The following is a 115,343-nucleotide window of genomic DNA, read 5'->3' on the forward strand; positions in this document are numbered from 1 at the left end:
CACCGCCGCGCGCCGTTCCACGAGCAGGACCCGACAACCACACAGCGTCGACGTCCCCCGGGGCGGCGTGCGCCCGGCGACGGCCGCACCCACCGAGGACCGACACAGGAGGCCAACATGCCCGCGCCCACCAGCGCGCAGCGCATCCGGGAGACCATCGAGCCGGTGGTGACCGCCGCCGGCCTGTGGCTGGAGGACGTCGAGCTCGCGCGCGACGGCAGCAGCCACGTGGTGCGCGTCGTGGTCGACGCCCCGGAGGACGCAGAGGAGTCGGTGGACCTGGACGGCGTCGCCGAGGTGTCCCGGACGGTGTCCGACGCCCTCGACACCCTGGACGGGCTGCCGGACCGCTACACGCTCGAGGTGTCGAGCCGCGGTGCCACCGCGCCGCTGACCGCGCGCCGCCACTACACCCGCGCGCTCGGCCGCCTCGTCACGCTCACGCTGGCCGACGGCGGCACGCTGGCCGGCCGGCTGGTCGACGTGCAGGCCGCCGACGTGCAGGCGGACGCGGCCGGCGGCGACGCCGTGGTGGTCGTGCCGATCACGCCGGGGCTCAAGGGCCGCCCGGCGAAGACCGGCGACCCGGTGCGGGTGCCGCTCGCGCAGGTGCGCGACGGCCGCGTCGAGGTCGAGCTCGTGAAGGACAAGGACGACAAGAAGAAGCCGGGCGACGCCGCCGAGCGCGCCGGTGCCCCGGACGGGCCGCAGGGCCAGGAGGACTGACGTGGACATCGACATGCAGGCGCTGCGGCTCATCGAGCGCGAGCGCGAGATCAGCCTGGACGTGCTCGTCTCGGCCATCGAGCAGGCGCTCCTGTCCGCCTACCACCGGACGCCCGACGCGCACCCGGACGCCCGCGTCGAGCTGGACCGGCGCAGCGGGCACGTGACCGTGTGGGCGCGCGAGCGCACCGTGGTCCCGGCGCCGCCCGCGCCGGAGGGCGAGGACGCCGACGGCGGGACCGTGGCCGTCCCCCCGAGCACCACCACGACGGGCCCCGAGTTCGACCACACGCCCGCGGGCTTCGGCCGGATCGCGACCGCGACCGCGCGCCAGGTGATCGTGCAGCGCCTGCGCGACGCCGAGGACGACCAGGTGCTCGGCCAGTTCCGCGGCAAGGAGGGCGAGGTCCTCGGCGGCGTCATCCAGCAGGGGCGCGACCCGCGGGTCGTCCTGGTGGACGTCGGCGGGACCGAGGCGGTGCTGCCCGCGCACGAGCAGGTCCCGACCGAGAAGTACGTGCACGGCGAGCGCCTGCGCGCGCTGGTGCTGGACGTGTCGCGCGGCGCCAAGGGCCCCCAGATCACGCTGTCCCGCACCCACCCGAACCTCGTGCGCAAGCTGTTCGAGCTCGAGGTCCCCGAGATCGCCGACGGCCACGTGGAGATCACGGCGCTGGCCCGCGAGGCCGGGCACCGCTCCAAGATGGCCGTCCGCTCGCACGTCCAGGGCCTGGGCGCCAAGGGCGCGTGCATCGGCCCGCTCGGCGCCCGCGTGCGGGCCGTGATGGCGGAGCTGCACGGCGAGAAGATCGACATCGTCGACCACTCCGACGACCCGGCCGAGATGGTCGCGCACGCGCTGTCGCCGGCCCGTGTGCTGTCCGTCACGGTGGTCGACGCCGCCGCCCGTGCCGCCCGCGTGGTCGTGCCGGACTACCAGCTGTCGCTCGCGATCGGCAAGGAGGGGCAGAACGCCCGCCTCGCCGCGAAGCTCACCGGGTGGCGGATCGACATCCGCTCCGACGCGCAGGACGCGCCGGAGGACGCCGAGCAGGCCGCTCAGGACGGCGACGAGCGGGGTCCCGGTCGAGACCGGTGACCTCGCGCGCTAGACTGACGGAGGCTGGGCCGGACGCCCGGCTCTCCTCGCCGAGCAGGCGCCACCCCCGGACCCACGCAGCGGACACCGCCGCGGAGGTCGTCGTGGGTCCGGTGCGCACGTGCGTGGGGTGCCGAGCGACCGGTCCGAGGTCGGTCCTGCTGCGTGTGGTGGCGGCGACGACGGACGCGGGAGAACCCGCGGTCGTGGTCGACGTGCGCCGGGCGCTGCCGGGCCGGGGTGCGTGGCTGCACCCTGATCCTCACTGCCTCGAGCTCGCCGAGCGCCGTCGTGCGTTCCCGCGGGCCCTGCGTCTCGCAGGGCCGCTGGACACGTCCGCGGTGCGGGAGCACCTCGGGGCGCAGTGAGGGGAGACCGTCACCCGGCGACAGGGCCGGGTGGCATGTGCACATTCGACGAGGGAGCGGGACGAGAGCCGATGGCTGCCCGATGAGCACGCACCGATGAGTACCCAGCGATGAGTACCCAGCACTAATGACGGTCCGACCCTGTCTGGGCGGACCAAGACAGGGAGAGATGTGGCCAAGGTCCGCGTCTACGAGCTCGCCAAGGAGCTCGGAGTCGACAGCAAGACCCTCATGACCAAGCTGAACGATCTCGGAGAGTTCGTCCGCTCGGCATCCTCGACGATCGAACCGCCGGTGGTCCGCGAGCTGCGGGACACCTACCCGGCGGCCGGCGGGTCCAAGCCCGCCGCACGTCCGGCAGCGCCCAAGCCGGCTGCCGCGGCCCCCGCCGCGCCGGCTGCCCCGGCCCAGGCAGCTCCGGCTGCCCCGGCGCAGGCCGCTCCGGCGCCCGCCGCTCCGGCGGCGACCCCGGCCCCGGCCGCTCCGGCACCCGCCGCGCGTCCGGCCGCCCCGGCACCGGCCGCCCAGGCGACCCCGGCTCCGGCGGCCCCCGCGGCCCGTCCGGCACCGGCCCGCCCGGCCGCTCCGGCGCCGGCCGCGCCCGCCCGTCCCGCCGCCCGCTCGGGCGAGGGTCAGGGCGCGCGTCCCGGTGGCGCACCCCGTCCGGGCGCACCCCGCCCGGGCAACAACCCGTTCGCGCCGTCCCAGGGCATGCCCCGCTCCGGCGGTCCGCGTCCCGGTGGCCCGCGTCCGGGCAACAACCCGTTCGCACCCTCGCAGGGCATGCCCCGCCCGGGTGAGCGCCGGTCCTCCGAGGCGCCCGCCGCCTCGGCCGGCGCCGGTGCCCCGACCGGTGCGGGCGACCGTCCCGGCGGTCCCCGTCCCGCGGCGCCCCGTCCTGGCGGTCCCCGTCCGAACCCCGGCATGATGCCGGGTCGCAGCGCGAGCGGCGTCGGCCGCCCGGGCGAGCGTCCCGCGCGCCCCGGTGGCGGCGGTGGTCGTCCCGGCGGTGGCGGTGGCTACGGCGGCGGTGGCGCCGGTCGTCCCGGTGGTGGCGGCGGGTTCGCCGGTCGCCCCGGTGGCGGCGGTCGTCCCGGTGCCGGTGGTCGTGGCTCGACGCAGGGCGCGTTCGGTCGCGCCGGTGGCCGCCCCGTCCGCGGGCGGAAGTCGAAGCGCGCGAAGCGCCAGGAGTTCGAGCAGATGCAGGCGCCGTCGCTCGGCGGCGTGCAGGTCCCGCGCGGCAACGGCACGACCGTCGTCCGCCTGCGGCACGGCTCGTCCCTGAACGACTTCGCCGACAAGATCGACGCGAACCCCGCCTCGCTCGTCACGGTGCTGTTCCACCTCGGTGAGATGGCGACCGCGACGCAGTCGCTGGACGAGGACACCTTCGGCACCCTGGCCACCGAGCTGGGCTACGTCGTCGAGATGGTCTCGGCCGAGGAGGAGGACCGCGAGCTGCTCGGGGCCTTCGACATCGACCTGGACGCCGAGCTCGAGGCGGAGGGCGACGAGGACCTGTTCCCGCGTCCGCCGGTCGTCACGGTCATGGGTCACGTCGACCACGGAAAGACCAAGCTCCTCGACGCCATCCGGTCCACGGACGTCGTCGCGGGCGAGGCCGGCGGCATCACGCAGCACATCGGCGCCTACCAGGTCCGGACCGAGCACGAGGGCCAGGACCGGGCCATCACGTTCATCGACACCCCGGGTCACGAGGCGTTCACCGCCATGCGTGCCCGTGGTGCGCAGGTGACGGACATCGCGATCCTCGTGGTCGCGGCGGACGACGGCGTGATGCCCCAGACGATCGAGGCGCTCAACCACGCCCAGGCGGCCGGCGTGCCGATCGTGGTCGCGGTCAACAAGGTGGACAAGGAGGGGTCGAACCCCGCCAAGATCCGCCAGCAGCTCACCGAGTACAACCTGGTGGCCGAGGAGTACGGCGGCGACACGATGTTCGTCGACGTCTCCGCCAAGCAGCGGATGGGCATCGACCAGCTGCTCGAGGCCGTCCTGCTGACGGCGGACGCGGCGCTCGACCTGCGGGCGAACCCCGACAAGGACGCGCGCGGCGTGGCCATCGAGGCGAACCTCGACAAGGGCCGCGGCGCCGTCGCGACCGTCCTGGTCCAGTCCGGCACGCTGCGCGTCGGCGACGCGATCGTCGCGGGCACGGCCCACGGCCGCGTCCGGGCGATGTTCGACGAGCACGGCGAGAACGTCACCGAGGCGGGTCCGGCCCGTCCGGTGCTGGTCCTCGGCCTGGCGTCGGTGCCGAGCGCCGGCGACACCTTCCTGGTGGCACCCGACGAGCGCACCGCCCGTCAGATCGCCGAGAAGCGCGAGGCCGCCGAGCGCGCCGCCCTCCTGGCCAAGCGCCGCAAGCGCGTCAGCCTCGAGGACTTCACGCTCGCGCTGCAGCAGGGCAAGGTCGAGACCCTCAACCTGGTCCTCAAGGGCGACGTGTCCGGTGCCGTCGAGGCGCTGGAGGACGCGCTGCTCAAGATCGACGTGGGCGACGAGGTCGAGCTGCGCGTCATCCACCGCGGTGTCGGTGCGATCACGCAGAACGACGTCAACCTCGCCACCGTCGACTCGGCGATCATCATCGGCTTCAACGTCAAGTACGCGGAGCGGGTCGAGGACCTGGCCGAGCGCGAGGGCGTGGACGTCCGGTTCTACTCGGTCATCTACCAGGCGATCGACGACGTCGAGGCGGCCCTCAAGGGCATGCTCAAGCCGGAGTACGAGGAGGTGCAGCTCGGTTCCGCCGAGGTGCGCGAGGTGTTCCGCTCCTCCAAGTTCGGCAACATCGCCGGCTCGATCGTCCGGTCCGGGGAGATCCGCCGCAACACCAAGGCGCGGGTGCTCCGCAAGGGCGTCGTCATCGGCGACAACCTCACCATCGAGTCGCTCAAGCGGTTCAAGGACGACGCCACCGAGGTCCGCGAGGGCTTCGAGTGCGGTATCGGCCTCGGCTCGTACAACGACGTCTCCGAGGGCGACGTCATCGAGACCTGGGAGATGCGCGAGAAGCCTCGCGCCTGATCCCTCGTCCTACCTGCGGGTCTGCCCCCACGCCTCGTGCGTGGGGGCGGGCCCGCGGCCGTCTGCCCGCCACCTGCGCGGGCGCAGGAAGGAGCAGTCATGGTGGACCACCCGAGGGCGCGCAAGCTGGCGGACCGCATCCAGCAGATCGTCGCGCAGATGATCGACACCCGGGTCAAGGACCCCCGTCTGGGCTTCGTCACCGTGACGGAGGTCCGGGTCACCGGCGACCTGCAGCACGCGAGCGTGTTCTACACGGTGCTCGGCGACGAGGAGGCCCGCCAGGGCTCCGCCGCCGCGCTGGAGAGCGCCAAGGGCCTGATCCGGTCCGAGGTCGGCAAGCAGACCGGCGTGCGGCTCACCCCGACGCTGGAGTTCCACCTCGACGCGGTGCCGGAGACGGCGGCGCACCTGGACGCGGCGCTGCTCGAGGCCGCGCGTCGGGACCGCGAGGTCGCCGCACTCGCCGCGGGCGCGCAGCACGCGGGGAGGCGGACCCGTACCGCAAGCCCGCGGAGGACGAGGACGACGAGGCCGAGCAGGCCTGACGCCCCGCGCGACGAGGCCCGGACCCCACGTGGGGGTCCGGGCCTCGTCGCGTCGGCGCCCTGCGGTCAGCGCGGGACGGCGCCGCCCGGCAGGACCTGGCCGGCGCCGCCCGGCAGGACCTGGCCGGCGCTGCCCGGCAGCTCCCGGCCCGTGTCGCGGGGCATCGCGAGCGACGCGACGGCGGCCGCGGCGATGACGGCCGCCCCGACCAGCACGGCGGGCCGCAGGCCCTGGGCGAACGCGTCGGGGGTGATCGCCCCGTCGGCGGCCTGGAACACGGCGGTGAGGACGGCGACGCCGAGCGCGACCCCGACCTCGCGCAGGGTGGAGTTGGTCGACGACGCGGTGCCGTGGTCGTCGGGCGCCATGTCCGCGAGCACGGCCGTCGCCGACGGGGCGAACGTCAGGCCCATCCCGATCCCGGCGAGCAGCAGCCCCGGCACCAGCGGGGCGTAGCCGGCCGTGCCGGTCGCCACCAGCGCGAGCCAGGCGAGTCCCGCGGCCTGGAGCACCAGCCCGGCGGTCAGCAGGGGCCGGACGCCGACCCGCGGGGCGAGCATCCCGGCGAGCGGGGCGAACACCATCGGCGCGGCGGTCCACGGCAGGGTGCGCAGGCCGGCCTGGAACGGCGAGTGGCCCTGCACGACCTGGAGGTACTGCGCCAGCAGGAACACGGCGCCGAACACCCCGAGCGAGAACGCCAGACCGGTGACGTTCGCGACCGCGAAGCTTCCGGGACCGGAACAGCCGCAGCGGCACGAGCGGGTGCGGCGTGCGGGCCTGGTGGCGGACGAAGAGCACCAGCGCGACCAGGCCGACGACGACCGGGCCGAGGACGCCGGTCGAGGTCCAGCCGTCGTCGTTCCCGTGCACGACGCCCCAGACGACGCCGAGCACGCCCGTCGCGGCCAGCAGCAGACCGAGCACGTCGAGCCGCTGGGCGCGGCCGCGCTGCTCGGGCAGGGCGCGGAGCACCAGCGGGACGGCCACGAGTGCCACGGGCACGTTGATCCAGAACATCGCCTGCCAGGAGATGCCCTCGACGACGGCGCCGCCGACCACGGGCCCGAGCGCGACGCCGAGACCGGAGACGCCGCCCCAGACGCCGATGGCCATCGCGCGGCGGGCGGGCGGGACGGCGGCGGCGAGCAGGGTGAGCGACAGCGGCATGATCGCCGCGGCGCCGACGCCCTGGACCGCGCGGGCCAGCACGAGGGCGCCGGGGGAGTCGGCCAGCGCGGCGCCGACCGAGGCGAGGGCGAACACCGCGATGCCGCCGAGGAACGTGCGGCGCCGGCCCCACCGGTCGCCGAGCGTGGCCGCGGCGATCATCAGCGTGGCGAACGCGAGCGTGTAGGCGTTGACGACCCACTGGAGGTCGGTGAGCGAGGCGGCGAGCTCGGACTGCAGCACCGGCAGGGCGCTGGTGACGACCAGGTTGTCGAGCGTCGCCATGAACATCGGCAGCGACGCGGCGACCAGCGCCAGCGCGACGGGGACGGGTCGGCGGAGCGGCGCGGGGCCGGGGGTGCGCCCCGGGGCGGGCAGGACGGTCGGCGCGGACATGGCAGCTCCTGTATGCATCGGATGATTACAAGGAGGACCGTAGGCATCGGCTGATAACCTGTCAACCATGAGCAGCGCCACCACCGCCCGCGCGCCCCGGATGTCCGGGGAGCAGCGCCGCGAGCAGATCCTGGCCGCCGCCCTGGCGGTGTTCGCCGCCGGCGGGTACGACGGGACGACGACCGACCAGGTCGCCCGGGCCGCGGGGGTGTCCCAGCCCTACGTCGTGCGGCTGTTCGGCTCCAAGCAGCAGCTGTTCCTCGAGCTGTACCGCTCCGTGACCGACCGGGTCCTCGAGGCGGTCGCCGCGGTCGAGCCCGGCCCGGACGCCGCCGCGCGCGTCGGGCGGGCCTACATCGAGCTCATGGCCGACCGGGACCTGCTGCGCGTCCTCATGCACGGGTTCATCGCCGGGGACGACGAGATCGGCACCCTGGCGCGCCGCACGCTCGGCGAGGTGTTCCGGATGTTCCGGGTGCAGGTCGCCGACGAGGTCGTGCAGGACCCGGCCGAGGGGGAGGTCGCGCAGGAGGCCGACGAGGCCGCGCGCCGGTTCGTCGCCGACGGCATGCTCATCAACGTCCTGCTCGCCGTCGACGCGTTCGGGCACCAGGGGGACGACCCGGGCCTGGACGCGCTGCTGCTGTGCCTGGGCGAGGAGACCATCGCGGCGGGGGTGTCCCGGTGAGCGCCGCGGAGCGCCCTGCGGCCGCCGACGGTCCTGCCCGCGGCGACCGCCCTGCCCGCGGCGACCGCCCCGCCCGCCCGCGCCGCCCGACCGCGCCCGACGGCCTGCTGGTCGTCGACAAGCCGCAGGGCTGGACCAGCCACGACGTGGTCGCCAAGGCGCGCGGCCTCGCCGGCACCCGCAAGGTCGGGCACGCCGGCACCCTCGACCCGATGGCCACCGGCGTGCTCGTGCTCGGCGTCGGCCGCGCGACCCGGCTGCTGACCTACGTGGTCGGCGCGGACAAGGAGTACACCGCGACCATCCGGCTCGGTGTCGCGACGACCACGGACGACGCCGAGGGCGAGGAGACCACCCGCGCCGACGCGTCGGGCGTCACCGCGGCGGCCCTCGCGACGGGCGTGGCCGCGCTCACCGGGCCGATCAGCCAGGTCCCGAGCGCCGTCAGCGCGATCAAGGTCGACGGGCAGCGCGCGTACGCCCGGGTCCGGGCGGGGGAGGACGTCGAGCTCGCGGCGCGGCCGGTCACGATCGGCCGGTTCGAGGTGCACGAGGTCCGACCGGGCACGCTCGAGGACGGCACGGTGGTCCAGGACGTCGACGTGACGGTGGTCTGCTCGTCCGGCACCTACATCCGGGCGCTGGCCCGGGACCTCGGCCGCGACCTCGGTGTCGGCGGGCACCTGACCGCGCTGCGGCGCACCCGGGTCGGCGGGTACGGGATCGACGGGGCGCGGGACCTCGACGCGCTGGACGCGTGGCCGGCGGACGTGCCGCTGGACACGCTGCCGCTCGCCGACGCCGCGCGCGCGACGTTCCCGGTGCGCGAGCTGCACCGCGGACGAGGCGCGCGCCCTGTCGTTCGGGCAGCGGATCCCCGCGGGCGGCACCGGGCCCGTCGTCGTGGCGGCGCTGTCGCCCGCCGGCGAGCTGGTGGCCCTGCTCGAGGACCGCGGGCCGCACGCCCGGCCGGTGCTGGTGTTCGCCGCGGCCTGAGCGCCCGCCCGCCCCGGCCGGCGTGGCAGCGACCACCCCCGCAGGCGTGGGAGGCTGGTCCCCGCGCCGGACCGCCCGGCGTGCAGGGCGCCGCGACGGCGCCGGGCGACGGGAGTGCGTGTGCATCGCTGGACGGACCTGGCGCAGGTCCCCGCGGACTTCGGGCCGTCGGTGGTGACGGTCGGCAACTTCGACGGGGTGCACCGCGGGCACGTGGGCGTGCTCACCCGCATGGTCGCCGACGCGCGCGCGGCGGGTGCCCGGTCGGTCGCGGTGACGTTCACCCCGCACCCGCAGCAGGTGCACCGGCCCGACGAGGCCCCGCCGCTGCTCACCGGCGACACCGACCGCCTCGAGCTGCTCGAGGGCACCGGCCTCGACGCCGTGCTGCTGCTCACCTACACGCTGGAGTTCGCGCAGCAGACCCCCGAGGAGTTCGTCCGCCGGTACCTGGTCGACGGGCTGCGCGCCCGCACCGTGGTCGTCGGCCGTGACGTGCGGTTCGGCCGGGGCAACGCGGGCGACCTGTCGACGATGGTCGCGCTGGGCGAGCGGTTCGGGTTCGCGGTCGAGGTGATCGAGGACGTCGCGCCCGACGGGGACGAGGACGTCGCCGGGCTGGACGACCCGCTGCGCCGCCGCTGGTCCTCCACGTGGGTGCGCGAGCTGCTGGCGGCCGGTGACGTGCGGCAGGCCGCGCGCGTGCTCGGTCGCCCGCACCGGGTGCGCGGGACGGTCGTGCACGGCGACGCGCGCGGGCGCGAGCTCGGGTACCCGACGGCGAACCTCGGGCCGGACGCGACCGGCATGGTCCCCGCGGACGGCGTGTACGCGGGGTGGCTGCGCCGGCCGTCGCTGCCGGCGGGCGACCCGGACGCCGTGCTGCCCGCTGCGGTGTCGATCGGCACCAACCCGACCTTCGACGGGCTGCAGCGCCGGGTCGAGGCGTACGTGCTCGACCGGACCGACCTGCACCTGTACGGCGAGGAGGTCGTGCTGGACCTGGTCGAGCGCCTGCGGCCGACGCTGCGGTTCGACTCGGTGGACGCGCTCGTCGAGCGGATGCACGAGGACGTCGAGGCCGTCCGGCAGGTGCTGCGGCCCGTCGCCGGCTGAGACCCCGTGGTCGGCTGATACGATCGGACAGCCGTCAGAACGGCCGCGGACCGAGAGCGCCCGGGTGGACCTGCCCCGGAGCACCGCGCAACAAGACACATCAGGAGAGTCGTGCCCCTCGACAGCGCCACCAAGAAGTCCATCATGGCCGAGTACGCCACCCACGAGGGTGACACCGGCTCGCCGGAGGTCCAGATCGCGATGCTGACGCAGCGAATCAACGACCTGAACGAGCACCTCAAGACGCACAAGCACGACCACCACAGCCGCCGTGGCCTGCTGCTGCTGGTCGGCCAGCGTCGTCGCCTGCAGGGCTACCTGCAGAAGGTCGACATCGAGCGCTACCGCAGCCTGATCCAGCGGCTCGGCCTGCGTCGTTGACCGCCTGACCGGCCCGGACCCCGCACGGGGTCCGGGCTGGTCCTGCGTCGGGCCCCCGGGCCGCGACGCGCGCACCACCTGAGCAGCACCCGCACCACCCGCAGCACCAGCACCACCTCAGTCCGCGCCGGTCGACGCGCTCGGTCCTCGGTAGTGGCACCCGGAGCCTGATCGCTCCGGGTACCTCGATCGAAGACCGCCGTGACCGGTCCGGCGCCTTCGACACAAAGGAGGGCACCCGTGGAGGGTCCCGAGATCCAGTTCGCCGAGGCCGTGATCGACAACGGTCGCTTCGGCACCCGCACCGTCCGCTTCGAGACCGGCCGCCTCGCCAAGCAGGCCGCCGGCTCCGCGATGGCCTACCTCGACGGCGAGACGGCCCTGCTGTCCGCCACGACGGCCGGCAAGCACCCCAAGGACCAGTTCGACTTCTTCCCGCTCACGGTGGACGTCGAGGAGCGGCAGTACGCCGCCGGCAAGATCCCCGGCTCGTTCTTCCGTCGCGAGGGTCGCCCCTCGACGGACGCGATCCTGGCCTGCCGCCTGATCGACCGCCCGCTGCGCCCCCTGTTCGTCAAGGGCCTGCGCAACGAGGTCCAGGTCGTCATCACCGTCCTGGCGATCCACCCGGACGACGCCTACGACGTGCTCGCGATCAACGCCGCGTCCATCAGCACCCAGATCTCCGGCCTGCCGTTCTCCGGCCCGGTCGGTGCCGTGCGCATCGCGCTGATCGACGGCCAGTGGGTCGCGTTCCCGCGCTACACCGAGCGCGAGCGCGCCACGTTCGAGATCGTCGTCGCCGGTCGCGTCGTCGGTGACGACGTCGCCATCGCGATGATCGAGGCCGAGGCGCCCGAGAAGTCCTGGAACCTCATCAAGGACGAGGGCGGCGTCGCCCCCACCGAGGCCGTCGTGGCCGAGGGCCTCGAGGCCTCCAAGCCGTTCATCAAGGCCCTGGTCGAGGCGCAGCAGCAAGCTCGCCGCGCAGGCCGCCAAGGAGACCCGCGACTTCCCGACGTTCCCGGACTACCAGCCGGACGCGTACGAGGCCGTCGAGGGTGCCGCGCAGGCCAAGATCAACGAGGCCATGCAGATCGCGGACAAGCAGACCCGCGAGGGCCGCCTGGACGAGGTCAAGGTCGAGGTGCTCGCCGAGCTCGGCGCGTCGTTCGAGGGCCGCGAGAAGGAGCTTCTCCGCCGCGGTGCGCGCCGTGACCAAGAAGGTCATCCGCCAGCGCATCCTCACGGACGGCTTCCGCATCGACGGCCGCGGGCTGCGGGACATCCGCACCCTGTCCGCCGAGGTCGAGGTCCTGCCCCGCGTGCACGGCTCGGCGCTGTTCGAGCGCGGCGAGACCCAGATCATGGGTGTCACCACGCTGAACATGCTCCGCATGGAGCAGCAGATCGACTCGCTCTCCCCGGAGACGCGCAAGCGCTACATGCACAACTACAACTTCCCGCCCTACTCGACCGGTGAGACCGGCCGCGTGGGCTCGCCGAAGCGGCGCGAGATCGGGCACGGCGCGCTCGCCGAGCGCGCGATCATGCCGGTGCTGCCGAGCCGCGAGGAGTTCCCCTACGCGATCCGGCAGGTCTCCGAGGCCCTGGGCTCCAACGGCTCGACCTCGATGGGCTCCGTCTGCGCCGCGACGCTGTCGCTGCTGAACGCCGGTGTGCCGCTGCGCGCCCCGGTCGCCGGCATCGCGATGGGCCTCGTGTCCGACACGGTCGACGGTGAGACCCGCTACGCGGCGCTGACCGACATCCTCGGCGCCGAGGACGCGTTCGGCGACATGGACTTCAAGGTCGCCGGCACCCGCGAGTTCGTCACGGCCATCCAGCTCGACACCAAGCTCGACGGCATCCCCGCCTCCGTGCTGGCCGACGCGCTGACCCAGGCCAAGGAGGCGCGCCTCGCGATCCTCGACGTGCTGAACGAGGCCATCGACGTCCCCGACGAGATGTCCCCGAACGCCCCGCGCGTCATCACGGTGAAGGTCCCCGTCGACAAGATCGGCGAGGTCATCGGCCCGAAGGGCAAGATGATCAACCAGATCCAGGAGGAGACCGGCGCCGACATCTCCATCGAGGACGACGGCACGGTCTACATCGGCGCGACCGACGGTCCGTCGGCCGAGGCCGCGCGGGCCGCGATCAACGCGATCGCGAACCCGCACATGCCGGAGATCGGCGAGCGCTTCGTCGGCACGGTCGTCAAGACGACCACCTTCGGCGCCTTCGTCTCGCTCTCCCCGGGCAAGGACGGCCTGCTGCACATCTCGCAGATCCGTCGCCTGGTCGGTGGCAAGCGCGTCGACAAGGTCGAGGACGTCCTCGGCGTGGGCCAGAAGGTCCAGGTCGAGATCGGCGAGATCGACCCGCGCGGCAAGCTCTCGCTGCACGCCGTCGTCGAGGACGCGGCGGGCGAGGAGTCCGCGGACGCCTCCACCGAGCCGACCGACGCCTGACGTGCCGCTGGACCTCCCCCTCGTCGCGCCCGGCTCGCCGGGTGCCGACGTGACCGCCGGGCAGGCGGGTGACGGATCCGTCCGTCGCTCCGTCCTGCCCGGCGGGGTCCGCCTGCTCACCGAGCACGTCCCCGGCGTGCGCTCCGCGACCGTCGGGGCGTGGGTCGGGGTCGGGTCCCGGGACGAGAGCGACGGCCACCACGGCTCGACGCACTTCCTCGAGCACCTGCTGTTCAAGGGGACCACGCGGCGCACGGCGATGGACATCGCCGAGGCGTTCGACGAGGTCGGCGGCGAGGCGAACGCGGCCACGGGCAAGGAGCACACCTGCTACTACGCCCGGGTGCTCGACGAGGACCTGCCGATGGCGGTCGACGTCATCACCGACATGGTCACCTCGGCGCGGCTGGACACCGACGAGCTCGAGACCGAGCGCGGGGTCATCCTCGAAGAGCTCGCGATGAACGACGACGACCCGAGCGACGTCGTGCACGAGCGGTTCGCCACGGTCGTGCTGGGCGAGCACCCGCTCGGCCGGCCGATCGGCGGCACCCCGGACACGATCCGCGCCGTCCCGCGCGACGCCGTCTGGGAGCACTACCGCCAGCACTACCGGCCCGCGACGCTCGTCGTCACGGCCGCCGGGAACGTCGACCACGACGTGCTGGCCGACCAGGTCGTGCGCGCGCTCGGCGACGGCGGCTGGTCCCTGACCGACGGCGGCGCCCCCGCGGCCCGCCGCGGCCCCGGCGACGTCGTCGCGGTCACCGAGACCGCCGCCGAGCTGTCGGTCCGGCGGCCCACGGAGCAGGCCAACGTCATCGTCGGCGGCACCGGGCTCACCGCGACCGACCCGCGGCGGTTCACGCTGTCCGTGCTGAACGCGGTGCTGGGCGGCGGCATGTCGTCGCGGCTGTTCCAGGAGATCCGCGAGAAGCGGGGCCTGGCCTACTCGACGTACTCGTTCTCGTCCGGCCACGCCGACACGGGGGTGTTCGGCCTGTACGCGGGCTGCGCGCCGGCCAAGGTCGACGAGGTCACCGCGTTGATGGTCGTCGAGCTCGAGCGGCTCGCCGAGGGCGGCATCACGGAGGCCGAGCTGCGCCGGTCGATCGGGCAGCTGTCCGGCGGGCTGGTGCTCGGCCTCGAGGACTCGGGCTCCCGGATGAGCCGGCTCGGCAAGTCCGAGCTGGTGCACGGCGAGCTCGCTGTCCACCCAGGAGTCGCTGGACCGCGTCCGCGCGGTCACCGCGCGCGAGGTGGCGGAGCTCGCGGCCGAGCTCGCCGGTCGACCGCGGTCGGTCGTCCGCGTCGGCCCGTTCGGCGACTGAGCGGCACGCACCAGCAGCCGCACCTCCCAGGAGCCGGGTCCCGTACGGGACCCGGCTCCTCGGCTTCCCGGCGTCGCGCTCTTTGGCTACCAGTGGTAAGTTACCAACGGTAAGCAGGAGTCGACCGAGGAGCCCCTGATGGACGACGCACCCGCCGGCCCGCGCCGGCGCCTGACGAAGCCGGAGCGCCATGCGCAGCTCGTGGCCGTCGCGCGGGACCTGATCCGCGACGTCGGGACCGACGAGCTCACGCTCGGCCGGCTCGCCGAGCGCGCGGGCGTCACCAAGCCGCTGGTCTACGACCACTTCGGCGACCGCTCCGGTCTCCTCGCCGAGCTCTACCGGGAGTTCGAGGAGCGGCAGCGGGCGACGCTCGCGGTCGCGCTCGACGGCGCGGAGCCCCGGCTGACGACGGTCGCGGAGCTCGTCGCGGGCGCATACGTCGACTGCTGCCTCGCCGAGGGCCGGGAGCTCGCCGACGTCGTGGCCGCCCTCGCGGGATCGCCGACGCTCACCGCGCTGCGGCACGAGGCCGAGGACGCGTACCTGGTGATGTGCCGGGACGCGCTCGAGCCGCTGGCCGGCCCGGTCGACGCCGCCGGCCTGCACGCGCTCACCGGTGCGGGGGACGCGCTCGCCCGCGCGGCGCTCGCCGGCCGGATCACGCCCGGGCGGGCGCGCGCGGCGCTCGCGCGGGTCGTCGTCGCCGTCGCGACCGAGGAGCCCGCGCCGACCGACCCCACCGACCCGACGGAGGCCACCGCATGACGATCGCGCACCCCACCCGCCCCGGCAGCGCCCTGTGGGTCTCGGCCCACGCGCGCCGCGGCTCGTTCAACGAGCGGCTGTTCCAGGAGGGCGTCGACGCGCTCTCGTCCCGCTACGACGTGGCGACGACCGACCTGTACGCGCAGGGCTTCGACCCGGTGCTGGACGACCGCGACCTCGGCGACCTCGCGGCCCGGCCGGGCAACATCGCCCAGCTGGCGGGCGAGTCCTACGCGGCGGGTCAGCTGCCCGCGGACGTGCGCGCGGAGCAGGCCAAGCTCGCGGCGGCGGAGCTGCTCGTGCTGCAGTTCCCGCTGTGGTGGTACGGGCCGCCCGCGATCCTCAAGGGCTGGTTCGACCGCGTGCTCACCGCGGGGTTCGCGTACGGCGACCAGGACCCCGACCTCGGGGTGCCCCGGCGCTACGGCGACGGCGGCCTGCTCGGGCGGCGCGCGCTCGTCGTGGTGACCGCCGGGGAGGACGCCGCCTCGATCGGCCCGCGCGGCATCAGCGGCGACCTCGAGTCGCTGCTGTTCCCCGTCACGCACGGCGTGCTCTGGTACGTGGGGATCGACGTGCTCGACCTGCACGTCGTGCACGACGCCGACGCGCTCGGGGCCGACGGGGTGCAGCGCGAGGTCGCGCGCCTGCGGGAACGGCTGCGCACGCTGGACGCCGAGCCGGTCCGGCGGTTCCGCCGGCTGCGGGACGGCGACTACCGGGGGACCCGGGCCCTGCGCGCGGACCTCCTGCCGGGGCGCACCGACCTCGGCATCCACGAGGTCGACGAGCGCCCGGGCGCCTGACGGGCCGGTCACGGGGCCCAGGTCCGTGCCCCGGGCCCCGGGCCTCAGGTCCCGTTCCACCGGGGCGGTGCCGGGGCGATCATGGGGCATGGCCGCCGTCGAGCTCGTCCGCACCGCCGTCCCCGTCGCCCCGACGCGTGCCGGGCACGACCTCGCCCCGACGCGTGCAGGGCACGACCTCGTCGAGGCGCTCTGGGTCGCCCGGGCGCCGCACGGCGCGCCCCCGCGCGTCGCCCTGCCCGACGGGCGACCTGCCGCGGTGGTCCGGCTCGGCGGCGCGGTCCGGTGGGTCGACCCGTTCAGCGGCGAGCACGAGGTCGTCACCAGCGTGCTGCGCGGACCGCGGTCGGCGCCGCAGCTGCTGCTGGCCCACGACGCCGACGCCCCGGCGTGGGAGGTGGGCGCGCGGCTCGCGCCCTGGGCGCTGTCCGCGCTGCACCCGGACGGGTTCCTGGTGGACGACCACCGTCCGCTCGGGGCGGCGCTCGGGCTCGGCGAGGGCGTGCTCGAGGCCCGCCTGCGCGCGTGCTGGGCGCCGGCCGACGGGGGCGACGAGCCGGACGCCGCCGGTCGCGCCGCCGGTCGGGCGGGTGCCGAGCGGGCCGCTGCCGTCGCTGCGGCGCGGGTGCTCGAGGACGCTCTGCACGCCGCCGTGCGCCGACCGGTGCCGCCGGCGCACCACGCCGACCTCGCCCGGGTCGTGCGGGTCGCGGACGCCGAGCGCGGGCTCCTGCGGCAGATCGACCTCGCCCGGTCGGTCGAGCGGTCGCTCGCGTCGCTGCACGCCCTGTTCGCGGCGTACGTCGGCGTGACGCCGAGCGCGTACCTGTCGGCGGTGCGGATGTCCTGCGCGGTGCGCGAGCTCGGGGTCGACGACCGCGGCGACGCCGCCCGGGTGGTCGCGGTGCTGCGGTCCTACGTGGACGCGGGGTACGCGCCCCGGGAGGTCGAGCGGTTCACGGGGCTGAGCGCGCTGGACCTGCGCCGGTCCGTGCGCGGCATGGAGGTGCTGCTCGCGACCGTCTAGGGTCGCACCCGTGAGCGATGTGACACCGGTGGCCGTGCTGGGCGCGGCAGGACGGATGGGACGGGCCGTCGTCGAGGCCGTCGAGGCGGCGCCCGACCTGGAGCTGGTCGCCGCGCTGGAGCGCGGGGACGACGTCGCGGCGGTCGCCGCGACCGGGGCCCGGGTCGCCGTGGACTTCACCGTCCCGGACGTCACCGAGGCGAACGTGCGGTCGCTGGTCGCGCAGGGCGTGCACGTGGTGGTCGGCACCACCGGCTGGACGCCCGAGCGGCTCGGCCGGGTCGAGGCCGAGCTCGCCGCGCACCCGGGCGTCGGCGTGCTGGTCGCCCCGAACTTCGCGCTGGGCGCGGTGCTGGCGATGGCGTTCGCGGCCCGCGCGGCCCGGTGGTTCGAGTCGGTCGAGGTCGTCGAGCTGCACCACCCGGACAAGGTCGACGCGCCGTCGGGCACGGCCCGGCACACCGCGCAGGCGGTCGCCCGGGCCCGCCGCGAGGCCGGTCTCGGCCCGGTGCCGGACGCCACGACCAGCGCGCTCGACGGGGCCCGCGGCGCGGACGTCGACGGCGTCCGGGTGCACGCGGTCCGCCTGCGGGGGCTCGTCGCGCACGAGGAGATCCTGCTCGGCAACGCCGGTGAGCAGCTGACCATCCGGCACGACTCGTTCGACCGGGTCTCGTTCATGCCGGGCGTCCTGCACGCGGTCCGCCAGGTCGGCGACCGGCCCGGCCTGACCGTCGGGCTCGAGCACTACCTGGACCTGGGGTGACCGGGGTGACCGGCACCCCGAGCGCCTCCCGCCGCAACCGCACCGCGCTGGTCGCGGCCCTGGCGCTGACCGCGCTGCTCGGGCTGTACCTCTGGCTGGTCGTGACGCGCGCGGTCGCGCTGATCGGCACCGGCGAGCCCGTCGCGATCGGCCTGGGCGTGGCGTTCGCGGTGCTGCCGCTGCTGGTGCTCGGGCTGATCGCGCGCGAGTGGCTGCTGGCGGTCGACGTGCAGCGGATGGCCGACACCCTCGCCGCACGGGGCGAGCTGCCCGTCGACGACCTGCCGCGCAGCCCCGGCGGCCGGATCGACCGGGCGGCCGCGACCGTCGCGTTCGACGCCGCGCGCGCGGAGGCCGAGGCGGCGGGGCCCGGCGACTGGGGCGCGTGGTACCGGCTCGCGTTCGCGTACGACGCCGCGGGCGACCGGCGGCGGGCGCGGGAGGCGCTGCGGCGCGCGTCGCGGGTGCACCGCGGGCGGCCCGCGGACTGACCCGACGTGACGTGACGTGACCGGTCGGGGCGGGGTCCCCGGCCGGTGCGGGTCTCAGGCCGGTGCGGCGAGGTACGCGGTCAGCGCGGCGTCCGACATCGGACGCGCGACACCGAAGCCCTGCACCAGCGGGATCCCGGCGGCCCGAAGCGCCGCGAGCTGCTCCGGCGTCTCGACGCCCTCGGCGACCACGGCCATGCCGTGCTCCGCCGCCATCCGCTGCACCACCTCGACCAGCAGCGCGTCGAACGGGTCGTCCAGCATCCCCGCGACCACCGAGCGGTCGATCTTCACCACGTCCACCGGCAGCCTCCCGATCTGGCGCAGCCCGGACATCGCACCGCCGAGGTCGTCGAGCGCGATCGGCACCCCCGCGTCGCGCAACGTGCGCAGCGCCGCGTCGGCCCCGGCGATCTGGGCGTCGCTCGCGGCCTCGGACAGCTCCAGGCGGACCGCGGCGTGCGGGGTGCCGGTGCCGTCGAGGACCGCCAGGACGCGCTCGGCGAGCAGCACCTCCTCCAGCGCGGCGGGGGACAGGTTGACGTTCACCACGCCCGGGGCCCGGGCACCGAGCGTCGCCGGCCAACCCGCACGGTCCCGGCACGCGCGCTCCAGGACCCACAGGTCCAGCTCCAGCGACCGGCCGGACCGGGCGGCGCGGTCCAGGGGGGTGGCGGGTCCGCCGAGCCGGCCGTCGGGGTCCCGGGTGCGCAGCAGCGCCTCGACCTCGTGCACGCTCCCGTCGGCGGTCGCGGCGATCGGCTGGTAGTGCACCTCCAGGCCCGGCCACGCACGGGCGGGGTCGTCGGCGGCGGGGCCCGCGTCGGCCCCCGCGAGCCGGACCCGGTCCCCGCCGGCCTTCTTCGCGCCGTACATCGCCACGTCCGCCTCGCGCAGCAGCTGGTCGCTGTCGACCAGGGGCCCCGCGCCGACCGCCAGCCCGACGCTCGCCCGGGAGTGCGCGGCGTCGGGGAGCAGCGGGTCGGGGGCGGCGACGGCGACGCGCAGCACCTCGCCGAGCTCGAGGGCGCGGGCGCGCCAGGTGTCGTCCGGGGACTGCGGGGCGAGCAGGCGGGCGACGGCGAACTCGTCGCCGCCGAGCCGGCCCACGACATCGCCGTGCCGGGCGACCGCGGCGAGCCGGGTCGCCACCGAGTGCAGCAGCGCGTCCCCGGCCGAGTGGCCCAGGCCGTCGTTGACCGCCTTGAGCCGGTCGAGGTCGAGGAACGCCAGCACCACCGCGCCGCCGCCGTCCCGGGCGTCCGCGCACAGCTCCCGCAGACCGTCGACGAACCGCGCGCGCGACGTCACACCGGTCAGGTGGTCGTGCGAGGCCTCGTGGGCGAAGCTCGGCGGCCAGCGCTTCCATCAGCGTCGTCGGGTCGAGGATCCCCACGGGCGTGCCCGCGTCGTCGGTGACGACCATGTCCGAGTACCCGTCGCCCAGCGCCAGCCGCTCGGCGGCCACCGTGAGCGACGCCGTGACCGCGACCGACGGCACGTCCCAGCGCGCGATCTCCGCGACGGGCCGCCGGTTCCACAGCGACCGGCCGAACCCGTACCGTCCCGTCATCGTCGTGAGGAAGTCCTTGCGGGCGACCATGCCGTACGGGCCGCCGGCCTCCCGGGGCGCGACGAGCACCGACGACCCCGTCCACCGCGTGCGGAACCCGACGTCCACTGACTCGCAGGAGTCGCCCGGCGCGACGACCACGGGGTCGGACACGAGGTCGGCGAGGGACCGGCCGCGGTCGGCGCGGCGCCAGGGCGCTCGGGAGGGCGCGCGGGACGGCGCGCGGGAGGGGGCGGACGCGAGGGTCTGCGGGGGCACGCCCGTCACGATCGCCCGGCGGCGCGCTGACCTGAGGGTTCGCCGCGCGCCGCCGTCCGGAGTTCGCCACGCGTTCACCCCGGGTCACCCGCCCGGGTGGCCTCGTCACCCGGCCGGGTGGCCCCGTCGCCCGTCCGGCCGACCTCGGGTGGATCCACCCCGCGGTGCCCCGGGGTCGTGTGGATCCACTCCGCAGTCCCACCCGGGTCGGGTGGATCCACCCTGTGCGGGTGTGGAAGGTCCACGTCGACACGCGCGGGCGTGTCTCGCCGGATGGATCCACACCGGGCTGGGGAGTGGTGCGGGGCCGGGGGCGGGGTGCGGGGGGTCAGAGGGTGGCGGCCCAGAGGTGCTCGGTGATCTGGCGGGGGTCGTCCTGCTCGCCCAGGACGCGGCGGGCGCCGACGTCGCCGAGGCCGGCGGAGCCGAGGAACTGCTCGCGGGCCGTGTCCCCGTCGATCACCCAGGTCTGGACGCTGGTGGCGCCGTCCTCGTCCCGCAGCAGGTCGACCACCGCGGCCAGCAGCCGGGAGCCGTGCCCGACGCGCCGGGCGCCGGGGTCGACCTCGAGGGCCAGCACCTCCCCGCCGGGGGTGTCGTCCCCGGACCCCGCGGGCGCCACGACCGGGACGACCGAGGCGAACCCCACGAGCCGGGGGCCGTGCAGCGCGACCAGGACCCGGTAGCCGCGGCCCGGGGGAGCGGTGATCGCCGCGGCCCACTGGTCCCGCAGCCGCGCGGGGTCGACGCCGTCCAGGACCGCGTCGCCGAGGACCTCGGCGTGCGTGCTGCGCCACGCGGCGAGCTGGACGTCGGCGATGGCGCGCTCGTCGCCGGGCACCGCGGGGCGCACGGACAGGTCGGAGGTCGCGGGGAGGACGGACATGCCGGTCACAATGCCACGTAGACCGGCTCCAGGTACTCCTCGATGCCGGCCTCGCCGCCCTCCCGCCCGAGGCCCGAGGACTTCACGCCGCCGAACGGCGCGGACGCGTCGGACACCACGCCGCGGTTGATCCCGAGCATCCCCGCCTCGACCTCCTCGGTCAGCCGCATCACCCGGCCGACGTCCCGGGTGTACGCGTACGCGACCAGGCCGAACTCGGTGCCGTTGGCGAGCCGGAGCCCGTCCTCCTCGGTCCCGAACGTCACGACGGGAGCGACCGGGCCGAAGGTCTCCTCGCGCACGACCCGGGCGTCCTCGGGCACCCGGTCCATGACGGTCGGGGCGTAGAAGTGCCCCCGCCCGGGCGGCCGCTCGCCGCCGGTCCGGACCCGGGCGCCCGCGTCGGCGGCCTCGGCGACGACCTCCTCGACGCGTTCGACGGCGGACGGTTCGATCAGCGGCCCGACGGTGACGCCGGGGTCGGTGCCCCGGCCGACGACCAGCTCGTCGAACGCGGCGGTCAGCCGGTCGGTGAACTCCGCGGCGACGCCCTCCTGCACCAGGAACCGGTTCGCGGCGACGCAGGTCTGCCCGGCGTTGCGCATCTTCGCGGCGACGGCGCCCTCGACGGCGGCGTCCAGGTCGGCGTCGTCGAACACCAGGAACGGGGCGTTGCCGCCGAGCTCCATCGACGTGCGCAGCACCCCGTCGGCCGCCTGCTTCAGCAGCGTGCGCCCGACCTCGGTGGACCCGGTGAACGACAGCTTGCGCAGCCGCGGGTCGGCCAGGACCGGCCCGACGAGCGCGCCCGAGGACGACGTCGGCACGACGTTGACCACGCCGGCGGGCAGGTCGCGGGCGTCCAGCTCCTCGCGCAGCAGCTCCGCGACGTACGCCGTGGTCAGCGGGGTGAGCTGCGCGGGCTTGATCACGACCGGGCAGCCGGCGGCCAGCGCCGGCGCGACCTTGCGGGTGATCATCGCGATCGGGAAGTTCCACGGCGTGATGAGCAGCGCGGGGCCGACGGGCCGCCGGAGCACCAGCTGGTGGTGGGTGCCCGCGGGCGCGCGCCGGGTCAGCCCGTCGAGGCGCACGGCCTGCTCGGCGTACCAGCGCACGTACTCGGCGGCGTACTGCACCTCGGCGCGCGCCTCGGCCAGCGGCTTGCCGCCCTCGGCGGTCACCAGCGCCGCCAGGTCCTCGCCGCGCGCGACCATCGCGTCGTAGAGCGCGCGCAGCAGGTCCGACCGGACGCGTGGTGCGGCGGCACGCCAGGCGGGTGCCGCCCGGTGGGCCGCGTCGAGCGCGGCGAGGCCGTCCTCGGGTGTGGCGTCCGCCACCTCGAACAGCACCTCGGTCGTGGCGGGGTCGGACACGGGGAACGTGCGCCGGCCCGCGGCGGCGCGCCACGTGCCGTCGACCAGCAGGCCGGTCGGGGTGTGCGCGGCGACGTACGGCGGCAGCGACGAGGTCATGGCGCCCAGTGTCGACCCGGGGCTCGCGCGGGGCACGTCGGCCACGGGGTCGCACCGCCTGCCTACGATGGGGCCCATGACGACCCCGGCCGTGCCCGCGACCCCGTACGAGGACCTGCTCCGGCTGGTGCTCGACACCGGCACCCCGAAGGGCGACCGCACCGGCACCGGGACGCGCAGCGTGTTCGGCCACCAGATGCGGTTCGACCTCGCCCAGGGCTTCCCGCTGGTCACCACCAAGCGCGTGCACCTGCGGTCGGTGGTCGGCGAGCTGCTGTGGTTCCTGCGCGGCGACTCGAACGTGCGCTGGCTCCAGGAGCATGGCGTGAAGATCTGGGACGAGTGGGCGGACGCGGACGGCGAGCTCGGCCCGGTGTACGGCGTGCAGTGGCGGTCCTGGCCGACGCCCGACGGCGGCACGGTCGACCAGCTCGCCCAGGTCCTCGAGGCGCTGCGGACCGACCCGGACTCGCGCCGGCACGTCGTCTCGGCGTGGAACGTCGCGGACATCCCGTCGATGGCGCTGGCCCCGTGCCACGCGTTCTTCCAGTTCCACGTGGCCGACGGGAAGCTGTCCTGCCAGCTCTACCAGCGGTCGGCCGACCTGTTCCTGGGCGTGCCGTTCAACATCGCCTCGTACGCGCTGCTCACGCACATGGTGGCGCAGCAGGTGGGCCTCGAGGTCGGCGACTTCGTCTGGACCGGCGGCGACTGCCACATCTACGACAACCACGTGGAGCAGGTCACCGAGCAGCTGACCCGCGAGCCCTACCCGCTGCCGACGCTGCGCCTGCGCCAGGCCGACTCGCTGTTCGACTACACCTTCGAGGACGTCGAGGTGCTGGACTACCAGCACCACCCGGCGATCAAGGCGCCCGTCGCGGTCTGACGCGCGCCGGGAGCCAGGGGCGTCAGGGCATCCCGAGCAGGCGCAGCAGCGCGGCCGTCGCCGCGGCCAGCAGCACCACCAGCACGAACGGCGCCCGCAGCAGCAGCGCCACCCCGGCGACGACCAGCGCCACCACCCGGGCGTCCAGCACCAGCGAGCCGCCGGTCGTCCCGACCTGCACCGCCACGAGCGCGGCGAGCAGCGCGGCCGTGACCAGGGCGGCGGTCCGGGTGACCCGCGGCCGGTCGAGCACGCGCTGCGGCACGACGTGCCCGGCGACCTTGGTCGCCAGCACCACGACGGACGCGGCCAGCACCGCGGCCCACACGCCGAGGCGGCTCACGGGGTCACCGCCGGGGGAGCGGCGAGCGGCGCGCCGTCGTCGCCGGGGCGCTCCAGCGCCCCGACCACCACGGCCAGCGCCGCCGCCGCGAGGACCGGCACCCCGGCTGGCACCAGCGGCGTGAGCGCGAGCGCGACGCCCGCCGCCGCGACGGCCACCACCCGCGTCGTGCGGATCTCCCGCAGCCGCGCGGCCGTCCGCGGCCCGCCGCCGGTGCCGAGCCGCGGCCACAGCAGCGCGAGGAACGCCGCCCCCGCCGCCGCGTCCAGCCCGTACCGCCGCGGGTCGCCGAGCGCGTCCCCGAGCAGCGCACCCAGCAGTGTGCAGGCGTTCCAGCACACGAACACCCCGGCACCCGTCCACCAGAACCCCGCCCGCGACGCGGCCCGCGAGGGCTGCGCGGTGCCGACGGCGGTGGACTCGTCGATCGTCAGGTGCGCGGCCAGCAGCCGCCGCCAGCCGTGCGCCCCGAGCAGCGGCGCCATCTGCACGCCGTACAGCCCGTTGCGGGCGCCGAGCAGACCGGCGGTGGCGACGACCGCGCCGAGGCCGCCCCCGGCGCCCAGCACGCCGACGGCGGCGAACTGCGAGCCGCCGCTGAACATCAGCAGGCTCAGGGCCATCGTCTGCGGCAGGTCGAGGCCCGCGACCGACAGGGCCCCGAACGAGACGCCGTACAGCCCGGTCGCGAGCGACACGGACACGGCCGTCCGGACGGCCGCGCGGACGGCCGGGTCGGGGGTGGGGGAGCGCACGCGACGAGGGTACGGGGGCGCTGCCCGGCCGCGCGGCCTCGACCAGCACCCGACCTGACGTCGACCTCCCGTCGACCTGCGGGTGGACGGCGCCAACCCCGGGTGAACGGTCCGGGAAGGCCCGCGGAACATCGTCGCGAACGGCTCGATCCGGGTCGCGGGGCCACGCAGAGTGGTCAGGGCCGCGACGAAGCGGGCCGTGCACCTGCCCCCTCCACCGAAGCGGATCCCTCCCCGTGACCACTGCCGACGTCCTCGCCCCGCCTCCGGCGGCCGCGCCCCCGCGCGCGACCGTCCGGCGACGGAGCCCCCTGGAGCAGCGCCGCCGCCGGTCGGCCCTGCTGTGGTTCCTCCTGCTCGCCGGGCCGAACGTGGCCCTGCTGCTGGTGTTCGTCTACCGGCCGCTGCTCGAGTCGTTCTACCTGTCCACCCTCCAGTGGAACCTCGGCTCGCCCGTCGCCCGGCAGATCGGGCTGGGCAACTACATCGAGCTGTTCACCGCGCCGAGCACCGGGCGGATCGTGACGACGACGGTCGTGTTCACGGTCGCCACGGTCGGCGGGGCGATGGTGCTGGGCCTCGGCCTGGCGGTGCTGCTCAACCAGAAGCTGCGCGGCCGCGGGTTCGCGCGGACCGTCGCGTTCGCGCCCTACGTGCTGTCCGGGTTCGCGGTCGGCATCCTCTGGCTGTTCATCTTCGACCCGCGCTACGGCCTGATGCGCGAGGTGCTGAGCTGGGTCGGGGCGTCGTCGCCCCAGTGGTACACCCAGCGCCCCTGGCCGCTGGTCATGGTGATCGTGGTCTACCTGTGGAAGAACCTCGGCTACGTCGCCCTGATCTACCTGGCCGGTCTGCAGTCCGTCCCGCAGGACCTCAAGGACGCCGCCGCCCTCGACGGGGCCTCCGGCTACCGGACCCTGCGGTCGATCACGCTGCCGCTGCTCACGCCGACGTCGTTCTTCCTGCTCATCACGATGATGCTCGCGTCGCTGCAGTCCTTCGACATCATCAAGGCGATGACCCAGGGCGGGCCGCTCGGGTCCACCACGACGCTCATGTACTCCGTCTACCAGGAGAAGCTTCGTCAACGGCCGCGCGGGCTACGCCTCCGCCGTCGCCACGGTCCTGTTCCTCGTGCTGCTGGCCGTCACCGCGGTGCAGATGCGGTTCGTCCAGCGGAAGGTGCACTACGCATGAGCGTCCTGACCCCCAAGCGCCCGCGCACCGCGGAGCAGGCCCCGCCCGCGGCGCCGCCCGCCGCGCAGGTGCGGCCGACGAGCGCCTCCTCCCGACCGGGTCGCACGCAGCGCCCGCACGTCGTCAGCTACCTGACGATGATCCTGGCGACCGTCGTGCTCGGTGCCCCGCTGGTCTGGATGCTGCTCGCCAGCCTCAAGACGCCGGCCGAGCTTGCCAGCTCCCGCTCCAGTGGCTGCCCGGCGCCCCGAGCCTGGACAACTACGCCCAGGCGGCCGACACCGTGCCGCTGGGCCGGCTACTCGCGAACAGCGTCGGCCTGACGGTCGTCGGCGCGGGCCTGAAGGTCGCGCTCGGCCTCACCTGCGCCTACGCGCTGGTGTTCCTGGAGATCCCGTTCAAGAAGGTCGTGTTCGGGCTGGTCATCGCGACGCTGATGATCCCGCCGCAGGTCACGATCATCCCGAACTACACCCTGGTGGCCGACCTCGGCTGGCTGAACACCTACCAGGGCATCCTCGTGCCGGGCCTGGCCAGCGCGTTCGGCACGTTCCTGTTCCGGCAGCACTTCCTGACGCTGCCGACGTCGATCCTCGAGGCGGCGGAGCTGGACGGTGCCGGGCACTGGCGCCGGCTGTGGCGGTTCGTCGTGCCGATGAGCGCGCCCACCATCGCGGCGGTCACCCTCGTGTCCGTCGTCACCGAGTGGAACGACTACCTCTGGCCGTTCCTCGTCATCGACCGCCCCGACAAGATGACGCTGCCCATCGGGCTGACCCTGCTGCAGAACATCGACGGCCTGACCAACTGGGGCGTGCTGCTCGCCGCCACGGTCGTCGTGACCCTGCCGATCCTCGTGGTCTTCCTGGTCCTGCAGCGCCGGCTCGTCGCCGGCCTCACCGCGGGCGCCGTCACCGGCTGACCCGCGCCCGCACCACCCCCCGAAGACGTGGCCGGTCCGCCGGCCGCCCCGGCGGTCGTGCCCCCGCACGCCCGTCACCGCGCACCCACCCGGGTGCCCACCCCCGAAGGAGCACCACCGTGTCCCACTCCCAGAGGCGTCGCCGCGGTACCACCGCCCTCGCCGCTGCCGTCGCCGGCGCCACCCTCGCCCTCACCGCCTGCGGCGGCCCGAGCGTCGGCGCCGAGACCTCGGAGACCGAGCAGGCCGAGGCGACCGACTGGTCGCAGGTCGAGCCCGCCTCGGAGATCACCTGGTGGAGCAACCACCCCGGCCAGTCCCAGGCCGTGGAGGAGCAGCTCATCGCCGCGTTCGAGGCCGAGAACCCCGACATCAAGGTCAACCTCGTGACCGCGGGCGCCAACTACGACGAGGTCGCCCAGCGGTTCCAGGCGTCCTCGCAGACCGACGAGAAGCCCGACCTGGTCATCGCGTCGGACGTGTGGTGGTTCCGCTACCACCTGAACGACCAGATCATGCCCCTGGACGACGTCTTCGAGTACCTGGACGCCGACGCCGAGGACCTCCAGCCCGGCCTGTACGGCGACTACGAGTACGACGGCCGGCACTGGGCGGCGCCGTACGCGCGCTCGACGCCGCTGTTCTACTACAACAAGACGATGTGGCAGGCCGCCGGGCTGCCCGACCAGGGCCCCGAGACCTGGGAGCAGCTCCAGGAGTGGAGCACCGCCCTCGAGGCGCAGGTCCCCGCCGAGGGCTCGCCGTTCGGCCTCAGCCTGGGCACCTCCTGGTCCGCCTGGTGGTTCGAGAACATGATCTGGGGCGCCGGCGGCCAGTACTCCGACGAGTTCGACGTCACGCTCGACTCCGACGAGGCGCTCGCGGGCGGCGAGTTCCTGCGCGGCCTGTTCCACGGGGACGACGCCATCGCCACGGTCTCGGCCGACGACTCGATGGCCGACTTCTCGGCGGGCCTGATCGCCTCGACCATCGGCTCCACCGGCTCGCTCAAGGGCGCGCTCGACGCGGCGCAGTTCGAGGTCGGCACCGCGTTCCTGCCCGACGGCCCCGCGGGCGGCGGCACGCCGACCGGCGGCACCGGCCTGGCGATCTCCTCGTCCAGCACCCCGGAGGAGCAGCTCGCGTCCGCGATGTTCCTGGAGTTCCTCACGAACACCGAGAACACCGCGACCTTCTCGCAGGCGACCGGCTACATGCCCGTGCGCACCTCGGCCGTCGAGTCCGACACCATGAAGTCCGTGTACGAGACCTACCCCCAGTTCCGCACGGCCGTGGACCAGCTCGCCGAGAAGGCCCGCCCCCAGGACTACATCCGCGTGTTCGTCCCGGGCGCCGACGCGCTGCTGACCGACGCGATCGAGCAGATCGTCCTCGAGGGCACCGACCCGGCCGAGGCGTTCGGCGGCATCACGCCGCAGATCGAGACGGCCTACCGCGAGAACGTCGAGCCCTACCTGTGACCGTCCCCGTCGTCGTCGCTCACCGCGGCAGCTCCGCGGTGGCACCGCAGAACACGCTCGCCGCGTTCGAGGCCGCCTGGCGGTCCGGCGCGGGCAGCATCGAGATCGACATCCAGCCCACGGCCGACGGCCACGTGGTGGTGATCCACGACGACACCGTCGAGGCCACCACCGACGGGCAGGGCGTCGTCACCGAGATGACGCTCGAGGCGCTGCGGGCGCTCGACGCCGGCTCCTGGTTCGCCCCGGCGTACGCCGGGCAGCGGGTGCCGACGTTCGGCGAGGTCCTGGACCTCATGGTCCGGCGCCCGGGGATCGACCTGCTGCTGGAGCTCAAGGGCGCCTGGACCACCGAGCAGGTCCGGCCCGTCACCGCCGCGATCCGCGCGGCGGGCCTGGCGGACCGGGTGATCGGGCAGAGCTTCTGGCCGCAGAGCGTCACCGCACTGGCCGAGGCCGACCCCGACCTGCGCCGCGGGCTGCTGGTCTTCGAGGTGCCGGACGGCCTCGACGCCCTCGTCGCGACCTGCGCGGAGCTCGGCGTCATGACCTGCAACCCCTACGGGCCCCTGCTGGTCACGCACCCCGACCTGGTCGACCGGCTGCACGCCGCCGGGCTCCAGGTCCAGGTGTGGACGCTCAACGAGCCCGAGCAGTGGGCGGCGGCCGTGGAGCTCGGCGTCGACGCGGTCATCACCGACCGCCCCGACCGCCTGGCCGGCTGGCTCGCCGCCCGCGCGGCCTGACCCACCCGCTCCACCCGCTCCACCCGCTCCACCCGCTCCACCCGCTCCACCCGCGCCGAGACAGGACTCCGGCGCCGAGACAGGTCGCCCTGGCGTCCTGTCTCGGCCCGCAGGCCCTGTCTCGGCGTGGTGCGTGGCGCGTGCGCGTCGGGCGGGGTGCGTGGCGCGTCGCGGGCGTGGACCGGGTGCGCCGTCGACGCAGCCGGGGCGGTACCGTGGCCCCATGCTCCCCGCCACCTCGTCGCGCCCGTTCGGCGCGGTGCTCACCGCGATGGTCACGCCGATGGGCGAGGACGGCGCGGTCGACCTCGACGCCGCGGTGGCGCTGGCGACGCACCTGGTGGACCACGGGCACGACGGTCTCGTGCTGAACGGCACCACCGGCGAGTCGCCCACGACGCACGCCCCCGAGAAGGCCGAGCTGATCCGCGCGGTGGTCGCGGCGGTGGGGGACCGGGCGGCGGTCGTCGCCGGCGCCGGCTCCAACGACACCCTGCACGCCGTCCGGATGGCCGAGCAGGCCGCCGAGGCCGGCGCCGACGGGCTGCTCGTCGTGAGCCCCTACTACTCCCGGCCCTCGCAGGAGGGCGTCGTGCGGCACGTGACGGCCGTCGCCGACTCCACGCCGCTGCCGGTGATGCTCTACGACGTGCCCGGTCGCACCGGCGTCCGGTTCGCGCCCGCGACGCTCGACGCGCTCGCCGCCCACGACCGCGTCGTCGCGATGAAGGACGCCACCGGCGACCTGTACGCCGCCGCGCAGGCCGCGGCCCGCACCGGGCTCGCCTGGTACAGCGGCGACGACTCGCTCTACCTGCCGTTCCTCGCCCACGGCGCGGCCGGCATCGTCAGCGTCGTCGGCCACGTGGCCGGCCCGCAGCTCGCCGCGATCACCGCGGCCCACGACGCGGGGGACCACGCCCGCGCGCTCCAGATCTTCTTGTCGATCGCACCGGCGATCGACGCGTTGAACGGCCAGGGGTTCCAGGCGGTGGCCGCGAAGGCCGCGGTCTGGTCCCTCGGCCTCATCCCGTCCCGCCACCTGCGGCTGCCGAACGTGGCCGCACCGGACGAGGACGTCGAGGCCGTGCGCGCAGGACTGCGCGCCGCGGGCCTCGACGGCGTCCTCGCCGCCTAGTACAGGAGAAGCATGTCCCACCCGCACCCCGACCTCGCCCTGCCGCCCGCCCTGCCGGACGGCGCCCTGCGCATCGTGGCCCTCGGCGGCCTCGGCGAGGTCGGTCGCAACATGGCCGTCCTCGAGTACGACGGCCGCCTGCTCATCATCGACTGCGGCGTCCTGTTCCCCGAGGACCACCAGCCCGGCGTCGACCTGATCCTGCCGGACTTCGACTACATCGCCGACCGGCTCGACGACATCGACGCGGTCGTCCTCACCCACGGGCACGAGGACCACATCGGCGCGGTGCCGTACCTCCTGCGGCTGCGCAAGGACATCCCGCTGATCGGCTCGCAGCTCACGCTCGCGTTCGTCGAGGCGAAGCTCAAGGAGCACCGGATCACCCCGCTGACCCACGCGGTCAAGGAGGGGGAGACCGAGAAGGTCGGCCCGTTCTCGCTCGAGTTCGTCGCGGTGAACCACTCCATCCCGGACGCGCTGGCCGTCGCGGTCACCACGCCCGCGGGCACCGTGCTGCACACCGGCGACTTCAAGATGGACCAGCTGCCGCTCGACGGCCGGATCACCGACCTGCGCGCGTTCGCCCGCCTGGGCGAGCAGGGCGTCGACCTGTTCATGGTCGACTCCACCAACGCCGAGGTCCCCGGCTTCGTCACCCCCGAGCGCGAGATCGGGCCGGTGCTGGACGGCGTGTTCGCCACGTCCGCCCGCAAGATCGTCGTCGCCTCGTTCTCCTCGCACGTGCACCGCGTGCAGCAGGTCCTCGACGCCGCCGCCGCGCACGAGCGCAAGGTCGCGCTGGTCGGCCGCTCGATGATCCGCAACATGACCATCGCGGCCGAGCTCGGCTACCTCAAGGTGCCCGAGGGCGTCCTGGTCGACGCGAAGCGCCTCGGCGACATCCGCGACGACGAGCTGGTGCTCATGTGCACCGGCTCCCAGGGCGAGCCGATGGCGGCGCTGTCCCGGATCGCCAACAACGACCACAAGATCTCGGTCGGCATCGGCGACACGGTCATCCTCGCGTCGTCGCTGATCCCGGGGAACGAGAACGCCGTCTACCGGGTCATCAACGGCCTGACCCGGCTCGGCGCGCGCGTCGTGCACGGCGGCAACGCCAAGGTGCACGTCTCCGGCCACGCCAGCGCCGGCGAGCTCCTGTACTGCTACAACATCCTCAAGCCGCGCAACGTCATGCCGGTGCACGGCGAGGTCCGGCACCTGGTCGCCAACGGGGCGCTCGCGGTGAAGTCGGGCGTCCCGGCCGACCGCGTGGTGCTCGCCGAGGACGGCGTGGTCGTCGACCTGGTCGACGGTCGGGCGAGCGTCGTCGGCGCCGTGCCCTGCGGGTACGTGTTCGTCGACGGCTCCAGCGTCGGCGAGATCACCGAGGCCGACCTCAAGGACCGCCGCATCCTCGGCGACGAGGGCTTCATCTCGATCTTCGCCGTGGTCAGCTCGACGGACGGCAAGGTCCTCACCCAGCCGCAGATCCACGCGCGCGGGTTCGCCGAGGACGACGCGGTGTTCCAGGGCATCCTCCCCGACGTGGTCGCCGCGCTCGAGGACGCCACCCGCACCGGGGCCGTCGACACGCACCAGCTGCAGCAGGTCGTGCGCCGCGTCGTGGGGCGCTGGGTGTCCAACCGCCTGCGCCGCCGGCCGATGATCATCCCGGTCGTCGTCGCGGCCTGACGCCGGTCGCGCCCCGGCGGGGCGCCCCCGGAGCCGCACGTCCCGCCCCGCGAGGGCGGGACGTGTGGCCCCGGTCACCGACACGCCTCGACGGGGCCCGGGTCCGCGGGTCGACGGGCCCCGGCGGCTACCGTGAGGACCATGGCCGCACGTCCGTCCTCCACCGCCACCCGCGGGTCTGCGGCTACCGGGTCGCGCGCCCGCAGCGGCGCGCAGGCCGGCCGCGCGTCCGGTTCCGGCTCCCGCGCCTCCGGTGCGAAGGCCGCGCCGCCGCCCCCGTCGCGTCCGGCCCTGCCGATCCGCATGGTCCGCGGCATCTGGATGGGTGCCGCCCACGTCGTCGGCGGCGCCGCCCGCCGGGTCGGCCGCGGCGCCCGCGACCTCGACCCCGGCCTGCGCCGGGACGGGGCCGCCTTCTTCCTGCTCGCCCTGGCCATCGTGGTCGCCGTGCGCGAGTGGTGGGGCCTGGACGGCATGGCCGCCGACGCGGTGCACGTGGTCGTCGCCGGCACGTTCGGCCGGGTCGCCGTGGCGGTGCCCCTCGCGCTGGTGCTCGTCGCCGTCCGGCTGATGCGGCACCCCGAGCAGGAGCAGGCCAACTCCCGCATCGGTATCGGCGTCACCGCCATCACCCTCGCCGCCTGCGGCCTGGTGCACGTCCAGCAGGGCCTGCCGGCGCCGTCCGGCGGGTTCGAGCCCGTGCGCGACGCGGGCGGCATCATCGGGTACCTCGTCGGCACGCCCCTGGTCAGCCTCGTCACCGCGTGGGCGACGGTCCCGCTGCTCGTGCTGCTCGCGTTCTTCGGCGTGCTGGTGGTCACCGCGACCCCCGTCAACCAGATCGGCCCGCGCCTGCGCGGCGTCTACGACCGGCTCACCGGCAACCACCGCGACGAGGACGTCGTCGAGGACGAGGACGCGCCGCTGGTCATCAACGCCGGTCACACGGCGGTCGAGGAGCCCCCGGCCAAGCCCGCGCGCACGGGGCTGCTCGGCCGACGCAAGCGCGAGCGCGAGGCCGCTCAGGCCGCGGAGGCCGCGCTGCTCGAGGGCTACGCGGGCGACGAGGCCTTCGAGCGCGCCGCCATCGTGGACCGGCGCCGCCGCGACGAGGAGGACGCCACCGCGGTCCTGGACCCGGACGACCTCGCCGACGACGTCGACGTCCCCCGCGCCCCGACCGCCCCGACCCAGGCGGTCACCGCCGTCGGCGCGACCACGCCGGCCGAGCGCCCCGAGCCCGTCGCGCCGCCCACCACGGGCGTGCCCCGCGGCGAGCAGCCGATGCTCGAGGGCGACGTGCTCTACACGCTGCCGTCCGAGGACGTGCTCGCCAAGGGGGCGCCGCACAAGGTCCGGTCCGCGGCGAACGACCGGGTCGTCGAGGCCCTGACCAGCGTGCTCGAGAACTTCGAGATCGACGCCCAGGTCACCGGGTTCACCCGCGGCCCGACCGTCACCCGGTACGAGGTCGAGCTCGGCAAGGGCGTCAAGGTCGAGCGCGTCACCGCCCTGAGCAAGAACATCGCGTACGCGGTCGCCAGCGCCGACGTGCGCATCCTGTCGCCGATCCCCGGCAAGTCCGCCATCGGCATCGAGATCCCGAACACCGACCGCGAGACCGTGTCGCTCGGCGACGTGCTCCGGTCCAGCGCGTCCCGGCGCACCGAGCACCCGATGGTGATCGGCGTCGGCAAGGACGTCGAGGGCGGCTACGTCGTCGCGAACCTCGCCAAGATGCCGCACATGCTCGTCGCCGGTGCGACCGGAGCCGGCAAGTCGTCGTTCGTGAACTCGATGATCGTGTCGATCCTCATGCGGTCGACCCCCGACCAGGTCCGCATGGTGCTGGTCGACCCGAAGCGCGTCGAGCTCACCGTCTACGAGGGCATCCCGCACCTCATCACCCCGATCATCACCAACCCGAAGAAGGCCGCCGAGGCCCTCGAGTGGGTGGTCCGGGAGATGGAGGCGCGCTACGACGACCTCGCGATGTTCGGGTTCAAGCACATCGACGACTTCAACGCCGCGGTCAAGGCCGGCAAGGTCAAGCCGCTGCCCGGCTCCGAGCGGAAGATCGCCGCCTACCCGTACCTGCTCGTGATCGTCGACGAGCTCGCCGACCTCATGATGGTCGCGCCGCGCGACGTCGAGGCCTCGATCCAGCGGATCACCCAGCTCGCGCGCGCCGCCGGCATCCACCTGGTGCTCGCCACCCAGCGGCCGTCGGTCGACGTCGTCACCGGCCTCATCAAGGCCAACGTGCCGTCCCGCCTCGCGTTCGCCACCTCGTCGCTCACCGACTCCCGCGTCGTGCTCGACCAGCCCGGCGCCGAGAAGCTGATCGGCCAGGGCGACGCGCTGTTCCTGCCGATGGGCGCCGCGAAGCCGATGCGCACGCAGGGGGCCTGGGTCTCCGAGAGCGAGATCCACGCGGTCGTCCAGCACGTGAAGACCCAGCTCAAGCCCGTCTACCGCGAGGACGTCGCCGTCGCCGCGGTGAAGAAGCAGGTCGACGAGGACATCGGCGACGACCTGGACCTGCTGCTGCAGGCCGCCGAGCTCGTCGTCACGACGCAGTTCGGCTCCACGTCGATGCTCCAGCGCAAGCTTCCGGGTCGGGTTCGCGAAGGCCGGTCGGCTGATGGACCTGCTCGAGTCCCGCGAGATCGTCGGTCCCTCCGAGGGGTCGAAGGCCCGCGAGGTGATGGTGCAGCCCGACGACCTGCCGGGGACGCTCGCGATGCTCCGCGGCGAGCCCGAGCCCGGCGCCGCGGCTGCCCCGTCCGGCGGCGACGACCGGTACGCCGCGCCCGAGGGCCGGATGCCGGGAGAGCCGCCCGAGGCGGTCGACTACCACGACGACGCGGACGACCTGCGCTGAGCATGCGTCCCGGGGCGGGCGCCCGCGATTCCGACGTGAGGCGCCCCGCCCCGTAGGCTGTGGCGGGTGAGCCGCCCTTCGCCGTGGAACGTCGCCAACCTCGTCACGGTGCTGCGCATCGTCGTGGTGCCGTTCTTCGCGTGGACCCTGCTGGTCGACGGCGGGCAGGACGTGACCTGGCGGCTCGTCGCGACCGGGCTGTTCGTGCTCGCGGCCGCGACCGACCGGGTCGACGGGTACCTCGCGCGGCGGATGGGCCTGGTCACCGACCTCGGCAAGATGCTCGACCCGATCGCCGACAAGGCGCTGATCGGGTCCGCGCTGGTCGCGCTGTCCTGGCTCGGGGACCTCAGCTGGTGGGTGACCGCCGCGATCCTCGTGCGCGAGCTCGGCATCACCGTGATGCGGTTCTTCCTGCTCCGGTACGTCGTACTACCCGCCTCGCGCGGCGGCAAGATCAAGACCGTCATGCAGTCCGTGGCGGTCGGCGCGTTCCTGCTGCCGCTCGACCACCTGCCGACGTTCGCCCTCGTGATCGCGAGCGTCCTGATGGGCGTGGCCGTGGTCGTCACCCTGGTCACCGGCGCCGACTACGTGCGCACCGCGGTCCGCGTGCGGCGCGAGGCCGCCGCGGGCGGGCACGACGTCGCGCGGCGCGCCGCCGAGACCGGGACGACCGCGCCCGCCGGAGACGTCCCCGACGACGCCGCGGCCCCGGGGCACCGGCCCGGAGGACCCGGGAGCGGGCCCGACGCGGTGACGCCACGCCGGTGACCGGCCCGGAGGCGACCGGCCCGGCGACCCCGTCGGCGCACCCGGACGCGCCCGAGGCCGCGCAGGCGCTGCTGGCCGCGCTGCGGGAGCGGTCCTGGTCCGTCGCGACCGCCGAGTCCCTGACCGGGGGCCAGGTCGTCGCCGCACTCGTGGACGTCCCGGGCGCGTCGCGGTCGGTCCGCGGCGGGGTCGTGGCCTACGCCACCGACGCGAAGGCCTCGGTGCTCGGCGTCGACGCCGACCTGCTCGCGGCGCACGGCGCGGTGCACCCCGACGTCGCCCGACAGATGGCCGAGCGCGTGCGCGGCGTGCTCGGCGCCGACGTGGGGCTCAGCACCACCGGCGTCGCCGGCCCGGACCCGCAGGACGGGTTTTCACCCGGCACGGTGCACATCGCGGTCGCGACCCCGGCGGGCACCGTGGTCCGGACGCTGGCCCTGGTCGGGGACCGTGCCGGGATCCGCGCCGCGACCTGCGCCGCCGTGCTGCGCGAGGCGGTCGACGCGGTCCGGTCGGCGGACGCCCCGGGCGGCCCGGGAACACCGGAGGGTCCCTCCGCGTTGGGCATCACGTGAGGAACACCAGACCGACCACCCGCCCCGGCACTGCCCGTGTCGGCGGCGACCTGTACGGTGGGACCCTCCCTGAGCGGAGCCACAAGAGTGCCGCGCTCGTCAGGAAGGCGCCCCTGGGCGCTCCGGCGGGACGGCAGGAGCAGGAACGGGACACGAAGGGGGGACGCCAGATGGTCGTGTTGCGCCGTGAGATCGGTGACGTGCTGCGGAACGCCCGGCAGCGGCAGGGCCGGACGCTGCGCGAGGTGTCCTCCGCGGCCCGCGTGTCGCTGGGGTACCTCAGCGAGGTCGAGCGCGGGCAGAAGGAGGCGTCGTCGGAGCTGCTGGCCAGCATCTGCGACGCGCTCGACACCCCGCTGTCGATCGTGCTGCGCGAGGTGAGCGACCGCATCGCGGTGGCCGAGGGTCTGCTGATCCCCGACACCGTCCCCGCGGACCTCGCGTCGGCACTCGCCCGGCAGGACCGGGCCTGGGCCCGTCAGCGGGCGGGCTCGCGCCGATCGGCTGAGCCCACCCCGGACGTCCGACGCCCGGTCGCACCCGCCCCACCGGCGGCGCGCGACCGGGCGTCGTCGCGTCCGGGGCCTACTCCCGCGGCACGAGTGGATCCATCCCGTCCGACGCGCCGGTGTGTCGGCCAGGATGGATCCACTCGCGCGGGTGGGCCGTCAGGTGGGGGGTCGTTGGCAGACGCCGCAGAAGTACGCGGGGCGCTCCGTCGGGGGGTGGCCGGCGAGGCCGCGGCGGACGGGGGCGCCGCAGCGGCGGCACGGCTCGCGGAGCCGTCCGTGCACCCACGTGGTCCGGCCGCGGTACACCTCGCCGGTCGTGGACGGGGTGGACGTCCCCACCGAGCGCTGCATGATCGCGCGCGCCACCCGGAGCAGCCGGCCGGGGTCGGGGACCTCGTCGGCGGGGGTCCACGGCCAGATCTTCTCCAGGAACAGGGAGTCGGCCATGTAGATCGTGCCGATGCCGGCGACGACGGTCTGGTCGAGCAGCACCTCGCACACCGGGGTCGCGCCGCGGGCCGCCCACCGGCGCAGCGCCTCCGCGAGGCCGTCGGGCTCGAAGTCGTCCGCGAGCAGGTCGGGGCCGAGGTGCCCGATCAGGGTGTGCTCGTCGCGGGTCGCCACCACGTCGAGCATCCCGATCAGCTCGCCGACGGCCGTCCAGGTGGCGTTCGCCAGCACCGCCCGGACGGCGGGGCTCGCCGCGCGGGCGCCCGGTGAGCCCGTGCGGGCCACCCGCCAGGACCCGTCCATCCGCAGGTGGGTGTGCAGGGTGCGGCCGTCGTCGAACCTCGTGAGCAGGTGCTTGCCGTAGGACGCGGTGCCGAGGACGGTCCGGCCGACGAGGTCGACGGTCGCGGCCGTCGGCCAGCGCAGGTCGGACCGGACGAGCTCGCGACCGGCGAGGGCCTGGTCCAGGCGGGTCGCCGTGCGCCGGAGGATGTCGCCCTCAGGCACCGCGCGCCACCAGGGGTCCGCGCCTCGTCGGCCGTCCGCGCGTCACCGCGCGCCCCGCAGCCGCATGCCTCGCGGCGTCGGCGCGAAGCCGGCGAGGGTGAGCGCCCGGCCGAGGGCCGTGGACTCGACGCCGCCGCTGAGCAGCTCCTCGCCGTCGCCCCGGACCAGGGTCACGCGCCCGAGGTGCCCGTCGCGCACGGCGTCGGCGAGCCGGGCGGTGGCGAGCCGCAGGGCGGTCTCGTCGTCGGTGAAGGTCAGGACGGTCCGACCGCCGCGTTCGAGGTAGAGCACGAGCGCCCCGTCGACGAGCACGATCACCGACCCCGCCTTGCGGCCCGGGCGGTGCCCGGTGGGGGCGTCGGCCCGGACGGGCCAGCCGAGCGCCGCGCCGTACGGGTTCGCGGGGTCGGTCGCGGCCAGCAGCACGACGGCGCGGTCGGCGTCGGCGGGGACGGACTGCTCGGCGATCCGCTCGAGCTGGCGCGCGTCGCCGCGCAGCTGGTCGACCGCCCCCGGCAGCGCGAACTGCGAGCCGCCGAGGTGCTCGACGAAGTAGCCGCGCCGCACCTGTCCGGCCTGCTCGAGGGCGGCGAGCACGCGGTAGACCGGCGCGAACTGCCCGGCGATGCCCTCCGCGGGGGCGACCGCGCGGGTGAGGACACCGTGCCGGTCGAGCAGCTGCGCCGCGAGGGCGTGCGCGCGCCGGGTCGGGTCGGGCTCGCGCTCGGGCAGCATCGACCAGCGGCCGCCCGCCTCGCCGCCGGCACCGGGCCCGCGGCCCCCGACCCCGGACGACGTGGCGCCCGACCCCGGCCCGCGCAGCCCGAGGCCCGAGCCCCGGCCGTAGCGACCCATGGTCAGCGCCCGGGCCCGCGGGGGCGTCGCCGACGCCGTGCGGTGCGCGGTCCTCCCGCCGGCGAGCCGGGCGCGCAGGGGAGCGAGGCCGTCGTTCGTCACCAGGCCCGCCCACACCAGGTCCCAGAGCGCGTCGACCAGGGTGGCCTGGAGGGTGGTCTGCGACGTGGCGTCGTCCGGGCCGAGGACGTCCGCGACCCGCGTGGCCAGGGCGCCGACGAAGTACGCGCCGCCACCGCGCAGCGCCTCGACGAGCGCCCGGTGCACCGGCGTGTCGAGCAGCCCGGCGGACTCCTGGTCGGGCGGCGTGATCATCGGGAGCGTGAGGTCGGCGGTCGCGGCGAGGTGCAGGCTGACCAGCCCGTCCTTGCCGGGCAGCGTGGCGTGCCCCGCCCAGAGGACCTCGCCCGCGGCGGTCAGCTCGTCGAGCAGCGCCGGGGAGTAGTCGGTCACGCGCGCGGGCAGCACCAGCGTCTCCAGCGCGGAGGCGGGCACGGCGGCGCCGGCCAGCTGCTCGACGGCGCGCGCCAGCCCGTCGACGCCACGCAGCGCGCCGGGTCCTGGGCGGCCGGTGGCGTGCTGCCAGGCCGGCAGGAACCGCCCGAGCGCGACCTGCGGGACGGGCTCGACCTCGGAGCGCAGCGCCGCGAGCGACCGGCGCCGCAGGGTGCGCAGCACGTCGGCGTCGCAGTACTCGTCCCCGGTGCCGCCCAGCGCGTCCGGCCGCAGCCGGCCCTGCACGACGACGCCCGCGCGCTCCAGCGGCCGCAGGGCGGACTGGGCGACGGCGGTGCCGAGCCCGAACCGGGCGGCCGCCTGCGCGGCGGTGAACGGGCCGTGGGTGCGCGCGTGCCGGCGCAGCAGGTCGCCGAGCGGGTCCGGCAGCACCTCGGTGAACACCTCGGGCACCCCCACGGGCAGCGCCACCCCGAGCGCGTCCCGCAGCCGCCCGGCGTCCTCGACGGCCGCCCACTGGTCGCCGTCCCCGACGGGCACGCCGGAGATCCGCACCCGGATCAGCCGCCGCGCCTGCTCGAGGTCGGCGAGCCAGCCCGCGACCTCCGTGCGGACGTCCTCGCGGGTGCGGGCCTCGACGCCCGCGAGGGGGAGCGGTCCGTGCCGCCGGACGACGTCGGCCACCTGCTCGACGGTCCGGGCCTGCCGCTCCGGGTCCGTGCCGGAGACCTCGGCCTCCGTGCGCAGCACCGCGTCGGGGTCGAGCAGGTCCGCGATCTGGGAGCCGCCCCCGCTGCCGAGCAGCTCGTCCAGCAGCGTCGGGTCGAGGGTCAGGGCGGCGGCCCGGCGCTCGGCCAGCGGGGCGTCGCCGTCGTAGAGGAACTGCGCGGTGTAGCCGAACAGCAGCGACTGGGCGAACGGCGACGGCCGGGTGGTGGTCACCTCGACGACCCGGACCCGGCCGGCGGAGACGTCGCGCATGAGCTCGACCAGCGCGTCGATGTCGAAGTCGTCCTGCAGGCACTCGCGCACGGCCTCCAGCAGGATCGGGAAGTCCGGGTACCGGGACGCGACGCTCAGCAGCTGGGCGGAGCGCTGCCGCTGCTGCCACAGGGGCTGGCGGCGGTCGGGCCGGCGGCGGGGGAGCAGCAGCGCGCGCGCCGCGGCCTCGCGGAACCGCGCGCCGAACATCGCGGAGCCGCCTCGCTCGGCCCGGACGGCGTCGGGGACCTCGTCGGGCTCGATCAGCAGGTCGGCGGCGTCGACGGGCGCGGCGTCGTCGAGCCCGCCCGGCGACGCGTCGGGGGCGGACCAGCCCAGCAGGTCGCCGACCGGGTCGGCCGCCGCCGCGAGCATGTCCGGCAGACGCAGCACGATGCCGTCGTCCGCGTGCATCGCGGCGGCGTCGATCCCGAACCGCTCGCGCAGCCGGGCGCCGAGCACCAGCGCCCACGGCGCGTGCACCCGCGCGCCGAACGGCGAGTGCACGACGACGCGCCAGTCCCCGAGCTCGTCCCGGAACCGCTCGACCACGACGGTGACGTCGCTCGGCAGGACGCCCGTGGCCTCCCGCTGCTCGCGCAGGTAGCCCAGGAGGTTGTCCGCGGCCCACGCGTCGAGCCCCGCCTCCTGCACGCGGGTGCGGGCGGCCTCGTCGGGCAGCTCGGCGACCTCGCGGGACCACGCGCCCATCGCGCGGCCGAGCGACGCCGGCCGGCCCTGGGAGTCGCCCTTCCAGAACGGCAGCCGCCCGGGCACGCCGGGGGCGGGGGTCACGAGCACGCGGTCGGGGGTGATGTCCTCGATCCGCCAGGTGCTCGACCCGAGCGTGAAGGTGTCCCCGACCCGGGACTCGTAGACCATCTCCTCGTCGAGCTCGCCGACCCGCTTGCCCCCGCGGGTGCGGCCGCCGGCGCGCTCGGGGTCGGACGGCACGTCGGCCGTCTCCGAGCCCGAGGCCAGGAACACGCCGTACAGGCCGCGGTCGGGGATGGTGCCGCCGCTGGTCACCGCGAGCCTCAGGGCGCCGGGCCGCGCGCTGATCACGTCGGTCGCGCGGTCCCAGACGATGCGGGGGCGCAGCTCCGCGAACTCCTCGCTCGGGTACCGGCCGGCGAGCATGTCCAGCACGGCCCGCAGCGTCGCGTCGCCGAGCGTGGCGAACGGCGCGGACCGGCGGACCACGGCGGCGAGCTCCGGGACGGTCCAGTCCTCCGTCGCCACCATCGCGACGACCTGCTGCGCGAGCACGTCGAGCGGGTTGGTCAGCACGTGCAGGGGCTCGATCTGCCCCGCGCGCATCCGCAGCGCCGTGACCGCGGCGGGCACCAGGTCGCCGCGGAAGGTCGGGAACACCACGCCGTGCGAGACCGCACCGACCTGGTGGCCCGCGCGCCCGATGCGCTGCAGGCCGCTGGCCGCCGACGGCGGGGCGCCGACCTGGACCACCAGGTCGACCGCACCCATGTCGATGCCGAGCTCGAGCGAGCTGGTCGCGACCACCGCGGGCAGCAGCCCGGCCTTGAGCTCGGACTCCGTGCGGGTGCGCTCCGCGCGGCTCATCGACCCGTGGTGGGCGCGCGCGATGATCGTGCCCGCGTCGCGGGTGTCGACGCCGACGGCCGTGCCCGACTGGCCCGTGGCCTGCGCCGCCCAGAGCCCGCCGGGGTCGGGCACGTCCTCGCCCTGCCGCTCGGCCCAGACCTCGTTCATCCGGGCGGTCAGCCGCTCCGCGCCGCGCCGGGAGTTGGTGAACACGAGCGTCGAGCGGTGGTCGGCGACGAGGTCGACGACGCGCTCCTCCACGTGCGGCCAGATGGACGGGCGGGTGCCGCCGGCGCTCGCGGCCTGACCGGTGAGGTCGGCCTCGCCGGGGGCGAGCGGGGCGACGTCGTCCGGGCTCGGGGTGCGAGGGGCGCGCGGCGGGCGCGACGGGTCCTCGGGCAACGGCGCGCCGAGGTCGGTCAGGTCGGGGACGGGCACGACCACGTCGACCCGGATCTCCTTGGTCGACGGCGGCTGCACCACGACCACCTCGCGCCCGTGGTCGGCGGGCGCGCGGCCGCCGGCGAGGAACGCCGCCACACGGTCCACGGGGGTCACGGTCGCGGACAGCCCGACGCGCTGCGCGGGGCCGGGGCCGCCGGGGCGGTCGAGCAGCGCGTCCAGGCGCTCCAGCGACACGGCGAGGTGCGCGCCGCGCTTGGTGCCGGCGACCGCGTGGATCTCGTCGAGGATCACCGTCTGGACGCCCGACAGGCCCGCCCGCGCCTGGGAGGTCAGGACGAGGAACAGCGACTCGGGCGTCGTGATGAGGATGTCCGGCGGCTTGGTCGCGAACGCGCGCCGCTCGTTCGGCGGGGTGTCTCCGGTGCGGACGCCGACCTGCACGTCGGGCAGCGTCAGCCCGCGCCGGGTCGCCGCCTGCCGCACGCCCACCAGCGGCGAGCGGAGGTTCCGCTCGACGTCGGTCGCCAGCGCCTTCAGCGGCGACACGTACAGCACCCGGCACCGGGTCAGGGGGTCGGCGTCGGCGTCCGGCGGGGTCGAGGTGATCCGGTCCAGCGCCCACAGGAACGCCGCGAGCGTCTTGCCCGACCCGGTCGGCGCGACGACCAGCGCGTGCCGCCCGGTGGACACCGCGTCCCACGCACCGGCCTGCGCGGCGGTGGGCTCCGCGAACGCGCCGCGGAACCAGTCCTGGGTCGGCTCCGAGAACCGGGAGAGGACGTCCTCGCCGGTGGTGGCGGTCGGCGGGGCTGGGGTCACCGCGCCATTGTGTCCCGGGGCACCGACACGCGCGCGGGTGCCGGGCCGCGCGTACGCTCGCCCGGCGGTCTCGTGACCGCGCGGCCCGTCGGACGAGGAGGAGGCACGGTGCGGCATCGGGAGTTCTGGCTGCTGGTCGACGAGGTGCTCGGCAGCGCGCACGGGCGCGCCCTGGTGCGCGAGCTCGTGCTGCCCCGGCTCGGCGACCGCACGCCCGAGCAGGCGCTCGACGCCGGCGTCGAGCCGCGGGACGTCTGGCACGCGCTCTGCGACGAGCTCGACATCCCCGACCCGCAGCGCTGGGGCGACGACCGGCACCGGCAGGCCCCGCCCCCGCGGCGCTGATCCGCCCCGGCGCCGATCCGCCCGGCGTCCATCCCGCCCCTGCCCACGAGCGGCGCGTGGCACGCTGGCCCCGTGCCCTCCGTGGTCCCGCACCGGTCCCGGTGGTCGGTCACGCTCAGCGACGTCGGCGACGCCCTGCTGGGCCTGGTCGCCACCGCCGTCGGGCTGGGCGCGGCGCTCGCGGTGGTCGACGGCGTCTCGGCCGACAACCCCGGCGCGGTGCTGCTCGCCGCGCTGGTCGTGGCGGTCGGGGACCTGGTGCTGCGGCCGTCGCTGCGCGTGCTCGCGCGGGTCGGCGGGGCGATGGGGGCGCTGGTCGCCGGGCTCGGCGCGCAGGTGCTCGTGGCCTGGCTCGCGCTACGGGTCGTGCCGGGGCTGCACGTGGCGAACGGCTGGGCGGTGCTGCCGGTGCTGGTCATCACCGGCTGCGTCATGGCCGTGGGCCGCTGGGTCTGGGGCGCCGCGGACTCCGACTACGTCGTCGGCGACGTGCTGCGCCGGGCCCGGTCCCGCGCGCGCCGCGCCGGTGAGGGGGCCGGCCACGGCGACGACCGCCCGCCGGGCCTGCTGGTCGTCCAGCTGGACGGCGTCGCCGCGCCCGTGCTCGCCCAGGCCGTCGACGCCGGTCTGGTCCCGACGATGGCGCGCTGGGTCGCCGACGGCTCCCACCACCTGCACGGCTGGTGGGCGCAGGCCCCGTGCACCACCCCGGCGAGCCAGGCGGGGCTGCTGCACGGGGCAGCCGACGCGGTGCCGTCGTTCCGCTGGTGGGACCGCGACGTCGGCCGGCTGGTCGTGACCAACCACCCCGACGACGCGGCCCTGGTCGAGCGGCGGCTGTCGGACGGGCGCGGGCTGCTCGCGGACGGGGGAGCGGCGGTCTCCACCATGTTCTCCGGCGACGCGGAGCGCCAGCTGCTCGTGATGAGCCAGGCCCGGCGCGGCATCGGGCCCGGCACGTCGTACCTGCGGTTCTTCGCCAGCCCGTTCGTGCTGACCCGCGCGGTCACGCTCACGCTCGGGGAGATGGTCGAGGAGCTGTACCAGGGGCGTCGCCAGCGGCTGCGCGACGTGCGCCCGCGGGTCCCGCGCCGCGGCTGGTACGTGGTGCTGCGCGGGGTGACGAACGTGCTGCTCCGGGACCTCGCCACGTCGCTGGTCGCCGAGCAGCTGGTGCGCGGGGCGCCCGTCGTGTTCGTCGACCTGGTCGACTACGACGAGATCGCGCACCACGCCGGACCCACCCGGCCCGAGGCGCTGCGGGCTCTCGAGGGCCTGGACGGCGTCCTCGACACGCTGTCCCGGGTCGTCGAGGCGGCCCCGCGGGACTACCGGGTCGTCGTGCTCTCGGACCACGGGCAGACCCTGGGGGCGACGTTCGAGCAGGCCGGAGGGCGCACGCTGGTCGAGGTCGTGCGGGGCCTGATGGCCGACCCCGGCCTCGACGCCGTGCAGGCGGCCGCGGACGAGGAGTGGGGGCCGCTGAACGCGTTCCTCAGCTCCTCGGGCGTCCGCCCGGGGACGGACCGCTCGGTGGTGCTCGGACCGCCCGGCCGGGACCGGCGCGCCGACGCCCCCGCCGAGGGCGCCCCGGCCAGCCCCGACGTCGCGGTCGCCGGGTCGGGCAACCTCGGCATGGTGTGGTTCCCCCGGCTCGACCGCCGTCCCGTGCTCGAGGAGGTCGAGCAGCGGTGGCCCGGCCTGGTCCGCGGGCTGGCCGCCACCCCGAGGATCGGCCTGGTCGTCGTGGACACGGCGGCCCGCGGGCTGATGGCCGTCGGGCCGGGCGGCATCCGCTGGCTGGAGGCCGAGGGCGGCGCGGTCGTCGAGGGCGTCGACCCCGTCGCGCGCTACGGCGGGCAGGCCGCGGCGGACCTGCGCCGGCTCGGGCGGCTGCCGCACGTCGGGGACCTCGTGGTGCTGTCCGACGTGACGCCCGCCGGGCACGTGCACGCGTTCGAGGGCCAGGTCGGCTCGCACGGCGGGCTCGGCGGGGCGCAGAACCTCGCGCTGCTGCTGCACCCCGTCGGGCTGCCGCTCCACGACGACCTGCTGTCCGACGTCGACGGGACGCCGGTGCCCGTCGGCGCGGACCGCGTGCACGAGCAGCTGCTGCGGTGGGCCCGGTCGCTGGGGCTGCGACCCGGGGACGAGGCCGCGGCGGCGGACGCGGCGGCTACGGGGGACGGGGCGGGCACCCGGGACGGACCGGGGACCGGGGACGGGGTGGCACGGTGACCGCCGACGAGCCCGCCGCGGTGACCGTCCGGTGGCTGGGGCACGCGAGCCTCGTGCTCGACCTCGGCGGCGCGCGCGTGCTCACCGACCCGCTGCTGCGCCCGCACGCCGGGCTGCTGCGCCGACGCCCGGGACCGCCGCGCCGCGAGCACTGGGCGGGTGCCTCCGCGGTCCTGGTCTCCCACCTGCACCACGACCACGCGGAGCTCGGCTCGCTGCGGCTCCTGGACGGCGTGCCGGTGCTCACGGCGCCGGCCGCCGCGCACTGGCTCGGGCGGCACGGGATCGGCGGGGCGACGGGGCTGGCCGACGACGAGTGGTGGCCGGTGCCCGGCACCGACGTCCGGGTGCGCCAGGTCCCCGCGGTGCACGGCGACCGGCCGATGCCGCACCGGCCGAACAGCGCGCACGGGTTCCTCGTCGTCGCCCCGGGCGTCCGGGTGTGGTTCGCCGGTGACACCGCGCCGTACCCCGCGATGCGCCGGCTGCCGGAGCTGGCGGGCGGGCCGATCGACCTCGCGCTGGTGCCGGTGGGGGGCTGGGGCCCCCGGCTGTCGGGCGGCCACATGGACCCGGTGCAGGCGGCGGCGGTGTGCGAGTCCCTGGGTGCGCGGCGGGCCGTGCCGGTGCACTGGGGCACGCTGCACCCGCCGGTGTCGCGGCGGCTGCCGCCCGGGTGGATGGACCGCGCCGGGCCGGCCTTCGTGCACGCGCTGGCGCGTCGCGGTCTGGTCGAGCCGGTGCTGCTCGAACCGGGCGGTGCGGCGCACCTGGGGGAGCGGGTCGAGCTGCTGGGAGCGGGCGCCGGGACCGCCTGAGGGTGGTGTCGTGCCGCCGCGACGCGCCGGTGGACGGCGGTGCGCCGATCGAACAGGTGTTCGGCTAGTGTGGTCCCCGGTGACGCGCCGCGAGGTCCGACGCGGCCCGCGAGCCCTCCACAACGGGGAGGGGAGCGCGGGTTGTGGACGGCCGCGGGGTGCATGTCGGTGGTCGGGCATAGCGTCACCGCACGACACGGAGACCAGCCCTTGCAGGCGCAGCGCGACGCTGCACGACAGACGAACAGGTGGACACCATGCCCGCTCCCCAGGACCGCGAGAAGGCCCTCGAGGCCGCCCTCAGCCAGATCGACCGCCAGTTCGGCAAGGGCTCGATCATGCGCCTCGGCGACGACGGCCGCGCCCCCGTCGAGGTCATCCCCACCGGCTCCATCGCGCTGGACGTCGCGCTCGGCATCGGCGGGCTGCCCAAGGGCCGTGTCGTCGAGATCTACGGCCCGGAGTCCTCCGGCAAGACGACCGTCGCGCTGCACGCCGTCGCCAACGCGCAGAAGGCCGGCGGCATCGCGGCGTTCATCGACGCCGAGCACGCGCTCGACCCCGACTACGCCAAGAAGCTCGGTGTCGACACCGACGCGCTCCTCGTGTCGCAGCCGGACACCGGCGAGCAGGCGCTCGAGATTATGGACATGCTGATCCGCTCCGGCGCGATCGACGTCATCGTCATCGACTCCGTCGCCGCCCTGGTGCCGAAGGCGGAGATCGAGGGCGAGATGGGCGACAGCCACGTCGGTCTCCAGGCCCGCCTCATGTCCCAGGCGCTGCGCAAGATCACCGGTGCGCTCAACGCCTCCGGCACCACCGCGATCTTCATCAACCAGCTGCGCGAGAAGATCGGCGTGTTCTTCGGCTCGCCCGAGACCACCACCGGTGGCAAGGCGCTGAAGTTCTACGCGTCCGTCCGGATGGACATCCGCCGCATCGAGACCCTCAAGGAGGGCACCGACGCGGTCGGCAACCGGACCCGTATCAAGATTGTCAAGAACAAGATGGCCCCGCCGTTCAAGCAGGCCGAGTTCGACATCCTCTACGGCGTCGGCATCTCCCGTGAGGGCGGGCTGATCGACATGGGCGTCGAGCACGGGTTCGTCCGCAAGTCCGGCTCCTGGTTCACCTACGACGGCGACCAGCTCGGCCAGGGCAAGGAGAACGCGCGCGGGTTCCTGCGCGACAACCCCGAGCTCGCGAACGAGCTCGAGCGCAAGATCAAGGAGAAGCTCGGGATCGGTGTGAAGGTCGAGGCGCCCGCGGGTGCGGAGGTCAAGGTCGACTTCTGATGCCGACCGCGCACGACCCGTCCGACGACGGCCTGGGACCCGCGGGGGCGACGAACCCCGCGGGTCCCGCGCGTCGCGGGACGGACGACGGGGGGAGCCCGGTGGCCGGGACCGGCGACGCGACCGGCGGCACCGAGGCCGACGGCACCTCGGCCGCCGACGGCACGGCGTGGGCGCAGCCCGACGCGGCCGACGACGCCTGGGCGCCCGCCGAGGACGGCGGCTCAGCCTGGTCGGTCGACACGCCCGAGCCCTCGGCGTGGACGGACGACCCGGGACGGTCGGCCGGCGCGGTACCCGGGAGCGGCTCGTCGGTCTGGGACGACGACGCGCCCGCACCGGCGAGCGCGTGGGCCGGCACGACGGTGCCCGCCGCGGGACGGGGCGGCTCGAGGCCCATCGGCACGAGCAGAGGGCCCGGTCGTGACGTCCGGGCGGCCGCACGTCCAGCGGGTCGCGCCGGGGCGCGCGCCGGCGCCGACTCCGGTGCGCGCTCCGAGGACCGCTCCGACCCCCGCCCCGGTGCGTTTCCCGACGCCCGAACCGGCGGATCGCGCGCGGACGTCGGGCTCGACGCGAGCCCGCTCGGCGCCACCGACGACCCCGGGGTGCCGAGGCTCGACCGTGACGAGCGCCGTCGGGTCGCGGAGGAGCTGCGCCGCAGACTCAGCGGCGCGTCCGATCTCGCCCCCACGCCCGACCTCGCCCCCACGCCCGACCTCGCCCCCACGCCCGACCTCGCCGCCGACCCCTCCGTCGCGGTCGAGCTCGACACCGCCGCCGACCCCGCCGGCGCCGACGCGGACCGCGCACCCGGCCGCGAGCGGGCCCGCGGTCGAGGTCGCCCGGGTGGCGGCTGGGGTCGCTCGGGCGGCGGCGGGCGCGGCCGTGCTCCCGCGTCCGAGCCGCCGTCGTCGGGCGCCGCGGGGGTCGACGCCGAGCCCGACCCGGAGCAGGTGGCGCGCTCGGTCGCGCTGCGGCTGCTCACCGGCGCACCGCGCAGCCGCGCGCAGCTCGCCGAGGCGATGGCGAAGCGCGACGTCCCGGAGGAGGTCGCCGACCGGGTGCTGGACCGGTTCACCGAGGTCGGGCTGGTGGACGACGCCGCCTACGCCGAGATCCTGGTCCGCAGCCGGCACGCCGAGCGCGGGCTGTCCCGGCGCGCGCTGTCCCTCGAGCTGCGACGGCGCGGCGTCGACGACGAGACGGCGCGCGAGGCGCTCGCCCAGGTCGACGACGACGACGAGGAGCAGGCCGCGCGGGCACTCGCCCGCAAGAAGCTCGCGTCCACCCGCGGACTGGACCGGGAGGTCCGGCTCCGCCGGGCGTACGGCGCGCTCGGGCGCAAGGGGTACGGCGGGTCGCTGGTGTCGCGGGTCGTCCGCGAGGAGCTCGCCGCCGAGGGGCAGGACGCCGACCCGGACGACGCGTGGCCCGGCGGTCCCGACCACGGCTGACCCGGTCGGGAGGCCAGACCCTGGTGGTGTCGTGGCCCGCCGGGCGGGCCGGGTGGTGAACAATGGGATCTCCGCGACGTGGTTCACCCGCGCCGGCCTCCTGGGCCGGTGCGCACCGGCGTCGCGCCGACGACGAGGAGAGTGACCACCCATGCAGGACGCCGCGATCGTGGTGGGACTGCTGGCCGCGTGCCTCGTCGCGCTCGTCCTGGTGCTGCTGGCCCGGCGCGAGGCCGCGGCCGTGCGCCGGCAGGCCACCGAGGACGTGCAGAGCATCAGGGACGAGGCGCGGACCGCGCTGGCGGACGCCCAGCGCCGGGAGGCCCGCGCGGTGGAGCGCGAGGAGAGCGCCGCCGCCGCCGAGCGGTCCGCGACCGAGCACGAGCGGGCCGCCCGCGCCGCGCAGGACGCCGCCACCGAGCTCCGCCGGGACGCCGCCGCGCAGGCCGGCTCCGCGACCGCGGCCGCCGCGGAGGTGCGCGCGGCCGCCGAGCGCGCCGCCGCCGACCGCCTCGCCGCCGCCGACCGCGAGGCCGTCGAGCGCCTCGAGGCGACCTCGGGCCTCACCGCCGCGGAGGCCCGCACCGAGCTGCTGCGGCAGCTCACCGCCGAGGCCGCGACGGCCGCCAGCGCGTCGATCCGCCGCATCGAGGCCCAAGCGCGCCGCACCGCCGAGTCGCGGGCCCGCCGGGTGCTGGCGACCGCCGTGCACCGCACCGCCGTCGCGACCAGCAGCCAGAGCACCGTCACCCTCGTGGCGCTGCCCTCGGAGGAGATGAAGGGCCGCATCATCGGCAAGGAGGGCCGGAACATCCGGCTGTTCGAGGCGCTCACCGGCGTCAACGTGCTGATCGACGAGTCGCCCGACGCGGTCGTGCTGTCGTGCTTCGACGCGGACCGGCGCGAGGTCGCGACGGTGGCACTCGAGGCGCTGATGGCCGACGGGCGGATCAACCCGCAGCGCATCGAGGCGGCGTACGCGGAGGCCGTGGCAGGGGCCGACGAGCGCGCCCTCGAAGCCGGTCACGCCGCCGCCGAGCGCGCCGGGGTGCGGGGTCTCGACGAGCAGCTGGTGCGCGTGCTCGGCCGGCTGCGGCTGCGGACCTCGTTCGGGCAGAACGTGCTGGACCACCTGGTGGAGTCGGCGCTGCTGGCCGCGCAGGTCGCCGTCGAGATCGGCGCGGATGTCGACGTCGCCCGGCGCGGCGCCCTGCTGCACGACATCGGCAAGGCGCTGACGGGCGAGGTCCCCGGGCCGCACGCGCAGGTCGGCGCGGCGCTGGCCGCCCGGCACGGGGAGTCCGACGTGGTGGTGAACGCGATCGCCGCGCACCACGACGAGGTGCCCGCCGAGACGGTCGAGGCCGTCCTGGTGCAGGTCGCCGACGCGATGTCCGCGGCACGGCCCGGCGCCCGGCGCGAGGACGTCGACCAGCACGTCGAGCGGCTGGAGCAGCTCGAGGAGCTGGTCGCGGGCCACGCCGGGGTCCGCCGCGCGCTGGCGATGGCGGCCGGACGCGAGATGCGCGTGGTCGTCGAGCCCAGCCAGGTGCCCGACGCCGACCTGGGGAAGCTGGCGGTCGAGATCGCCCGGCACATCGAGCACGACCTGTCCTACCCGGGCGAGATCAAGGTGACCGTCGTCCGCGAGGTCCGCGCCAGCGCGACCGCGGGCTGACCCCAGGCCCTCCGGCCGCCGGTGCGCCGAGACAGGACGTTCCCGCCGAGTCAGGTCCGCCCAGCGCCCTGACTCGGCGCGGTGGTCCTATCTCGGCGGACGCACGCCGCCGCCCGCGCCGCCCGCAGCGCCCGCGGTCGGGTTCAGCGTCGGGTCGGCGGTGATCGTCGCGGACGTGCGGGTGCTGCGGCCCTGGAGCCAGATCGCCAGGCGGGTCAGCGACAGGTTCACCACGAGGTAGATGCCGGCGCCCGCGACGAACAGCGCGACGTAGTACTTGTTGCCGAAGTACTGGGCGTTGTTCTGCATGGCCTTGAGCAGCTCGGGGTAGCCGACGACGAACCCCAGCGACGAGTCCTTCAGCAGCACCACCAGCTGGGCGATCAGGCTCGGCAGCATGGTGCGCACGGCCTGGGGAGCTGCACGAGCAGCAGCGTCTGCGCGCGGGACAGGCCGATGGCGTAGGCGGCCTCGGTCTGGCCCTTCGGCAGCGACGCGAGCCCGGCGCGCAGGATCTCCGCGATGATCGCCATGTTGTAGACCGTGAGGCCGAACACGACGGACGCGAACGCGTCCCAGCCGAAGCCGAGCAGCGCGAACAGCATCATCAGCAGCACCGGCAGGCCGCGGAACAGCTCGATCACGGCGGTCGCGGGCAGCCGCAGCCAGGCGATCCGGGTCGTCCGCCACATCGCCAGCAGCAGCCCGAGGACGAGCGCGAGGGGCGCGGCGACCACGGCGGCCCGCAGCGTCGCACCGAGGCCGCGCACGACCATCGACCGCCACACGTCCTCGGCGGACTGGTTCTTGGGCGGGTCGTACAGCACGTCCCAGCGGTCGGCGCCGAACAGCCCGCGGCCGTCGGCGTACCGGAACGCGAGGGCGAGCAGCGCGATGATGAGGACCGCGCCGACCACCGACCCGATCCGCTCGCGGCGGCGGGCGACGGGACCGGGCTCGTCGTACAGGACGGAGCTCATCGGGCGAACGCCACCTTCCGCTCGAGGACGCCGGCGAGCAGGCCGGCGGGGATGGTGATGACCAGGTAGAACACCGCGACCCCCGCGAGGGCGAGCATGCTCTCGCTGGGGTTGGCCAGCGCGATCCGCCGGCCGGAGGCCAGCAGCTCGACCACCGCGAACCCGGCGGCCACCGAGGTGTTCTTCGCCAGGGCGATGAGGACGTTGATCAGCGGCGGGACGACCGACCGCACGGCCTGCGGGAGCACGACCAGGCCGAGGGTCTGCCCGAACGTGAGCCCGATCGCGCGCGCCGCCTCGGCCTGGCCGATCGGCACGGCGTTGATCCCGGACCGCACGGCCTCGCTGACGAACGCCGAGGTGTAGGCGGACAGCGCGATGACGGCGGTCCAGAACCCGAGCGGGGGCAGCACGCCGAACTGCGGCGCCACGAACAGCAGGAAGAAGAACACGAGCGTCAGCGGCGTGTTGCGCAGGACCTCGACGTAGGTCACGGCGAGGGCGCGCAGCGGGGCCACGGGGGAGACGCGCATGGCGGCGAGCACCGTGCCCAGGGCCAGCGCGATCGCACCGGAGTAGGCGGTCAGCCGCAGGGTCGAGAGGAACCCGCTCAGGTAGGCCGGCAGGTTGTCGGCGATCAGGTCCACGCAGGGCCCTTCACTCGGGGAGGACGGGAGCGGTGCCCGGCCCGCACGGCGGCGGGCCGGGCACCGGGGGTGTCAGTACCGGTCGACGGCCGGGGGCTCCGGGGTCGGCAGGACCGTGCCGGCGGTGGCCTCCCACGCCTCGGTCCAGGTGCCGTCCTCGAACGCCGCCTCCAGGGTGTCGTTGATCCACATCCGGAAGTCGGTGTCGTCGAGCGCCAGGCCGATGCCGTAGGGCTCGGCGGTGAACGGCTCGCCGCGGACCTCGAACGTCGGGTCGTCGGCCGCGAAGCCGGCGAGGATCACGTTGTCCGTGCTGATCGCGTCGACCTGGCCGCCGCGCAGGGGCTCCAGGCAGTCGGAGTAGGCGCCGAACGGCACGACCTCGGTGTCGGGGAAGTTCTCCAGCAGGTTCGCCTCGGGGGTGGACCCGGAGACGGTGCAGACCTTCTTGCCCGCGAGGTCGTCGGGGCCCTGGATGTCCTCGTTGTCGGCGAGCGTGAGGATCGACTGGCCGGCCTCGTAGTACGGCCCGGCGAACGAGACGACCTTCTTGCGCTCGTCGTTGATCGTGTAGGTCGCGATGACGACGTCGACCTGGTCGGACTCGATGAACGACTCGCGGTTGGACGAGATCGTCTCGGTCCACTCGATGCCGTCCTCGGGGATGCCGAGGGCGCCGGCGATGATCTTGCCGATCTCGACGTCGAAGCCCTCGGGCGTGCCGTCGGGGCCGACCAGGCCGAACAGCGGCTGGTCGAACTTCGTGCCGATCCGGATCTTCCCGGCGTCGGCGAGCTCGGCCATCGTCGAGCCCTCGGGGAAGTCGGCGGCCTCGACGTCCGAGACCTCCGGGGCGGACGCGGCGTCGTCGTCGGACCCGCCGCACGCGGCGAGCGTGAGCGCGGCGACGGCGGTGAGGGCGATCGTTCCTGCGGTGCGGGTTCTCATCGGGCTCTCCTCGGGTGGTGGCGAGTCGGTGGTGAGTCTGCGGTGCGGTCGTCGGGCGTCAGTGGGTCAGGATCTTGGACAGGAAGTCGCGGGCGCGGTCGCTGCGGGGGGCCGTGAAGAACGTCTCCGGCTCGGCCTCCTCGACGATCGCGCCGCCGTCCATGAAGACGACGCGGTGGGCGGCCCGGCGGGCGAAGCCCATCTCGTGCGTGACGACGACCATCGTCATGCCCTCGGCGGCGAGCGACGTCATCACGTCGAGGACCTCGTTGATCATCTCGGGGTCGAGCGCCGAGGTCGGCTCGTCGAACAGCATGACCTTGGGCTCCATCGCCAGCGCGCGGGCGATCGCCACACGCTGCTGCTGGCCGCCGGAGAAGCTGGGCGGGCAGCTTGTCGGCCTGGCTGGCGACGCCCACGCGCTCCAGCAGGGCCATCGCGCGCTCCTTCGCCTGGGCGGCGGGCATCCGCCGCACCTTGCGCATCCCGAGCGTCACGTTCTGGAGCACCGTGCGGTGCGCGAACAGGTTGAACGACTGGAACACCATGCCGACGTCGGCGCGCAGCCGGGCGAGGGCGCGGCCCTCGGCGGGCAACGGGGTGCCGTCGACGGTGATGGTGCCGGACTCGACGGTCTCGAGCCGGTTGATGGTCCGGCAGAGCGTGGACTTGCCGCTGCCGGACGGACCGATCACGACGACGACCTCGCCGCGGTGCACGGTGAGGTTGACGTCCTTGAGGACGTGCAGAGCGCCGAAGTGCTTGTCGACGTGGTCGAGGACGACGAGGGGTTCGCCGAGGTGCGGGGTCGCAGCGCCGGGCTCGCGGGCCGGGGCCGGGTCGGGCTGTGCCATCCCTGGAACCTATGGGGCGTTTGTTACCTGCGCCACCGTTCCAGGTCACAGATAGGAAACGCTGCGGTCATACGGACGCCGGGCGGGTGGCGCCCGCCGGCCCCGCGCGCCCGCGGACGTACCCTGGTCGGCGATGAGCACGACGACCACGCCCCCCGCCCCGGCCGCCGCCGACGCCCCCACGTCGAGCGCCGCCGCCCCCGCGCGCACCTACCTGGTGAAGACGCTCGGCTGCCAGATGAACGTGCACGACTCGGAGCACATGGCCGGGATGCTCGAGCAGGCCGGCTACGTCGCCGCGACGCCCGAGGCCGTGGCCGCGGAGGACGCCGACGTCATCGTCATCAACACGTGCGCGGTCCGGGAGAACGCGGCGGACAAGCTCTACGGCAACCTGGGCCGCCTCGCCGGGACCAAGCGCGCCCGCCCCGGCATGCAGATCGCCGTCGGGGGCTGCCTCGCCCAGAAGGACCGCTCGGGCATCGTCGAGCGCGCGCCCTGGGTGGACGTCGTGTTCGGCACGCACAACCTCGACGTGCTGCCGGTGCTGCTGGAGCGCGCCCGGCACAACGAGGCCGCCGAGGTCGAGATCGAGGAGTCGCTCAAGGTCTTCCCGTCGACCCTGCCGACGCGCCGCGAGTCCGTCTACGCGGGCTGGGTGTCCATCAGCGTCGGCTGCAACAACACCTGCACGTTCTGCATCGTGCCCCACCTGCGCGGCAAGGAGCGCGACCGTCGGCCGGGCGACGTCCTCGCGGAGGTCGCCGCGCTGGTCGACCAGGGTGCGATCGAGGTGACGCTGCTCGGGCAGAACGTGAACTCCTACGGGGTCGAGTTCGGCGACCGCGGGGCGTTCGCGAAGCTGCTGCGCGCCGCGGGGGCCGTCCCGGGGCTGGAGCGGCTGCGGTTCACGTCGCCGCACCCCGCGTCGTTCACCGACGACGTCATCGCCGCGATGGCCGAGACGCCGACCGTGATGCCGAGCCTGCACATGCCGCTGCAGTCCGGCTCCGACCGGGTGCTGCGCGCGATGCGCCGGTCCTACCGGTCCGAGAAGTTCCTCGGGATCCTCGACCGCGTGCGCACCGCCATGCCGGACGCGGCGATCACGACCGACATCATCGTGGGCTTCCCCGGCGAGACCGAGGAGGACTTCGCCGAGACGCTGCGCGTGGTCGAGGCGTCGCGGTTCTCCTCGGCGTTCACGTTCCAGTACTCGCCGCGCCCCGGCACGCCCGCCGCGGACCTGCCCGACCAGCTGCCCAAGGCGGTCGTGCAGGAGCGGTACGAGCGCCTGACCGCGCTGCAGGACCGGATCGGGCTGGCCGAGGCGCAGCGCCAGGTCGGCCGGACCGTCGAGGTGCTGCTGGCCGAGGGGGAGGGGCGCAAGGACGGCGCCACCCGCCGGCTGTCCGGCCGCGCCGCCGACAACCGGCTGGTGCACCTCGCGCTGCCCGACGGGCTCCCCGAGGACGCCGCCCCGCGGCCCGGCGACCTGGTGGCCGCCGAGATCACGCACGCGGCGCCGCACCACCTCGTCGCCGACTCCGGGGCCCGGGGCGGGACGTTCGCGGTCCGCCGCACCCGCGCCGGCGACGCCTGGGAGCGGCGGCAGTCCGGCGAGGACGACCACGCGCACGGCGGGGCGGGCGACGCCTGCGGGACCGGAGGGGCCGCGACGGGACCGGCCGCGCCGGTGCTGCTGGGGCTGCCGACGATCGGCCGCGGGCCGCGCTGAGGCGCCTGCGGGGGCTCAGACCTGCGTGCTCAGACCTGCGGCGGCAGCAGCGACTCGAACGACGCGAAGCTCTGCACGCCCGTGCCGAGCCCGCACGACACCAGCTGGTCGAGCTGCTCGTCGGTGACCCCGTGCTCGAGGTCGGTCGAGACCTCGCTGTAGACCGCCAGCTGGCCCTCCTCCTCGCGGAGGTAGAGCTTCGGCCAGATGCGCTCGCGGTTCCAGTCGTTGAGCGCCAGGGCGACGGACCGGCGGCTCGCCACCGGCAGCTGCCGGTGCCACCGGCCGCGGACCTGCAGGATCTCGTGCTGCTCGCCGAGCAGGAGGAACCAGAACCGGGAGTCGTTCCAGACGCCGGTCAGGTCGCCGTCCTCGTCGACCCGGTAGTGGTAGCCGCGGCTCTGCAGCGTGGCGGCGACGCGGTCCCGGGTCAGGGGAGTCGGTCGGGCCTGCGGCGTGACGCTGCGCTCGGTGGTCGCCGGCGCGGTGCGCTCGCCGAGGACCCGGGACAGCCAGCCGGGCGTGCGCGGCGCGGTCACGGTGCCACCGTCGCGGGGTCGGGGTAGAGCTCGTCGATGGCGTCGAAGAACGTGCTCGACGAGCTCAGGCCGCAGAACAGGATCTGGCTGAGCTGGTCGTCGGTCGCGCCGTGCTCGAGGTCGGTCGACACCTCCGCGACGACGTGCACCATGCCGTTGTCGCGGACGCGGACGTACGCCTTGGGCCAGATCCGCTCCGCGTTCCACTCGGTGCAGGCGTCCAGCACCTCCTCGAGGCGCTCGATGGTGATCTCCCGGTGCCACTGCCCGCGGACCTGGAGGATCTCCTGCCGGTCGCCGAACAGGAAGAAGTAGAACAGCCGGCCCCGCCACAGGCCGCCGAGGTCGCCGTCGTTGTCGACGAAGTAGTGGAAGTCGTTGCGCTCGAACCACTGCACGACGCGCTCGGACGACAGGGGCGTGGGGCGGCCGTCGTCGACCCGCACCCCGCTGCCGGTCAGGCCCGCGCGCAGGTCGCCGCGGCCGGGGTTGGCGGGGACGGGACCGGTCTCGCGCGCGGACGCGGCGCGGTCCGGCCGGTCGGGTCCGCGGCGCGGGCCACGGTTGCGGAACAGACCCATGTCCACACCATACGCGCGGGCCCCGCGGGCGCCAGCGCGTCGAGGGGAAGTTCACGCCATCGGGCAAATCGGACGGTGGCCGTGTCGCACCACCGGGTTAGGCTCGGACGGTGGTGCCCTCCCGGGGCCGCCACCTGCATCGACGCCACGACGGCGGTCGCCCCGCGGCCGCACGGAAGGACTGAGGACGGACATGGGCTTCTTCACCAAGCCGGACGCGGCGGGCTCGGCCGGCGCCGCGCAGGCGCTCTCGCACGAGCGGATCATCTCCGTGCTCGACTCGCGCGAGATGCGCTACGGCGTCGACGACGACGGCGACATCGGCGGCTACTGGGACGGCCACCTGTTCTACTTCTTCCGGATGGGCGGCTCGCAGGAGTACCTGCAGACCCGCGGCCGCTGGAACCGCAAGGTCGGCGTCGACCAGTTCGAGCGCGTGGTCGACCTGGTCAACGCCTGGAACTCCGAGAAGCTGTGGCCCAAGGGCTACGTGCGCCGCGAGGACGAGGTCGTCGGCGTGTACGCCGAGCACACGGTCGACTACGAGCACGGCGTCACCGACGAGCAGATCGACCTGCACCTCGCGTGCGGCATCACCACCGCGCTGAGCCTGTTCGAGCACCTGGACGAGCACTTCCCGGACGAGGCGGCCGTCGCCAAGGCCGAGTACGAGAGCGAGTGACGCGGCGCGCATGACCGACCCCGTCGCCCAGGCGTTCCAGGTCGACCTGCACGGCGTGGTCGACCTGCTCGCCCGGCACCTGTACTCGGGCCCCCGGGTCTACGTCCGCGAGCTGCTGCAGAACGGCGTCGACGCGATCACCGCGCGGCGTGCTCTCGACCCAGGGTGCCCGGCGACGGTGCGCCTGCGGCCGCTCGCGGACGGCTCCCTGGCCGTCGTCGACTCCGGCGTCGGCCTGACCCGCGCGGAGGCCCAGGAGCTGCTCGCCACCGTCGGGCGGTCGTCCAAGCGGGACCTCGACCTCGGCCTCGGCCGCGAGGAGTTCCTCGGGCAGTTCGGCATCGGCCTGCTGTCGGCGTTCATGGTCGCCGACGAGATCGAGCTGGTGTCCCGCTCGGCGCGCGAGCCCGACGCCCCGGCGGTCCGCTGGCGCGGGCACGCGGACGGGTCCTACGACCTGACCGAGCTGCCCGGCACCGACCTGCCGGTCGGCAGCACCGTGCGGATCCGCCCGCGCCGGGACATGGAGCACTGGCTCGCGGGGGAGACGGTCGCCGCGCTCGCCGCGGAGTTCGGCTCGCTGCTGCCCGTGGACGTCGCCGTCGAGGTGCCGCTGGGGACCGCGGCCGCGGCGGACGACGTCCCGCTGCCCGCGGACGGCTCGCCGCGCCCCGGGCACGTGTGGCGTCGGGTCTCGGCGTCCGAGCTGCCGTGGACGCGGACCTACCCCGACGCGGTGTCCCGCTCCCAGGCGCTCGCGCGGTACTGCGAGCAGACCTTCGGGTTCACGCCGCTCGCGCACGTCGACCTCGAGGTGCCCCTCGCGGGCGTCTCCGGCGTCGCGTTCGTGCTGCCCGCGGCCGTGCCGCCCGGCGGTGGCGGGTCGCACCGCGTCTACCTCAAGCGGATGCTGCTCGGCGCGCGCGTCGAGGGGCTGCTGCCGGAGTGGGCGTTCTTCGTCCGCGGCGTCGTCGACGCCTCGGGGCTGCGGCCGACCGCCTCGCGCGAGCAGCTCTACACCGACGAGGTGCTGCTGGCCACGCAGGAGGCGCTCGCCGGTGCGGTGCGCGCGTGGACGCTGCGGACCCTGGAGTCCGGCACCGCGCTCGCGGAGCAGTTCGTGAGGACCCACCACCTCGCGGTGCGGTCCCTGGCGCTGACCGACGACACGATGCTCGACCTCGCGTCGCGGATCCTGCCCTACGAGACGACCGACGGGATGCTCACGCTCGCGGACGTCGCCCGGGAGCACGGCCGCGTCGTGTACGCCCCGACGCTGGAGGAGTACAAGCGGATCGCGCCGGTGGCGCGCGCGCAGGGCATCGCGGTCGTCAACGCCGGCTACGTCTACGACGCCGACCTGCTCGCCCGGTTCGCGCAGCGGACGCCCGTCGAGGTCCGGCCGCTCGGCGCCGGGGACATCGCGCAGGTGCTCACCCCGCTGACCCCGGAGCGCGAGCTCGCGACGCTCGACGCCGTGCGCGCCGGCGGCGACGTGCTGCGCCCCCTGGACACCGACCTCGTCGTGCGGACCTTCGAGCCCGCCGGGCTGCCCGCGGTGCTCCTGCACGACCGCGACGGCGACCACCAGCGGGACCTGCAGGCCGCGATGGCCGAGGCCGACGACGTGTGGGGCGACGTGCTCGCCGGGTTCGCCGCCCCCGCGGCCGCCCGGCAGCTGGTGCTGAACGACGCCAGCCCGCTGGTCCGCGACCTGCTCGCGGCCCCCCCGGGCGAGGTGTTCACCGCGGGCCTGCGCTCGCTGTACGTCTCGGCCCTGCTGCTGGCGGGCGAGCCGTTGCGCGCGCGGGAGTCCGAGCTGATGACCGGGTCGATGACCGTCCTGCTCCGCGCAGGGCTGGACCGTGACACGTCCGCCGGGGGACCGGCAGAGGAGGAGCAGGCGTGAGCCGCACGCTGGACGAGGCCAACCGCGAGATCAGCCGGGTCCGGGAGATGCCCTACGGGCTCGCCCGCACCCAGGCGGCCGAGCGGCTGGTCCGGCTCGTCGACGCCGAGGGCCCCGACGAGGCCCGCGCGTACGCGCTGTCGACGCTGGTCGAGGCCTACCAGTGGGGCGGCGAGGTCGACCGGTCCTTCGTCGCGTTCGCGCGGCTGCTGCGCTGGTGGGACGAGCACCCCGAGCACTTCGACGCGCACGACCAGCACGGGCTGTTCTGGTCGTTCAAGTGGATGATCTCGGGCCTGGCCGACTTCCCGACCGTGCCCGCCGAGCAGATCGACCGCACGCTGGCGGACATGGAGCGCCGCTACGCGCTCGCCGGCAACGGCATGGACGCGGTCGCGTACGAGCGGTTCGCCTGGGCCCGCCAGCGCGGCGCCGCCGACGTCGAGGCCGCCTACCAGGCGTGGGTCGCCACGCCCCGCGACGACTTCTCCCAGTGCGAGGCGTGCGACCCCGGTGACCGGGCGTCGTGGCTGATCGCCACCGGGCGGGCCGAGGAGGGCGTCCGGCTCATCGAGCAGACCCTCACCGAGAACCCGTCCTGCGCCTCCGAGCCCGCCGACATGCTGTCCTACCTGGCCGAGGCGCACCTCGACGCCGGCCGCCCCCGCGAGGCCGCCCGCGCGCACCGCCGCGCCGTCGCCGCGCTCGCGCACGCCGAGTCCGACATGGTCGGCGCCCGGGGCCGCCGGATCCGGCTGCTGGCCCGCGGCGGGCAGGCCGAGCGGGCCGTCCGCGCCATCGAGGCCGACCAGCAGTACCTGACCGGCGGCGACACCCCGTACTCCCGGCTCGCGTTCGCCACCCTCGTGGGCGCCGCGACGCACGTGCTCCGGGAGACCGGCCACGGCGACCGACCCGTGCGGCTCGCCACCGTCCCGGCCGGCACCGTGGCCGAGCTCGACGACTGGCTGCGTGCCCGGGCCGACGAGCTCGCCGCGCAGTTCGACGCCCGCAACGGCACCGCCTCGGAGTCCGAGGCCGTGGCCCGGGCCTGGCGGTCGACCCCCGCCGCGGACACCCTCGACCTGGACGTGCTGCCGCGCGGGCTGGGCGCGACCGGCGGCGCCGCGGCGCCGTCGACGGGGTCCACCGGCGGTGCCGGCACGAACGGGGCTGCGGTCACCGAGGGCGCCGCGGCCGGCGCGGAGACCGGCGACGCCGCCCGGCGCGCGGCACCGGCGGACCCCGCCGAGCTCGCGTCCGCCGCCGAGCGCCTCGCCGCGAGCGGGGACGTCGAGGCCGCCGCGGGCGCCTACCTCGACGCCGCGGTCGCCGCGGAGGCCGCGGGCCTCCTGGTCGACGCCGGGTTCGCCTACGCCGAGGCCGCGCACTGCGCCCAGACCCTCGGCGACGACGACGGGGCCGCCGCCGGGTACGCCGCCGCGGTCGCCCGGCTGCGTGCCGGGGACCTCCCGCCGGTCTCGCTCGCGCAGGTCGTCGTGGCCTGGGCCCGCGCCGCCGCCGTGACCGGGGACGCCGAGGCCGTGCTCGCGGAGGCCGAGCGGCTGTCCCGCGACCTGGCCGCCGACCCCGCGCCCGACGCGATCGAGCGGGCGCCCGAGCTCGAGGCGCGCGAGCAGGCCGCCGGTCGCCGCGCTGCCGCCGACCTGGACGACGCCGCCGCCCGGCTGCTCGCCACGCTCGGCGGGGACCACCGGGCACCCGGCGCCGCCGTGGCGCAGCGTGCCGCCGAGGCGTACGCCGGGCTCGGCGCCGTCGCGGACGCCGCGCACGCGTTCTGGCTCGCCGGGCGCCTGCACGACGACCTCGGGAACGTCGAGGAGGCGGTCTGGCACCTCGAGTCCGCGATGGAGGGCTTCGCCGCCGCCCGGCAGCGCGCCCCGCGCGGCGAGGTCGCGAACGCGCTCGTCGACGTCCTGCGCCGCTCCGGCCAGGAGTCCCGCGCCGAGGACCTCGCCCGCACCCTCACCGCCTGACCCCTTCCAGCACCCCGCACCCGCACCCCCGTCGGCCGCACGAGAGGTCACGACACGCTGGTCGCGGCGCCTGCGCGCCCGCGAGTCGTGACCTCTCGTGCGGCGGCGCCGGGCACGCGGGGGTGCCTGCGGCAGGGGGCGGGTACCGTTCGGGGGTGTTCTCGGCCGTGGTGCTCCTGCCCGACACCGTGCTGGTCGTGCCCGGTGCCGCCGGGCGGGCCGACCCCGCGTCGGGGCTGCGGGCGGCCGCAGTCGAGGCGCTGCGGGCCGCCGACCCCGGGCCCGACGGGCGGGTGCTCGTCCTGGCGCCCGCGACCCGGGACCGCGCGCTGACGCACCCGGTCGGTCTCGGGCTCGGCGCGGCCGGGCTGCCGGAGCCCGCGGGCCGGGCCGACGCGGTCGCGCCGCGGTCGCGGGCCGACGTCCCGGCGTCGACGGCGCTGGTGCTGCTCGACCTCGCCGGGTGCCGCGCGCCCGTCGACGTCCGCGAGCTCGCCCGGGGTGGCGGGTCGACGGCCCCCGAGGACGCCGGCACGGCCACCGCCCTCCTCGTCGTCGTCGGCTCGCCGAGCGCCCGGGACGGCGCCGACGCCCCGCTCGCCGAGGACCCCCGCGCAGCCGAGGTCGACGCGAGGCTGCTCGCCGCGCTCGCCGACGGCCCCGCGGCGCTGGACACCGCGCTCGACGCGCTCGGCCCCGACACGGCCCGCGAGCTCGCGGTCAGCGGATGGGCGCCGTGGCGGGCCGCGCTCGCGTTGCTCCCCGTCGACGGGCCGCCCGTCCGTGCCGCCACCTGCACGACCGCCGTCGTCGCCGGCGCGCAGCACGCCGTCGCCCGCTGGGGCACCGGCCCCGCACCCGTCCCGCACCACTCCGAGGAGCCCCGTTGACCGTCGTCGTCGCCGTGGTCGGTCCCACCGCGACCGGCAAGTCCGACCTGGGCCTCGCCCTCGCGGAGCGCCTGGGAGGCGAGGTGGTCAACGCCGACGCCCTGCAGCTCTACCGCGGCCTGGACATCGGGACCGCGAAGCTCGCCGTCGCGGAGCGCCGGGGGGTGCCGCACCACCTGCTCGACGTGCTCGACCCGGACGAGGACGCGACCGTCGCGGCGTACCAGGAGGCCGCCCGCGCCGCGCTGGCGGACATCGAGTCCCGGGGCGCACGGGCGGTCGCGGTCGGCGGCTCGGGGCTCTACGTGCGCGCGCTGCTCGACCACATGGAGTTCCCCGGCACCGACCCGCAGGTGCGGGCCGAGCTGGAGGCACGCGTCGAGGCGGAGGGCTCGCGCGCGCTGCACGCGGAGCTCGCGCGGCTGGACCCGGTGGCCGCGGACGGCATCGGGCCCCGCAACGCCCGGCGGGTGGTGCGGGCGCTCGAGGTGATCGCCCTGACCGGCCGGCCGTACTCCGCGAACCTGCCGAGCCACGAGTACGAGGTCCCCGCGGTGCAGATCGGCCTGGACTGCGACCGCGCGGTCCTCGACGCGCGCGTGCAGGCCCGGGTGGACCGGATGTGGGCGGCCGGGCTGGTCGACGAGGTCCGCGGTCTGCTGGCCCGCCCCGGCGGCATCGGGCGCACCGCGTCCCGGGCGGTCGGGTACGCGGAGGTGCTGGCGGCGCTGCGCGGGGAGATCACGCTGGACGAGGCGCGCGCCCAGGTGGTCGCGGGCACCCGGCGGCTCGCGCGCAAGCAGATGGGCTGGTTCGGGCGCGACCCACGGGTGCACTGGCTCGACGCGCGCGACCCCGACCTGGTCGACCGGGCGCTGGACCTGGTGGCGGAGGCCGACGCGGGGCGGCTCGGCCGGGCCACCGACGACCCGGCGCCGCGCCGTAGTCTGGGTTCATGACCGCGACCGCCGGCAGCACCGGCACGCCCGGCCCCGGCTCCAGCAGCACCGTCTCGAGCCGCACCGCCTCCGGCAGCCCCGTTCCCAGCGGCCCCGCGACGGCGACCGCCCCGCGCGTGCTGCGGGTGACGAAGGGCCACGGGACGCAGAACGACTTCGTCCTGCTCGACGGCCGCACCGGCGTCGCGCTGGACGACGCGCTGGTCCGGGCGCTCGCGGACCGGCGCGCGGGGATCGGCGGCGACGGGGTGATCCGGCTGGTCGCCAGCGCGGACCTGCCCGAGGGCGCCGCGGTGCTCGCCGAGGACCCGGCGGCGACCTGGTTCATGGACTACCGCAACGGGGACGGCTCGATCGCGGAGATGTGCGGCAACGGGGTCCGGGTCGTCGCGGAGTACGCGCGCGCGCTCGGCGTCTGGGACCCGGGCGCGGGCGAGCTCGTGCTCGGCACCCGCGCGGGGGTCCGCCGGGTCCGTGAGGTCGCCGGACCCGCGGGCGAGGCCTGGTACGCCGTCGACATGGGTGTCTGGCACCTGCCCGGCGGGCCCGAGGCGGTCACGTCGGGCGGCGACGCGGAGGTCACGGTCGCCGGGCTGCCGGTGCCGCGACCGGCGCTCAGCGTCGACGTCGGCAACCCGCACACGGTGCTGGCGCTCGCGGGCGAGGCCGAGCTCGACGCCGCGGACCTGACGCGCGCGCCGGGCGTCGACCCGGTGCCGCCGCACGGCACGAACGTGGAGCTCGTCGTCCCGCTCGGCGAGGAGCGGACGTCGGACGGCACGGTCGTCGGCCGGGTCCGGATGCGCGTGCACGAGCGCGGCGTCGGCGAGACCCGGTCCTGCGGCACCGGTGCGTGCGCCGCGGCGCTCGCGGTGCGGGCGTGGGCCGGCCCGCAGGCGCCCGACGTCTGGCTGGTGGACGTGCCCGGCGGGACGGTGCGGGTCGCCGCGCTGCCGGACGGCCACGTCGAGCTCGCCGGGCCGGCGGTGCTGCTCGCGGACGTCGACGTCGACCTGGACGCGCTCGGCCGCTGACCGCGCCCGACGCGGGAACACCCGCGCCCGTGCCCGACGCGGGAACACCTGCGCCCGCGCCCGGCGTTGCACCCCACGTGCCCCCGACCGACCAGCCCGCGCCGACCGCGCTCACGGCCGACGACCTGCGCCGACCGCTGGGACGTGAGGTGACGTTCCTGCAGTTCTCGTCGGGCTTCTGCGCGCCGTGCCGGGCGACCCGCCGGGTGCTGGAGCGCGTCGTGGCGACCGCGGACGGCGTCGCCCACGTCGAGGTCGACGTCGCGGACCGTGCGGACCTCGCGACCCGGTTCGCGGTGGAGCAGACCCCGACGGTGGTGCTCCTCGACAGCTCTGGCGAGCCCGTCGCCCGCGTCACCGGCGTCCCCACGCTGGCGGGCGCCCGCGCCGCCGCCGACGCGGTCCGCCCCGCACCCGCCCGCGTCCACGTGCCGAGGTAGGTCCGCCCGCGCGAGACAGGGCCTCCGGAGGTCCTGACTCGGCGCGGAGGTCCTGTCTCGGCGGCGCGTGGGCGGCGGGTCGGCGGCGCGTGGGCGGGGCGTCGGGTCAGCGAGCGGTGACGCGCAGGACGCGGAAGCCGCGGTCCGTCGCCACCCGGTCGACGTCAGCCGCGTCGCCGAGCTCGGTCGCCAGCCAGCGCAGCAGCGAGTCCGACCCGAGGTTCTTCGCCACCACCAGGTACGCCGCACCGCCGGGCACGAGCCGCCGGAGCCACTGCCGCAGCATCGCGTGCAGCGCCTCCTTGCCGACCCGGATCGGCGGGTTGGACCAGATCGCCGCGAACCGCACGTCCTCGGGCACGTCCTCGGGGCGCCCGGACCGGACCCCGGTCAGCCCGAGCGCGTCGGCGTTCCGGCGCGTGAGGTCGAGGGCCCGCTCGTTCACGTCGACCGCCCACACCCGGGCCGCCGGGGCGTGCAGGGCGAGGCTGAGCGCCACGGGCCCCCAGCCGCAGCCGAGGTCCAGCAGGTCGCCGTCCTGCGGCGGGTCGGGCACGTGCCGCAGCAGCACCTCGGTACCGCCGTCGAGGTGGTCGGGGGAGAACACGCCGCCGGCGGTCTCCACGTCGACGTCGCGGCCGGCCAGGTGGACGGTCCGGGTGCGCCGCTCGTCGGGGGAGGCGGGCTCCGCGGTGAAGTAGTGGTCGGTGCCGGTCACGCCCGCGACCCTATCCGGCGTCCGCCTGCGGCGAATCACCTCGCTTCCCGCCGGGCAGCGTGCCACGCTGGGAGCCGGCGCACCCCGGTGCGCCGGCCATGCTCCCGGACCCCGAAGGAACCGCGTGAACGACGCCCAGGACCCCACGACGCGCGAGCAGGACGCCCCGGAGGCCGAGGTGGACGCGCAGCAGGCCGCGCGCGACGCCCAGCGGGTCGCCGACGACGTCGTGGCCCGGGTGCTCGCACGGGCGGGCACCGCGGTCCACGACGGCGGCACGGTGCACACCACCCACGACGGCGAGCAGCTCGACCTGGAGGAGCGCACGTCGCTGCGCCGGGTCGCGGGCCTGTCGACGGAGCTTCCAGGACGTCACCGAGGTCGAGTACCGGCAGCTGCGCCTCGAGCGGGTCGTGCTGGTCGGGCTGTGGGGTCCGCTCGGCACCACGCAGCTGTCGGCGGAGATCTCGCTGCGGGAAGCTCGCCGCGCTGGCGGAGACCGCCGGCTCGGAGGTCCTCGACGGCTTGCTGCAGCGCCGCCAGAACCCCGACCCGGGCACCTACCTGGGCTCCGGCAAGGCGGCGGAGCTCGCGGGCCTGGTGGCGGCGGTCGGCGCGGACACGGTGGTCGTCGACGGCGAGCTCGCCCCGTCCCAGCGCCGCGCGCTGGAGGACGTGGTGCGGGTCAAGGTCGTGGACCGGACGGCGCTGATCCTCGACATCTTCGCCCAGCACGCCAAGTCCCGGGAGGGCAAGGCCCAGGTCGAGCTGGCGCAGCTGGAGTACCTGCTGCCGCGCCTGCGCGGCTGGGGCGACTCGATGTCCCGGCAGGCCGGTGGCCAGGTCGGCGGCGCCGGCGCGGGCATGGGCTCGCGCGGTCCGGGTGAGACGAAGATCGAGCTGGACCGGCGGCGCATCCGCGACCGGATGGCGAAGCTGCGCCGGGAGATCGCCGCGATGGAGCCGGCGCGCGCGACCAAGCGGGCGTCCCGGAAGAAGAACGCGATCCCGTCGGTGGCGATCGCGGGCTACACGAACGCCGGCAAGTCCTCGCTGCTGAACCGGCTGACCGACGCGGGCGTGCTGGTCGAGAACGCGCTGTTCGCGACCCTGGACCCGACGGTCCGGCGCGCGGAGGCGGCGGACGGCCGGGTGTACACGCTGGCGGACACGGTCGGGTTCGTGCGGAACCTGCCGCACCAGCTGGTCGAGGCGTTCCGGTCGACGCTCGAGGAGGTCGCGGACGCGGACCTCGTGCTGCACGTCGTCGACGCGTCGCACCCGGACCCGGAGGGGCAGATCGCCGCGGTCCGGCACGTGTTCGCGGACATCCCGGGTGCGATGGACGTGCCCGAGATCATCGTGCTGAACAAGGTCGACCTCGCCGAGCCGGAGACGGTCGCGCGGCTGCGGTCGCGGGAGCACGGCGCGGTGGTCGTCTCGGCGCACACCGGCGAGGGCATCGCGGAGCTCCAGGCGGTCATCGCCGACCAGCTGCCGCGCCCGGGCGTGACCGTCGACGTGGTGATCCCGTACGACCGGGGCGACCTGGTGCACCGGGTGCACGAGTCGGGGGAGATCGACCTCGAGGAGCACACCCCGCAGGGCACCGCGCTGCGCGGCCGGGTGGACGAGGGTCTCGCGACGGAGCTGCACGGCGGCGGCGGTCGTCGTCCGGTAGGGGGCCCGCGCCCGACTAGGGTGTTCCGGTGCCCGATCCCAGCCCCGACGTCGACCACCTGCTCGACGTGGCGGTCGCCGCGCTCGGTGGGTCGCCGCGCGAGGGGCAGCGGCGGATGGCCCGCGAGGTCGCGGACGCGTTCGCCACGAAGGAGCACCTCATGGTGCAGGCGGGCACCGGCACGGGGAAGTCGCTCGGGTACCTGGTGCCCTCGGTCCGGCACGCCGTGCTCGAGGACCAGAAGGTCGTCGTCTCGACCGCGACCCTGGCGCTGCAGCGGCAGGTGATGACGCGCGACCTGCCGCTGGTCGCCGAGGCGCTCGCCCCGGAGCTGCCGCGCCCGCCGAAGGTGGCGCTGCTCAAGGGCTGGCACAACTACGTCTGCGTGCACAAGACCGAGGGCGGCTACCCCCCGGACGACCAGGGGATGCTGTTCGACCTGGGGGACAAGGGCGCGGCGGACCACCCGACGCCGACGCAGGACGCCGACGGCGAGCCGGCCGAGAAGGAGTCGCTCGGCGCCCAGGTCGTCCGCCTGCGCGAGTGGGCGGGCGCGACCGACTCGGGCGACCGCGACGACCTGGTGCCGGGCGTCAGCGACCGCGCGTGGCGGCAGGTGTCGGTGACCTCGCTGGAGTGCCTGGGCCAGAAGTGCCCGATGCTCGACGAGTGCTTCCCGGAGCGTGCCCGGGCCGCCGCGCGGGCCGCCGACGTGGTCGTGACGAACCACGCGATGCTCGGCATCGCCGCGTCGGGCTCCCCGCACGTGCTGCCGGAGCACCAGGTGCTGGTGGTCGACGAGGCGCACGAGCTCGCGGACCGGGTCACGGCGCAGTCGACCGCCGAGCTGTCGGTGGGCAGCGTCGAGCACGCGGGCCGGATGGCGCGCCGGCACGGCGGGATCGCGACGACGGACCTCGACGGCGCCGCGGCCGCGCTGGGTGCCGCGCTGATCCACCTGCCGGAGGGCCGGTTCACCGGCGGACTGCCCGACGGCACCCGCCAGGCGGTCGCGATGGTGCGGGACGCCGCGCGCGGGCTGCTGTCGGCGTTGCGGCCCGAGAAGCCCGCGGCGGGCGAGGCGCCCCCGGCGGACTCGGGGCTGAAGATCGCCACCTCCGCGGTGCTGGCCCTGTTCGAGGTGGCGGAGCGGATGGCCGCGGACCCCGACGACCAGCGCTACACCGTGCTGTGGTGCTCGCGCGGCGAGCGGGACGGCGCGACCCGGCTCTACGCGGCGCCGCTCGCGGTGAACGGCCTGATCCGCACGCACCTGCTGGCCGAGCGGGCGTCGGTCCTGACGTCGGCGACCCTCAGCCTCGGCGGGGAGTTCCGGTCGATGGCGCGCAGCATCGGCCTGGAGGGCGCGGGGGAGGCGGCCGCGGCGACGGCCTCGGCGTCCGCGGCCACGGTCGCGGTCGCCCCGCCGGGCGGCAGCGAGGGGACCACCCCCGAGGACGCCCCGGACCGGCTCGACGTGCCGGTGAGCGCCGCCCGCAGCGCGGGTTCCACGACGCTCGCCTGGCGGGGCATCGACGTGGGCAGCCCGTTCGACTACCCGCGCCAGGGCATCCTCTACATCGCGCGCCGGCTGCCGCCCCCGGGCCGGGAGCCCGCGACGGACGCGCAGCTCGACGAGATCGAGGCGCTGGTCACCGCGGCCGGGGGTCGCACGCTCGGGCTGTTCTCGTCCCGGCGCGCGGCGGTGGCGGTCGCGGAGGCGATGCGCGAGCGGCTGGACGTCCCCGTGCTGGTGCAGGGCGAGGACCAGCTCCCGACCCTGGTGCGGCAGTTCGCGCAGGACGAGGCGACCTGCCTGTTCGGCACGCTGTCGCTCTGGCAGGGCGTCGACGTGCCGGGCCGGGCCAACCAGCTGGTCATCATCGACCGGATCCCGTTCCCGCGACCCGACGACCCGGTGAAGTCCGCGCGGTCCGAGGCGGTCGCGGCGTCCGGTGGCAACGGCTTCATGTCGGTGGCGGCCACGCACGCGGCGCTGCTGCTCGCCCAGGGCGCGGGACGGCTGATCCGGTCCGTGGACGACCGCGGCGTGGTCGCGGTGCTGGACCCGCGGCTGTCGACCGCCCGGTACGGGGAGTTCCTGGCCCGGTCGCTGCCCGACTTCTGGCGCACGACGGACCGCGAGGTCGCCCTCGGTGCCCTGCGCCGTCTCGCTGCTCCGCCGTCCGGACCGCTAGCCTCGTGACCAGGGCGCCGACCGGCGCGCGGGGACGAGGAGGACCGCTGTGAGCGAGCAGACGAACGACGTCGAGGGCGACGACCTCGGACTGGCCGGGAGCGCCGTGTCCCCCCGTCGGACGACCAAGCTGGCGGTCGTCGGCGCGGGCGCGGTGGGGTCGACGATGGCGTACGCGGCGCTCATGCGCGGGGCCGCCCGCAGCGTGGTGCTGTACGACATCAACAAGGCGAAGGTCGAGGCCGAGGCGCTGGACCTCAGCCACGGCATCCAGTTCATGCCGATGGCCGAGGTGATCGGCTCGGACGACATCGCGGCGTGCGCCGACGCGGACGTGGTCATGGTCACCGCGGGCGCGAAGCAGAAGCCCGGGCAGACCCGGATCGACCTGGCCGAGGCGACCATCTCGCTGGTGAAGAAGGTGCTGCCGCCGCTCGTGGAGGTCGCCCCGAACGCGGTGTACGTGATGGTGACCAACCCGGTCGACATCGTCACCTACGCGGCCCTCAAGGTCTCGGGCCTGCCGCCGACGCAGATGTTCGGCTCCGGGACGGTGCTGGACTCCTCCCGGCTGCGGTACCTGATCGCCCAGTACACGGGCGTGGCGGTGCAGAACGTGCACGCGTACATCGCCGGCGAGCACGGGGACACCGAGCTGCCGCTGTGGTCCTCGGCGACGATCGGCGGCGTGCCGCTGCTCGACTGGAACGCGATGGAGGGTCACGTCCCGCTGACCCACGAGGTCCGCGAGTCGATCGCCCGCGAGGTCGTGGAGTCCGCCTACCGGATCATCGCCGGCAAGGGTGCGACCAACTACGCGGTGGCGCTCGCGGGATCGCGGATCATCGAGGCGATCATCAAGGACGAGCGCCGGGTGCTGCCGGTGTCGTCGCTGCTGGACGGGTACCACGGGATCAGCGACGTGTGCCTCTCGGTGCCGTCGGTGGTCGGGCGCGCGGGCGTGGGCGAGCGGCTGCAGGTGCCGATGTCCACCGACGAGCTCGCGGGGCTGCGGCGGTCGGCGGAGTCGCTGCGCGCGGTGGCGCGCCGGTTCGGCATCTGAGGCGGGCTCAGCCGCGGGCCGCGGGTGCCGCGTGCACGGGTGCCGCGTGCACGGGTGCCACGTGCACCCGCGGTGCCCGCAGCCGCTCGGCCGCGGCGCGCAGCGCGTCGAGCGCCGCTGCGACGGCCGGTACCCGCGCGGTGCCCGGGTCGGTGACCGCCTCGACCAGACGGGTCGCCGGCGGGAGCGTCGGGTGCACGGTGACGCCGTGGTGCGGCAGGGCGGCCAGCGCGAGCCCGGGGAGCGTCGCGACGCCCAGCCCGGCGCGGACCAGACCGAGCACCGCCAGGTAGTCGTCGGTCGCGAAGTCGACGCGCGGCGCGAACCCGGCGCGGGCGCAGGTGCCGACCAGCTGGGCCCGGCACTGCGGGCAGCCGGCGATCCACGGCCGGTCGGCGAGCGCGGCCAGGTCGACGGGGGAGCCCGGCGCGCGGCCGTCCGACTCCGGGAGCACCACGACGACCTCGTCGCGCAGCAGCGGGTCGCGCCGCCGGCGCGCGACCCCCGGGGGAGCGGCTGCCCCGTCCGGGTCCGCGTCCCGGAACACCACCGCGACGTCCACCCGGCCCGCGTCGAGCTCGGCCAGCGCCTCGGGCGGCTCGGCCTCCGCGAACGTGGGCACGAGCCCGGGGTGCCGCACGCGCAGGGCGGCCAGCGCCCCGGGCAGCAGCGTCGCCGCCGCCGACGGGAACGCGGCCACTCGGACCCGGCCCGCGCGCAGGCTGGCCACCGCGGCGACCTCCTCGAGCGTCGCGTCGAGCGCGGACTGCACGGCGACCGCGTTGCGCGCCAGGACGAGCCCGGCCTCGGTGAGCCGCACCCCGCGGCCGGCGCGGACGACGACCGGGGTGCCGACGGTGCGCTCGACGGCCCGGAGCTGCTGGCTGGCGGCGGGCTGGGTGAGGCCCAGCGCGCGGGCGGCGGCGGTGACGCTGCCGGTCTCGTGCACGGTGCGGACGAGGCGGAGCGCGGCGGCGTCGAGCGGTCGGGCGGTCATGACCCGAACGATAAGCCGTGTGCATGAGTGCGTCGACAACAGGCCGTTGCACGCATGGAACGGGGGCGGAAGGCTTGGAGCATGCGCTCCACCGCCGTCCTGGCCGACCTCCGCCGCGAGTTCGCGCCCGCCCCCGGCCACCTCGACGCCGCGACCGCCGGGGTCGCGCCCGCGCGCATGCTGCGGGCGCTGCGGGAGGACCTGGACCGGTGGGGCGCGGGCCGGATGGACGTCGGACGCTACGAGGACGCGGTGGTCCGGGCCCGGGGCGCGTTCGCGTCGCTGGTCGGGGTCGCCGCGGACCGGGTCGCGATCGGCTCCCAGGTGTCCGTCATGGCCGCCGTGGTCGCCGCGTCGCTGCCGGACGGCGCCGAGGTGCTGTGCGTGACCGGCGACTTCTCCTCCACCGTGTACCCGTTCCTCGCCCAGGGCGACCGGCTGCGCGTGCGGCACGTCGCCGCCGACCGCCTCGCCGCGGCGATCACGCCGGGCACCGCGCTCGTGTCGTACTCGCTGGTGCAGTCCGCGACGGGTGCGGTGCTGGACGACGACGCCGTGGTCGCCGCCGCCCGGGCCGCCGGAGCGCGCACCCTGTGCGACCTCACCCAGGCCGCGGGGTGGCTGCGGGTCGACGCCGACCGGTACGACGTCAGCGTCACCGCCGCGTACAAGTGGCTGTGCGCGCCGCGCGGCACCGCGTTCATGACGGTGCGCGCCGACGCGCAGGACGCCCTGCGGCCCGTGCAGGCGGGCTGGTACGCCGGCGCCGACCCGTGGTCGTCCTGCTACGGCCCGGCGATGACGCTCGCCGACGACGCCCGGCGGTTCGACGTCTCGCCGGCCTGGCAGGCGTGGCTGGGTGCGGCGGAGTCGGTCACGGCGTTCGCCGAGGTGGACCCGGCGGTGGTGCAGGCGCACGCGGCGGGGCTCGCCGACGGCCTGCGCGCCGGGCTGGGCCTCGCGGCCACCGGCAGCGCGATCGTCACCCTGCCCGACCCCGACGGCGCCCGCCGGGCCGCGCTCGAGGCCGCGGGCTGCCGCGTCGCCGGCCGCGCAGGGCGGGTGCGGCTCGCGTTCCACGTCTGGGACGACGCCGACGACGTGGCCCGGGCGCTGGGCGCGCTGGCCGCCGGACCGGGCGACGTGCCCGGCAGCGTGCCCGGCGACACCCCCGGCGCCCGTTAGGGTCGGGCCCATGCGCGTGCTGCTCACCGGGTCCAACGGCTTCCTCGGCGGGCGGGTCGTCGCCGACGCCCACGCGCGCGGCTGGGAGGTCGTCGGCCTCGGCCGCGCGGCGTCCCCGAGCACCCCCGTCGACGCGTACGTGCGGCACGACCTCGCCGAGCCGCTGCTCGACGGCGTCGTCCCGGGCGACGTCGACGCGGTGATCCACTGCGCCGCGCTCGCCTCCCCGTGGGCGCACCCGCGCGCGTTCGTCGCCGCGAACGTCGACGGCACCCGCAACGTCGTGCGCTGGGCCGCCGCGCACGGGCACCCGCACCTGGTGCACGTGTCGAGCTCCTCGGTGCTCTACCGCGACGCCGACCAGCTCGACCTCACCGAGGACAGCCCCGTCCCGCCGGACGCGGAGCAGATCAACGTGTACGCCCGCACCAAGCGGATCAGCGAGCGGGTCGTCGCCCGGTACGACGGCCCGCACGCGGTGCTGCGGCCGCGGGCCGTGTTCGGGGTCGGGGACACCGTGCTGCTGCCGCGGATCCTGCGCCTGGCCCGCGGCGGCGTGCTCCCGCTGCTGGAGCGCCCGGGCCGACCGCCGGTGCGGATCGACCTGACGGACGTGCACACCGCCGCCCACTACCTCACGGAGGCCGTCGAGCGTCGCGTCGAGGGGCTCTACCACGTGACCAACTCCGAGCCGGTCGACCTGTACCCGTTCCTGCTCGGCGTGCTGAGGCGGCTCGGTGCCGAGCCGCGCACGGTGCGGGTCCCGCCCGCGCTGGTCCGGGCCCTCGCCGGGGCGGGGGAGCAGGTGTCCGCGACGTTCCTGGGCTGGCGCGAGCCGCCGATCACCCGGTTCGGGGTGTCCGTGCTCTCGCGCTCCAAGACCTTCGACGTGTCCCGCACGCTGCGCGACCTCGGCGCGCCCGCGGTGTCGCTGGACGAGAGCGTGGACCGGATCGCGCGTGCGCACGGCTGAGGTCGCGGCGCTCGCGGTCACCGGGGTGCTGGCGGGCCTGGCCGCCGCCCGGCTGGTCTCCGCCGCCCGCACCGTCGCGGAGCCCCCGACCGAGGCGCCCGTCGACGACGTCACCGTCCTGGTCCCGGTCCGGTCCGGGGACCCCCTGCTGCCCGCCACGCTGGCGCGGTCGGCGGCCAACCTGGCGCCGGCGCGGGTGCTGCTGCTGGTCGACGACGACGACCCCGCGGGCCTCGACGCGGCGACGCGCGCCACCGCCGCGGGGCCGCACGTCGAGGTCCTGACCTGCGCGGCGCCCCCGCCCGGCGTGAACCCCAAGGTGCACAAGCTCGCGGTCGTCGCCCCGGACGCGGGCCCGGTGGTCGGGCTGCTCGACGACGACACGGTGCTCCCGCCGGGCGGGCTCGAGCGGCTGGCCGGCGCGCTCGCCGCGGGCGCGGACCTGGTCACCGGCATCCCGGTGTACCGCGAGCAGGGCGGGCTGTGGTCCCGGCTGGTCGCGGCGTTCGTCAACGGGTCCGCGCTGGTGACCTACCTGCCGATGGCCCGCACCGGACCGCCCGTGACGGTCAACGGCATGGTGCTGCTGACCCGGCAGGACGCGCTGCGCGCGGTCGGCGGCCTCGCCGCGGTGGTCGACGCGACCTGCGACGACTACGCCCTGGCCCGGGCGTACCGCGCGTGCGGGCTGCGGATCGTGCAGACCGCCCAGCCGGCCGAGCTCGCGACCACCGTCCCCGGCCCGCTCGCGTACGCCCGGCTGATGCGCCGCTGGCTGCTGTTCGCCGGCGAGGTGGTGCGGCGCGACCCGAGCCCGCGGCTGGCGGTGCTCGCGGGCCTGCCGAGCGTCCTGCCCGCCGCGACGGTGGCGCTGGCGTGCGCCGCACGGTCGCCGCGCGCGGGGGCCGCCACCGCGGTCGTGCTGCTGGGCACCGCGGTCGCGACCCGGGAGCTGCGGGGCCGGCTCGGCGCCGGAGCGCAGGGGACCCTGGGCGTGCTGCTGGAGCCCGTGGCGGCCCTGCTGACGCCGCTGCACGCGGTCACGGCGGCCCTCGGCCCGCGCAGCGTGGTGTGGCGCGGGCGGCGGGTGCGCGTGGGCGTCGGGTCGACGGCGTGACGCGGGGGCGCGTGGGGCCGGCGCGAACGAGATCGGCGCGCACGAGATCGGCGCGCACGAGAGCGGCCGCGACGAGCGCCGCCCGGACGACGGGGCACGCGTGAGGTGGCTCGACCGGCACGCGGCGTCGCCGAGCGTCGTCGACCCGGCCACCCCGCTGCCGGCCCGCGCGGCCTGGCTCACCGGGCAGAGCCTCCTGGACGCACTCCCGCCTGTCGCCGGCCCAGGACGCGGTGCTCGACGCGCTGGCCGTCGACGGGTGGGAGCCGCTGCGGCTCGGTCTGCCCTGGACCGAGGCGGCCACGACCGGGGAGTACCGCCGGGTCGCGCTCCCGCTGGCGTCTGCCCGGAACGCCGCGCAGCACGTCGCCGCCCGGCCCGGCGGCCGGTTCGCCCACCAGGTCGCGCGGCACCTGCAGCCCGTCCTCGACGGCACCGCCGACCGGCTGCTGCTGCTGTGCGGCAGCACCGGGGCGCAGCTGCTCGGCGTCGCGGCGCCGCTGGTGCGGGTCCCGGCGGGGCTCACCGTGCACGTGGTGGCGCTGGGCCCCGTGGGCGCGGCGCTGCGGCCCGGGGCCCGGTGGCACGTGAGCGTCGTGCGCGGCGAGCGCGACCGGATCAGCCGCCTCGGGTACCGGGGGCCGGTCGACGTCGTCGTCCCCGGCGGTCACCTCGACGCGGCGACCGGCCCCGCTGCGGTCGCAGCGGTGCGGGCGCTGGTACCCCGCCCGGAGGAGGTCCCGTGACCGGCCCGCGCCTGCTGCTCGCGGCCCCGCCGTTCGCGGGGCACCTCAACCCGCTGCTGACCCTCGGGCGCGGTCTGCGCGCGCGGGGCTACGACATCCGGTTCGCCACCGGCGCCGCGAAGGCCGACGCGGTGCGCGCGCACGGCTTCGAGGTCCACCCGCTGCTCGCCGACGACCCCGGCGTCTTCGACCGGATCTCCGACACCCCCGGCCCGGTCCGGTCGAACCCGCTGCTGCTGACCCGCCAGCTGCGGGCGAACCTCGCGCTGCTGCCCCGCGCCGACGCCGAGCTCGACGCCCTGGTCCGGCGGGACGGCCACGACGCCGTGCTCGCGGACTTCACCGCGCCGGTCGCGGGCCTGGTCGCCGAGCGGCACGGCCTGCCGTGGCTGACCACCATGCCGACGCCGCTGGCGCTGGAGACCCGCACCGGCACGCCGTCGTACCTCGGTGGCTGGGGCCCGGCGCGGCACGCCGGCCACCGGGCCCGCGACGCCGTCGGGCGCACCGCCACCCGCGCCGCCAAGCGCGGGATGCAGGTCGCGCTCGCCCGGCAGTTCCGCGCGGCGGGGGTGGGGGTGTACCGCCCGGACGGCTCGGAGGCGGCGTACTCGCCGACGGCGGTCCTCGGGCTGGGGATGTCCGAGCTGGAGCTGCCGCGGGACTGGCCCGCGGCGTTCCGGATGATCGGCCCGGTCACTGCGACGCCCGAGCCGTGGCCGCAGCCGCCGGTGCTGCCCGACGGCCGGCTGGTGCTGGTGACCCTCGGCACGCACCTGCACTGGGCCAAGCGGGACCTCGTCGCGCAGGCCCGGGGCCTCGTCGCCGCGGCCGGGGGTCGGACCGTGGTGGTCAGCCTCGGGGACGCCGCGCGGCGGCAGGCGCGCCCGGTGCACGTCGAGCCGGGCCTGCACGTGTTCGGCCACCTGCCCTACGACGCCGTGCTGCCGCGGTGCGACGCGGTCGTCCACCACGGCGGCGCAGGGATCCTGTACAGCGCCGTCCGCGCCGGGGTGCCCGCGGTCGTGTGCCCCCAGGACTACGACCAGTTCGACTTCGCCGCGCGGGTGGTCGCCGCGGGTGCCGGGGTCCGGGTGCGTCGCCTCGGCAGCCGCGCGGCGGCCGACGCGCTGCGGTCCGTGCTCGCCGCCGACCGCGCCCCGCTGGTCCGGCTCGCGGCCGCGGCGGCCGCGTACGACCCGGTCGGTGCGGTGGACGCGGCGGTCAGCGCCCTGCTGGCGGGCCGGCCGCTGCCGCCGGCGCCGGGACGTGCGGCTCCCGACGCACCCGCCGGAGCTTGACCAGCGGCCCGGTCGGCTCGATGCCGCCGGGCGTGATGGCCACCGGCCCGAGCCCGGCGCGGGCGACCGCGGCCACCAGGCCGTCCCGTGCGCCGGGGAACGCGTCGGCGGGCTCGACCGCGAGCGTCAGGCCGGCGGCGGCGTGCTGCACCACCCGGAAGTCCCGCACGCCGGGTGCCGCCAGCACCGCAGCCCGCACGAAGTCCGGGAACAGCGGCGCCGGGACGCCGTCGCCGCCGGGGAGCCACAGCAGGTCGTCGGCGCGGCCCAGCACCTCGTCGACGACCTGGCGCGGGTCGCCGCACGAGCACGCGTCGCCCGCGACCAGCACGTCCCCGAGGCGGCGCCGGAGCACCGCCTGGCTGGTGCGGAACAGGTCGGTCACCACGGGGACGAACCGGCGGTCGGCGGGCGGGCCCACGGGCTCCCGCTCGACCACGACCAGGTCCTCGGCCAGGTGCAGCCGCCCGTCGGTGCAGCTGATCCCGAGGAACCCCTCCGCCGCCTGGTAGACCTGGTCGACGCGCAGCCCGAACGCCGCCTCGACGGTCCGGCGGTCGTGCGGGTCGAGCACCTCGGCGACCGACAGCACGCGCCGCAGCGGCAGCCTCAACCCCGCCCGGGCGAGCAGCACCAGGACCGAGGGCGGCGCGACCAGCACCGTGGGCGCGGCGGCGACCACCTCGGCGACCAGCGCGTCCACCGGCAGCGCCAGGTCCACGAACCGGAACTGCACCCGGCCGCCGTCCACCGACTCGTACAGCGGCCCGCCGGCCCGCAGCACCAGGGTCACGCGGGCCCCCGCGAGCAGACCGTCCGGCAGCGCGCGGGCCAGCACCTCGCCGGCCCAGCGGTCCCGCTCGGCCGCGGACGTGAGGAACGCGGTCTGCTGCCCGGAGGTGCCGGACGACAGCCCGACGGACAGACCGCGCAGGGTGGTGCCGAAGTCGCGACCGCGCTCCGCGGCCCGCGCGGCCGTGACGCACTCCTCGAGACCGACGCCCCGGGTGTTCAGCCCCGCGAACCGCGCCAGCACGTCGGGCTTGTCCAGCACCGGCAGGTCGGCCAGCGTCCGGGGCGTGGTGCCCGCGTACGCGGCGTACCGGTGCGGCGCCCGGGCCAGCACGCCCCGCAGGTGCCGCTCCTGCCAGCGCTCGAGGGCGGCACGGTCGGCGAACCGGCGTCGCCGGGCGTGCGCGTAGTGCCAGAGCACCCGGGCCCGGCTCACCCGCCCAGCACCGCGCGCGCCGCCGCGATCGCGTCCTCGTCGTGGGACGGCAGCACCAGCACTCCGGTGCGCCGGCGGGCCAGGTCGTCGAGCGCGGCCAGCGTCCCGCGGTAGGCCGCCCAGTCGGCGGTGACGGCGCGCGCCACCGGGTGCGGCAAGCTCGCCGTGCGTGACGGCGCGGGTGTGCCACGCGGCGTCGCCGACCAGGACGAGGTCGGTGCCGGGTGTCCGGACCACCAGGCCGAGGTGCCCCGCGCTGTGCCCGGGCAGCGGCACGACGAGCAGCCGGCCGTCGCCCAGCAGGTCGCGCGCGCCGGTCAGCGGGTCGAGGTCCGCCGCCGCGGCCGGCGGCAGCGACACCGGGTCCACCAGCCGGTCCGGCAGGTCGTCGGGGAGCAGGGCCGGCAGGAGGCCGCGCCGCAGCCGGCCGAACCCCCGCACCCGGCGGGCGAGCGCGACCGCGCCCGGGTCGGCGACCACCCGCGCCGCCGGGAAGTCCAGCAGCCCGCCGACGTGGTCCGCGTGCAGGTGCGACAGCACGACGTACCGGACGGCAGCGGGGTCGACGCCCCGCGCCGCGAGCTGGGCGGCCGCGGACGCGTCGGGATCGACGTGCACCGGCAGCAGGCCGCCGTAGACGCGGTCGAGGCCGTGGGCCATCGCCGCGCGGACCCGCGGCGCGTACCCGGTGTCGAACAGCACGGTCCCGTCGGGGTGCTCGACGACGACCACGAGGGCGGGGAAGCGGACGGGCGCACGGCCGGCGCCGCGACGGGCGATGCCGGCGGGGTGGGTGGTCCACCCGGCGGTGAGCAGCGAGACGCGCACGGTCAGTACCTCAGGACGATCGCGGACAGGGTGAGCCCGGCACCGGTGCCGAGCAGCAGCGCGGTGTCGCCGCGCCGCAGGCGGCCCGAGGCGACGGCGTGGTGCAGCGCGGTGGGCACGGACGCGGACACCTGGTTGCCGTGGTCCGCCAGCACGTCGACCACGGCGTCGGCGCGGACCCCGGTGCGCTCGCGCAGGTAGCGCAGCCCGACGCCGCTCGCCTGGTGCGGGACCAGGACGTCGACGTCCTGCGGCGTGATGCCGGCCCGGTGCTCGACGTCGCGCAGGAACGCCGGCACGGTGCGGGCCACGTGCCGCAGCAGCACGGCGCCGTCCATCCGGAACAGGTACGCCGACGGGTCCGGGGGCGGGTCCATCGCGTTCCACCGGGTGCCGCCCGCCTCGATCCGGCACGCCCGCCAGGCCTCGGGCCAGGTCGCCGAGCGCGCGGCGAGCACCGCCGAGGACTCGCCCGGCGCCGCGGGGCCCAGGACGACGGCCGCGGCCCCGTCGCCGAACAGGGCACTGCTCTCCGGCTCGGTGTGGTCCAGGCCGCGGGACGCGAGCTCGGTCGCCACGACGGCCACCCGGCGCCACCGGCCGGTCGCGATGCCCGACGCCGCGATGCCGAACGCGGTCAGGAACCCCACGCAGGACGCGTTCACGTCGAACGCCTCGCACGCGCCGCCGGGCGCCTCCAGGGCCGCGAGCGTGAGCACGGCGGTGGTCGGCATCGGCTGCTCGGGCGCGACCGCGGACACGATCAGGGCGTCCAGGTCCGCGACGTCCAGCCCGGCGGCGGCCAGTGCGGCGGCGACCGCGGACGCCGCCATCCGCGAGGACGTCTCGCCCGGGCCGGCCCACCGGCGGGACGTCACGCCGGACCGGGCGGCGGAGGTGCCGGGCGCGCGGCCGAACCGCTCGTCGAGCTCCGCGGACGTGACCACGACCGCGGGCTCGTGCACGCCGGTGCCCAGCACGCGCACCGGCTGCGGCGGGGCGACGGGCCCCGACGCGTCGGACGCGTGGCCGGCGGGCGGGGTCTGGTCGGCGGGGGTCGGCACGTCGGCCCGGTGGGTCATGCGCGCCAGGATGGCACGACCGACGGGCCGCCCCGCACCACGCCGTGGCCGGTCAGAGGCTGCGCAGCACCGAGACGACGCGGCCGAGCACCTGCGCGTGGTCGCCGTCGATGGGGGAGTACGCGGGGTTCTGCGGCATGAGCCAGACGTGGCCGTCCGTGCGGCGGAGCGTCTTGACCGTGGCCTCGCCGTCGAGCATCGCGGCGACGATCTCCCCGTTCTCGGCGACCGGCTGGCGTCGGACGACCACCCAGTCCCCGTCGCAGATGGCCGCGTCGACCATCGAGTCGCCGACGACCTTGAGCAGGAACAGCTCGCCGGATCCCACGAGCTGCCGCGGCAGCGGGAACACGTCCTCCACGAGCTGCTCCGCGAGGATCGGCCCGCCGGCGGCGATCCGGCCGACGACCGGGACGTACGCGGCCTCGGGCGCCCCGTCGCGCGCCGCGCTGTCCTCGTCGCCGAGCCCGCCGGCGCCGGTCGCCCGGAGACCGGGCGCGCCGGGCAGGGCGGCGACGCCCCGGGAGTCGTCGGGCTGCACGACCTCGATCGCGCGCGGCCGGTTCGGGTCGCGGCGCAGGTAGCCCTTGCGCTCGAGCGCGGTGAGCTGGTGCTTGACGCTCGACGGGCTGGTCAGCCCGACCGCGTCGCCGATCTCGCGCATGCTCGGCGGGTAGCCGCGGCTCTCCACGGAGGCGCGCACGGTCTCGAGCACGAGCCGCTGGCGCGGCGTGAGGCCGTCGCCCCCGCCGAGCTCCGCGACGCCGCCGTCCTCGGCCGGCGCCGTGGCGCCCGCTGCCTCGCTCGTCATGTCCGCTCCCGTCCTCGCGACGCCGGTGCCCGCCGCACCCGTCCGTCGTGCTCCGCACCCGAGGCGGTCCGTGCTGGTCACGACGCTGCCGGGCGGTCGTGTCAGTGCCTCGTGGTGCGCTTCTCCCGACGTCACGAGAGTAGGGCGCCCGGGCGGGTGGATCAAACACCTGTTCGATCGTGTCTCGACATCCCACCCGGGGTGTGGTTCAGTTTCGTACAGACGTTCGAACGAACAGGTGTTCGACCCGGTGTCGGGCGCGGTGCAGCACAGCAGATCGAGGTCGCGTCGCGGCCCAGGAGGGAAGTGGTGGGGATGAGCGCCATCGCAGCGCAGCCGTGGACCACGGCGCAGCCCGTCGTGCGGACCGCGTCGACGGGAGCGCGGGCGGTCGTCACGAGGCCCGCGGTCTCGGGTCGGCCGGGCGCCTCGGGTCGGTCGGGCGCGCGTCCGGTGCGGCACCTCGCGGTCGTCCCGGACGTGACCTCGCTCCCGGAGCGCCCGCGGTCCGCGCGGCCCCGGCCCGTGCGTCCCGTGGTGACGCCGGCTGCGCCCGCACCGCTGCGACTGACCCGTCGTGGGCGCGCGGTGCTCGTGGTGCTCGGGCTGCTGGTGGTCGCGGGCGGCGTGCTCGGCGGCCAGGCGGTCGCCGACGGTCCGGAGCGCGCGGTCGAGGTCGTCACGCACGCGGTGCAGTCGGGGGAGACGCTGTGGCAGATCGCCGCGGCCGTGGCCGCGCCGGGCGAGGACGTCCGCGACGTCGTCGCGGAGCTGCAGGAGCTCAACGGGCTCGCCGACGGCTCGCTCACCGCCGGTCAGGTGCTGCTGCTCCCGGCCGAGTCCTGACGGCGCATCGGGCTCGGCCTGGACGCCCAGGTCACCACCCGAAACACCGCGGGTGGATTACGTGAGCAGGTGCTTGCGTAATTGTCGCGGGCGCCCCTAGGGTGGTGCCACCTCGAACGGCTGGCTGGGGGGCTCGCCGCGAGGGACGCGTCGTCGTCGTGGCCCTCGGGTCCGGCGCAGAGGCGTGCAGCAACCGTCCGGACGAGGCGAGTCGTCCGGACGAGACGGGACGGGGGCGTCCCCACGAGGGTGGCCGCGCACGCGGCCACCCTCGTCGTCGTCCCGGGGTGTCTGGCGCGTCTCAAGGCGTCCGGGGCTCCTGACCAGCGCCTCCGTGCCCGGCCGAACCCGTGTTGCACCGGCTGGCGCGCGGGTCCTACGGTGTCCCGGGCGTCCGGACCGGCGCGGCGCAGCCGCCACCCGCCGACCGCGCCGCCCACGCACCGTCAGGAGGCACCCCGTGCACTGCCCGTTCTGCCGTCATGCCGACTCCCGCGTCGTGGACTCCCGCACGTCCGACGACGGGCTCTCGATCCGCCGACGCCGGCAGTGCCCCCAGTGCAACCGCCGGTTCACCACGATCGAGACCGCGAGCCTGTCGGTGGTCAAGCGCTCCGGCGCCACCGAGCCGTTCAGCCGCGAGAAGATCGTCAACGGCGTCCGCAAGGCCTGCCAGGGTCGCCCGGTCAGCGAGGACGACCTCGCGCTGCTCGCCCAGCGCGTCGAGGAGACGCTGCGCGCGAGCGGCAGCGCGGAGCTCGACGGCTCGGAGATCGGGCTGGCCATCCTCGGGCCGCTGCGCGACCTGGACGAGGTCGCGTACCTGCGGTTCGCGAGCGTCTACCAGGCGTTCAGCTCGCTCGACGACTTCGAGGCGGCCATCACGGTCCTGCGCGCCGAGAACGAGGAGGCCGACGCCGCGCGCCGGGCCGCCGCCGAGGCCCCGGCGGTCCCGGGCGCCTGAGGTCGCGCCCCGCGGGCGCGCGCGTCGTACTACGGTCGACGGGTGATCCCCGCTGACCTGTCGCTCCTGCACGCACCCGGCACCCCCGCGCTGGCGCCCGACGGCTCGTTCGTCGTCGTGGCCCGCACCGCGCCCGACCTCGAGTCCGACGAGTACACCGGCCAGCTCTGGCGGGTGCCCACCGACGGCTCCGCGCCGCCGGTCCGGCTGACCCGCGGGCACCGGGACACCGACCCGCGGGTGTCGCCCGACGGCCGGTGGGTCGCGTTCCTGCGCGCCGAGCCGAAGGGTCGGCCCCAGCTCCACCTGGTCGAGTCCGCGGGCGGCGAGCCCGTGCGGCTCACCGACGCCCCCCTCGGGGCCGGCCCGGCGCGCTGGTCGCCCGACGGCTCCGCGCTCGCGTTCCTGGCCCGGGTCCCGGAGGAGGGACGGTACGGCGAGGACGCGTCCGCCGAGCGCCCCCGCCACATCACCGAGCTGCCCTATCGGGGCGACGGCGTCGGGTTCACGCGGGACAAGCGCCGCCGGCTGTTCGTCGTGGACGTCCCGGCCGACCCGGCCGCGCGCACCGTCGTGCCGGAGGGCGAGGACGCCACGCCGACCGCGCGGGAGGTGACCTCGGGCGACGTCGACGTGGAGCAGATCGCCTGGCTGCCGGGAGGCCGGTACGTCGTGGCGGTCGCCGCCCGGCACGCCGCGCGCGACAGCGACCTGCGGACCGACGCCGTGGTCGTGGACACCGCGCCCGGCGCGGACCACGCCCTGCGTCCGCTGACCGACGCCGACGCGGGCAGCACGCTCGCCGTCGCCGCGGCGCTGCCCGCCCGTGACGGGTCCGCCGTCTGGCTGCTCGCCCAGGACATGGGGGAGTCGGGCCGCGACTTCGTCGCCCGGCAGACGGGGCTCTACCGCCTCGCCCTCCGCACCGGGTCGGCGGGTCCCGAGGCCGCTGCGGCACCGGAGCGGCTGACGGACGCGGAGGCGGTCGACCTCGACCCGGGGACGTTCGCCGTGACCGCCGACGGGGTGCTCGTCGGCGTGCAGGAGCGCGGGACCGTCGTGCTCCGCGAGGTCGCGACCGACGGCACCGTCCGCGACCTGGTGACGGGCGCGGTCGTCGCGCACGGCGTCGACGCCGCGACCGGCGCCCCGCTGGCTGCCGCGACCGTCGCGGGTCCCACGACCGCCGGCGACGTGCACGTCGTCGACCTCGGCACCGGCGCGACGCGCGTGCTCACTGACTGGTCGGCGCCGCTGCGCGCGACCGGGCGGGTCCGCGAGCCCCGCGAGGTCACGGCGACGGCCCCCGACGGCTACCCGGTGCACGGCTGGGTGGTGACGCCCGACCCGGAGCGGTACCCGGGCCCGCACCCGACGCTGCTGATGATCCACGGCGGCCCGTACGCGCAGTACACGGTGGCCCTGTTCGACGAGGTGCAGACGCTCGCCGAGGCCGGCTACGCCGTGGTCTACGGCAACCCGCGCGGCTCCGCCGGCTACGGGTCGGCGCACGGGTCGGCGATCCGGCACGCCTTCGGCACCGTCGACACGGACGACGTGCTCGCGCTGCTCGACGCCGCGCTGGAGGACCCGGCGCTCGACGGCGAGCGGGTGGGCGTCCTCGGCGGCTCGTACGGCGGCTACCTGACCGCGTGGCTGACCACCCGGACCGACCGGTTCCGCGGGGCGGTCGTGGAGCGGGGCTTCCTCGACCCGGTGAGCTTCGTCGGGTCGAGCGACATCGGCTGGTTCTTCGGGCTCGAGTACCTGGGGGACGGCGACGACGAGGCGTCCCGGGCGGCCGTCGCCGCGCAGTCGCCGATGGCGCACGTCGCCCGCGTCACCACGCCGACGCTGGTGATCCACTCGGAGCAGGACTGGCGGTGCCCGGTCGAGCAGGGCCAGCGCTGGTTCGTCGAGCTCAAGCGCCGTGGTGTCCCCGCGGAGCTTGCTGCTGTTCCCGGGTGAGGGCCACGCCTCACCCGCTCGGGCCGCCCGCAGCACCGGCTCGTGCGCTTCGAGCACGTCCTGTCCTGGTGGGACCGCATCCTCCCGGTCCCCGCGTCCTGACCCACCGCGAGGGCGCAGCCGGCACCGCGAGGGCGCCACGGACACCACGAGGGCGCAACCCGGGGGTTGCGCCCTCGTGGTGTCGCGTACGCCCTCGCGGGCCGCGAGGCTTCCGGGTCAGGAGGGGCGGATCAGGCGGCGGGCCGCCGCCATGAGGTCGTCGCGGACGACCCGGCGCAGGACCTTGCCGATCTGGGAGCGCGGGAGCCTCCTCGAGGATGACGATCTCGCGGGGGACGGCGTAGCGGGCCAGCCGCTCGCTGCACCACTCGCGCATCGCGGCGATGTCGACGTGTGCGCCGATCTCGGTCACGATCGCGGCGACGACCTTCTCCCCGAGGTCGCCGCCGGGCAGGCCGACGACCGCGACCTCGCGGACGCCGGGCATGTCCCGGAGCTTGTCCTCGACCTGCGACGGGTAGACCTTGAACCCGCCGGTGACGATCATCTCCTTGATCCGGTCCACCAGGACGACGAACCCGGTCTCGTCGACGCGGACGACGTCGCCGGTGCGCAGCCAGCCGTCCTCGAGCAGCTGCTCGGCGGTCTCCTCGGGTCGGCCCCAGTAGCCCGCGAACACCTGCGGGCCGCGGATCAGGAGCTCGCCCTGCTCGCCGGGGGCGACCTCGCGGGTCGGGTCCTCCTGGTCGACCACGCGGATGTCGGTGCTCGGGAACGGCAGCCCGAGCGCGCCGGGGCGCCGGTCCGCGGACAGCGGGCTGCCGAGCGCGACGGGCGAGGTCTCGGTCATGCCGTAGCCCTCGATGACGAGACCGCCGGTGAGGGTCTCCCAGCGCTGCGCGGTCGCGGGGGACAGCGACATCGCGCCGGAGATCGCGTACCGGAACGAGCTGAGGTCGGCGTGCTTGGCCTCGGCGGCGGCGGCGAGCCGGTCGAGCATCGGCGGGACCGCGGGCAAGAAGGTGCCGGGGCGCCGGCGCTGCGCGGCGAGGACCGCGGCCGGGTCGAACTTCGGGAACGCGACGAGCGTCGCGCCGACCCGGGTCGCGTAGGTCAGGCACAGCGTGAGGCCGAACGCGTGGAAGAACGGCAGCACGCCGTAGATCGTCTCGGTGCCGGGCTCGGCCTGGGTCCACGCCTGGCCCTGCACCGCGTTCGCGACGAGGTTCCGGTGCGTGAGCACGGCGGCCTTCGGCGTGCCGGTGGTGCCGCCGGTGTACTGCAGCAGCGCGACGTCGGAGCTCACCGGCTGCGGGTGGTCGGCGGGCAGCGGGGCGGCGTCGGCCACCAGGCGGTGCCAGACGGGCGTGCCGGCGGGCAGCGGCGAGCGCAGGGCGGCGCGGGTGGCCCGGGCGGACCGCACCGGCAGCCGCAGCGCGAGGCGCTTGACGGCCGGCAGGTCGGCGGACACGTCGACCGCGACGACGGTGCGCACGTCGGTCGTGGCCTGCGACTCGAGCGCGGCGGCGACGGCCTTCTCCCAGACGAGGGCGACCGTCGAGCCGGAGTCCGCGAGCTGGTGGCCGAGCTCGGCGGCGGTGTACGTCGGGTTGTGCTCGACGACGACCGCACCGAGCCGCAGCGCGGCGTAGAACGCCACCATGTGCGAGGTGCAGTTCGGCAGGGCGATGGCGACGCGGTCGCCGGCGCGGACCCCGAGGTCGCGCAGCACGGTCGCCCCGCGGGACACGGCGTCGGCCAGCTCGGCGTACGTCGTGGCGGCGCCGAGGAAGTCGACGGCGACCCGGTCCGGCCAGGACGCGGCGGCGCGGTCGAGGGCGGCGGTCAGCGGCTCGTCGGGCACGTCGGCCTCGGCGGGGACGCCGGGGGCGTACGACGCGTGCCAGGGACGAGAGAAGTCGGTCACGGTGTCACCGTAACCTACGGATGCGTAGGTTACGTGTGCGTAGCACGCGTCGGGCGGGGAGGCACGGCGGTCGGGGTCCGGCGCGACCTCACAGGTCGGAGGACCGCGACCCCCACAGGTTGATCCCGCCGTCGACGGCGTGCCGGTCGATCTCCGCGAGCTCCGCGTCGGTCAGCGGGGCGGCCCGGACCGCCGCCAGGTTCTCCTCGAGCTGCGCGGCGGTCCGCGCGCCGAGCGCCACCGACGTCACCCGCGGGTCGCGCAGCACCCAGGAGATCGCGAGCTGAGCGAGCGTCTGCCCGCGCCCGTCGGCGACCTCGGCGAGCGCCCGCACCCGCGCGAGGTTCTCCTCGCTCAGGTACTCCGGCCGCAGCGGACCTCCCTGCGCGGCCCGCGAGTCCGCGGGGACGCCGTCGAGGTACTTGCGGGTCAGCAGCCCCTGGGCGAGCGGCGAGAACGCGACCACGCCCATCCCGGCCTCGCCGGCGACGTCGAGCAGGCTGCGGCCGCCCGCGTCGGCGTCCGGCTGCTCCACCCAGCGGTTCAGCATCGAGTACGAGGGCTGGTGCAGGGTCAGCGGCAGGCCCATCGACGCGGCGACGGCCAGCGCCTCGCGCGTCCGGGACGCCGAGTACGACGAGATGCCCGCGTACCGCGCACGCCCGGACTCGACGGCGGTCCGCAGCGCGCCGATCGTCTCCTCCAGCGGCGTGCTCGGGTCGAACCGGTGGCTGTAGAACACGTCGACGTGGTCGACGCCGAGCCGGCGCAGCGACTGGTCGAGCGACGCGAGCAGGTACTTGCGCGACCCGAACTCGCCGTAGGGGCCGGGCCACTGCCGGTAGCCGGCCTTCGTCGCGATCAGGAGCTCGTCGCGGTAGGGCGCCAGGTCGGTGGCCAGCAGCCGGCCGACGCTCTCCTCGGCCGCACCCGGGGGCGGCCCGTAGTTGTTCGCGAGGTCCAGGTGCACGACGCCGAGGTCGACGGCGCGCAGCACGAGGGCGCGCTGGTCGGCGAACGGCGTGGCGTCGCCGAAGTTCTGCCACAGGCCCAGCGTGGCCGCGGGCAGGTCCAGCCCGGAGCGGCCCGCGCGGCGCAGGGGGAGTCGGTCGTGGCGGTCGGCGTCGGCGAGGTGCACGACCCCGACCGTACCGGCCGGGCGACCGCAGGGGTCAGGACACCACGCGCAGGCGGATCGTCTCCGGGCGGGCGCGCAGCGCCTCGACGACCTCGCGCTCGACGGCGACGGCGTCGGTCACCACGTAGCCGACCTCGCCGCGGGTCGCGAGCAGCTGGCCCTCGATGTTCGCGCCGTGCTCGGCGAGCGTGGCGTTGACCGCGGCGAGCACGCCGGGGACGTTGCGGTGCAGGTACGCGAGCCGGTGCACGCCCTCGCGGCGCTCGAGCGTGAGGTTCGGCAGGTTGACGCTGAGCATCGTCGTGCCGGTGGCGAGGTAGTCGCGCAGCTTGTTCGACACGAACTGCCCGATGGCCTCCTGCGCCTCCTCCGTCGACCCGCCGGTGTGCGGCGTGAGGATGACGTTCGGCAGCCCGCGCAGCTCGGAGTCGAACGGGTCGCCCTTGCGCTTGGGCTCGACGGGGAACACGTCCACCGCGGCGCCGGCCACGTGGCCCGCGAGCACCGCGTCGCGCAGGGCCGCGTAGTCCACGACGAACCCGCGGGACAGGTTGAGGAAGATCGCGCCCTCGCGCATCCGGGCGAACTGCTTGGCGCCGAACAGGCCGGCGTTGCCGCTGCGGCCGTCGACGTGCAGCGTCACGATGTCCGCGACGTCGAGCAGCTCGTCCAGGGTCTCCGCACGGCGCGCGTTGCCGAGCGCCAGCTTCTCGGCGGTGTCGTAGAACACCACGGACATGCCGAGGTTCTCCGCGAGCACCGACAGCTGGGTGCCGATGTTGCCGTACCCGACGATGCCGAGCGTGCGACCGCGGACCTCGTGGGCGCCGTCGGCGGACTTGTTCCACACGCCGTCGTGCATCGACCGGTCGAGCACCGTGAGCCGGCGGGTCAGCGCGATGATGTCGGCCAGCGCGATCTCCACCACCGAGCGGGTGTTCGAGAACGGCGCGTTGAACACCGCGACGCCCCGGGACGCCGCCGCGTGCAGGTCCACCTGGTTGGTGCCGATGCAGTACGCGCCGATCGCGACCAGGTCGGTGGCGGCGTCGAGCACGGCCTCGGTGACCTGGGTCTTGGAGCGGATGCCCAGCAGGTGCACCCCCTGGAGGGCCTCGGCGAGCTCGGACTCGTCGAGCGCGCCGGAGCGCGTGACGACCTCGTAGCCGGCCGCCTCCAGGATGGAGCGGGCCTGAGGATGCAGGTTCTCGAGCAGCAGGGCGCGTAGCACGCCCCTATGGTGCGCCGGAACCGCCCGGGCTCCAAGCCGGTCCCGGTCCTCGGACACCCGGGTCAGGCGTCGCCGTCCCAGCCGGCGGGCAGGGGCCGGGCGTGCACGACGTGCAGCGCCTGCGTCGGCCGGGTCATCGCGACGTACAGGTCGCCGGCGCCGCCCTTGAGGACGTCCGCGGGCTCGACCAGGACCACCGCGTCGAACTCCAGGCCCTTGCTCTGCGTCGGCGTCATGAGCGTCAGCGGGGCGTCGAGGTCCGGCAGGCCGGTCCGGGTCGACCCGGCGCCCGGCAGCACCGCGGCCAGCGTCGGGAGCAGCTCCGGCGGGGCGATGACCGCCACCCGGCCCGCGCCGCTCGCGTCCCGGACCGCCGCGAGCGCCTCGGCCGCGTGCCGGGCCGTGGCGGCGGGGACGTCCGCGGCGTCCACGTGCTCGGTGCGCAGGGCGTCCTCGACGTCGCGGGCGGACGTGGTCGGCGTCAGGGGCAGGCCCGCGGCGCGCCCGACCCGCTCCGCGGTCCGTGCGACGGACGCGGGCGTCCGGTAGTTGACCGTCAGCTCCGCGAGCCGCCAGCCGCCCTGCAGGAACCGGTCGAACGTGGTCGCCCAGCGCCGGGTCCCCGCCGTCGTCGACGTCTGCGCGACGTCGCCCACCACGGTCAGCGACCGCGTCGGCACGCGGCGCAGCACCATCCGCCACGCCATCGGCGACAGCTCCTGGGCCTCGTCGACCACCACGTGCCCGTAGGTCCAGGTCCGGTCGGCCGCGGCGCGCTCCGCCGTGGTCAGCGCGGGCCCGGTCGAGGCGAACCGGTCGGCCAGCAGCTCGGCGGACACCAGCCCGCCGCCCGACTGCTCGAGCACCTGGCGGGCGTAGTCGACCTCGGCGGTGCGCTGCGCGGCGTCCTGCTTCGCCTGCGCGCGCGCGGCCTGGTCGTCCTCGCCCAGCAGCTCCGCGGCCTCGTCCAGCAGCGGCACGTCGGCCTCGGTCCACGGCGCGTCCGCGGCCCGCAGCAGCGCGGCGCGCTCGTGCGCCGAGAAGCTCCGGCGCCGCGGCGTCCAGGCGGGCGGGCCGCGACAGCAGGCCCGAGATCAGGCCCTGCGGGGTCAGCGGCATCCACGCGAGGTTGAGCGCGATCCGGATCTCGCGGGTGGTCCGCAGCTCCTCGATGATCTCGCCGCGCTCGTCGGGCGCGACCGACCAGCCGAGCTGGTCGACGTACTGCTGCGCGAGCCGGCCGAGCATGTCCCGGACGAACGTGACGCGGGCCTGGTTGTGCGGCCGGTGGCCGCGGCGGGCGTGCGCGATCGCGGACCGCACGTCGTTCGGGCGCACGACGATCGTGTGCCCGTCGATCTTCACGGTCGTCGGCTGCTCCGGGGCGCGCTGCCGCTGCCGCACGGCGCGCTCGACGATCCGCTTCCACACCGTGCGGCCCTTGATCTCCGCGACCGCGTCGGGCTCGGTGCCCGTCGCGACCAGGCCCGGGAACAGCTCGCCGACCGTGGTCGACACGACGCCCGTCTCACCCAGGGAGGGCAGCACCTGGTCGATGTACCGCAGGAACGTGCGGCTCGGCCCGAGCAGCAGGACGCCCGAGCGCTCCAGCACGCGCCGGTGGTTGTACAGGAGGTAGGCGGCGCGGTGCAGCGCGACGGCCGTCTTGCCGGTGCCCGGACCGCCCTGGACCACGAGGGCCCCGGCGAGGTCAGCGCGGATGATCGCGTCCTGCTCCGCCTGGATGGTCGCGACGATGTCACCCATCCGGCCGGTGCGCCGGGCCGCCAGCGCCGCGAGCAGCGCACCCTCGCCGGACAGGGCGCCCAGCCGGTCGGCGGCCTCGGGGTCGGCGAGCACGTCGAGGTCGAGCACCTCGTCCTCGAGCCCGGTGACGCGACGGCCCCGGGTCACCAGGTGCCGGCGCTGCACGACGCCGTCGGGGTGGGCCGCGGTCGCCCGGTAGAACGCCTGCGCCGCGGGTGCGCGCCAGTCGGTGAGGATCGACGCGTGCTCGTCGTCGTTCAGGCCGATGCGGCCGATGTAGCGACGGCCCTCGTCCAGCAGGTCCAGCCGGCCGAACGCCAGCCGGTCCTCGACGGCCTCGAGCCGTGCCAGGCGGTCCTCGTACAGCGTCGCGAACGCGTCGCGCTCCGACCGGTTCTGCGGCGAGCCCGACGGCCCGACCCGGCGGACCTCCGCCAGACGCTCCCGGGTCCCCGCCCGCAGCTCGTCGAGCCGGGCGTACAGCCGGTCCACGACCTCCTGCTCGGCCGCCAGCTGAGCCTCGATCCCCGTCACGCGTGCTCCCCGTCGGTCGTCCCCGCGGCGCCCCGCGCCGCACCAGCCCGCGCGTCGACCAGGTGGTCACCCGGCGCGAGCGGCCAACCATCATCCCCCATCCGCGGGGCGTCGTGCCACGCCCCGTCGGCCACCGGGACCCGGGGCCGGGAACACCGGGGCGACGGGAGGTGTTCTTGCTGGCGGAACGCCGTCCGGCACGGGCGGCGAGCACGTCGTCACGAGGAGGACCCATGCTCGATCCGAGCGAGATCTACGACGTCGACCCGGCGGTCGCCGCCGAGGTCGAGGCACGGACCGCGGGTGGCAGCGGGCCGGTGCTGGTGCACGCGGTGCGCGGGTTCGTCGACGCCGGCGGAGCCGGACGCCTGGCCAGCGAGCACCTGACCGAGCAGCTCGGCGGCGAGCGGCTCGCGACGTTCGACGTCGACCAGCTGCTCGACTACCGGTCCCGGCGCCCGACCGTGACCTTCGAGTCCGACCACTGGGGCGAGTACGACGAGCCGGTCCTCGCGATCGACCTCGTGCGCGACACCGCCGGGGTGCCGTTCCTGCTGCTGCACGGCGTCGAGCCCGACGTCCAGTGGGAGCGGTTCGCGGCCGCGGTGCGCCAGATCGTCGAGCGGTTCGACGTGCCGCTGACGGTCGGCATGCACGGCATCCCCATGGGCATCCCGCACACCCGCCCGCTGTCGGTGACCGCCCACGCCAACCGGCCCGAGCTGGTGGCGGACTACACGTCCTGGTTCGGCAGCGTGCAGGTCCCCGCGGACGCCGGGTCGCTGCTGGAGATCCGGCTCGGCCAGTCCGGGCACGACGCGATGGGCTTCGCCGTCCACGTCCCGCACTACCTCGCGCAGTCGCCGTACCCGCAGGCCAGCATCACCGGCCTGGAGCACGTGCAGCGCGCCGCGGGCCTTGAGCTCGACCTCGGGGCGCTCACCGCCGCCGCGGAGGAGACGCTCCTCGAGGTGACCCGGCAGGTCGACGACTCGCCCGAGGTCGCGACCGTCGTGCAGGCCCTCGAGCAGCAGTACGACGCGTTCAGCCGGAACATCGGGCGCCCGAGCCTGCTCGCCGAGACCGCGGACATCCCGACGGCCGACGAGCTGGGCGAGGAGTTCGAGCGGTTCCTCGCCGAGCAGCGCGGGGACGCCGGCGGGGCCTGACCCCCGCACGCCGTCCGACGACGGGGCGGCGCCGGGCCGTGGGTAGGTGCCCCCACCCGGCGTCGCCCCGTCGTGCGGCACGGCAGAATGTCTGCACGTGACCACCGACCGCCGCGCCCTGCTCGTCTGGGGCGTCGGCGTCGCCGCCTACGTCGTCGCGATCCTCAACCGGTCGTCGTTCGGCGTCGCGACCCTCGAGGTCTCCGCGCTGTTCGGGGTGTCGTCCGCGGCGCTCGCGGCCGTCGCCGTCGCCCAGCTCGTCGTCTACGCGCTCCTCCAGGTGCCCGTCGGGGTGCTGCTGGACCGGTACGGCCCGCGCGTGCTGATCGCCACCGGCGCCGCCGTGATGGCGCTCGGGCAGCTCGTGCTCGCGCTCGCCCCGTCCGCGGTCTGGGTGCTGGCGGGCAGGGTGCTGGTCGGCGCCGGCGACGCCCTGACGTTCGTCTCCGCGGTGCGCCTCGTCCCCGCGTGGTTCGCCGCCCGCCGGGTCCCCGTGATGACCCAGCTCACCGGCAGCATCGGGCAGGTCGGCCAGGTGCTGTCCGCCGTCCCCGTGGTGGCGCTGCTGCACGCCGAGGGGTGGCGCACCACGTTCCTGTGCGTCGCGGCGCTCGGCGTGCTCGCCGCGGTGCTCGTGCTCGCGGTGGTCCGCGACTCCCCGGAGGCCGTCGCGCGGACCCGGGCCGACCGCGACGAGGCGGTCGCGCGTGGGGGCGGCCTGCTGCGTCGGCGGTGGCGCCCTGCGCCCGCCCGGGCCGCTCGCGAGCCCGGGGCGCTGCGCGCGGTCCTGCGCGACCCGGGCGCGCGCCTCGGGTTCTGGATGCACTTCTCCGGGCAGTTCTCGAACCACGTCGTCGTGCTGCTGTGGGGGTACGCGTTCCTCGTCGAGGGGCAGGGCCGCACCGCGGGGGAGGCGAGCGCGCTCCTCACGCTGAACGTCGTCGCGGCCGTGGTCTCCGGCCCGCTCATCGGCCTGGTCGTCGGCCGGCACCCGCGCGCGCGGATGCCGCTGGCGCTGGGCACCTCGGTGGCCATCGCGCTGGGCTGGCTCGCGGTCGCGGTGCCGCGGGACCCCGTGCCGCTCGCGGTGCTGGCCGCGTTCATCGTGGTGATCGGCGTCGGCGGGCCCACCTCCCTGATCGCGTTCGACGTCGCCCGGTCCTGCACGCCGCCCGCGCGGCTCGGCACCGCCACCGGGTTCGTCAACACCGGCGGCTTCGTGGGGGCGCTGGTGACGATGCTCGTGCTGGGCGTGGTGCTCGACCGGGTCGCCGGCGACGGGGTGCGGGACCTCGACGCGTTCCGGACCGCGTTCGCGTGGGTCGCGGTGCCCTGGGTGCTCGGCGTCGCGGGGATGCTGCTCGGCCGGCGCAGCGCCCGACGCGCCCACCCGGGGCTCGCGGTCTGACCGCCGCGCGGGGCCTCCCGACCGGTTGGTCGGTGTGGTCGTCCTGTGATCGCGCCGTGACCGGATCGTTGTCAACGGTGCCGAGGGAGCCCGGCAGAACCGTGGCGTCGGGATGACCTGCGTGAGAGTATCGACCCGTTGCAGTGACGTACTGACGCTTGACCGGCGCCGGTCGGGCAGCCCTCGCGGGCGGCTCGCCGACACCTTCCAGCCATCCGGCTGGTGCACCCGGTGCAGGACGCGGGATAGGCATTGCGGCACGGTACGGGGCACGAGGTCCCGTTCCGTCACCGGATGGACAGAAGGACAAGAACATGGCACAGGGTGCTGTCAAGTGGTTCAACGCCGAGAAGGGCTTCGGCTTCATCGCTCAGGACGGCGGCGGCGCTGACGTCTTCGTGCACTACTCCGCGATCGACTCCTCGGGCTACCGCAGCCTCGACGAGGGCCAGCGCGTGGAGTTCGAGATCACGCAGGGCCCGAAGGGCCCGCAGGCCGAGCAGGTCCGCCCGCTCTGATCTCAGGAGCCTCCCGCTCGCGCGGGTGAGTCTCGCGACGAGGCCGTACCCCCACGGGGGTGCGGCCTCGTCCGCGTCCCGGGCCCTACGGCTCCTGGCGCTCCGGGTCGCCGGGCCCGAGCTTCTGGCTCGCCGGACCCGAGCTCCGGTGCGACGTCCCGGATCGGAGCCGCGCGGCCCACGAACGCCGCGAGCTTCCCCGTCGCCCACCAGCCTGGCCGGCACCGGCAGGGACCGCAGGTCACGGGCCAGCCCCGCGTCGCCCAGCAGGTCGGGGTCGTCGGTCCCGACCACGACGATGTTCCCGTAGCGGCGGCCCTTGAGGAGCGCCGGCTCGGCGATCACCGCGACGTGCCGGAACACCGCGGCCGCCGTCGCCGCCTCGGCCCGGGCGAGCGCCAGCGGCGGCCGGTCGGCGCAGTTCGCGAGGTAGACCCCGCCCGGGCGCAGCACGCGGGCCGCGTCCCGCACGAACTCCTCCGTCGTGAGGTGCGGCGGCGTGCGGTCCCCGGCGAACACGTCGCGGACGACCGCGTCGGTGCTCGCGTCGGGCAGCGTCGCCAGCTCGGCGCGCGCCTCGCCGGCCCGCAGGCGCAGCGCGGGGGAGCGCGGCAGGTCGAACCAGGTCCGCACCAGCCGGACCAGCTCCCCGTCGAGGTCGACGGCCACCTGCCGCGCGCCGGGGAACCGCGCGTGCGCCCACCGGGCCATCGCGCAGCCCGCGGCACCGAGGTGCACCAGGCGCACCGGACCGTCACCGGCGGGCAGGTGGTCCAGCACGGCCGCCATCTGCTGCATGTACTCGAAGTCGAGCCGCTCCGGGTCGGCGAGGTCGAGGTGGAGCTCGGCACGCCGTTCACGAGCAGGGTGACGGCGTCGGGGTCGTCGGGGGACCGCTGCACCTCGGCGGTGCCGGTCGCGATCGGCACGGGCCCGTCGGGCCACCGGTCGGCGGGCGGACCGCCGCGGGAGCCGCGTGTCGGTGGTCGGTGCGAGGCTGCACCGGGTCGGGCCGAGCGGTCGGACTTCTTCGATCCGGAACGGTCGCGGGACGCCACCCCTGCACGGTACGGGTTGACGCGTTCGAACAGGTGTTCGATACTGAGTGGGTCGAGAGAGGGAGGTGCGCGATGCCGGTCAACACCCTTCGTGCCCCGCGGAGTGCCGTGCCCGGGCTGTCCGGTCGCGCCGCCGAGCTGCTGGACCGCGCCGACGCCGAGCTGGTCGCCGCGCAGTTCTCCTCCGAGCCGTGGGAGCAGTTCACCCACGCCCACCTGGCCGCGCTGCGCGCCGGTGCCGCGGTGCTGGCGGTGCGGCAGCCGCTGTCGGGCCGCCGGGCGCCGCGCACGGTGTGGGAGCTGCTGGACTCCGTGGCCCCCGAGCTCGGGCGGTGGTCGAGCGACTTCGCCGGCGGTGCCGGTCTGCGCGCCGCGGTGGACGCCGGCCGGTTCGACGCCGTCAGCGCAGCCCGGGCGGAGCAGGTGCTGTGCCACGCCGAGGACTTCCTGGACGTCGTGCGCGCCGAGCTCGAGGGCGCGGAGCCGGACGACGCGCGGCTGGTCGGCGCCGCCGGGGTGCGCGCGGGATGAGCCGAGGTCCTCGCGCGGCGGAGGCGCGGCGGGACTGGGGCACCGAGGAGGACGGGTGCTCGATCCTGCACGTCGACATGGACGCGTTCTTCGCGTCCGTCGAGCTCGCCCGCCGGCCGCATCTGCGCGGGAGGCCCGTCGTCGTCGGCGGCTCCGAGCGCTCCGTGGTGCTGGCGGCCACCTACGAGGCCCGCGCCTTCGGGGTGCACTCCGCGATGCCGATGGCCGCGGCGCGCCGGCTCTGCCCGCAGGCGGTCGTCGTCCCGCCCGACCACACGGCGTACCACGAGGTCTCGCGCAGCGTCATGGACATCCTCCGCGAGGTGACCTCGCTCGTGGAGCAGGTGAGCGTCGACGAGGCGTTCCTCGACGTGAGCGGCGCGCGCCGGCGGCTCGGCAGCCCCACGCGGATCGCCGCGCTGATCCGCGAGCGGGTGCAGGCGCGGCACGGCATCACCTGCTCCGTCGGGGTCGCCGCCACCAAGTTCGTCGCGAAGCTCGCCTCGGGCCACGCGAAGCCTGACGGGGTGCTCCTGGTCCCGCGGGACGCGACCGTCGCGTTCCTGCACGTCCTGCCGGTGGGCGCGCTCTGGGGCGTCGGGGAGCGGACGGCCGGCGCGCTCGAGCGGTGGGGGATCCGCACCGTGGCGGAGCTGGCCGCGAGCGACGTGGGCACCGTGCAGCGCGCGGTGGGTCGGACCGCCGGCGCACACCTGTACGACCTCGCGTGGGGCCGGGACCCCCGGCCGGTGCACCCGGGACGGGAGGAGAAGAGCGTCGGTGCGGAGGAGACCTTCGCGGTCGACGTCCGGGACATGCGGGTCGTGGAGAGCAAGGCGCTCGAGCTCGCCGACCGGTGCGCCGGCCGGCTGCGCGCGCAGGGCGTCGTCGCCCGGACGGTGGCGGTGAAGATCCGCACGTCCGACTTCCGCACGCTCACCCGCTCGCGCACGCTCGTCCAGCCCACCGACGTCGGTCGCGAGCTGTACCTGGCGGCCCGGGAGCTGCTCGCCGGCGTCGACCTCGGCGGGCTTCCCGTGCGCCTCGTCGGCGTCCGCGCCGAGGGCCTCGCCCCCGCCGAGGACCAGGCGCGGCAGCTGACGCTCGAGGAGGCCGTCGCGGACAACGCGGACGCGCGCCGGGACGCCGAGCGGGCGATGGACCTGGTCCGCGAGCGGTTCGGCCGGGAGTCGATCGGCGCCGGGACCCGGACGGTCGGCAGGTCGGCGCGACCCGGCCCCGGCGCGTCCGGTGCCGCGATCCCCGTGACCGCCGGGGCCGCGGACCCGGCTGCGGGACCTGCCGCCGGCCGGGTAGCGGGCTCGGTCGCGCGCCCGGCGGGGGCGGCCGCGGCGGAACGGACCAGCCACGCCGAAGGTTCCCGTCACCCGGTGTCCGCAGCGTCACGCGGTCCGGTCGGTCGCTCGACTACCGCCTTCGGCGAACGCCCTCTATCCTGAGGCGAAGACAGTCCCAACGGCGGAGCACGGGGGTTGGAATGCCTCTCTCCGAGTACGAACAACGTGTACTGGAGCAGATGGAGCGTCAGCTCACGTCTGATGATCCTCGGCTCGCGAACACGCTCACAGCGCGTGGCCGCAAGCCGGTGATGCGATATGTGCTGGGCGGCATCGGAGCCGTCGTCGGCCTCCTCCTGCTCGTGGGCGGAGCCGCCTCGTCCGAGGTGTGGCTCGGGGTGCTCGGGTTCGTCGTCATGTTCGCGTCCGTCGCGTTCGCGTTCACGCGTCCGCGGCGCAGCACCGGCCCGGTCGGCGTCGTCCGGCCAGACGGCACCGCGACCCGACGACCGGCGGCGCCCAAGAAGGGCTTCATGAACCGCATGGAGGACCGCTGGGACCGTCGCCGCGAGCAGGGTCGCTGACCTCTCCCGCCGCGGACGGGTCTGGCGTCGCCTGACTCCACCGCGCGCCGATTCCTGAGGCGATTCGGCGCGCCTGTCGCGCCGGTGGACCTGTCGCGCGGGTGGACCTGTCGCGCGGGCGCATCTGCCGCTCCGGCACGCCTGCGACCGCGGCCGCGCCGCAGGGGCGGCACGCCCTGTCGCTGCGCGCTGACCTCGCGCCCGCCCCCACCTCCGTCCCCCCCTGGGGCGAGTGGTCACGACACGCTGACGCGCGACCACCCCGGCTCGCGTGTCGTGACCACTCGTCGGCCGAGCGCGGGCGAGGTGCTCGCGCCACGGCGCGCCCCCGCCGGACCTCCCGCCGGCAGCCACGGCGACCCGCCCGCCCGCGCCCGCCCGCCCGACTGCGGGCACCGCGAGAGGTCACGACACGCGGGTGTGCGCGCGGTGCGGTCAGCGTGTCGTGACCTCTCGTCCGCAGCATCGGGGGAGGCACCCCGCGCGGCTCCGGAGCGGGACCGGCCGGGCGGTTCCCGGCGCGCGGGGGCGTGCGGGGGGCGGGTCGGCTCGGGCGGGTCGGGGTGGGTCGGGCTCGGGCGGGGCGGGTCAGGCGGGTGCGGGGGTCCCGCCCTCGGCGGGGCGGGTGCGGGTCGACGTGCTCACGTCGGTGAGCACCGCGGCGACCCAGCCCTGCAGCTCCGCGGCGTCGTGCTCCACGGGGTGCGGGGCGTAGCGGTCCTGCTCGACGGCGGTCGCCAGCGCCACGAGCGCGCGGTCGCCCTCGGGAGTCAGCGGTCGGCCCCGGCGGGACTCGACCTGGGCACGCACGGTGTCGACGACCTGGCGGGGGGTGCGGGCGTCGGACCAGGTGATGCCTGCGCGCCGCAGCCGGTCGCGCAGCCGCCGCCACGCGACCTCGGAGGACGGTGCGCCGCCGGTTCCGCGGCGCCGGCGCAGCAGGGCGAGCGCGCTGGCGGTGGCGGCGAGGCCCCCGAGGACGACGCCGACCAGCACGACGGGGCCGCCGCCGGAGCCGGTGTCATCGCCGCCGGTGCTGCCGGAGCCGGCGGGCGCCGTGCTGGTCGTGGCGCCGGGGGTGGGGGCGAGGCTCGGCTGCGCGGGTGCGGCGCTGGGCGAGGCGGTGGGCGCGGCCGCGCGGAACGGGTTGCTCCAGGACGGCGGCGGGCCGGTCTGCACGGCGGGCGTCGGCTCGAACCGGACCCACCCGGTGCCGGGGAAGTACAGCTCGGGCCAGGCGTGCGCGTCGGCACCGGTGACCCGGTAGGCCCGGTCGGAGCCGAGGTCGCCGGGCAGGAACCCGACGCCGAGGCGCGCGGGGATGTCGAGGGTCCGCGCGAGCACGGTCATGGCGGTGGCGAACTGCACGCAGTAGCCGCGGCGGCTCTCCAGGAAGTCCCAGACGGCGTCGTCGCTGGAGGCGGCGTCGACGGTGGTGTCGTAGCGGAACTGGGTGCTGTCGCGGAAGTAGGTCTGCAGCGCGAGCGCCTGGTCGTAGGGGGTGGTGGCGCCCTCGGTGACCTCGGCGGCGAGGGCGCGCAGGTCGGCCTCGTGGTCGGTGCCGGGCACCGCGAGGTAGGGGTCGAGGTCCCCGGGCCGGTCGCCGGTGGCGCCGCGGAGCATCTCCGGCGTGAGGTCGGGGATCTCGACCGTCATCGCGTACCGGGTGTCGACGTCGGTGCGCTCCCGGCCGACGACCTCGTCGCGGGCGACGTCGTCAGCTCCACGCCCCGTCGATCTCGACGGTCCGGGGGAAGGTGCTGACCGGCAGCCGCTGCTCGCGGAGCGCGCCGACCTGCACGTCGACCTGCGCGAGGGTGCCGCGGTCGTCGTCGGGGGGCGTGCCGACCAGCGCGGGGTCCGAGGCGAGCAGGCCGTCGGGGTCCCACTCGGTGAGCTCGGCGGTCGGGTCGCGCTCCCAGCCGCGCCCGTCGAAGTCACGCAGGGTGAAGGAGCGGAGCGGCCCGACGTTGCCGGCGGTGGCCGCGGGGCCGCGGTCGTCGTCGCCGAGGGCCTCGACGGTGTAGCGCAGCACCACCTGGTCGGACTGCTGGCGCAGGCTGTCGCGCAGGTCGAGGTCGTCGGCGAGCCGCACGGGTCCGACGGCGCCGGTCCCGACGTCGGGCAGGTCGAGCCAGGACCACGCGGGGACGGCGGCGACCACGGGGCCCGCGGCGAGCGTGAGGGCGACGAGCCCGGCGGCGCCGACCACCACCACCCCGGCGCGGCGGCCGGTGCGGTCGCGGGCGACCGACGGCTGGGCGAGCGCGAGCAGGACGAGGTACGCGAACCCGGTGGCCGCCAGCGCCCAGGTGCTGCCGGGGAAGCCGAGCACGACGCTCGGGGTCCACACCGCGAGGTACGCGAGGCCGGTCAGCGCGGGCATCCCGCAGCCGACGGCGAGCAGGTCGGCCGCCAGGAACACGAGCACCGCGGCCCCGACGAGGACGGCCTCGACGGGCGGCCAGACCGTGAGGGGCACGACGGACGTCTCGATGAGCTGGGCGGCCTGCGCGAGCAGCTGGCCGGCGCGCTCGACGGTGCCGGGGCCGACGAGCAGCGGGTTGCCGCCCGGTGGGGTCGCGTACCAGGCGAGCAGCGCGTACGCGGCCACGACGAGTCCGACGAGCGACGGCAGCCACGCCGACCGCGTGAGGCTGCGGACGCCGCCGACGACGAGCGCGGTGAGGGCGACGGCGACCCCGGCGCGCCAGGGCCACGGGCCGCCGGCCAGCAGCCCGCTCAGCGCACCGAGGGCGGTCACGGTGGCGAGCGCGACGACGGTGGTCGCGACCGGCGACCGCCAGCCGCGGCGCAGCGCGTTCCCGCTGCTCACGCGGCACCGCCGGTGAGGCGCCACCACGTGGCGGCGAGGTCCGCCCCGGGTGCGGCCTGGACGACCCGCCAGCCGGCGCGGCGCAGCGCGCGGGCGGTGCCCCCGGCGGCCTCGTCGACTTCGGCGCCGCGCACGACGGCCCAGCCGGGCCGGGTCTGGCTGACCCCGGCGAGCGCCGCGCGCCCGGCGGCGCCCTGCGGGCCGAGCACGGCGACGACCAGGCCGGAGCCGCCGTCGGTGTCGTCTAGCCCGCGGATCTCCGCGAGCAGCGCGCGCTGGGCGGTGCCGGTGTCGCCGTGCCCGGCGAGGTCGACGGTGGCCTCGAGGAGCTGCTGGCGCGACGGCGCCTCCAGGCGGGTCGCCCGGGGGTCGTCGGCGCCGGTGCCGGTCAGCAGGTGCGTCGGGTGCCCGGCGCCGTGCAGCGCGATCGCGGCCGACGCGGCGAGCGAGATGCTCCACTCGAGGGCCTCGCCGGGCGCGCACTGGTCGAGCAGGACGGTCACGGGTCGCATCCCGGCGCGCTCGTCGGACCGGACCACGAGCTCGCCGCGCCGGGCGCTGCTGGGCCAGTGCACGCGGCGCAGGTCGTCGCCGACCCGGTAGTCGCGCAGCGCGGCGTCGTCGGAGGCGGGCGACCGGGCGCCGACCACGGAGCGCTCGGGCTCGGCGACCAGCAGCTCGCGGGGCACGGTGAGGTCGACGACGGCGGGCCAGACGGTGACGGTCTCGCGCTCGCCGAGCGTCGCGCGCACCTGGGCGACGCCGAACGGGTCGGTCCGGGTGACGATCAGGGGGCCGAGGGCCCAGCGGCCGCGCCGGGTCGCCTGGACCGGGTACCGCAGCCGGACGGCCCGGGGCTCGCGGCTGACCGTGGCGCGCAGCGGGCGGCCGCCGGACAGCTCGACCGCGGCCTGCTCGCGCAGCCGGAGGTCCGCGAGCCGGGCCCGCGACGTCCCGCGGGCGAGGGCGACCTCGACCTGCACGTCCGCGGACCGGCCGACGTGCACCGGGTCGGGGTGCACCGCGCGCCGGGTGCGCAGCCCGCGTCCGCGCCCGGGGTCGCCGATGCCGACCGCGAGCAGGCCGAGCACGACGAGCAGCACCGGCAGCGTGCCGATGGTCAGCAGGTCGGTGGACCCGAACGCGGTGCCGGTCGCGGCGACCGCGGTGCCGAGGACCAGCATCCCGGTGCCCCGGCGGGTCGGGCGCAGGCGCATCAGCCCGCGGCGCTGCGGTCGTGCACGGCGCCGCGGTCGTGCACCGAGCCGCGCGCGGGCGCCGGGACGCCGGTCCGCGCCACGAGGTCGGCGATGACGTCCTGGCCCGAGCGGCCCGACAGCCGGGACTCCGCGCTGAGGATGACGCGGTGCGCGAGCACGGGCTCGGCGAGCTGCTGGACGTCGTCGGGCAGCACGTGGTCCCGGCCGGCGACGGCGGCGTAGCCCTTCGCGGCACGGAGCAGCTGGATCGCGGCCCGGGGGGAGGCGCCGAGGCGCAGCGCGGGGTCGTCGCGGGTGCCGGCGACGAGGTCCACGACGTACTGCTTCACCGCGGGGGACGCGTACAGGTGCCGGGTGGTCTCGATGAGCCGGCCGACCTGGGCGGCGTCGGTGATGGCGGTGAGGTGGGCGAGCGGGTCGGTGGTCTCCTGCAGGTCGAGCATCGCGAGCTCGGCCTCCGCGCTCGGGTACCCGACGGTGAGGCGCGCCATGAACCGGTCGCGCTGGGCCTCGGGCAGCGGGTAGGTGCCCTCCATCTCGACGGGGTTCTGGGTCGCGACGACGAGGAACGGCCGCGGCAGCGGGTAGGTCGTCCCGTCGACGGTGACCTGGGCCTCCTGCATGGACTCCAGCAGGGCGGCCTGCGTCTTGGGGGAGGCGCGATTGATCTCGTCGCCGATGACGACGTGCGAGAACACCGGGCCGGGCCGGAACTCGAACTCCTGGGTCGCCGCGCGGTAGATCGTCACGCCCGTCAGGTCGCTGGGCAGCAGGTCGGGCGTGAACTGCACGCGGCCGACGGTGCAGTCGATGCTGCGGGCGAGCGCCTTGGCGAGCGTGGTCTTGCCGACGCCGGGCACGTCCTCCAGCAGCAGGTGCCCCTCGGCGAGCAGCACGGCGACGGTCGTGCGGACCAGCTCGGGGCGACCGGAGACGACGCGGTCGATCCCCGCCCGCATCCGGTCCGTCACGGTGATGAGCTCGTCCATCTCGGACGCACCGGGTACTGCTCGCGGCATGAGAACCCCTCGGTCGACTGGGGAGAGCCTAAGGGGAGGTCGGCCGGTGCGGGAGGTGATCCCCCCACTTCCCCCCACCCGCGCCGGACCCCGGTCCTCCACATCGCTCCCCGGCGCGCCCTGCGTCGCGCGGGGCTGCGAGGGCGTGACGCCGCGTGAGCCGCTGACCAGCGCAGACGCGCCCGCGGGTGCGGGGGAGGGCGCGGGTCGGCCGACACGGATCCGCCGCGCGCACCGCAGATTCCTCCACCTCGCTCCACCGGTCCTGACCTGCACAGACATCTCAACTTCACCCGTCCGCCGCCGATTCACAGGGTGCTGGTGGAGTGAAGTGGAGTACCGTGGAGCCATCGGGTGCCGCAGGGCGCCCGACCGCGCGGTCCGGGGAGGAGGGCGACGTGGGGTTCGAGCAGACGCTTGCCGGACTCGGCGCCGCTGTGCCCTTCCTCGGGACGCACACCCCGAAGCTGGACGAGAAGGGGCGGCTGATCCTCCCGGCCAAGTTCCGCCCCCAGCTCGCCCAGGGTCTGGTCATGACCCGGGGTCAGGACCGGTGCCTGTTCCTGCTGCCGCTCGACGAGTTCGCGCGGATGCACGACAAGCTTCCGGCAGGCCCCGGTGACGAGCAAGCAGGCGCGGGACTACCTGCGCGTGTTCCTGTCCGGCGCCTCCGACGAGACGCCGGACAAGCAGGGGCGCATCTCGATCCCCCCGATGCTGCGCACCTACGCGGGTCTCGACCGGGACGTCGCCGTGATCGGCGCCGGCACCCGGGTGGAGATCTGGGACCTGCAGGCGTGGGAGTCGTACCTGGCGGAGCAGGAGGCCGGGTACGCCGAGACCGCCGAGGAGGTCTTCCCCGGGGCCTTCTGAGCCCGGGCCGCAGCACCGAGCACCACCGAGCACCACCCCGCACCACCCGCACCACCGCACGACGAGACCTCCCCCCGGCAGCTCTGACGCCACTTCCCCGGCGCCAGAGGGCCGGTGGGGGATCTGGTCGGACGGCGGAGGGGCCGCCCGACCACCAGCCCCGCAGCACCACGCACGCAGCACGCACGCACGTACGTACGCAGCACCGAGTCCGCACCGCCCGAGGAGGCCCGCATGTCCGAGCGCGACGCCGCGTCGCGGCACACGCCCGTGCTGCTCCAGCGCTGCCTCGACCTGCTGGCCCCCGCCCTCGCGGAGCCGGGCTCGGTGATGGTGGACGCGACGCTCGGCATGGGCGGGCACACCGAGGGCGTGCTGGCCGCGTTCGAGCACGTGCGTGTGATCGGCGTCGACCGCGACCCCGAGGCCCTGGCGCTCGCGTCGGAGCGGCTCGCCCGGTTCGGCGACCGGTTCACCCCCGTGCACGCGGTGTACGACGAGATCCCCGCGGTGCTCGAGCGGCTCGGCCTGCCCGGCGTGCAGGGCGTCCTGATGGACCTCGGCGTGTCGTCGCTGCAGCTGGACGAGGCCGAGCGGGGCTTCTCCTACGCGCAGGACGCGCCGCTGGACATGCGGATGGACCCGACGCGGGGCCTGACCGCCGCGGAGGTGCTCAACACCTACGACGAGCGCGAGCTCACCCGGGTCCTGCGCGAGTACGGCGAGGAGCGGTTCGCGGGGCGGATCGCGCGGCGGATCGTCCAGGCGCGCGAGCAGGCGCCGCTGGAGCGGACCCACGAGCTCGTGGACCTGGTGCGCGCGGGCATCCCCGCCGCGGCCCGGCAGACCGGCGGCAACCCCGCCAAGCGGACGTTCCAGGCGCTGCGGATCGAGGTCAACGACGAGCTCGCGGTCCTGGCCCGCGCGGTCCCGGCGGCGATCGAGTCGCTGGTGGTGGGGGGCCGGATCGTCGTCGAGTCGTACCAGTCGCTCGAGGACCGGCTGGTCAAGCGCGCGTTCGCGGCCGGCGCCGAGATCAGCTCCCCGCCCGGCCTGCCGGTCGTCCCGGAGACGGACGAGCCGTACCTGCGGCTGCTGATCCGCGGTGCGGAGGAGGCCGACGAGGCCGAGCTCGCCCGCAACCCGCGGTCGCAGTCGGTGCGCCTGCGGGCGGCCGAGCGGCTGCGCCCGACCCCCGAGCACCGGCGGCCCGTGGCGGACGGCGGCAGTCCCGCCGGCCGCGGCCGCAGCACCCGTCCCCGCAGCACCCGCAGCACCAGCACCGGACCGAGGAGAACCGCATGAGCGCCCAGCAGGCCGCAGCGCGGGTCCAGGCACCCCGCGTCCAGCCCCGTCCGTCCGCCCCGGCCCCCGCGACCCGGACCGCCCCGCGGCTCCGCCTGGTCCGCCCGCCGGCCCAGGCCCGCACGCACGTGCCGTTCGTGGTCTCGTGCATGGCGATCCTCGGCGGGGCGCTGCTGTCCGCGCTGCTGCTGAACACGCAGCTCGCCGCGGGCGCGTACGAGACCCGCACCATGGACGTCCGGCTCGCCGAGCTGGCCAGGGACGAGCAGGCGCTGGCCGCGCAGATCGACGCGAACACGTCGCCCGCGAACCTCGCGGCGGCGGCGCAGGGCCTCGGCATGCAGCCCGCGGGCCCGACCGGCTGGCTCACGCTCGCCGACGGCACGGTCCGGGGCGGCACGGAGCCCACGCCGTGAGCACGCCGACCCGTCGCACCGCCGCCCCCGCGCGGCCGGTGCGCCCGGCCGGCCGCGGCACCGTGCCCACCCAGCGCGGCCCACGGGGGCCGTGGGCCCCGGCGCGCACCGGCGGCCCGAGCCTGGCCGTCCTGCACCGGCGTCGCGCCGTGCTGGTCGTCCTGATCGCGCTGCTGCTGACGGTGTTCACCGGCCGGCTGGTGTGGCTCCAGGGCATCGGCGGTGACGCGATCGCCGCCGAGGCGCTGCAGAGCCGGCTCACCAACGCCCAGCTGGTCGCCTCCCGCGGCCAGATCACGGACGCGAACGGCGAGGTGCTCGCCACCTCGGTGGACCGGTACGACATCGCGGTGAACCAGAACCTGGTCGCGACGTGGTCGGCGACGGTCGACGGCGAGTCCTACTCGGGCGCCGCCGGCGCCGCCCAGCTGATCGCCCCGCTGCTCGAGGTCAACGCCGCGGAGCTGGGCGCGAAGCTCGACGGCGACTCCGGGTTCAAGTACATCGCCAAGGGCGTGCTGCCCGAGGTGTGGCAGGCGGTCCGCGAGCTGCGGATCAACGGCATCTCCGCCGAGCAGGTCGCCGAGCGGGTGTACCCGAACGCGAACCTGGCGGGCAACGTGCTCGGCTGGGTCAACGCCGAGGGCACGGGCGCGCAGGGCCTCGAGGCGGTGCTCGACTCCGAGCTCACGGGGACCCCCGGCAGCACCACGTACGAGCGCGGTCGCGGCGGCCAGCAGATCCCGGGCGGCTTCGAGGAGTCGACCCCGGCGACCGACGGCCGCGACGTGCAGCTCACCCTCAACCTCGACCTGCAGTGGAAGGCGCAGCAGGCCATCGAGGCGCAGGTGGCGGCCACCGGCTCCGACTCGGGCTCGATCGTGGCGCTCGACGTGAAGACCGGTGAGGTGCTCGCCATCGCGGAGTCCCGCACGGTCGACCCGAACAACCCGGGCGCGACCACCGACCTGTGGCGCGGGTCCAGCGCGGTCTCCGACGTGTTCGAGCCCGGGTCGACGGCCAAGATCATCACGATGGCCGCGGCGATCGAGACCGGGCTGGTCGACCCGTACACGCAGTTCGAGGTGCCGTACCAGTACACGACGGCGAACAACCAGACGTTCAAGGACTCGCACGAGCACGCGGGCCTGCGGCTGACGACGACCGGGATCCTGGCGGAGTCGTCGAACACCGGCACCGTCATGATCGGGCAGGACATCCCGCAGCAGGTCCGGTACGACTACCTGGCGAAGTTCGGCTTCGGGGCGAAGACCGGCATCGAGCTGCCGAACGAGTCCGCCGGCCTGCTGCACCCCGCGGACCAGTGGGACGGCCGGTCCAAGTACGCCGTGCTGTTCGGCCAGGCCGTGTCCGTGACCGCGCTCCAGGCCACCGAGGTGTTCGCCACGATGGCGAACGACGGCGTGCGGATCACGCCGCACCTGGTCAAGGGCTGGACCGAGCCGGACGGCACGTACACGCCGGCGGCGCCCGCCGCGCGCACCCAGGTCGTGTCCCCGGAGACGGCGAACACCGTGCTGTCGATGATGGAGAGCGCCGTCGACGAGGGCACCGGCTCCTCGGCCGCGATCCCGGGCTACCGCGTGGCCGGCAAGACGGGCACCGCCCAGTCGTGGGTCGTCCCGGGCCGGACCGGCATCACGGCGTCGTTCATCGGCGTCGCGCCCGCCGACGACCCCGCGATCGCGATGAGCGTCGTGCTGCACAACCCGAAGACGTCGGAGTGGGGCGGCACCGTCGCCGGTCCCGTGTTCTCGGACGTGGCCGGCTACGCGCTCACCGAGCTCGGCGTCGCCCCCAGCGGCACCCAGCCCGAGCTGTTCCCGACGACCTGGTGACCGCGCCGGTGACGCGCGCCGTGACGCAGGTCTCGGCGACGCCCTGTAGCACGGCTGCGGTCGCGGGCGGCCCGGCCCCGCGCGGTAGATTCTCCCTATGACGTCCCCGCAGGGCCGGCTGCGCCCGGAGCACCCCCACCGCCGCCGGGTCGCCGACCTCGCCGACGCGTTCGCGCTCGTCGCCGCGGGTCCGGGCGACGCCGGCGTGCCGGCGGACCTCGAGACCTCCGGCATCACGGTCGCCAGCGGCGACGTGCTGCCGGGCGACGTGTTCGTCGCCGTCCCCGGTGCGCACACCCACGGGGCCGCGCACACCGGCCAGGCGGTCGCCGCCGGGGCCGTGGCCGTGGTCACCGACGCCGCGGGCGCGGAGCTGCTCGCCGCCGACCCGCTCGCCGCCGGCCTGCCCGTCCTGGTGACGCCCGACCCGCGCGGCCAGGCGGGCCCGATGGCGGCCTGGCTGCACGACCACCCCGGGCGGCGCCTGACGACGGTGGGCATCACCGGCACCAACGGCAAGACCACCACGACGTACTTCGTCGACTCCGCCCTGCGCCGCGCCCACGACCGGACGGTCGTCATGGGCACGGTCGAGCTGCGGATCGGCGACGACGCGATCGAGAGCCCGCGGACCACCGTCGAGGCCCCGGTGCTGCAGTCCGTCCTGGCGCTCGGCCTGGAGCGCGGCGCGACCGCGGCGGTCACCGAGGTGTCCTCGCACGCGCTGGCGCTCGGGCGGATGGCCGGCCTCGAGGTCGACGTCGCCGGGTTCACCAACCTGCAGCGCGACCACCTCGACTTCCACGGCGACATGGAGGGCTACTTCCAGGCCAAGGCCCGGCTGTTCCACGCCGGGCACGCCAGGCGGGGCGTGGTCGTCGTCGACGACGCGTGGGGCCGGCGCCTCGCGGCCGAGGCCGAGATCCCGGTCGACACCGTCGCCACCCACGTGGGCTCGCCGGAGTCCGCGACCGCCGACTGGGCCGTGACCGAGGCCGACATCGGCCTGGACGGCGTCGGCTCGACGTTCGTGCTGCGCGGCCCCGACGGCACGGAGCACCGTGCCGCGAGCCCGCTGCCGGGCCTGGTGAACGTGTCGAACGCGGCGCTGGCAGTCGTGCTCGCGCACCGGGCCGGCGTGCCGCTGGCGGACGCGATCGACGCCGTCGGCCGCTCGGCCGGCGTCCCGGGGCGCATGGAGCGCGTCATCGAGCGCGGGGCCGGGCGCCCGCTGTGCCTCGTCGACTACGCGCACACGCCCGACGCCCTCGTGCTGGCCCTGGAGGCCGTGCGCCCGATCACGCCCGGCCGCCTGGTCATCGTGTTCGGCTCCGACGGGGACCGGGACCGCGGGAAGCGCCCGATCATGGGCGCCGTCGCCGCGCGGCTCGCCGACGTCCTCGTCGTCACCGACGAGAACCCGCGCTCGGAGGACCCCGCGTCCATCCGGGCCGCCATCCTGGACGGGGTCCGCGACGAGCGCCCCGACCTCGCCGACGTGCACGAGGCGACCAGCCGCACGCAGGCCATCCACGACGCCCTCGACCTCGCGACGGAGCTGGACACCATCATCATCACGGGCAAGGGCCACGAGCCGACGCAGGAGATCGCCGGCGTCTTCCACCGGTACAACGACCGCGACGTGCTGCGGGCGGCGCAGGCCACCGGCGCGCAGGCCCCGGTCGTGCAGGGGCCGCAGGCGTGATCGCGCTGACGGCGGCGCAGGTGGCGGCCGCGACGGGCGGGCGGCTGCACCCGGCGGACCTCGACCCGGCGACGGTGGTCTCCGGCGCCGTGGTCGTCGACTCGCGCCAGGTCGAGCCCGGGTCGCTGTTCGTGGCCCTTCCCGGTGAGCACGTCGACGGGCACGACTTCGCGTCGACCGCGGTCTCCGGCGGCGCGCGCCTCGTGCTGGCCGCGCGCGAGCTGGCCGACGACGCGGGCGACGCGCTGCCGTCGGTCGTCGTCGAGGACGTGGAGCGCGCGCTCGGCGACCTGGCCCGCGAGGTGCTCGTGCTGCTGCGCGAGGCCGCCGCGGAGCCCGGCGGCGCCGGGCTGCAGGTGATCGGCGTGACCGGCTCGGTCGGCAAGACCACCACCAAGGACCTGCTGGCGCAGCTGTGCACCGCCGCCGGCCCGACGGTCGCCCCGGTCAAGTCGTTCAACAACGAGATCGGCCTGCCGCTCACGGTGCTGCGCGCCGACGAGCAGACCCGGTTCCTCGTGCTCGAGATGGGCGCCTCCGGCCCCGGGCACCTCACCTACCTGACCGACATCGCGCCGCCCGACGTCGCGGTGGTCCTGGTCGTCGGGCACGCCCACCTCGGCGGGTTCGGCGGCATCGAGGCCGTCGCGCGCGCGAAGTCCGAGATCGTCACGGGACTCGCACCCGGCGGCGTCGCCGTGCTCAACGCGGACGACGACCGTGTGCGCGCGATGGCGGACCTCGCGCCCGGACCGGTCGCGACGTTCGGCACCACGAGCACCGCCGACGTGCGCGCCGTCGACCTGCGGGTGGACCGCGCCGGGCGCGCCGCGTTCACGCTGGACGCCGGCCCGGTCCCGCCCGTCGAGGGCGACGCCCCGGGGGAGCGGCGCCGCGCGGACGTCGCGCTGCGGCTCGTGGGGGAGCACCACGCCCACAACGCGCTCGCCGCCGCCGCCGCGGCCCTGGCCGTCGGCCTGCCGCTCGACGACGTCGCCGCCGGGCTCGGCGCCGCCGACGCGCTCAGCCCGCACCGCATGCACGTGGTCGACCGCCCGGACGGCATCACGGTCGTGGACGACTCGTACAACGCCAACCCGGACTCGGTGCGCGCGGCGCTGCGCGCGCTCGCCGTGCTGGCCGGGCGCGAGCGCCGCTCGGTCGCGGTGCTCGGCGAGATGATGGAGCTCGGGCCCGACGCGCGCGCCGAGCACGAGGCGATCGGCCTGCAGGTCGTGCGGCTCAACGTCGGCCTCACGGTCGTGGTGGGGAAGGGCGCCCTCGGTATCGCGGCGGGCGCCCAGCGCGAGGGGTCGTGGGGCGACGAGGTCGCGATCGTGGACGACGTCGACGCCGCGGCCGCGCTGCTCGAGCGCGAGCTGCGCCCCGGTGACGTCGTGCTGGTGAAGTCCTCGCAGGACGCCGGTCTGTGGCGCCTCGGGGACCTGCTGACCGCCGGCGGCGCCGGTGCGACGGAGGTGCCCGCGTGATCTCCGTCCTCGTCGCCGGTGGCGTCGCGATGGTGGTGGCCCTGCTGGCCACGCCCCTGTTCATCAACTTCCTGGTCACGAAGCAGTACGGCCAGTTCATCCGCCAGGACGGCCCGACCGCGCACTACACCAAGCGCGGCACGCCCACGATGGGCGGCGTCGTCATCATCGGGGCCACCCTGATCGGCTGGGCCGTCGCCGCGCTGGCCAGCGGGAACGTGCCGAGCGCCTCGGCGGTGCTCGTGCTGTTCCTCATGACCGGCCTGGGCGTCGTCGGGTTCCTGGACGACTTCATCAAGATCTCCCGCCAGCGCAGCCTCGGGCTGTCCGCCCGGTGGAAGATCGTCGGGCAGGGCGCCGTCGGCATCACGTTCGCGGTGCTCGCGCTGCAGTTCCCCGACGCGACGATGCGCACCCCGGCGTCGACCAAGATCTCGTTCATCCGCGACACCGGCCTGGACCTCGCGTTCGCCGGTGCCACCGTCGGCGCCATCCTGTTCGTGATCTGGGCGAACTTCCTCATCACCGCCTGGTCCAACGCGGTCAACCTCACCGACGGCCTGGACGGGCTCGCGACCGGCGCCTCGCTGATCGTGTTCGGCGCGTACGTCATCGTCTGCGTCTGGCAGTTCAACCAGCGGTGCGCGCTGACCGCCGGCGCGCGGTGCTACGCCACCCGCGACCCCCTGGACATGGCCGTGGTCGCCGCGGCGATCACCGGCGCGTGCTTCGGGTTTCTGTGGTGGAACGCCAGCCCCGCGAAGATCTTCATGGGCGACACCGGCTCGCTGGCCCTCGGCGGCGCGCTCGCCGGTATGTCGATCGTCACCCGCACCGAGGTGCTGGCCGCGATCATCGGCGGCCTGTTCGTCATCGTGGTGCTGTCGGACGTCATCCAGATCGGGTTCTTCAAGATGACGGGCAGACGGGTGTTCAAGATGGCACCGCTGCACCACCACTTCGAGCTGTCGGGGTGGGGCGAGGTCACGATCGTCATCCGGTTCTGGCTGATCGCCGGGCTGTTCGTAGCGCTCGGGGTCGGGATCTTCTACGCGGAGTGGGTGACGGGCTGACCGTGGCGGACGACGCTGACGACCTGACCCGGTCCGCGCTCGCGTCGGCGACGGTGGTCGTCGCCGGGCTCGGGGTGTCCGGACGCGCCGCGCGCGACGTGCTCGCCGGCCTCGGCGCCCGCGTCACCACGGTGGACGACCGCGCCGAGGACGCCGACGCGCGCGACGTGGCGGCGTTCCTCGGGGGAGGCGGGCTCGACGGCGTGGACGTCGTCGTCGCGTCGCCCGGGCTGCCCCCGAGCCACCCGCTGCTGGCCGCCGCGCGCGCCGCCGGCGTGCCGGTGTGGAGCGAGGTCGAGCTCGCGTGGCGGCTGCGCGTCGACCGGGACTCCGGCGACGGGCCCGCGCCGTGGCTCGCGGTCACCGGGACCAACGGCAAGACGACGACCGTCGAGATGCTGGCCTCCGTGCTCACGGCCGCGGGCCGGCGCACGGCCGCGGTGGGCAACGTCGGCACGCCCGTGGTGCTCGCCGCCACCGACCCGGCGCTGGACGTGCTGGCCGTCGAGCTGTCGAGCTTCCAGCTGCACCACACCACGTCGATGGCCGCGCAGGCCGCCGTGGTGCTCAACGTCGCCGCCGACCACCTCGACTGGCACGGCTCCCTGGACGCGTACGCCGCGGACAAGGGCCGGGTCTACGCCGGGGTCGAGGTCGCGTGCGTCTACAACGCCGCCGACCGCACCACCGAGGACCTGGTCCGGGAGGCCGACGTCGCCGACGGCGCCGTCGCGGTCGGGTTCACCCTCGGCGCCCCGTCCGTGGGCCAGGTCGGCCTGGTCGACCACGTGCTCGTCGACCGCGGGTTCGCCGCGCTGCGGCACACGCACGCCGCCGAGCTGGCGACGTTCGACGACCTCGCGCACCTCGCCGGGCCCGACGGGCTCGCGCCGCACGTGGTGCAGGACGCGCTCGCCGCGGCGTCGCTCGCGCTGGCCCACGGGGTCGAGCCCGCCGCGGTCCGCGACGGGCTGCGCGCCTACCGGCCCGGCACGCACCGGATCGCCACCGTCGCCGACGTCGACGGGGTGCGCTGGGTCGACGACTCCAAGGCCACCAACGCGCACGCCGCCGCGGCCGCGCTCGCCTCGTTCGCCGCCGGGAGCGTCGTGTGGGTCGCCGGCGGCCTGGCCAAGGGCGCGACCTTCGACGACCTGGTGGCGTCGCGCGCGGACCGGCTGCACGCCGTCGTGCTCATCGGGGTCGACGCCGCGCCGCTCGCGGACGCGCTCGCCCGACACGCCCCGGACGTCCCGGTGGTGCGGGTCGATCCCGGTGACACTGGGACCGTGATGACCCGCGCCGTGACCGAGGCCCGCCGCCTGGCGGACGCGCGCTCGGCGACCGGCGCCACGGGCACGACCGTCCTCCTGGCGCCGGCGTGCGCCTCGATGGACCAGTTCGCGTCGTACGCAGCGCGGGGAGACGCGTTCGCCGCCGAGGTCCGCTCCCTGCTCGCGAGGGGGTGACCCCGCCGCCGATGGCCCAGACGACCGACGCCCCGGCACCCGGCGCCGCGCCGCGCGCGCCCTCCCGGCTCGGGCAGTGGAACAGCGCCGTGACGAGCTACTACCTGCTCGTCGGTGCCAGCATGCTGCTGCTCGTCATCGGGCTGGTCATGGTGCTGTCCTCGTCGTCGGTGGAGTCGATCGCCGGGGGCGGGTCGCCGTACACGGTGTTCCTCAGCCAGGCGCAGTACGCCCTGATGGGTCTGCCCCTCATGTGGTGCGCGTCCCGGATCAAGCCGCAGACCTACCAGCGGCTCGCGTGGCCGCTGCTCGGCCTCGGGCTGTTCCTCCAGCTGCTCGTCTACACGCCGCTCGGCCTCGGCAAGGGCGGCAACCAGGGGTGGATCGGCATCGGCGGCTTCACCGCCCAGCCCGCCGAGGCGCTCAAGCTCGCGCTGGTCGTCTGGCTCGGCGCGGTGCTCGTGCGCAAGCAGCCGCTGTTCGACGACTGGAAGCACGCCGCCGTCCCGGCGCTGCCCGTCGCGGGCGGTGCGGTGGGGATGGTGCTGCTCGGCCACGACCTCGGCACCGCGATCATCCTGCTGATCCTCGTGGCGGGCGCCCTGTTCGTCGCCGGGGTGCCGATGCGGATCTTCGCGGGGGCCGCCGTCGCCGCGGCCGCCGGCGTCGCGCTGCTCGCCGTCGGCAGCGACAACCGCGTCGGCCGGATCATGGACTGGTTCTCCGGCGACTGCGACAAGTCGGCGGGCTGCTACCAGACCTGGCACGGGATGCAGGCGCTGGCCACCGGCGGCTGGGCGGGCCTCGGCCTGGGCCAGAGCCGCGAGAAGTGGTCCTACCTGCCCGAGGCGCACAACGACTTCATCTACGCGATCATCGGCGAGGAGCTCGGCCTGATCGGCACGCTCCTGGTGCTCGCGCTGTTCGGGGTGCTGGCGTTCGCGATGTTCCGGGTGATCGCCCGGCACCGGGACCCGTTCGCCCAGATCGTCACGGGCGGCGTCGCGGCGTGGATCATCGGGCAGGCGCTCGTCAACATGGCCGTGGTGATCGGGCTGCTGCCCGTGATCGGCGTGCCGCTGCCCCTGGTGTCCGCGGGCGGGTCGGCGCTCATCACGACGCTGGTGGCGCTCGGCGTGGTGATCTCGTTCGCCCGCACGGAGCCCGGGGCGGCCGAGGCCCTGGCCGCCCGGCCGAGCGTCGTGCGCCGCTCGCTCGCCGTCATCGGACGCACCCGTGCCTGACCACCCCGCGACGCCCGCCCCCCTCGACCCGCCCGACCCGCACCACCGGCGCCACCGCGCCTGAACCGGAGGACCCCCGTGACCGCACCCGACGCCGACGCCCACCCGGTCGAGGACGACGGCCAGGCCCCGGAGCGGCGACCCCGCGCGGTGCTGCTCGCCGGCGGCGGCACGGCCGGCCACGTCAACCCCCTGCTGGCCGTCGCCGAGGAGCTGCGCGCCCGCGACCCCGGGCTGCGCCTCGCGGTGCTCGGCACCACCGAGGGCCTGGAGTCCCGGCTGGTCCCCGAGCGCGGGTTCGACCTGCACGTCGTGCCGAAGGTCCCGCTGCCGCGACGTCCCACGCCCGACTGGTTCAAGCTGCCGCGGATGCTGCGCCAGGCGGTCGACGCCGCCGGTGCCGCGATCGACGAGATCGGCGCGACCGTCGTCGTCGGGTTCGGCGGCTACGTGTCGACGCCCGCGTACCTCGCGGCGCGGTCGCGCGGCATCCCCGTGGTCGTCCACGAGCAGAACGCCCGCGCCGGGCTCGCGAACCGGCTCGGCGCCCGGCAGGCCCACACCGTCGCGGTCACGTTCCCCGGCACCCGGCTGCCGCGCGCCCAGGTCACCGGGCTGCCGCTGCGCCCGGAGATCGCGCGGCTGCTCGACGAGCGCGCGACGGACGCCGCGGCGACCCGACGGCGCGCCGCCGCCGAGCTCGGGTTCGACCCGGCCCGCGTCACGCTGCTCGTCACCGGTGGCTCGCTCGGCGCGCAGTCGCTGAACCGCGCGATCGCCGCGCAGGCCCGCGCGGTCCTGGCGACCGGCGCCGAGGTGCTGCACCTCACCGGCACGGGCAAGGCCGAGGAGGTCCGCGCCGCGGTCCGCGGCGTCGCCGGGGCCGAGCGCTACCACGTGCGCGAGTACCTGGCGGAGATGGAGCAGGCCCTCGCGGTCGCCGACGTCGTGCTGTGCCGGTCCGGCGCGGGCACCGTGAGCGAGCTCGCGGCGCTGGGCATCCCGGCCGTCTACGTCCCGCTGCCCGTCGGCAACGGCGAGCAGCGGCTCAACGCCCAGCCCGTGGTCGCGGAGGGCGGTGGCCTGCTGGTCGCCGACGAGGAGCTCACCGGCGACTGGATCGCCGCGCACCTGCTGCCGCTGCTCGGCCCCGACGCCGCCGAGGACCGGCGCGCGATGGGCGAGGCAGCCGCGCGCGTCGGCGTCCCGGACGCCGCCGCCCGGGTCGCGGACCTGGTCGAGGACGCGCTGGCCGAGGCCGAGCGGCGCGCGCAGGAGGCCGAGGCCCGCGCGGCGGCCGAGCAGGCCGCCGCCGCGGACGCCGCTGCCGCCGCCGAGCAGCGGGCCGAGGACGAGCGGGCCGAGGCCGGTGCCGCGGACGGCGCCGCCGTCGACGGTGCCGCGGACGAGGTCGGCGGGGACGAGGTGGCCGAGCCCGACGTGCCCGGACCCGCGACGGCCGCGCCCGCGCGGTCCGCCGTCGGGGGCGACCTGGCCGACCTGGGGCACGTCCACCTGGTCGGCGTCGGCGGGGCCGGCATGTCCGCGGTCGCCGGGCTGCTGGTCGCGCGGGGGCTCACCGTGTC

General features: G+C 76.0%; 85 protein-coding genes and 16 pseudogenes (1 of these 101 only partly in view). 69 read left to right on the forward strand and 32 right to left on the reverse strand.

Annotation, left to right across the window (positions count from 1 at the left end):
* Positions 1-117: 117 nt before the first annotated feature.
* From AC1VL8_RS11680 to rbfA, 5 genes and pseudogenes are all read left to right on the forward strand, one after another.
* On the forward strand, positions 118-726 hold the full coding sequence (locus tag AC1VL8_RS11680) for a ribosome maturation factor RimP (RefSeq protein ID WP_483075276.1): 609 nt from the start codon (positions 118-120) through the stop codon (positions 724-726).
* Position 727: 1 nt separating this feature from the next.
* Positions 728-1,825 (forward strand): transcription termination factor NusA, encoded by a 1,098-nt coding sequence (nusA, locus tag AC1VL8_RS11685; protein WP_483075277.1) that lies wholly within the window; start codon positions 728-730, stop codon positions 1,823-1,825.
* 170 nt (positions 1,826-1,995) lie between these two features.
* Positions 1,996-2,193 (forward strand): YlxR family protein, encoded by a 198-nt coding sequence (locus tag AC1VL8_RS11690; RefSeq protein WP_483075278.1) that lies wholly within the window; start codon positions 1,996-1,998, stop codon positions 2,191-2,193.
* A gap of 171 nt (positions 2,194-2,364) precedes the next feature.
* Positions 2,365-5,244, forward strand: a complete 2,880-nt coding sequence (gene infB, locus AC1VL8_RS11695) for a translation initiation factor IF-2 (RefSeq protein ID WP_483075279.1) — start codon at positions 2,365-2,367, stop codon at positions 5,242-5,244.
* Positions 5,245-5,343: 99 nt separating this feature from the next.
* Positions 5,344-5,792 (forward strand): annotated as a pseudogene (gene rbfA / locus AC1VL8_RS11700) (30S ribosome-binding factor RbfA).
* Positions 5,793-5,858: 66 nt separating this feature from the next.
* Here the strand turns inward: rbfA and AC1VL8_RS11705 are convergent.
* Both AC1VL8_RS11705 and AC1VL8_RS11710 read right to left on the reverse strand, forming a co-directional pair.
* Positions 5,859-6,479 carry an MFS transporter gene (locus AC1VL8_RS11705; RefSeq protein WP_483075280.1) on the reverse strand — a complete coding sequence of 207 codons (621 nt, stop codon included), beginning with the start codon at positions 6,477-6,479 and terminating at the stop codon, positions 5,859-5,861.
* 256 nt (positions 6,480-6,735) lie between these two features.
* Positions 6,736-7,428, reverse strand: a pseudogene (locus tag AC1VL8_RS11710) (MFS transporter); the annotation flags it as partial.
* Between AC1VL8_RS11710 and AC1VL8_RS11715 the strand changes: the two are divergent.
* From AC1VL8_RS11715 to AC1VL8_RS11765, 11 genes and pseudogenes are all read left to right on the forward strand, one after another.
* Positions 7,427-8,047, forward strand: a complete 621-nt coding sequence (locus AC1VL8_RS11715; protein WP_483075281.1) for a TetR/AcrR family transcriptional regulator — start codon at positions 7,427-7,429, stop codon at positions 8,045-8,047. The pseudogene AC1VL8_RS11710 and the gene AC1VL8_RS11715 overlap by 2 nt on opposite strands.
* A gap of 104 nt (positions 8,048-8,151) precedes the next feature.
* Positions 8,152-9,043: pseudogene (gene truB / locus AC1VL8_RS11720) on the forward strand (tRNA pseudouridine(55) synthase TruB).
* A 120-nt stretch (positions 9,044-9,163) separates the two neighbouring features.
* Complete coding sequence (locus tag AC1VL8_RS11725; protein ID WP_389227404.1) at positions 9,164-10,159, forward strand: bifunctional riboflavin kinase/FAD synthetase; 996 nt, start codon at positions 9,164-9,166, stop codon at positions 10,157-10,159.
* Between the two features lie 111 nt (positions 10,160-10,270).
* Positions 10,271-10,540 (forward strand): 30S ribosomal protein S15, encoded by a 270-nt coding sequence (gene rpsO / locus AC1VL8_RS11730; protein WP_389227407.1) that lies wholly within the window; start codon positions 10,271-10,273, stop codon positions 10,538-10,540.
* Positions 10,541-10,780: 240 nt separating this feature from the next.
* Positions 10,781-13,014: pseudogene (locus AC1VL8_RS11735) on the forward strand (polyribonucleotide nucleotidyltransferase).
* Position 13,015: 1 nt separating this feature from the next.
* Positions 13,016-14,345 (forward strand): annotated as a pseudogene (locus AC1VL8_RS11740) (M16 family metallopeptidase).
* 138 nt (positions 14,346-14,483) lie between these two features.
* The gene (locus AC1VL8_RS11745) at positions 14,484-15,113 is read left to right on the forward strand and encodes a TetR/AcrR family transcriptional regulator (RefSeq protein WP_483075282.1); all 630 of its coding nucleotides are present in this window, start codon (positions 14,484-14,486) and stop codon (positions 15,111-15,113) included.
* Positions 15,110-15,919, forward strand: a complete 810-nt coding sequence (locus AC1VL8_RS11750; RefSeq protein WP_483075283.1) for an NAD(P)H-dependent oxidoreductase — start codon at positions 15,110-15,112, stop codon at positions 15,917-15,919. The genes AC1VL8_RS11745 and AC1VL8_RS11750 overlap by 4 nt, the downstream gene beginning before the upstream one ends.
* 88 nt (positions 15,920-16,007) lie before the next feature.
* A complete protein-coding gene (locus AC1VL8_RS11755; RefSeq protein WP_483075284.1) occupies positions 16,008-16,946 on the forward strand; it encodes a hypothetical protein in 939 nt (312 codons plus the stop codon).
* 10 nt (positions 16,947-16,956) lie between these two features.
* Positions 16,957-17,712 carry a 4-hydroxy-tetrahydrodipicolinate reductase gene (gene dapB, locus AC1VL8_RS11760; RefSeq protein ID WP_389227426.1) on the forward strand — a complete coding sequence of 252 codons (756 nt, stop codon included), beginning with the start codon at positions 16,957-16,959 and terminating at the stop codon, positions 17,710-17,712.
* Positions 17,713-17,717: 5 nt separating this feature from the next.
* A complete protein-coding gene (locus AC1VL8_RS11765; protein WP_483075285.1) occupies positions 17,718-18,203 on the forward strand; it encodes a hypothetical protein in 486 nt (161 codons plus the stop codon).
* A 54-nt stretch (positions 18,204-18,257) separates the two neighbouring features.
* Here AC1VL8_RS11765 and AC1VL8_RS11770 read toward each other — a convergent pair whose 3' ends face one another.
* From AC1VL8_RS11770 to AC1VL8_RS11790, 5 genes and pseudogenes are all read right to left on the reverse strand, one after another.
* Positions 18,258-18,977: an EAL domain-containing protein gene (locus AC1VL8_RS11770; RefSeq protein WP_483076243.1), complete on the reverse strand. Its 720-nt coding sequence runs from the start codon at positions 18,975-18,977 to the stop codon at positions 18,258-18,260.
* Between the two features lie 72 nt (positions 18,978-19,049).
* Positions 19,050-19,532: pseudogene (locus AC1VL8_RS11775) on the reverse strand (GGDEF domain-containing protein); the annotation flags it as partial.
* 37 nt (positions 19,533-19,569) lie between these two features.
* Positions 19,570-19,806: pseudogene (locus tag AC1VL8_RS11780) on the reverse strand (DUF294 nucleotidyltransferase-like/CBS domain-containing protein); the annotation flags it as partial.
* 556 nt (positions 19,807-20,362) lie between these two features.
* Positions 20,363-20,920, reverse strand: coding sequence for a GNAT family N-acetyltransferase (locus AC1VL8_RS11785; RefSeq protein ID WP_483075286.1), 558 nt, complete (start codon positions 20,918-20,920; stop codon positions 20,363-20,365).
* Between the two features lie 5 nt (positions 20,921-20,925).
* Entirely contained in the window at positions 20,926-22,395 is a 1,470-nt protein-coding gene (locus tag AC1VL8_RS11790) for an NAD-dependent succinate-semialdehyde dehydrogenase (protein ID WP_483075287.1), read from the reverse strand.
* A 76-nt stretch (positions 22,396-22,471) separates the two neighbouring features.
* Here AC1VL8_RS11790 and AC1VL8_RS11795 point away from each other — a divergent pair, with 76 nt between their 5' ends.
* Positions 22,472-23,284, forward strand: a complete 813-nt coding sequence (locus AC1VL8_RS11795; protein ID WP_389227441.1) for a thymidylate synthase — start codon at positions 22,472-22,474, stop codon at positions 23,282-23,284.
* A gap of 22 nt (positions 23,285-23,306) precedes the next feature.
* Here AC1VL8_RS11795 and AC1VL8_RS11800 read toward each other — a convergent pair whose 3' ends face one another.
* Together AC1VL8_RS11800 and AC1VL8_RS11805 are read right to left on the reverse strand one after the other, a co-directional pair.
* On the reverse strand, positions 23,307-23,627 hold the full coding sequence (locus tag AC1VL8_RS11800; RefSeq protein WP_389227444.1) for an AzlD domain-containing protein: 321 nt from the start codon (positions 23,625-23,627) through the stop codon (positions 23,307-23,309).
* Positions 23,624-24,382 (reverse strand): AzlC family ABC transporter permease, encoded by a 759-nt coding sequence (locus AC1VL8_RS11805; protein WP_483075288.1) that lies wholly within the window; start codon positions 24,380-24,382, stop codon positions 23,624-23,626. Before AC1VL8_RS11805 ends, AC1VL8_RS11800 begins: the two co-directional genes overlap by 4 nt.
* Before the next feature lie 236 nt (positions 24,383-24,618).
* On the opposite strand from AC1VL8_RS11805, the pseudogene AC1VL8_RS11810 reads away from it, so the two are divergent.
* From AC1VL8_RS11810 to AC1VL8_RS11860, 11 genes and pseudogenes are all read left to right on the forward strand, one after another.
* Positions 24,619-25,579: pseudogene (locus tag AC1VL8_RS11810) on the forward strand (carbohydrate ABC transporter permease).
* A complete protein-coding gene (locus AC1VL8_RS11815) occupies positions 25,576-25,902 on the forward strand; it encodes a hypothetical protein (protein ID WP_483075289.1) in 327 nt (108 codons plus the stop codon). Before AC1VL8_RS11810 ends, AC1VL8_RS11815 begins: the two are co-directional and overlap by 4 nt.
* Entirely contained in the window at positions 25,863-26,501 is a 639-nt protein-coding gene (locus AC1VL8_RS11820) for a carbohydrate ABC transporter permease (RefSeq protein ID WP_483075290.1), read from the forward strand. The genes AC1VL8_RS11815 and AC1VL8_RS11820 overlap by 40 nt, the downstream gene beginning before the upstream one ends.
* 119 nt (positions 26,502-26,620) lie before the next feature.
* On the forward strand, positions 26,621-27,982 hold the full coding sequence (locus AC1VL8_RS11825) for an ABC transporter substrate-binding protein (protein WP_389227456.1): 1,362 nt from the start codon (positions 26,621-26,623) through the stop codon (positions 27,980-27,982).
* Positions 27,979-28,728, forward strand: coding sequence for a glycerophosphodiester phosphodiesterase (locus AC1VL8_RS11830; protein ID WP_483075291.1), 750 nt, complete (start codon positions 27,979-27,981; stop codon positions 28,726-28,728). The genes AC1VL8_RS11825 and AC1VL8_RS11830 overlap by 4 nt, the downstream gene beginning before the upstream one ends.
* A 223-nt stretch (positions 28,729-28,951) precedes the next feature.
* Positions 28,952-29,866 (forward strand): 4-hydroxy-tetrahydrodipicolinate synthase, encoded by a 915-nt coding sequence (dapA, locus tag AC1VL8_RS11835; RefSeq protein WP_389227462.1) that lies wholly within the window; start codon positions 28,952-28,954, stop codon positions 29,864-29,866.
* Positions 29,867-29,878: 12 nt separating this feature from the next.
* Positions 29,879-31,564 carry a ribonuclease J gene (locus tag AC1VL8_RS11840; protein WP_483075292.1) on the forward strand — a complete coding sequence of 562 codons (1,686 nt, stop codon included), beginning with the start codon at positions 29,879-29,881 and terminating at the stop codon, positions 31,562-31,564.
* Positions 31,565-31,705: 141 nt separating this feature from the next.
* Positions 31,706-34,448: pseudogene (locus AC1VL8_RS11845) on the forward strand (FtsK/SpoIIIE family DNA translocase).
* 66 nt (positions 34,449-34,514) lie between these two features.
* Entirely contained in the window at positions 34,515-35,222 is a 708-nt protein-coding gene (gene pgsA / locus AC1VL8_RS11850) for a CDP-diacylglycerol--glycerol-3-phosphate 3-phosphatidyltransferase (protein WP_389227471.1), read from the forward strand.
* Positions 35,219-35,797, forward strand: a complete 579-nt coding sequence (locus tag AC1VL8_RS11855; protein ID WP_483075293.1) for a CinA family protein — start codon at positions 35,219-35,221, stop codon at positions 35,795-35,797. The genes pgsA and AC1VL8_RS11855 overlap by 4 nt, the downstream gene beginning before the upstream one ends.
* A gap of 170 nt (positions 35,798-35,967) precedes the next feature.
* Positions 35,968-36,099, forward strand: a pseudogene (locus AC1VL8_RS11860) (helix-turn-helix domain-containing protein); the annotation flags it as partial.
* Between the two features lie 366 nt (positions 36,100-36,465).
* Here the strand turns inward: AC1VL8_RS11860 and AC1VL8_RS11865 are convergent.
* Both AC1VL8_RS11865 and AC1VL8_RS11870 read right to left on the reverse strand, forming a co-directional pair.
* Positions 36,466-37,266 carry an Fpg/Nei family DNA glycosylase gene (locus AC1VL8_RS11865; protein ID WP_389227480.1) on the reverse strand — a complete coding sequence of 267 codons (801 nt, stop codon included), beginning with the start codon at positions 37,264-37,266 and terminating at the stop codon, positions 36,466-36,468.
* Positions 37,267-37,308: 42 nt separating this feature from the next.
* Entirely contained in the window at positions 37,309-42,462 is a 5,154-nt protein-coding gene (locus AC1VL8_RS11870; protein WP_483075294.1) for an ATP-dependent helicase, read from the reverse strand.
* Between AC1VL8_RS11870 and AC1VL8_RS11875 the strand changes: the two genes are divergently transcribed.
* The 6 genes from AC1VL8_RS11875 to rny all read left to right on the forward strand — a co-directional run bounded on the left by AC1VL8_RS11875 (position 42,454) and on the right by rny (position 50,179).
* On the forward strand, positions 42,454-42,690 hold the full coding sequence (locus AC1VL8_RS11875; protein WP_483075295.1) for a DUF3046 domain-containing protein: 237 nt from the start codon (positions 42,454-42,456) through the stop codon (positions 42,688-42,690). The two genes, AC1VL8_RS11870 and AC1VL8_RS11875, sit on opposite strands and share 9 nt — an antisense overlap.
* A 72-nt stretch (positions 42,691-42,762) precedes the next feature.
* On the forward strand, positions 42,763-44,928 hold the full coding sequence (locus AC1VL8_RS11880) for an alkaline phosphatase family protein (RefSeq protein WP_483075296.1): 2,166 nt from the start codon (positions 42,763-42,765) through the stop codon (positions 44,926-44,928).
* Positions 44,925-45,746, forward strand: coding sequence for an MBL fold metallo-hydrolase (locus AC1VL8_RS11885; RefSeq protein ID WP_483075297.1), 822 nt, complete (start codon positions 44,925-44,927; stop codon positions 45,744-45,746). Before AC1VL8_RS11880 ends, AC1VL8_RS11885 begins: the two co-directional genes overlap by 4 nt.
* 257 nt (positions 45,747-46,003) lie before the next feature.
* Positions 46,004-47,044 (forward strand): recombinase RecA, encoded by a 1,041-nt coding sequence (gene recA, locus AC1VL8_RS11890; protein WP_389227496.1) that lies wholly within the window; start codon positions 46,004-46,006, stop codon positions 47,042-47,044.
* Positions 47,044-48,501 carry a regulatory protein RecX gene (locus AC1VL8_RS11895; RefSeq protein ID WP_483075298.1) on the forward strand — a complete coding sequence of 486 codons (1,458 nt, stop codon included), beginning with the start codon at positions 47,044-47,046 and terminating at the stop codon, positions 48,499-48,501. Before recA ends, AC1VL8_RS11895 begins: the two co-directional genes overlap by 1 nt.
* A 151-nt stretch (positions 48,502-48,652) precedes the next feature.
* Complete coding sequence (rny, locus tag AC1VL8_RS11900; protein ID WP_483075299.1) at positions 48,653-50,179, forward strand: ribonuclease Y; 1,527 nt, start codon at positions 48,653-48,655, stop codon at positions 50,177-50,179.
* Between the two features lie 87 nt (positions 50,180-50,266).
* On the opposite strand, the gene AC1VL8_RS11905 is transcribed toward rny, so the two are convergent.
* The 5 genes and pseudogenes from AC1VL8_RS11905 to AC1VL8_RS11925 form a co-directional block, all read right to left on the reverse strand.
* Entirely contained in the window at positions 50,267-50,578 is a 312-nt protein-coding gene (locus tag AC1VL8_RS11905) for a hypothetical protein (RefSeq protein ID WP_483075300.1), read from the reverse strand.
* Complete coding sequence (locus AC1VL8_RS11910) at positions 50,563-51,159, reverse strand: ABC transporter permease subunit (RefSeq protein ID WP_483075301.1); 597 nt, start codon at positions 51,157-51,159, stop codon at positions 50,563-50,565. Before AC1VL8_RS11910 ends, AC1VL8_RS11905 begins: the two co-directional genes overlap by 16 nt.
* The gene (locus AC1VL8_RS11915; protein ID WP_389227508.1) at positions 51,156-51,806 is read right to left on the reverse strand and encodes an amino acid ABC transporter permease; all 651 of its coding nucleotides are present in this window, start codon (positions 51,804-51,806) and stop codon (positions 51,156-51,158) included. The genes AC1VL8_RS11910 and AC1VL8_RS11915 overlap by 4 nt, the downstream gene beginning before the upstream one ends.
* Before the next feature lie 72 nt (positions 51,807-51,878).
* On the reverse strand, positions 51,879-52,754 hold the full coding sequence (locus AC1VL8_RS11920) for a glutamate ABC transporter substrate-binding protein (protein ID WP_483075302.1): 876 nt from the start codon (positions 52,752-52,754) through the stop codon (positions 51,879-51,881).
* Positions 52,755-52,812: 58 nt separating this feature from the next.
* A pseudogene (locus AC1VL8_RS11925) lies at positions 52,813-53,608 on the reverse strand (amino acid ABC transporter ATP-binding protein).
* Positions 53,609-53,741: 133 nt separating this feature from the next.
* On the opposite strand from AC1VL8_RS11925, the gene miaB reads away from it, so the two are divergent.
* Positions 53,742-55,346: a tRNA (N6-isopentenyl adenosine(37)-C2)-methylthiotransferase MiaB gene (gene miaB, locus AC1VL8_RS11930; RefSeq protein WP_483075303.1), complete on the forward strand. Its 1,605-nt coding sequence runs from the start codon at positions 53,742-53,744 to the stop codon at positions 55,344-55,346.
* 29 nt (positions 55,347-55,375) lie between these two features.
* Here the strand turns inward: miaB and AC1VL8_RS11935 are convergent, their stop codons facing one another.
* Positions 55,376-55,885, reverse strand: coding sequence for a type III secretion system chaperone family protein (locus AC1VL8_RS11935; protein WP_389227520.1), 510 nt, complete (start codon positions 55,883-55,885; stop codon positions 55,376-55,378).
* Positions 55,882-56,466: a type III secretion system chaperone family protein gene (locus AC1VL8_RS11940; protein WP_483075304.1), complete on the reverse strand. Its 585-nt coding sequence runs from the start codon at positions 56,464-56,466 to the stop codon at positions 55,882-55,884. Before AC1VL8_RS11940 ends, AC1VL8_RS11935 begins: the two co-directional genes overlap by 4 nt.
* Positions 56,467-56,659: 193 nt before the next feature.
* Here AC1VL8_RS11940 and AC1VL8_RS11945 point away from each other — a divergent pair, with 193 nt between their 5' ends.
* From AC1VL8_RS11945 to AC1VL8_RS11975, 7 genes are all read left to right on the forward strand, one after another.
* Positions 56,660-57,148, forward strand: coding sequence for a type III secretion system chaperone family protein (locus AC1VL8_RS11945; protein WP_389227526.1), 489 nt, complete (start codon positions 56,660-56,662; stop codon positions 57,146-57,148).
* Between the two features lie 10 nt (positions 57,149-57,158).
* Complete coding sequence (locus AC1VL8_RS11950) at positions 57,159-59,057, forward strand: HSP90 family protein (protein ID WP_483075305.1); 1,899 nt, start codon at positions 57,159-57,161, stop codon at positions 59,055-59,057.
* The gene (locus tag AC1VL8_RS11955; RefSeq protein WP_483075306.1) at positions 59,054-61,054 is read left to right on the forward strand and encodes a hypothetical protein; all 2,001 of its coding nucleotides are present in this window, start codon (positions 59,054-59,056) and stop codon (positions 61,052-61,054) included. The genes AC1VL8_RS11950 and AC1VL8_RS11955 overlap by 4 nt, the downstream gene beginning before the upstream one ends.
* A 155-nt stretch (positions 61,055-61,209) precedes the next feature.
* Positions 61,210-61,944 (forward strand): hypothetical protein, encoded by a 735-nt coding sequence (locus tag AC1VL8_RS11960; RefSeq protein WP_483075307.1) that lies wholly within the window; start codon positions 61,210-61,212, stop codon positions 61,942-61,944.
* Complete coding sequence (gene miaA, locus AC1VL8_RS11965) at positions 61,941-62,903, forward strand: tRNA (adenosine(37)-N6)-dimethylallyltransferase MiaA (protein WP_483075308.1); 963 nt, start codon at positions 61,941-61,943, stop codon at positions 62,901-62,903. The genes AC1VL8_RS11960 and miaA overlap by 4 nt, the downstream gene beginning before the upstream one ends.
* Positions 62,900-63,937, forward strand: a complete 1,038-nt coding sequence (gene dapF, locus AC1VL8_RS11970; protein ID WP_483075309.1) for a diaminopimelate epimerase — start codon at positions 62,900-62,902, stop codon at positions 63,935-63,937. The genes miaA and dapF overlap by 4 nt, the downstream gene beginning before the upstream one ends.
* A 77-nt stretch (positions 63,938-64,014) precedes the next feature.
* On the forward strand, positions 64,015-64,377 hold the full coding sequence (locus tag AC1VL8_RS11975; protein WP_483075310.1) for a thioredoxin family protein: 363 nt from the start codon (positions 64,015-64,017) through the stop codon (positions 64,375-64,377).
* Between the two features lie 106 nt (positions 64,378-64,483).
* Here the strand turns inward: AC1VL8_RS11975 and AC1VL8_RS11980 are convergent, their stop codons facing one another.
* A complete protein-coding gene (locus AC1VL8_RS11980) occupies positions 64,484-65,095 on the reverse strand; it encodes a class I SAM-dependent methyltransferase (protein WP_483075311.1) in 612 nt (203 codons plus the stop codon).
* 178 nt (positions 65,096-65,273) lie between these two features.
* Here AC1VL8_RS11980 and hflX point away from each other — a divergent pair.
* The 3 genes and pseudogenes from hflX to AC1VL8_RS11995 all read left to right on the forward strand — a co-directional run.
* A pseudogene (gene hflX / locus AC1VL8_RS11985) lies at positions 65,274-66,748 on the forward strand (GTPase HflX); the annotation flags it as partial.
* Between the two features lie 56 nt (positions 66,749-66,804).
* Positions 66,805-68,982, forward strand: a complete 2,178-nt coding sequence (locus tag AC1VL8_RS11990; protein ID WP_483075312.1) for an ATP-dependent DNA helicase — start codon at positions 66,805-66,807, stop codon at positions 68,980-68,982.
* An 82-nt stretch (positions 68,983-69,064) separates the two neighbouring features.
* The gene (locus AC1VL8_RS11995) at positions 69,065-70,036 is read left to right on the forward strand and encodes an L-lactate dehydrogenase (protein ID WP_483076244.1); all 972 of its coding nucleotides are present in this window, start codon (positions 69,065-69,067) and stop codon (positions 70,034-70,036) included.
* Positions 70,037-70,043: 7 nt separating this feature from the next.
* Here AC1VL8_RS11995 and AC1VL8_RS12000 read toward each other — a convergent pair whose 3' ends face one another.
* On the reverse strand, positions 70,044-71,033 hold the full coding sequence (locus AC1VL8_RS12000; protein WP_483075313.1) for a LysR family transcriptional regulator: 990 nt from the start codon (positions 71,031-71,033) through the stop codon (positions 70,044-70,046).
* Between the two features lie 81 nt (positions 71,034-71,114).
* Between AC1VL8_RS12000 and AC1VL8_RS12005 the strand changes: the two genes are divergently transcribed.
* From AC1VL8_RS12005 to AC1VL8_RS12025, 5 genes are all read left to right on the forward strand, one after another.
* Positions 71,115-72,218: an aminotransferase class V-fold PLP-dependent enzyme gene (locus tag AC1VL8_RS12005; RefSeq protein ID WP_483075314.1), complete on the forward strand. Its 1,104-nt coding sequence runs from the start codon at positions 71,115-71,117 to the stop codon at positions 72,216-72,218.
* A 10-nt stretch (positions 72,219-72,228) separates the two neighbouring features.
* Positions 72,229-73,191 (forward strand): NAD-dependent epimerase/dehydratase family protein, encoded by a 963-nt coding sequence (locus AC1VL8_RS12010; RefSeq protein ID WP_483075315.1) that lies wholly within the window; start codon positions 72,229-72,231, stop codon positions 73,189-73,191.
* Positions 73,178-74,308 carry a glycosyltransferase family 2 protein gene (locus tag AC1VL8_RS12015; RefSeq protein ID WP_483075316.1) on the forward strand — a complete coding sequence of 377 codons (1,131 nt, stop codon included), beginning with the start codon at positions 73,178-73,180 and terminating at the stop codon, positions 74,306-74,308. Before AC1VL8_RS12010 ends, AC1VL8_RS12015 begins: the two co-directional genes overlap by 14 nt.
* 233 nt (positions 74,309-74,541) lie before the next feature.
* Positions 74,542-75,054, forward strand: coding sequence for a hypothetical protein (locus AC1VL8_RS12020; RefSeq protein WP_483075317.1), 513 nt, complete (start codon positions 74,542-74,544; stop codon positions 75,052-75,054).
* The gene (locus tag AC1VL8_RS12025) at positions 75,051-76,355 is read left to right on the forward strand and encodes a glycosyltransferase (protein WP_483075318.1); all 1,305 of its coding nucleotides are present in this window, start codon (positions 75,051-75,053) and stop codon (positions 76,353-76,355) included. Before AC1VL8_RS12020 ends, AC1VL8_RS12025 begins: the two co-directional genes overlap by 4 nt.
* Here AC1VL8_RS12025 and AC1VL8_RS12030 read toward each other — a convergent pair.
* The 3 genes from AC1VL8_RS12030 to lexA are packed head-to-tail and all read right to left on the reverse strand — an operon-like array spanning position 76,279 to position 80,304.
* Positions 76,279-78,411: a F390 synthetase-related protein gene (locus AC1VL8_RS12030; RefSeq protein WP_483075319.1), complete on the reverse strand. Its 2,133-nt coding sequence runs from the start codon at positions 78,409-78,411 to the stop codon at positions 76,279-76,281. The two genes, AC1VL8_RS12025 and AC1VL8_RS12030, sit on opposite strands and share 77 nt — an antisense overlap.
* Positions 78,412-78,413: 2 nt before the next feature.
* Positions 78,414-79,493 carry a 3-oxoacyl-ACP synthase III family protein gene (locus AC1VL8_RS12035; RefSeq protein WP_483075320.1) on the reverse strand — a complete coding sequence of 360 codons (1,080 nt, stop codon included), beginning with the start codon at positions 79,491-79,493 and terminating at the stop codon, positions 78,414-78,416.
* A 52-nt stretch (positions 79,494-79,545) separates the two neighbouring features.
* Positions 79,546-80,304 (reverse strand): transcriptional repressor LexA, encoded by a 759-nt coding sequence (lexA, locus tag AC1VL8_RS12040; RefSeq protein ID WP_483075321.1) that lies wholly within the window; start codon positions 80,302-80,304, stop codon positions 79,546-79,548.
* 315 nt (positions 80,305-80,619) lie between these two features.
* Between lexA and AC1VL8_RS12045 the strand changes: the two genes are divergently transcribed.
* The 3 genes from AC1VL8_RS12045 (at position 80,620) to AC1VL8_RS12055 (ending at position 84,082) form a co-directional block, all read left to right on the forward strand.
* Positions 80,620-81,150: a LysM peptidoglycan-binding domain-containing protein gene (locus AC1VL8_RS12045; RefSeq protein WP_483075322.1), complete on the forward strand. Its 531-nt coding sequence runs from the start codon at positions 80,620-80,622 to the stop codon at positions 81,148-81,150.
* Between the two features lie 460 nt (positions 81,151-81,610).
* A complete protein-coding gene (nrdR, locus tag AC1VL8_RS12050) occupies positions 81,611-82,114 on the forward strand; it encodes a transcriptional regulator NrdR (RefSeq protein WP_389227587.1) in 504 nt (167 codons plus the stop codon).
* A gap of 42 nt (positions 82,115-82,156) precedes the next feature.
* A complete protein-coding gene (locus AC1VL8_RS12055) occupies positions 82,157-84,082 on the forward strand; it encodes a S9 family peptidase (protein WP_483075323.1) in 1,926 nt (641 codons plus the stop codon).
* 219 nt (positions 84,083-84,301) lie between these two features.
* Here the strand turns inward: AC1VL8_RS12055 and AC1VL8_RS12060 are convergent.
* The 4 genes and pseudogenes from AC1VL8_RS12060 to AC1VL8_RS12075 all read right to left on the reverse strand — a co-directional run bounded on the left by AC1VL8_RS12060 (position 84,302) and on the right by AC1VL8_RS12075 (position 90,682).
* Positions 84,302-86,012: pseudogene (locus AC1VL8_RS12060) on the reverse strand (AMP-binding protein).
* An 88-nt stretch (positions 86,013-86,100) separates the two neighbouring features.
* Positions 86,101-87,150, reverse strand: a complete 1,050-nt coding sequence (locus AC1VL8_RS12065) for an aldo/keto reductase (protein WP_483075324.1) — start codon at positions 87,148-87,150, stop codon at positions 86,101-86,103.
* Positions 87,151-87,184: 34 nt separating this feature from the next.
* Complete coding sequence (gene serA, locus AC1VL8_RS12070; RefSeq protein ID WP_389227599.1) at positions 87,185-88,381, reverse strand: phosphoglycerate dehydrogenase; 1,197 nt, start codon at positions 88,379-88,381, stop codon at positions 87,185-87,187.
* 62 nt (positions 88,382-88,443) lie between these two features.
* Positions 88,444-90,682, reverse strand: a pseudogene (locus AC1VL8_RS12075) (HelD family protein).
* Positions 90,683-90,915: 233 nt separating this feature from the next.
* Here AC1VL8_RS12075 and AC1VL8_RS12080 point away from each other — a divergent pair.
* From AC1VL8_RS12080 to AC1VL8_RS12090, 3 genes are all read left to right on the forward strand, one after another.
* Positions 90,916-91,851: a proteasome assembly chaperone family protein gene (locus AC1VL8_RS12080; protein ID WP_389227604.1), complete on the forward strand. Its 936-nt coding sequence runs from the start codon at positions 90,916-90,918 to the stop codon at positions 91,849-91,851.
* Positions 91,852-91,948: 97 nt separating this feature from the next.
* Positions 91,949-93,259, forward strand: a complete 1,311-nt coding sequence (locus AC1VL8_RS12085; protein WP_389227607.1) for an MFS transporter — start codon at positions 91,949-91,951, stop codon at positions 93,257-93,259.
* Positions 93,260-93,573: 314 nt separating this feature from the next.
* Positions 93,574-93,777, forward strand: a complete 204-nt coding sequence (locus AC1VL8_RS12090; RefSeq protein ID WP_389227610.1) for a cold-shock protein — start codon at positions 93,574-93,576, stop codon at positions 93,775-93,777.
* A gap of 348 nt (positions 93,778-94,125) precedes the next feature.
* Here the strand turns inward: AC1VL8_RS12090 and AC1VL8_RS12095 are convergent.
* Positions 94,126-94,575: pseudogene (locus AC1VL8_RS12095) on the reverse strand (spermidine synthase); the annotation flags it as partial.
* 332 nt (positions 94,576-94,907) lie between these two features.
* On the opposite strand from AC1VL8_RS12095, the gene AC1VL8_RS12100 reads away from it, so the two are divergent.
* The 3 genes from AC1VL8_RS12100 to AC1VL8_RS12110 are packed head-to-tail and all read left to right on the forward strand — an operon-like array spanning position 94,908 to position 97,248.
* On the forward strand, positions 94,908-95,366 hold the full coding sequence (locus tag AC1VL8_RS12100) for an SAV_6107 family HEPN domain-containing protein (protein ID WP_483075325.1): 459 nt from the start codon (positions 94,908-94,910) through the stop codon (positions 95,364-95,366).
* Positions 95,363-96,826, forward strand: coding sequence for a DNA polymerase IV (locus tag AC1VL8_RS12105; protein WP_483075326.1), 1,464 nt, complete (start codon positions 95,363-95,365; stop codon positions 96,824-96,826). Before AC1VL8_RS12100 ends, AC1VL8_RS12105 begins: the two co-directional genes overlap by 4 nt.
* A gap of 38 nt (positions 96,827-96,864) precedes the next feature.
* A complete protein-coding gene (locus AC1VL8_RS12110) occupies positions 96,865-97,248 on the forward strand; it encodes a DUF3040 domain-containing protein (RefSeq protein ID WP_483075327.1) in 384 nt (127 codons plus the stop codon).
* Positions 97,249-97,836: 588 nt separating this feature from the next.
* On the opposite strand, the gene AC1VL8_RS12115 is transcribed toward AC1VL8_RS12110, so the two are convergent.
* The 4 genes from AC1VL8_RS12115 to AC1VL8_RS12130 form a co-directional block, all read right to left on the reverse strand.
* Positions 97,837-98,904 (reverse strand): transglutaminase-like domain-containing protein, encoded by a 1,068-nt coding sequence (locus AC1VL8_RS12115; RefSeq protein WP_483075328.1) that lies wholly within the window; start codon positions 98,902-98,904, stop codon positions 97,837-97,839.
* A 61-nt stretch (positions 98,905-98,965) separates the two neighbouring features.
* On the reverse strand, positions 98,966-100,084 hold the full coding sequence (locus AC1VL8_RS12120) for a TgpA N-terminal domain-containing protein (protein WP_483075329.1): 1,119 nt from the start codon (positions 100,082-100,084) through the stop codon (positions 98,966-98,968).
* Complete coding sequence (locus AC1VL8_RS12125) at positions 100,081-101,301, reverse strand: DUF58 domain-containing protein (protein WP_483075330.1); 1,221 nt, start codon at positions 101,299-101,301, stop codon at positions 100,081-100,083. The genes AC1VL8_RS12120 and AC1VL8_RS12125 overlap by 4 nt, the downstream gene beginning before the upstream one ends.
* Positions 101,301-102,323: an AAA family ATPase gene (locus AC1VL8_RS12130; protein ID WP_483075331.1), complete on the reverse strand. Its 1,023-nt coding sequence runs from the start codon at positions 102,321-102,323 to the stop codon at positions 101,301-101,303. The genes AC1VL8_RS12125 and AC1VL8_RS12130 overlap by 1 nt, the downstream gene beginning before the upstream one ends.
* A 437-nt stretch (positions 102,324-102,760) precedes the next feature.
* On the opposite strand from AC1VL8_RS12130, the pseudogene mraZ reads away from it, so the two are divergent.
* The 10 genes and pseudogenes from mraZ to murC form a co-directional block, all read left to right on the forward strand.
* Positions 102,761-103,196 (forward strand): annotated as a pseudogene (mraZ, locus tag AC1VL8_RS12135) (division/cell wall cluster transcriptional repressor MraZ).
* 234 nt (positions 103,197-103,430) lie between these two features.
* Positions 103,431-104,501, forward strand: coding sequence for a 16S rRNA (cytosine(1402)-N(4))-methyltransferase RsmH (gene rsmH, locus AC1VL8_RS12140; RefSeq protein ID WP_389227633.1), 1,071 nt, complete (start codon positions 103,431-103,433; stop codon positions 104,499-104,501).
* Complete coding sequence (gene ftsL, locus AC1VL8_RS12145; protein WP_389227636.1) at positions 104,498-104,917, forward strand: cell division protein FtsL; 420 nt, start codon at positions 104,498-104,500, stop codon at positions 104,915-104,917. The genes rsmH and ftsL overlap by 4 nt, the downstream gene beginning before the upstream one ends.
* Positions 104,914-106,776, forward strand: coding sequence for a peptidoglycan D,D-transpeptidase FtsI family protein (locus AC1VL8_RS12150; protein WP_483075332.1), 1,863 nt, complete (start codon positions 104,914-104,916; stop codon positions 106,774-106,776). Before ftsL ends, AC1VL8_RS12150 begins: the two co-directional genes overlap by 4 nt.
* 97 nt (positions 106,777-106,873) lie before the next feature.
* A complete protein-coding gene (locus AC1VL8_RS12155) occupies positions 106,874-108,481 on the forward strand; it encodes a UDP-N-acetylmuramoyl-L-alanyl-D-glutamate--2,6-diaminopimelate ligase (protein WP_483075333.1) in 1,608 nt (535 codons plus the stop codon).
* Complete coding sequence (locus AC1VL8_RS12160; RefSeq protein ID WP_389227645.1) at positions 108,478-109,971, forward strand: UDP-N-acetylmuramoyl-tripeptide--D-alanyl-D-alanine ligase; 1,494 nt, start codon at positions 108,478-108,480, stop codon at positions 109,969-109,971. Before AC1VL8_RS12155 ends, AC1VL8_RS12160 begins: the two co-directional genes overlap by 4 nt.
* Positions 109,968-111,044 (forward strand): phospho-N-acetylmuramoyl-pentapeptide-transferase, encoded by a 1,077-nt coding sequence (gene mraY / locus AC1VL8_RS12165; RefSeq protein WP_389227648.1) that lies wholly within the window; start codon positions 109,968-109,970, stop codon positions 111,042-111,044. The genes AC1VL8_RS12160 and mraY overlap by 4 nt, the downstream gene beginning before the upstream one ends.
* A 2-nt stretch (positions 111,045-111,046) precedes the next feature.
* Positions 111,047-112,513, forward strand: coding sequence for a UDP-N-acetylmuramoyl-L-alanine--D-glutamate ligase (murD, locus tag AC1VL8_RS12170; RefSeq protein WP_483075334.1), 1,467 nt, complete (start codon positions 111,047-111,049; stop codon positions 112,511-112,513).
* Positions 112,514-112,524: 11 nt separating this feature from the next.
* On the forward strand, positions 112,525-113,757 hold the full coding sequence (gene ftsW, locus AC1VL8_RS12175; RefSeq protein WP_483075335.1) for a putative lipid II flippase FtsW: 1,233 nt from the start codon (positions 112,525-112,527) through the stop codon (positions 113,755-113,757).
* Positions 113,758-113,835: 78 nt separating this feature from the next.
* On the forward strand, positions 113,836-115,343 hold the 5' portion of the coding sequence (gene murC / locus AC1VL8_RS12180) for a UDP-N-acetylmuramate--L-alanine ligase (protein ID WP_483075336.1). The gene runs 1,381 nt beyond the window's last position; only the first 1,508 of its 2,889 coding nucleotides appear in the window; the start codon lies at positions 113,836-113,838; its stop codon lies beyond the right edge, outside the window.

It is taken from the genome of Cellulomonas sp. KU4C, from assembly GCF_056868065.1.

Coding starts and splice junctions, on each gene's coding strand:
- AC1VL8_RS12010 (WP_483075315.1), top strand. CDS start 72,229: ATGCGCGTGCTGCTCACCGGGTCCAACGGCTTCCTCGGCGGGCGGGTC.
- AC1VL8_RS11895 (WP_483075298.1), top strand. CDS start 47,044: ATGCCGACCGCGCACGACCCGTCCGACGACGGCCTGGGACCCGCGGGG.
- AC1VL8_RS11755 (WP_483075284.1), top strand. CDS start 16,008: ATGGCCGCCGTCGAGCTCGTCCGCACCGCCGTCCCCGTCGCCCCGACG.
- AC1VL8_RS12090 (WP_389227610.1), top strand. CDS start 93,574: ATGGCACAGGGTGCTGTCAAGTGGTTCAACGCCGAGAAGGGCTTCGGC.
- AC1VL8_RS11840 (WP_483075292.1), top strand. CDS start 29,879: ATGTCCCACCCGCACCCCGACCTCGCCCTGCCGCCCGCCCTGCCGGAC.
- AC1VL8_RS11945 (WP_389227526.1), top strand. CDS start 56,660: ATGGGCTTCTTCACCAAGCCGGACGCGGCGGGCTCGGCCGGCGCCGCG.
- AC1VL8_RS11920 (WP_483075302.1), bottom strand. CDS start 52,754: ATGAGAACCCGCACCGCAGGAACGATCGCCCTCACCGCCGTCGCCGCG.
- AC1VL8_RS11790 (WP_483075287.1), bottom strand. CDS start 22,395: ATGACCTCGTCGCTGCCGCCGTACGTCGCCGCGCACACCCCGACCGGC.
- AC1VL8_RS12155 (WP_483075333.1), top strand. CDS start 106,874: ATGACGTCCCCGCAGGGCCGGCTGCGCCCGGAGCACCCCCACCGCCGC.
- AC1VL8_RS11910 (WP_483075301.1), bottom strand. CDS start 51,159: ATGAGCTCCGTCCTGTACGACGAGCCCGGTCCCGTCGCCCGCCGCCGC.
- AC1VL8_RS11795 (WP_389227441.1), top strand. CDS start 22,472: ATGACGACCCCGGCCGTGCCCGCGACCCCGTACGAGGACCTGCTCCGG.
- AC1VL8_RS11750 (WP_483075283.1), top strand. CDS start 15,110: ATGACGATCGCGCACCCCACCCGCCCCGGCAGCGCCCTGTGGGTCTCG.
- AC1VL8_RS12045 (WP_483075322.1), top strand. CDS start 80,620: ATGAGCGCCATCGCAGCGCAGCCGTGGACCACGGCGCAGCCCGTCGTG.
- AC1VL8_RS12130 (WP_483075331.1), bottom strand. CDS start 102,323: ATGCCGCGAGCAGTACCCGGTGCGTCCGAGATGGACGAGCTCATCACC.
- recA (WP_389227496.1), top strand. CDS start 46,004: ATGCCCGCTCCCCAGGACCGCGAGAAGGCCCTCGAGGCCGCCCTCAGC.
- AC1VL8_RS12005 (WP_483075314.1), top strand. CDS start 71,115: ATGCGCTCCACCGCCGTCCTGGCCGACCTCCGCCGCGAGTTCGCGCCC.
- AC1VL8_RS11815 (WP_483075289.1), top strand. CDS start 25,576: ATGAGCGTCCTGACCCCCAAGCGCCCGCGCACCGCGGAGCAGGCCCCG.
- rsmH (WP_389227633.1), top strand. CDS start 103,431: ATGTCCGAGCGCGACGCCGCGTCGCGGCACACGCCCGTGCTGCTCCAG.
- AC1VL8_RS11950 (WP_483075305.1), top strand. CDS start 57,159: ATGACCGACCCCGTCGCCCAGGCGTTCCAGGTCGACCTGCACGGCGTG.
- AC1VL8_RS12100 (WP_483075325.1), top strand. CDS start 94,908: ATGCCGGTCAACACCCTTCGTGCCCCGCGGAGTGCCGTGCCCGGGCTG.
- AC1VL8_RS12080 (WP_389227604.1), top strand. CDS start 90,916: ATGCTCGATCCGAGCGAGATCTACGACGTCGACCCGGCGGTCGCCGCC.
- AC1VL8_RS12110 (WP_483075327.1), top strand. CDS start 96,865: ATGCCTCTCTCCGAGTACGAACAACGTGTACTGGAGCAGATGGAGCGT.
- ftsL (WP_389227636.1), top strand. CDS start 104,498: ATGAGCGCCCAGCAGGCCGCAGCGCGGGTCCAGGCACCCCGCGTCCAG.
- lexA (WP_483075321.1), bottom strand. CDS start 80,304: ATGACGAGCGAGGCAGCGGGCGCCACGGCGCCGGCCGAGGACGGCGGC.
- miaB (WP_483075303.1), top strand. CDS start 53,742: ATGAGCACGACGACCACGCCCCCCGCCCCGGCCGCCGCCGACGCCCCC.
- AC1VL8_RS12000 (WP_483075313.1), bottom strand. CDS start 71,033: ATGACCGCCCGACCGCTCGACGCCGCCGCGCTCCGCCTCGTCCGCACC.
- AC1VL8_RS11715 (WP_483075281.1), top strand. CDS start 7,427: ATGAGCAGCGCCACCACCGCCCGCGCGCCCCGGATGTCCGGGGAGCAG.
- dapF (WP_483075309.1), top strand. CDS start 62,900: ATGACCGCGACCGCCGGCAGCACCGGCACGCCCGGCCCCGGCTCCAGC.
- AC1VL8_RS11785 (WP_483075286.1), bottom strand. CDS start 20,920: ATGTCCGTCCTCCCCGCGACCTCCGACCTGTCCGTGCGCCCCGCGGTG.
- ftsW (WP_483075335.1), top strand. CDS start 112,525: ATGGCCCAGACGACCGACGCCCCGGCACCCGGCGCCGCGCCGCGCGCG.
- rny (WP_483075299.1), top strand. CDS start 48,653: ATGCAGGACGCCGCGATCGTGGTGGGACTGCTGGCCGCGTGCCTCGTC.
- dapA (WP_389227462.1), top strand. CDS start 28,952: ATGCTCCCCGCCACCTCGTCGCGCCCGTTCGGCGCGGTGCTCACCGCG.
- AC1VL8_RS11870 (WP_483075294.1), bottom strand. CDS start 42,462: ATGCCGCACCGTGCCTCCTCCTCGTCCGACGGGCCGCGCGGTCACGAG.
- AC1VL8_RS11745 (WP_483075282.1), top strand. CDS start 14,484: ATGGACGACGCACCCGCCGGCCCGCGCCGGCGCCTGACGAAGCCGGAG.
- AC1VL8_RS11905 (WP_483075300.1), bottom strand. CDS start 50,578: ATGCTGCCGAGCCTGATCGCCCAGCTGGTGGTGCTGCTGAAGGACTCG.
- AC1VL8_RS12125 (WP_483075330.1), bottom strand. CDS start 101,301: ATGCGCCTGCGCCCGACCCGCCGGGGCACCGGGATGCTGGTCCTCGGC.
- AC1VL8_RS12105 (WP_483075326.1), top strand. CDS start 95,363: ATGAGCCGAGGTCCTCGCGCGGCGGAGGCGCGGCGGGACTGGGGCACC.
- AC1VL8_RS11940 (WP_483075304.1), bottom strand. CDS start 56,466: ATGGGTCTGTTCCGCAACCGTGGCCCGCGCCGCGGACCCGACCGGCCG.
- AC1VL8_RS12035 (WP_483075320.1), bottom strand. CDS start 79,493: ATGACCCACCGGGCCGACGTGCCGACCCCCGCCGACCAGACCCCGCCC.
- AC1VL8_RS12115 (WP_483075328.1), bottom strand. CDS start 98,904: ATGACGGTCGAGATCCCCGACCTCACGCCGGAGATGCTCCGCGGCGCC.
- AC1VL8_RS11680 (WP_483075276.1), top strand. CDS start 118: ATGCCCGCGCCCACCAGCGCGCAGCGCATCCGGGAGACCATCGAGCCG.